Source organism: Methanobrevibacter sp. (genome assembly GCF_045646205.1).
Taxonomy (GTDB): domain Archaea; phylum Methanobacteriota; class Methanobacteria; order Methanobacteriales; family Methanobacteriaceae; genus Methanocatella.
The window spans coordinates 57,672-152,644 of the sequence record NZ_JAZRKF010000023.1 but is presented as its reverse complement, the minus strand read 5'-3'; the positions used below and the strand labels follow the sequence as shown (position 1 = coordinate 152,644).

General features: G+C 32.6%; 100 protein-coding genes and 2 tRNA genes (1 of these 102 only partly in view). 72 read left to right on the top strand and 30 right to left on the bottom strand.

From position 1 onward, the window contains the following. Nucleotides 1-836: 836 nt before the first annotated feature. From ACKI44_RS05315 to ACKI44_RS05300, 4 genes are all read left to right on the top strand, one after another. Nucleotides 837-1,142 carry a nucleotidyltransferase domain-containing protein gene (locus ACKI44_RS05315; protein ID WP_407422264.1) on the top strand — a complete coding sequence of 102 codons (306 nt, stop codon included), beginning with the start codon at nt 837-839 and terminating at the stop codon, nt 1,140-1,142. Nucleotides 1,143-1,202: 60 nt separating this feature from the next. Then, complete coding sequence (locus tag ACKI44_RS05310; RefSeq protein ID WP_407422268.1) at nt 1,203-1,502, top strand: HEPN domain-containing protein; 300 nt, start codon at nt 1,203-1,205, stop codon at nt 1,500-1,502. Between the two features lie 480 nt (nt 1,503-1,982). Then, nucleotides 1,983-3,671 carry an ATP-grasp domain-containing protein gene (locus ACKI44_RS05305; RefSeq protein WP_407422262.1) on the top strand — a complete coding sequence of 563 codons (1,689 nt, stop codon included), beginning with the start codon at nt 1,983-1,985 and terminating at the stop codon, nt 3,669-3,671. Between the two features lie 320 nt (nt 3,672-3,991). Then, nucleotides 3,992-4,459 carry a glycosyltransferase family 2 protein gene (locus tag ACKI44_RS05300; RefSeq protein WP_407422260.1) on the top strand — a complete coding sequence of 156 codons (468 nt, stop codon included), beginning with the start codon at nt 3,992-3,994 and terminating at the stop codon, nt 4,457-4,459. Between the two features lie 171 nt (nt 4,460-4,630). On the opposite strand, the gene ACKI44_RS05295 is transcribed toward ACKI44_RS05300, so the two are convergent. The 3 genes from ACKI44_RS05295 to ACKI44_RS05285 form a co-directional block, all read right to left on the bottom strand. Further along, nucleotides 4,631-4,810: a hypothetical protein gene (locus tag ACKI44_RS05295; RefSeq protein WP_407422258.1), complete on the bottom strand. Its 180-nt coding sequence runs from the start codon at nt 4,808-4,810 to the stop codon at nt 4,631-4,633. 69 nt (nt 4,811-4,879) lie between these two features. Further along, nucleotides 4,880-5,437, bottom strand: coding sequence for a TIGR00296 family protein (locus tag ACKI44_RS05290; protein WP_407422256.1), 558 nt, complete (start codon nt 5,435-5,437; stop codon nt 4,880-4,882). An 8-nt stretch (nt 5,438-5,445) separates the two neighbouring features. Then, entirely contained in the window at nt 5,446-6,816 is a 1,371-nt protein-coding gene (locus ACKI44_RS05285) for a TldD/PmbA family protein (protein ID WP_407422254.1), read from the bottom strand. Nucleotides 6,817-6,928: 112 nt separating this feature from the next. On the opposite strand from ACKI44_RS05285, the gene ACKI44_RS05280 reads away from it, so the two are divergent. After that, entirely contained in the window at nt 6,929-8,134 is a 1,206-nt protein-coding gene (locus tag ACKI44_RS05280; RefSeq protein ID WP_407422252.1) for a GMC family oxidoreductase N-terminal domain-containing protein, read from the top strand. Nucleotides 8,135-8,139: 5 nt separating this feature from the next. Here the strand turns inward: ACKI44_RS05280 and pyrI are convergent, their stop codons facing one another. The 5 genes from pyrI to hisA are packed head-to-tail and all read right to left on the bottom strand — an operon-like array spanning nt 8,140 to nt 11,347. Next, on the bottom strand, nt 8,140-8,607 hold the full coding sequence (pyrI, locus tag ACKI44_RS05275; RefSeq protein WP_407422250.1) for an aspartate carbamoyltransferase regulatory subunit: 468 nt from the start codon (nt 8,605-8,607) through the stop codon (nt 8,140-8,142). A 1-nt stretch (nt 8,608) separates the two neighbouring features. Next, the gene (locus ACKI44_RS05270) at nt 8,609-9,109 is read right to left on the bottom strand and encodes a flavodoxin family protein (RefSeq protein ID WP_407422248.1); all 501 of its coding nucleotides are present in this window, start codon (nt 9,107-9,109) and stop codon (nt 8,609-8,611) included. 10 nt (nt 9,110-9,119) lie between these two features. Then, entirely contained in the window at nt 9,120-10,133 is a 1,014-nt protein-coding gene (gene argC / locus ACKI44_RS05265) for an N-acetyl-gamma-glutamyl-phosphate reductase (RefSeq protein ID WP_407422246.1), read from the bottom strand. Nucleotides 10,134-10,143: 10 nt separating this feature from the next. Further along, entirely contained in the window at nt 10,144-10,605 is a 462-nt protein-coding gene (locus tag ACKI44_RS05260) for an adenylyltransferase/cytidyltransferase family protein (RefSeq protein ID WP_407422244.1), read from the bottom strand. A 4-nt stretch (nt 10,606-10,609) separates the two neighbouring features. Beyond that, complete coding sequence (gene hisA / locus ACKI44_RS05255) at nt 10,610-11,347, bottom strand: 1-(5-phosphoribosyl)-5-[(5-phosphoribosylamino)methylideneamino]imidazole-4-carboxamide isomerase (RefSeq protein WP_407422242.1); 738 nt, start codon at nt 11,345-11,347, stop codon at nt 10,610-10,612. An 87-nt stretch (nt 11,348-11,434) separates the two neighbouring features. On the opposite strand from hisA, the gene ACKI44_RS05250 reads away from it, so the two are divergent. The 8 genes from ACKI44_RS05250 (at nt 11,435) to ACKI44_RS05215 (ending at nt 22,006) form a co-directional block, all read left to right on the top strand. Further along, nucleotides 11,435-12,376, top strand: a complete 942-nt coding sequence (locus tag ACKI44_RS05250; RefSeq protein ID WP_407422240.1) for a helix-turn-helix domain-containing protein — start codon at nt 11,435-11,437, stop codon at nt 12,374-12,376. Between the two features lie 222 nt (nt 12,377-12,598). Continuing rightward, the gene (locus ACKI44_RS05245) at nt 12,599-14,389 is read left to right on the top strand and encodes an ABC transporter ATP-binding protein (RefSeq protein WP_407422238.1); all 1,791 of its coding nucleotides are present in this window, start codon (nt 12,599-12,601) and stop codon (nt 14,387-14,389) included. Next, nucleotides 14,389-16,134 carry an ABC transporter ATP-binding protein gene (locus ACKI44_RS05240; RefSeq protein WP_407422236.1) on the top strand — a complete coding sequence of 582 codons (1,746 nt, stop codon included), beginning with the start codon at nt 14,389-14,391 and terminating at the stop codon, nt 16,132-16,134. The genes ACKI44_RS05245 and ACKI44_RS05240 overlap by 1 nt, the downstream gene beginning before the upstream one ends. Before the next feature lie 64 nt (nt 16,135-16,198). Further along, a complete protein-coding gene (locus tag ACKI44_RS05235; protein WP_407422234.1) occupies nt 16,199-16,780 on the top strand; it encodes an MptD family putative ECF transporter S component in 582 nt (193 codons plus the stop codon). A gap of 9 nt (nt 16,781-16,789) precedes the next feature. After that, nucleotides 16,790-17,515: an energy-coupling factor transporter transmembrane component T gene (locus ACKI44_RS05230; protein WP_407422232.1), complete on the top strand. Its 726-nt coding sequence runs from the start codon at nt 16,790-16,792 to the stop codon at nt 17,513-17,515. Continuing rightward, nucleotides 17,508-18,941, top strand: coding sequence for an ABC transporter ATP-binding protein (locus ACKI44_RS05225; RefSeq protein ID WP_407422230.1), 1,434 nt, complete (start codon nt 17,508-17,510; stop codon nt 18,939-18,941). Before ACKI44_RS05230 ends, ACKI44_RS05225 begins: the two co-directional genes overlap by 8 nt. 85 nt (nt 18,942-19,026) lie before the next feature. Then, nucleotides 19,027-19,731: an ABC transporter ATP-binding protein gene (locus tag ACKI44_RS05220; RefSeq protein WP_407422228.1), complete on the top strand. Its 705-nt coding sequence runs from the start codon at nt 19,027-19,029 to the stop codon at nt 19,729-19,731. Nucleotides 19,732-19,735: 4 nt separating this feature from the next. Next, nucleotides 19,736-22,006, top strand: a complete 2,271-nt coding sequence (locus ACKI44_RS05215) for an ABC transporter permease (RefSeq protein ID WP_407422226.1) — start codon at nt 19,736-19,738, stop codon at nt 22,004-22,006. A gap of 184 nt (nt 22,007-22,190) precedes the next feature. Here ACKI44_RS05215 and ACKI44_RS05210 read toward each other — a convergent pair whose 3' ends face one another. Then, complete coding sequence (locus ACKI44_RS05210; RefSeq protein WP_407422224.1) at nt 22,191-23,681, bottom strand: sodium-dependent transporter; 1,491 nt, start codon at nt 23,679-23,681, stop codon at nt 22,191-22,193. A gap of 851 nt (nt 23,682-24,532) precedes the next feature. On the opposite strand from ACKI44_RS05210, the gene ACKI44_RS05205 reads away from it, so the two are divergent. After that, the gene (locus ACKI44_RS05205; protein ID WP_407422222.1) at nt 24,533-26,794 is read left to right on the top strand and encodes an ABC transporter permease; all 2,262 of its coding nucleotides are present in this window, start codon (nt 24,533-24,535) and stop codon (nt 26,792-26,794) included. A gap of 40 nt (nt 26,795-26,834) precedes the next feature. Here ACKI44_RS05205 and ACKI44_RS05200 read toward each other — a convergent pair whose 3' ends face one another. Next, nucleotides 26,835-27,113 carry a hypothetical protein gene (locus tag ACKI44_RS05200; protein ID WP_407422220.1) on the bottom strand — a complete coding sequence of 93 codons (279 nt, stop codon included), beginning with the start codon at nt 27,111-27,113 and terminating at the stop codon, nt 26,835-26,837. A 108-nt stretch (nt 27,114-27,221) separates the two neighbouring features. Here ACKI44_RS05200 and ACKI44_RS05195 point away from each other — a divergent pair, with 108 nt between their 5' ends. The 10 genes from ACKI44_RS05195 (at nt 27,222) to ACKI44_RS05150 (ending at nt 37,789) form a co-directional block, all read left to right on the top strand. Continuing rightward, nucleotides 27,222-27,569, top strand: a complete 348-nt coding sequence (locus ACKI44_RS05195) for a hypothetical protein (protein WP_407422218.1) — start codon at nt 27,222-27,224, stop codon at nt 27,567-27,569. A gap of 101 nt (nt 27,570-27,670) precedes the next feature. Continuing rightward, a complete protein-coding gene (locus ACKI44_RS05190) occupies nt 27,671-28,048 on the top strand; it encodes an ArsR/SmtB family transcription factor (protein ID WP_407422216.1) in 378 nt (125 codons plus the stop codon). Nucleotides 28,049-28,065: 17 nt separating this feature from the next. Beyond that, entirely contained in the window at nt 28,066-30,723 is a 2,658-nt protein-coding gene (locus ACKI44_RS05185; RefSeq protein ID WP_407422214.1) for a heavy metal translocating P-type ATPase, read from the top strand. Between the two features lie 91 nt (nt 30,724-30,814). Beyond that, a complete protein-coding gene (locus ACKI44_RS05180; protein WP_407422212.1) occupies nt 30,815-31,078 on the top strand; it encodes a hypothetical protein in 264 nt (87 codons plus the stop codon). 64 nt (nt 31,079-31,142) lie between these two features. Further along, nucleotides 31,143-32,495 (top strand): MATE family efflux transporter, encoded by a 1,353-nt coding sequence (locus ACKI44_RS05175; RefSeq protein WP_407422210.1) that lies wholly within the window; start codon nt 31,143-31,145, stop codon nt 32,493-32,495. A 215-nt stretch (nt 32,496-32,710) separates the two neighbouring features. Next, nucleotides 32,711-34,324 (top strand): ABC transporter substrate-binding protein, encoded by a 1,614-nt coding sequence (locus tag ACKI44_RS05170; protein ID WP_407422208.1) that lies wholly within the window; start codon nt 32,711-32,713, stop codon nt 34,322-34,324. 63 nt (nt 34,325-34,387) lie between these two features. Next, a complete protein-coding gene (locus ACKI44_RS05165; protein ID WP_407422206.1) occupies nt 34,388-35,383 on the top strand; it encodes an ABC transporter permease in 996 nt (331 codons plus the stop codon). Further along, nucleotides 35,373-36,227 carry an ABC transporter permease gene (locus ACKI44_RS05160; RefSeq protein ID WP_407422204.1) on the top strand — a complete coding sequence of 285 codons (855 nt, stop codon included), beginning with the start codon at nt 35,373-35,375 and terminating at the stop codon, nt 36,225-36,227. The genes ACKI44_RS05165 and ACKI44_RS05160 overlap by 11 nt, the downstream gene beginning before the upstream one ends. A 13-nt stretch (nt 36,228-36,240) precedes the next feature. Continuing rightward, nucleotides 36,241-37,188 (top strand): ATP-binding cassette domain-containing protein, encoded by a 948-nt coding sequence (locus ACKI44_RS05155; RefSeq protein WP_407422202.1) that lies wholly within the window; start codon nt 36,241-36,243, stop codon nt 37,186-37,188. Further along, nucleotides 37,178-37,789, top strand: coding sequence for an ABC transporter ATP-binding protein (locus ACKI44_RS05150; RefSeq protein WP_407422200.1), 612 nt, complete (start codon nt 37,178-37,180; stop codon nt 37,787-37,789). The genes ACKI44_RS05155 and ACKI44_RS05150 overlap by 11 nt, the downstream gene beginning before the upstream one ends. Nucleotides 37,790-37,881: 92 nt before the next feature. Here the strand turns inward: ACKI44_RS05150 and ACKI44_RS05145 are convergent, their stop codons facing one another. Both ACKI44_RS05145 and ACKI44_RS05140 read right to left on the bottom strand, forming a co-directional pair. Then, a complete protein-coding gene (locus ACKI44_RS05145) occupies nt 37,882-38,496 on the bottom strand; it encodes an ABC transporter ATP-binding protein (RefSeq protein WP_407422198.1) in 615 nt (204 codons plus the stop codon). Nucleotide 38,497: 1 nt separating this feature from the next. Then, a complete protein-coding gene (locus tag ACKI44_RS05140) occupies nt 38,498-39,445 on the bottom strand; it encodes an ABC transporter ATP-binding protein (RefSeq protein WP_407422196.1) in 948 nt (315 codons plus the stop codon). Nucleotides 39,446-39,589: 144 nt separating this feature from the next. On the opposite strand from ACKI44_RS05140, the gene ACKI44_RS05135 reads away from it, so the two are divergent. Continuing rightward, nucleotides 39,590-40,153, top strand: coding sequence for a GNAT family N-acetyltransferase (locus ACKI44_RS05135; protein WP_407422194.1), 564 nt, complete (start codon nt 39,590-39,592; stop codon nt 40,151-40,153). Here ACKI44_RS05135 and ACKI44_RS05130 read toward each other — a convergent pair. Further along, nucleotides 40,148-40,840, bottom strand: coding sequence for a 4Fe-4S double cluster binding domain-containing protein (locus tag ACKI44_RS05130; protein WP_407422192.1), 693 nt, complete (start codon nt 40,838-40,840; stop codon nt 40,148-40,150). The genes ACKI44_RS05135 and ACKI44_RS05130 overlap by 6 nt on opposite strands. 347 nt (nt 40,841-41,187) lie before the next feature. Between ACKI44_RS05130 and ACKI44_RS05125 the strand changes: the two genes are divergently transcribed. The 4 genes from ACKI44_RS05125 (at nt 41,188) to ACKI44_RS05110 (ending at nt 45,265) form a co-directional block, all read left to right on the top strand. Then, the gene (locus ACKI44_RS05125) at nt 41,188-42,801 is read left to right on the top strand and encodes an ABC transporter substrate-binding protein (RefSeq protein ID WP_407422190.1); all 1,614 of its coding nucleotides are present in this window, start codon (nt 41,188-41,190) and stop codon (nt 42,799-42,801) included. 111 nt (nt 42,802-42,912) lie between these two features. Then, nucleotides 42,913-43,842: an ABC transporter permease gene (locus tag ACKI44_RS05120; RefSeq protein WP_407422266.1), complete on the top strand. Its 930-nt coding sequence runs from the start codon at nt 42,913-42,915 to the stop codon at nt 43,840-43,842. After that, a complete protein-coding gene (locus tag ACKI44_RS05115) occupies nt 43,835-44,689 on the top strand; it encodes an ABC transporter permease (protein WP_407422188.1) in 855 nt (284 codons plus the stop codon). Before ACKI44_RS05120 ends, ACKI44_RS05115 begins: the two co-directional genes overlap by 8 nt. A gap of 63 nt (nt 44,690-44,752) precedes the next feature. Next, entirely contained in the window at nt 44,753-45,265 is a 513-nt protein-coding gene (locus ACKI44_RS05110; RefSeq protein WP_407422186.1) for a GNAT family N-acetyltransferase, read from the top strand. An 11-nt stretch (nt 45,266-45,276) separates the two neighbouring features. Here ACKI44_RS05110 and ACKI44_RS05105 read toward each other — a convergent pair whose 3' ends face one another. After that, nucleotides 45,277-45,669, bottom strand: a complete 393-nt coding sequence (locus ACKI44_RS05105) for a hypothetical protein (RefSeq protein WP_407422184.1) — start codon at nt 45,667-45,669, stop codon at nt 45,277-45,279. A 61-nt stretch (nt 45,670-45,730) separates the two neighbouring features. Between ACKI44_RS05105 and truA the strand changes: the two genes are divergently transcribed. Beyond that, complete coding sequence (truA, locus tag ACKI44_RS05100; RefSeq protein WP_407422182.1) at nt 45,731-46,591, top strand: tRNA pseudouridine(38-40) synthase TruA; 861 nt, start codon at nt 45,731-45,733, stop codon at nt 46,589-46,591. Nucleotides 46,592-46,614: 23 nt separating this feature from the next. Here truA and ACKI44_RS05095 read toward each other — a convergent pair whose 3' ends face one another. Then, complete coding sequence (locus ACKI44_RS05095) at nt 46,615-46,992, bottom strand: hypothetical protein (protein ID WP_407422180.1); 378 nt, start codon at nt 46,990-46,992, stop codon at nt 46,615-46,617. Between the two features lie 377 nt (nt 46,993-47,369). Between ACKI44_RS05095 and ACKI44_RS05090 the strand changes: the two genes are divergently transcribed. The 5 genes from ACKI44_RS05090 (at nt 47,370) to ACKI44_RS05070 (ending at nt 51,767) form a co-directional block, all read left to right on the top strand. Next, nucleotides 47,370-47,708, top strand: a complete 339-nt coding sequence (locus ACKI44_RS05090; RefSeq protein ID WP_407422178.1) for a hypothetical protein — start codon at nt 47,370-47,372, stop codon at nt 47,706-47,708. 100 nt (nt 47,709-47,808) lie between these two features. Continuing rightward, on the top strand, nt 47,809-49,131 hold the full coding sequence (wecB, locus tag ACKI44_RS05085) for a non-hydrolyzing UDP-N-acetylglucosamine 2-epimerase (RefSeq protein WP_407422176.1): 1,323 nt from the start codon (nt 47,809-47,811) through the stop codon (nt 49,129-49,131). Then, nucleotides 49,115-50,182, top strand: coding sequence for an ATP-grasp domain-containing protein (locus tag ACKI44_RS05080; RefSeq protein ID WP_407422174.1), 1,068 nt, complete (start codon nt 49,115-49,117; stop codon nt 50,180-50,182). Before wecB ends, ACKI44_RS05080 begins: the two co-directional genes overlap by 17 nt. 3 nt (nt 50,183-50,185) lie before the next feature. Continuing rightward, nucleotides 50,186-51,211 carry a hydantoinase/oxoprolinase family protein gene (locus tag ACKI44_RS05075; protein WP_407422172.1) on the top strand — a complete coding sequence of 342 codons (1,026 nt, stop codon included), beginning with the start codon at nt 50,186-50,188 and terminating at the stop codon, nt 51,209-51,211. Nucleotide 51,212: 1 nt separating this feature from the next. Continuing rightward, nucleotides 51,213-51,767, top strand: a complete 555-nt coding sequence (locus ACKI44_RS05070; RefSeq protein WP_407422170.1) for a ribonuclease H — start codon at nt 51,213-51,215, stop codon at nt 51,765-51,767. On the opposite strand, the gene ACKI44_RS05065 is transcribed toward ACKI44_RS05070, so the two are convergent. Further along, nucleotides 51,764-52,330 carry a CDP-2,3-bis-(O-geranylgeranyl)-sn-glycerol synthase gene (locus ACKI44_RS05065; RefSeq protein WP_407422168.1) on the bottom strand — a complete coding sequence of 189 codons (567 nt, stop codon included), beginning with the start codon at nt 52,328-52,330 and terminating at the stop codon, nt 51,764-51,766. The genes ACKI44_RS05070 and ACKI44_RS05065 overlap by 4 nt on opposite strands. A gap of 124 nt (nt 52,331-52,454) precedes the next feature. Here ACKI44_RS05065 and tes point away from each other — a divergent pair, with 124 nt between their 5' ends. From tes to ACKI44_RS05025, 8 genes are all read left to right on the top strand, one after another. Beyond that, nucleotides 52,455-53,984 carry a tetraether lipid synthase Tes gene (tes, locus tag ACKI44_RS05060; protein ID WP_407422166.1) on the top strand — a complete coding sequence of 510 codons (1,530 nt, stop codon included), beginning with the start codon at nt 52,455-52,457 and terminating at the stop codon, nt 53,982-53,984. 22 nt (nt 53,985-54,006) lie between these two features. Further along, nucleotides 54,007-54,996 carry a beta-ribofuranosylaminobenzene 5'-phosphate synthase gene (locus tag ACKI44_RS05055; RefSeq protein WP_407422164.1) on the top strand — a complete coding sequence of 330 codons (990 nt, stop codon included), beginning with the start codon at nt 54,007-54,009 and terminating at the stop codon, nt 54,994-54,996. 8 nt (nt 54,997-55,004) lie between these two features. Next, complete coding sequence (gene hacB, locus ACKI44_RS05050; protein WP_407422162.1) at nt 55,005-55,487, top strand: homoaconitase small subunit; 483 nt, start codon at nt 55,005-55,007, stop codon at nt 55,485-55,487. Between the two features lie 21 nt (nt 55,488-55,508). Beyond that, nucleotides 55,509-56,126, top strand: a complete 618-nt coding sequence (locus ACKI44_RS05045; protein WP_407422160.1) for an HVO_0476 family zinc finger protein — start codon at nt 55,509-55,511, stop codon at nt 56,124-56,126. 17 nt (nt 56,127-56,143) lie between these two features. Then, nucleotides 56,144-57,418 carry a tRNA (N(6)-L-threonylcarbamoyladenosine(37)-C(2))-methylthiotransferase gene (locus ACKI44_RS05040; RefSeq protein WP_407422158.1) on the top strand — a complete coding sequence of 425 codons (1,275 nt, stop codon included), beginning with the start codon at nt 56,144-56,146 and terminating at the stop codon, nt 57,416-57,418. Nucleotides 57,419-57,624: 206 nt separating this feature from the next. Beyond that, nucleotides 57,625-57,825 carry a histone family protein gene (locus ACKI44_RS05035; protein ID WP_292797481.1) on the top strand — a complete coding sequence of 67 codons (201 nt, stop codon included), beginning with the start codon at nt 57,625-57,627 and terminating at the stop codon, nt 57,823-57,825. A 123-nt stretch (nt 57,826-57,948) separates the two neighbouring features. Continuing rightward, nucleotides 57,949-58,020: transfer RNA gene (locus ACKI44_RS05030), tRNA-Val, on the top strand. A 3-nt stretch (nt 58,021-58,023) separates the two neighbouring features. Then, nucleotides 58,024-58,096: transfer RNA gene (locus tag ACKI44_RS05025), tRNA-Phe, on the top strand. Nucleotides 58,097-58,160: 64 nt separating this feature from the next. Here the strand turns inward: ACKI44_RS05025 and ACKI44_RS05020 are convergent. From ACKI44_RS05020 to ACKI44_RS04990, 7 genes are all read right to left on the bottom strand, one after another. Continuing rightward, a complete protein-coding gene (locus tag ACKI44_RS05020; protein WP_407422155.1) occupies nt 58,161-58,886 on the bottom strand; it encodes an ABC transporter permease in 726 nt (241 codons plus the stop codon). Between the two features lie 12 nt (nt 58,887-58,898). Continuing rightward, nucleotides 58,899-59,819 carry an ABC transporter ATP-binding protein gene (locus ACKI44_RS05015; RefSeq protein ID WP_407422153.1) on the bottom strand — a complete coding sequence of 307 codons (921 nt, stop codon included), beginning with the start codon at nt 59,817-59,819 and terminating at the stop codon, nt 58,899-58,901. A gap of 120 nt (nt 59,820-59,939) precedes the next feature. Continuing rightward, complete coding sequence (locus tag ACKI44_RS05010) at nt 59,940-60,761, bottom strand: DUF4013 domain-containing protein (protein WP_407422151.1); 822 nt, start codon at nt 60,759-60,761, stop codon at nt 59,940-59,942. Between the two features lie 9 nt (nt 60,762-60,770). Then, complete coding sequence (locus ACKI44_RS05005; protein ID WP_407422149.1) at nt 60,771-61,502, bottom strand: DUF4013 domain-containing protein; 732 nt, start codon at nt 61,500-61,502, stop codon at nt 60,771-60,773. A gap of 5 nt (nt 61,503-61,507) precedes the next feature. Beyond that, a complete protein-coding gene (locus ACKI44_RS05000) occupies nt 61,508-61,747 on the bottom strand; it encodes a helix-turn-helix transcriptional regulator (RefSeq protein WP_407422147.1) in 240 nt (79 codons plus the stop codon). 379 nt (nt 61,748-62,126) lie between these two features. Beyond that, the gene (deoC, locus tag ACKI44_RS04995; protein WP_407422145.1) at nt 62,127-62,852 is read right to left on the bottom strand and encodes a deoxyribose-phosphate aldolase; all 726 of its coding nucleotides are present in this window, start codon (nt 62,850-62,852) and stop codon (nt 62,127-62,129) included. 72 nt (nt 62,853-62,924) lie between these two features. Beyond that, complete coding sequence (locus ACKI44_RS04990) at nt 62,925-64,580, bottom strand: tRNA uridine(34) 5-carboxymethylaminomethyl modification radical SAM/GNAT enzyme Elp3 (RefSeq protein ID WP_407422143.1); 1,656 nt, start codon at nt 64,578-64,580, stop codon at nt 62,925-62,927. A gap of 87 nt (nt 64,581-64,667) precedes the next feature. Here ACKI44_RS04990 and ACKI44_RS04985 point away from each other — a divergent pair, with 87 nt between their 5' ends. Both ACKI44_RS04985 and ACKI44_RS04980 read left to right on the top strand, forming a co-directional pair. Next, nucleotides 64,668-64,934, top strand: a complete 267-nt coding sequence (locus ACKI44_RS04985) for a PRC-barrel domain-containing protein (RefSeq protein WP_407422141.1) — start codon at nt 64,668-64,670, stop codon at nt 64,932-64,934. 18 nt (nt 64,935-64,952) lie between these two features. After that, on the top strand, nt 64,953-65,249 hold the full coding sequence (locus ACKI44_RS04980) for a DUF2098 domain-containing protein (protein ID WP_407422139.1): 297 nt from the start codon (nt 64,953-64,955) through the stop codon (nt 65,247-65,249). Between the two features lie 9 nt (nt 65,250-65,258). On the opposite strand, the gene ACKI44_RS04975 is transcribed toward ACKI44_RS04980, so the two are convergent. Further along, nucleotides 65,259-67,340 (bottom strand): DEAD/DEAH box helicase, encoded by a 2,082-nt coding sequence (locus tag ACKI44_RS04975; RefSeq protein WP_407422137.1) that lies wholly within the window; start codon nt 67,338-67,340, stop codon nt 65,259-65,261. Nucleotides 67,341-67,459: 119 nt separating this feature from the next. Here ACKI44_RS04975 and ACKI44_RS04970 point away from each other — a divergent pair, with 119 nt between their 5' ends. The 4 genes from ACKI44_RS04970 to ACKI44_RS04955 are packed head-to-tail and all read left to right on the top strand — an operon-like array spanning nt 67,460 to nt 70,757. Next, nucleotides 67,460-67,720 carry a thioredoxin family protein gene (locus tag ACKI44_RS04970; RefSeq protein WP_296795613.1) on the top strand — a complete coding sequence of 87 codons (261 nt, stop codon included), beginning with the start codon at nt 67,460-67,462 and terminating at the stop codon, nt 67,718-67,720. A gap of 27 nt (nt 67,721-67,747) precedes the next feature. Beyond that, nucleotides 67,748-68,824, top strand: coding sequence for a cobalt-precorrin-5B (C(1))-methyltransferase CbiD (cbiD, locus tag ACKI44_RS04965; protein WP_407422134.1), 1,077 nt, complete (start codon nt 67,748-67,750; stop codon nt 68,822-68,824). Further along, nucleotides 68,821-69,891, top strand: coding sequence for a glycosyltransferase family 4 protein (locus tag ACKI44_RS04960; RefSeq protein ID WP_407422132.1), 1,071 nt, complete (start codon nt 68,821-68,823; stop codon nt 69,889-69,891). The genes cbiD and ACKI44_RS04960 overlap by 4 nt, the downstream gene beginning before the upstream one ends. Further along, complete coding sequence (locus tag ACKI44_RS04955; RefSeq protein ID WP_407422130.1) at nt 69,891-70,757, top strand: shikimate kinase; 867 nt, start codon at nt 69,891-69,893, stop codon at nt 70,755-70,757. The genes ACKI44_RS04960 and ACKI44_RS04955 overlap by 1 nt, the downstream gene beginning before the upstream one ends. Before the next feature lie 41 nt (nt 70,758-70,798). Here ACKI44_RS04955 and ACKI44_RS04950 read toward each other — a convergent pair whose 3' ends face one another. Then, entirely contained in the window at nt 70,799-71,080 is a 282-nt protein-coding gene (locus ACKI44_RS04950; RefSeq protein ID WP_407422128.1) for a hypothetical protein, read from the bottom strand. A 112-nt stretch (nt 71,081-71,192) separates the two neighbouring features. Continuing rightward, nucleotides 71,193-72,068, bottom strand: a complete 876-nt coding sequence (locus ACKI44_RS04945) for a hypothetical protein (protein WP_407422126.1) — start codon at nt 72,066-72,068, stop codon at nt 71,193-71,195. A gap of 296 nt (nt 72,069-72,364) precedes the next feature. Here ACKI44_RS04945 and ACKI44_RS04940 point away from each other — a divergent pair, with 296 nt between their 5' ends. The 11 genes from ACKI44_RS04940 to pyrE all read left to right on the top strand — a co-directional run bounded on the left by ACKI44_RS04940 (nt 72,365) and on the right by pyrE (nt 82,248). Continuing rightward, on the top strand, nt 72,365-72,700 hold the full coding sequence (locus ACKI44_RS04940; protein ID WP_407422124.1) for a chorismate mutase: 336 nt from the start codon (nt 72,365-72,367) through the stop codon (nt 72,698-72,700). Beyond that, nucleotides 72,693-72,890, top strand: a complete 198-nt coding sequence (locus tag ACKI44_RS04935; RefSeq protein WP_407378809.1) for a 30S ribosomal protein S17e — start codon at nt 72,693-72,695, stop codon at nt 72,888-72,890. The genes ACKI44_RS04940 and ACKI44_RS04935 overlap by 8 nt, the downstream gene beginning before the upstream one ends. 173 nt (nt 72,891-73,063) lie before the next feature. Continuing rightward, a complete protein-coding gene (locus ACKI44_RS04930) occupies nt 73,064-74,287 on the top strand; it encodes an aspartate kinase (RefSeq protein WP_407422122.1) in 1,224 nt (407 codons plus the stop codon). Next, the gene (dapA, locus tag ACKI44_RS04925; protein WP_407422120.1) at nt 74,284-75,174 is read left to right on the top strand and encodes a 4-hydroxy-tetrahydrodipicolinate synthase; all 891 of its coding nucleotides are present in this window, start codon (nt 74,284-74,286) and stop codon (nt 75,172-75,174) included. The genes ACKI44_RS04930 and dapA overlap by 4 nt, the downstream gene beginning before the upstream one ends. Nucleotides 75,175-75,183: 9 nt before the next feature. Then, nucleotides 75,184-76,005 (top strand): 4-hydroxy-tetrahydrodipicolinate reductase, encoded by an 822-nt coding sequence (gene dapB / locus ACKI44_RS04920; RefSeq protein ID WP_407422118.1) that lies wholly within the window; start codon nt 75,184-75,186, stop codon nt 76,003-76,005. A gap of 8 nt (nt 76,006-76,013) precedes the next feature. Next, a complete protein-coding gene (gene asd, locus ACKI44_RS04915; RefSeq protein WP_407422116.1) occupies nt 76,014-77,063 on the top strand; it encodes an aspartate-semialdehyde dehydrogenase in 1,050 nt (349 codons plus the stop codon). 231 nt (nt 77,064-77,294) lie between these two features. Continuing rightward, on the top strand, nt 77,295-78,545 hold the full coding sequence (locus ACKI44_RS04910) for a hypothetical protein (protein WP_407422114.1): 1,251 nt from the start codon (nt 77,295-77,297) through the stop codon (nt 78,543-78,545). Nucleotides 78,546-78,787: 242 nt separating this feature from the next. Then, on the top strand, nt 78,788-80,398 hold the full coding sequence (gene thsA, locus ACKI44_RS04905) for a thermosome subunit alpha (protein WP_407422112.1): 1,611 nt from the start codon (nt 78,788-78,790) through the stop codon (nt 80,396-80,398). A 33-nt stretch (nt 80,399-80,431) separates the two neighbouring features. Next, a complete protein-coding gene (locus ACKI44_RS04900; RefSeq protein WP_407422110.1) occupies nt 80,432-81,445 on the top strand; it encodes an adenosylcobinamide amidohydrolase in 1,014 nt (337 codons plus the stop codon). Nucleotides 81,446-81,499: 54 nt separating this feature from the next. After that, on the top strand, nt 81,500-81,727 hold the full coding sequence (locus tag ACKI44_RS04895; protein ID WP_407422108.1) for a PRC-barrel domain-containing protein: 228 nt from the start codon (nt 81,500-81,502) through the stop codon (nt 81,725-81,727). Further along, a complete protein-coding gene (gene pyrE, locus ACKI44_RS04890) occupies nt 81,727-82,248 on the top strand; it encodes an orotate phosphoribosyltransferase (RefSeq protein ID WP_407422106.1) in 522 nt (173 codons plus the stop codon). The genes ACKI44_RS04895 and pyrE overlap by 1 nt, the downstream gene beginning before the upstream one ends. 147 nt (nt 82,249-82,395) lie before the next feature. Here the strand turns inward: pyrE and ACKI44_RS04885 are convergent, their stop codons facing one another. Genes ACKI44_RS04885 through ACKI44_RS04870 form a run of 4 tightly spaced genes read right to left on the bottom strand, consistent with a single transcriptional unit; the run spans nt 82,396 to nt 84,868 of the window. Continuing rightward, nucleotides 82,396-82,899: a molybdenum cofactor biosynthesis protein B gene (locus ACKI44_RS04885; protein ID WP_407422104.1), complete on the bottom strand. Its 504-nt coding sequence runs from the start codon at nt 82,897-82,899 to the stop codon at nt 82,396-82,398. Nucleotides 82,900-82,947: 48 nt separating this feature from the next. Further along, nucleotides 82,948-83,241, bottom strand: a complete 294-nt coding sequence (locus ACKI44_RS04880; RefSeq protein WP_407422102.1) for an ArsR/SmtB family transcription factor — start codon at nt 83,239-83,241, stop codon at nt 82,948-82,950. After that, on the bottom strand, nt 83,238-84,041 hold the full coding sequence (locus ACKI44_RS04875; protein ID WP_407422100.1) for a helix-turn-helix transcriptional regulator: 804 nt from the start codon (nt 84,039-84,041) through the stop codon (nt 83,238-83,240). The genes ACKI44_RS04880 and ACKI44_RS04875 overlap by 4 nt, the downstream gene beginning before the upstream one ends. Continuing rightward, the gene (locus ACKI44_RS04870) at nt 84,041-84,868 is read right to left on the bottom strand and encodes a helix-turn-helix transcriptional regulator (protein ID WP_407422098.1); all 828 of its coding nucleotides are present in this window, start codon (nt 84,866-84,868) and stop codon (nt 84,041-84,043) included. The genes ACKI44_RS04875 and ACKI44_RS04870 overlap by 1 nt, the downstream gene beginning before the upstream one ends. 490 nt (nt 84,869-85,358) lie before the next feature. Here ACKI44_RS04870 and ACKI44_RS04865 point away from each other — a divergent pair, with 490 nt between their 5' ends. The 12 genes from ACKI44_RS04865 to ACKI44_RS04810 form a co-directional block, all read left to right on the top strand. Then, the gene (locus tag ACKI44_RS04865) at nt 85,359-85,865 is read left to right on the top strand and encodes a ribonuclease VapC (protein ID WP_407422096.1); all 507 of its coding nucleotides are present in this window, start codon (nt 85,359-85,361) and stop codon (nt 85,863-85,865) included. Beyond that, the gene (locus tag ACKI44_RS04860; protein WP_407422094.1) at nt 85,862-86,974 is read left to right on the top strand and encodes a DUF2117 domain-containing protein; all 1,113 of its coding nucleotides are present in this window, start codon (nt 85,862-85,864) and stop codon (nt 86,972-86,974) included. The genes ACKI44_RS04865 and ACKI44_RS04860 overlap by 4 nt, the downstream gene beginning before the upstream one ends. Nucleotides 86,975-86,978: 4 nt before the next feature. Continuing rightward, on the top strand, nt 86,979-87,962 hold the full coding sequence (locus ACKI44_RS04855; protein WP_407422092.1) for a methanogenesis marker 2 protein: 984 nt from the start codon (nt 86,979-86,981) through the stop codon (nt 87,960-87,962). A 442-nt stretch (nt 87,963-88,404) separates the two neighbouring features. After that, nucleotides 88,405-89,946 (top strand): methanogenesis marker 3 protein, encoded by a 1,542-nt coding sequence (locus ACKI44_RS04850; protein WP_407422090.1) that lies wholly within the window; start codon nt 88,405-88,407, stop codon nt 89,944-89,946. After that, nucleotides 89,924-90,391: a methanogenesis marker 6 protein gene (locus ACKI44_RS04845; RefSeq protein WP_407422088.1), complete on the top strand. Its 468-nt coding sequence runs from the start codon at nt 89,924-89,926 to the stop codon at nt 90,389-90,391. The genes ACKI44_RS04850 and ACKI44_RS04845 overlap by 23 nt, the downstream gene beginning before the upstream one ends. 16 nt (nt 90,392-90,407) lie before the next feature. Further along, nucleotides 90,408-90,860, top strand: a complete 453-nt coding sequence (locus tag ACKI44_RS04840; protein ID WP_407422086.1) for a methanogenesis marker 5 protein — start codon at nt 90,408-90,410, stop codon at nt 90,858-90,860. Nucleotides 90,861-90,863: 3 nt separating this feature from the next. After that, on the top strand, nt 90,864-92,105 hold the full coding sequence (locus ACKI44_RS04835; RefSeq protein WP_407422084.1) for a methanogenesis marker 15 protein: 1,242 nt from the start codon (nt 90,864-90,866) through the stop codon (nt 92,103-92,105). 11 nt (nt 92,106-92,116) lie between these two features. Further along, entirely contained in the window at nt 92,117-92,677 is a 561-nt protein-coding gene (locus tag ACKI44_RS04830; protein ID WP_407422082.1) for a methanogenesis marker 17 protein, read from the top strand. 60 nt (nt 92,678-92,737) lie between these two features. Further along, nucleotides 92,738-93,604 carry a radical SAM protein gene (locus ACKI44_RS04825; protein ID WP_407422080.1) on the top strand — a complete coding sequence of 289 codons (867 nt, stop codon included), beginning with the start codon at nt 92,738-92,740 and terminating at the stop codon, nt 93,602-93,604. A gap of 120 nt (nt 93,605-93,724) precedes the next feature. Continuing rightward, nucleotides 93,725-94,333: a TetR/AcrR family transcriptional regulator gene (locus ACKI44_RS04820; RefSeq protein WP_407422078.1), complete on the top strand. Its 609-nt coding sequence runs from the start codon at nt 93,725-93,727 to the stop codon at nt 94,331-94,333. 4 nt (nt 94,334-94,337) lie between these two features. Next, nucleotides 94,338-94,952, top strand: coding sequence for a GNAT family N-acetyltransferase (locus tag ACKI44_RS04815; RefSeq protein ID WP_407422076.1), 615 nt, complete (start codon nt 94,338-94,340; stop codon nt 94,950-94,952). Between the two features lie 2 nt (nt 94,953-94,954). Next, nucleotides 94,955-94,973: the start of a flavodoxin family protein gene (locus ACKI44_RS04810; protein WP_407422074.1), read on the top strand. The gene runs 710 nt beyond the window's last position; the window shows 19 of its 729 coding nt (coding positions 1-19); the start codon lies at nt 94,955-94,957; its stop codon lies off the right edge, out of view.

Below are 94,973 nucleotides of genomic sequence, written 5' to 3'. Positions count from 1 at the left end.
TCTCATAGAAATGAAACCCTTGAAGCATTAAAAGAAACAATTGAAAATGTTAAATTCAATGTAGAATTTAAAAAAGAAGAAATTTCAAAAGAAGGAAGAAAAACAATTTTGGCAGGGGGATAAATCATAACTTCCTGTTCAATGAAAAGTTTATGACTATTTGATAAAAAGAGAATTCCTCCTTAATGAGGTATTTATTTAATAAATTGAGTTATATATCAATAAAAAGTAGTGGATAATTTGCTACTTTTTTGAGCATTTTTTCTTTGTAATTTATTAAACAGGATTCAATTTGTTGTAGATAAATAAATTAATGTTTTTCTTTCTGTTTGATAAAGCAGAAATTAAAAGATCAAGAGCATTTTCTCATTTTAATTTCAATGTTCCTTTTGCATCTTCAACAACAAAATCATCTTTGTCATTTAACTTTTCAATTAATTCATCTATCTCAGGCATTTTCATCCCTCAAATATGACAATTATTAAATAAATATATATTTTTTATTCTTTTATTTTCACCTCTATTTCAAAAATTTTATTACTTATTTTATATAAAAAATATAATAAATAATATAATAAAAAAATATGAAATGATTATTATGGGAATTACTGATTACATTAAAACCAGATTATTGAATAATCGTGTGGAACAGTACAACACCAAGCGCAGCTATTAGTGGTGATGAAAGTCAAACTAAATGGTTTGATGTGAATAACTGGTTTTCCCTTATAAATAGATAGTGTTTTTTCATAGAATCGCAGTTGGCAAATATTTATTATTAATGAATTGGATATTATTTATTATAAAAACTCTTAATCAATAAAAGGTGATTATGTATGAATAATCGGTATGAAATTGCTTGTGAGTTTGCTGATGCTATATGTTCTGATGATATTGTTAAAATCATATTATTCGGTTCTGTAGCTCGTGGTGATGATACGGAAGAATCAGATATTGATATTTTAATTATCACAACAAATTCTGATGAGTTATCTGATGAGATTAATCGTGCGGCAGTTGATATTATTCTTGAAAAGGATGAATTCATATCTCCCCATGTCATGAGTGAAGAGCATTTCAACAAAACTATTGATTATCCATTTTTAACTAATGTGCTTAAAGAAGGGGTTGTAATTGAATAATGTCATGGATGCTTTTAATGTAGGTAAAAGTAATTTAATATCTGCTAAAGCGCTATTTGAATTGGCCAATACAGAGATTCTGTTACAATGTCTTATTATGCAATGTATTCAGCAGGATTGGCATTACTCCTTAAAAAAGACATTTCTCCAAGAACACCTAGTGGAACCATGAGGCAACTGGCAAAGGAATATGTTAAACCAGGATTTTTGTCTAAAGAAACTTTTGAGTTTCTTAATGGTGGAATGGCTGATCGTAATAAATCCAGCCATGATTATTCTGTAGTTTTCACTGAAGAAACTGCTGAAAAATACATTTGTAAAGCAGAAAGATTTATTGATGAAGCTGAAGCATTATTATAATATTATTGCATAGTACTTTTTTTGCATCTTCAAGTAGCTTAGAAGGTTTATACCTAGAATTCACGTATTTCTTCATTATTAGCAGGTTTTATATGTTTCGTGTGCATAGTTGTTTATTTTTGATTTAATAAACTGTTAAGCGAGAACAAATAATAAGTAACTGATATTTTCTATGGTGCCATCATTTATATCACTTTAAATATTAATTAATTATTTCTCTCTTAACATTTCTATGCTATAGTTTAGATGTGGTTGGTTAATTAAATTTGTGGATAATGTTATGTATATAAAAATCCTTAAATATATGTTGTTTTAAGTTCATATTAAATATTAATGCAACGCTTTTAAGTTGCTTTGATTGTGTAGATATGTTAAACCAGGATTTTGTCTAAAGAAACTTATGAGTTTCCTAATCCTGTTTGGTGAAATCGATGAAATCGCTGTATGAAATAATTATATGTTAATTTGGAGATGGATTTTATGGGAAACATTATAGTCGTTGATTGCATTTCCTCTGGAACAAATTATATTGAAGATATTGTAAATAGAGGTCATAAACCTGTCATATTGGAACTGCAGTCTGGTGAAATGGATGCAGTCGAATATAAACAAAAAATGCAGTCTAATTATGATAGAATTGGATATGATTATGATCTTGTTTTTGAAAAGGACACATATGATGAAACTGTTGAAATGATTCGTGAATTAGACCCTTTACTTATTGTAGCAGGCAGTGAAAGAGGTGTTATTCTAACAAGCAGATTATCAAATGATTTGGGATTATTGGGTACTCCTATAGAAAATTTGGATGCGATGACTCTAAAGGATAAGATGCATGAAAGGCTTGCTGAGGCAGGACTTAGACACATCAGAGGAAGGGTAGTTGCTTCAGTTGATGAAGCTGTTGAATTTTATGAAGCAAAATCCTTAAATGAAGTTGTAATCAAACCTATTTACAGTTTCTGTTCTGTTGGTGTTCGCATATGTTTGGATAAAGAAGAAATGATTGATTCTTTAAAGGAGATATTCAATAAGAATAATGCCTATGGTGATGCAAATACCGAGCTTTTGGTTCAGGAACGAATTAACGGTGAGGAATATATTGTAAACACTACATCGTGTGATGGAATCCCACGTTTAATCTCAATGTGGAAATACGAAAAAATAAAGACTGGTGAAGGGGCAATTGTATATGATACCATCAAATCTGTCAAGAAACTAAATCTTGGTGAAGCTGAAATGGTGGAATATGCATATGATGTAGCTCGAGCTATCGGAATTGAATATGGTCCGGTTCATGGTGAATTCATGATAGATGAAAAAGGTCCCGTGCTGATTGAAGTAAATTGCCGCCCTGCAGGTTTAAGCATGGCATCAGAATATCTGGATATGATTTTCGCTCAGCATGACACTGATTCCATATTGGATTCCTATTTAAATCCTGAACGATTCAACGAACAAAGAAAACAGCCATACAATCCTCCTGGAAGTGGGGGTGTAAAACTTTTCATTGCTCCTGAAGACATTCTTGCAAGGTCTGTGCCGATATTAAACATGACTTCAAACCTCAGCAGCTATTATGACACCACATTGCATAACATTAATGAAACTGAACTTTTTGTTAAAACTGAAGATTTAAACACTACCTGTGGTGTAGTTTTTTTAGTCAGTAATGACCCAAATGCCGTTAATGAAGATGTTGAATTTTTAAGAAGCGTTGAGAAAAATGCATTTGATTTGATTTTAAGCAAAGAATCAGTTGAAACTGACAGTATAAATGAAGAAGAAATAGTTGATGAACTTCGAAATATAATCAAATCGGCGGAAAAATATGGGCATGGTTTAATAATGACAGACCAGGAAATTGATGATGTTAATGTTTTGCAGATTACTCTGGAGAATGTTTATAGGTTTCACGGACATTTTGATTACATCATTGTTAATTTGAATAAGAGTCTCATTAACATGGACAATGAACATATAGTCAAATTAATCATTGATATATTTTCATACGTTAAAGTCGGTGGGCTTGTCTTTATTCCAAAAAGTACCTATGATTATCTTCCGGGTGGTCGAAAAGGAACTGAGGCAATAGTTAAAAATTCAGATTTTAACATTGAAGTTCCACCATTTGGAATTAAAAATGCAGTTATTGCATCAAAAAATTAAAGATAAGTTAAAAACTTATCTTTTTTAAAGCCTCATCATCATAATCACTATATTAAATATCAATTTTTTTTATCTTATATTAATTTGGTTGTGCGGTTTAATACAAATTTAATATTCCTTCATTCAAATTGTGACACAAAAACTGGCAAAATCTAAATCCCACGAATTTTAGAAAGAATAACTAAAAATGGTTGACATGTAAATAGTTAATTATAATTATTATTAAACAATATATATAATTTATTAATATTTTTTTTAAAACCTGATGGTGAAAGTTATGAGTGATTACAAGGTTAGTGTATTGATTTCATCTTATAATTATGCCCATATTAATAGGTGAAACTTTTGAATCAATAAGAAATCAAACTTTTAATTTCGACGATATTGAAGTTATATTTGTTGATGACAAATCATCCGATAACTCAGTTGAAGTTATACAGAAATTTGTAGATGAATATGATAATGTTAAATTATATATCACTCCTGAAGGAGAAGGAGGAGTTTCATTTTCCCGTAACTGGAGTATGGAATTAGCCAGTGCAGATTATATTACTTTTGTAGATTCCGATGATAAATTAACTCCTAAATTCATAGAATCTGTATATAAGGAAATGACGGAAAATGATATGGATATTGTAAAGACTTCATTTTTCCTGGGTTTTGAAGAACAGATTTCCTATTCTCAGAATTTGGGCCGTGTTGTCGTACCGACTGATGATATCACTACATTAATGACTTCCTACAATTACCTGGAAGCATGGGCGACTCTTTATTGGATAATCTATTAAATTTTTGTTAGTTATTGGTATCTCATATTTCGTGTATATTCATTGTATTATTATATTCATATGCGTAAGCTTCTTGCTCCAATATGTTATTGTTTACTTTGAACCATTTTTTGAATATGGCTTCTGGAGAGTTATGATTTTTAATAAATGCTGTTGATACAAAAAGGGTTATTAATATTTCATCAAAACATCTTGATTTACTTTTGTTATATAAAGACTATCATATCCATTTTTGTTAAATTGTTTAATCAATTCCTCGATAATGTTTTCTATAGGTATTGGAATTAAATCATTATTCACATATTTGTAAAGGGGGATGTGAAAAACATATTTTTTATCTAATTCGATCATATTTTTCTCCAAACTAACATTATACTTTAAATGAATAGCTTAAACTACAATTTGAAAAATATTGTTTTTTTATTTAAAAATTTGTCCTTGGAATTTGTATACGTCGCAGCTTTCATCCATCCAGCTGTCTGCGCTTATTCCCGCTTTCATGCAGGTGTGGTCTAAGAATTCTTCCACATCAAATCCGTTTTCCGGAGCCACTTGAGGTAAAAGCAGTCCTCTGGAATATCCTTTTTGAATTATTAATCCGTCACGTCCGATTTCTATTTCATCAAAGTATTGATTCGGATGAGCAACTTCAATTAATTCAGGTAGAGTTAATACGGTTACTTCAAAGTCCAATTCACTATATTCTTCTGTTTTTAACTCAGGAAATCTTGGATCATTGAATGCTGCTGCGATAGCTACTTCAATTGTAGATTCTATTAAACTTTTAACCGGTTCTGGATATCCAATACATCCTCTTAACCTATGATTTTTATTTAATGTAACAAATACCCCTAAATCTTCTTTCAATTCATCAGGACAATCCTGGGGAATTGGTATTCTTCTATTTGTTTCTAAATATACGGATATTGCTTCTTTAGCTACTTCTACTAAATATTGTCCATTTTCTTCACTGATCATATTATCACCTAATTGCTTCCTCCAACCATTGCATCATTAATTCTTGTGTGTGGTCCGCCATCTCCTACAGGCGCAGTCTGTCCGTCTTTTCCACAGAAACCAACACTTAATTTAAAGTCATTTCCTAAAGCTTCCACATTATTCAATGTTTCTAAAATATTTCCGGATAAGGATACATCACGAAGTGGTGTTGTCAGCTCACCATTTTCAATTTTAAATCCTTCACCAGCATTGAATTGAAATATTCCTTTACCTGTATCCACTTGTCCTCCTCTGGAACCTTTCAGGTAAATTCCGTCATGAATGTCTTCTATTAACTCTTCAAATGTCATGTCTCCCGGCTGTAAGTATGTATTACTCATTCTTACTATTGGTGCATCGCTGATGATTGATCTTGCATTTCCTGATGATTTCATATCAAATTTGGATGCGGTTTCTCTTGAGGATAATAATGATATTAACTCTCCGTCTTTGACTAGCTGATTAGGTTTTGTTTTTACACCTTCCACATCATATGGATAATATCCAAATCCGTCTTTAATCGTGGCGTCATCAAAGATATTGACTATGTCTGAAGCTATTTTTGTGTTTAATTTATTTTTGAGAATGGAGTCGTTTTGCAATATTAAATCCGCTTCAGTGGCATGACCTAAAGCTTCATGTATCATTACTCCAGTCAGTTCAGGGTCTGCTATGATTTTGAACTTGCCTGATGGAGCATTTTCAGCTTTCAGTAGTCTGTTTGCCTTATCACCAACTTTTCTTCCGAATTCTTCTATGTCGGCATTTTTAATCAATTCGAATCCTTTCACTCCACCAATGCTGCCGTGTCCGAACTGGATTATCTGGCCGTCTGTTGCTGTTGCATTTAGGGCCATTCTCACACGGCTTGTTTTTACCTGGATCTGGCTGCCTTCACTGTTTAGGAATAATTCATTGGATTCAATATCTCCATAACCTACAGTGGTACTGTTCACTTCATCAATATTTGCACTGTCGCTGGCTTCTTTCATTATATCCTGTTTTTCTTCAATGGATATGTCTTCAAATGGTATTTTAACATCTGTAGCTATTTTATCTTTAATGATTTCGCTTTCAGCCAGTTCAACATCTCCTTTAAGGGAGTTTGAAAGTTTGAGTGCAGTTTCAGTAATTTCATCAAATTTGGATAAGTCTGTTGTGTATGCAAATCCCCATGCACCATTATTCAGTACTCTGATTCTTGCAGAGATACTCATTCCTGTGTTTATCTCATCAATTTCTCCATCTTTCATTAATATTGATGTGCTGTTTCCCTTTCCTGCTCTAATGTCTATATAGTCAACTTTGGGAATTGTTTTTTCTATAACTTTTTCAAATAAGTTAATATACTCTTCCATTCTATCACTCAAAAATTTTAATCATTAATATTTTGAATTTTATAATACTTAATATTTTTATAGTAGTATGAAAAAACATAACAATTGATATAATTTAATTTGGTGATTTTTAATGGTTATTATTGTTGGTACTGGTGCCGGTGGAGCAATCATTGCTTATGAACTGGCAAAAGATAATATTCCTGTAACGATTATTGAGAAAGGTCCGTTTATAGATTCAAAAGACGCATTCAATTACTATGATGCATATAATGATGATGTTGACTTGCTAACAACCACATGTATCGGTGGAGCAACTATCGTTTCAATGTCCAATATGGTCAGGGCATTGGATGAGGAATTGCATGACTATGATATAGATATCTCTAAAGAATATGACTATGTTGAGGACCTGATTAACGTACATCAATTAGACGATTCACATATCGGCAAAGGAACCCAATTGTTTTTAGATGCTGGACGGGAACTTGGATTAAACACACTCAAAATGCCAAAGGCAATAAGGGAAGATGATTGTATTCAATGCGGTAAATGTGCCTTCGGATGTCCTGCCGATGCAAAATGGTCTGGAAAGGATTTCGTTGAAAAGGCAGTTGATGCCGGAGCAACATTAATAACTGATGCCGAAGTGTGTGAAGTAATTGTTGAAGATTCAAAAGCCAAAGGAGTTAAATATATAAAAGATGGTGTTGAAGAGTCTGTCTTTGCAGATACCGTTGTTTTATCTGCAGGAGCAATAGGTTCAACATTAATATTGAGAAAAGCAGGAATCGATGCCGGACGTGAAATATTCTTTGATCCTTTCGTAACTGTTGGAGGATATTTAAAAGATATAAATTTCAATACTGAAGTTCAAATGGCCGGTTTGGTCATAGGAAAAAGCTTTGTTTTATCTCCTCATTTTTCATCATTCACTATCGATAATATTGAAGATGAAAATGTCGAAAATAAGGATATTTTAAGCATTATGGTTAAAACAGCTGATGATGGAAAAGGATATATCGATGATGATGGGGATGTTGTCAAAATCAATACAATTCGAGATATACAGCTTTTAGCTGAAGGTGTTGCTACTGCAGGGTTTATTTTAGAAAAAGCAGGTGTAGACCCATCAACCATTGCATCAACAGTTTATAGGGGAGCACATCCTGGAGGAACTGCACCAATAGGAAAAATTGTTGATTCCAATCAGGAAACAGAAATTAGTGGTCTCTTTGTAAGTGATGCAAGTGTTTTACCAGTATCTCCTGGAAAACCGCCTATTTTAACAATACTTGCTTTATCAAAAAGGCTTTCAGATTATCTAAAAAATAAATAAGAAGATTATTCGAATTGTTTTTCGATATCTTCATTTTTTAATAATTTTTCACAGTAATGGCATCTGAGTACTGGCGGCTGTGATTCAATTACTTTGAATTTTGAAGTAATTGGTTCATTTTCATAATTTGTAATGCATTTATTGTTGGTACATTTGATAATAGAGGTTATTTCACTTGGAAGAATTATCTTATCTTTTTTAACAACTTCATAGTTCCTAATAATGTTTATAGTTGCTTTTGGAGCTATTAATGCGATTTGATTTAATTCTTCATGGTCAATTTCTCTATTTTCAATTTTTACAATATCTTTTTGCCCGGTTTCTCTAGAAAAAACATTCATTGCCACAGTCACATTTATAACATCTTCATCAGGAAGGCCTAAAATTTTAAGGATATGGAGAGCTTTATTTGCTGTAATGTGGTCAATTACTGTACCATTTTCAATTGCTTTAATTTTCAATTCGGTTTTCATGCTATGCTCCGCTGTACATTTTTAAAACTAAGGTTTGAATAATTCCTTCAGTATCACTAATTATATGTTCCATGCTTTTTCCTTTTGTATTCAATGAAAAGCTTTCCACAACTCTTGCTCCACGCATGCTGACTTTTTCGTCAAGTCTTTCAAGTGTTGTACCCTCAGATCCGTCTTTAGTCATAGTTGTAAATAATATCACGTCTTTTCCAGCCCAGTTACAGTTGTCAATTAATGTAATTATTGCTGGTGTAGGTTTGCCCGCCCATGTTGGAGTTCCAATATAAATCAAATCATAATCTGTCAAATCTAATTTTGCAGGAGAAATTTTAGTTTTTGATTCTCTAAATGCATCAACAGAAGATAAAAATCTATTTGCAAATCCTTTTCTGTTTTTCAAATCTTTTATTTCAATAATATCGGCTTTTAAATGCATTGATAATGTTCTGGCCATTATTTTTGTACTGCCTCCGTCTGAATAATATATTATTAATGTTTTCATTTTTTCCTCCTCATGGGTGAAGACCGAAGTGTTTTAAACCCGCACTTTCTTCAATTCCAAGTAAGATGTTCATGTTTTGAATTGCTTGACCGGATGCGCCTTTTACAAGGTTGTCGATTGTAGATAACATTACAATCCTTCCGGTTTCATCTATTTCAAATCCGCCTATATGTACAAAGTTTGATCCTCTAACTGAACTTAAATGTGGGATTTCTCCATCGTCCATTAATTTGATGAAGTATTCATCACCATATTCCTTTTCATAAAATTCTCTTAATTCTTCTTTTGTTATGTCTTCAATTAAGAAACTGTGACTTGTTGTTTGTATTCCACGAATAACTGGAACTAAATGTGGTGTAAAAGATACTTTTACGTCATCAAAGCCGTGCAATTCCTGTTGAATTTCTGACATGTGTCTGTGTGAAGTTATTTTATATGGATTAACATTGTCTGCAATGTTTGGATAATGGGTAGTTGCGGAAGGATTTACTCCGGCTCCACTAACTCCTGTTTTTGAATCAATGATTATTCTGTCAACCAAATTGTTTTTAACTAAAGGATAAGATGATAAAATAGCACCTGTTGGGAAACATCCTGGATTTGCAACCAATTTTGCTTTTTTAATTTCATCTCGGTATAACTCCGGAAGTCCGAATACTCCTTTGTTATCTTTATCAGTATGTTCCATACCGTACCATTTTTCATAAACTTCAGTGTCTCTGTATCTGTAATCTCCACTTAAATCAACGACTTTTGCTCCGGTTTCCAGGATTTCTGGAACAATTTTCATTGATGCACCGTGAGGTGTTGCAGTAAATACAACATCAGCATCCAATTCTGCTGGTTCTTTATTGCTGAATACAAGTCCTGAATCTCTGATGTGCGGATGAATCTTATGTGCGGGAACTCCATCATACTGTCTTGATGTAATGTCTGTTATTTCCACTTCAGGGTGGTTTAATAACATTCTTAAAAGTTCTCCGCCTGTATATCCGCTTGCTCCAATTATCGCTACTTTATACATTTTTTCCCCTCTATTCACAGTTATCTAAAATTTTTCCTTCGAAATCAGTATTTTTAATTTTTTTAATAATCTTACAGCTGCTGTCCAATTCGTCCTGATGATAAACGCTTACACGTTGAACACGGGCCTTAAGACCTCTTTTATCAATTTCAGCCTGTAATTTTTCAACATTGTGGGTTTGATCAGGTCCAATAGCTATTATGTCGGGGTCAATTTCTTCTACAATCTTAAAAATATCTCCCTCTTCGTTACCAAGATAAGCTTCATCAACGGGTTTGAGCATTTTAATTAATTCTAAACGTTGATTTTCACCAACAATCGGGACTCTTTTTCTTTTTTCTACCGTTGAGTCTCTTGCAACTACAACGTAAAGTTTGGATTTATATCCTCCAAGGTTTTTTGCTTCCTGCAGGTAAATTCCATGTCCCGGATGCAATAAATCAAATGTTCCACTAGCCATTACTTTTTTCATTATACTACCTCTTCTGGTATTTTAAAGCTTCTTTTAATTTAATTTTATCTTTATAAAGTGCAGAACCGATTACAATTCCTTCCACACCACTTTCATTTAATTTTTTAATATCTTCTATTGTTGTAATTCCTCCGGAATAAACAATAGGTAAATCTACGGATTTTTTAAGTTCAATTACTGGGTCTGTGTAAAATCCTCCAAGCAGGCCTTCAACGTCAACATTTGTAAATAAGATACTGCCTGCGCCGTGCTCTTTAAATTCGTTTGATAATTCCACAGGGCTTTTATCCACTTTTTCCTGCCATCCTTTAATGACAACCTTATTGTCTTTGCTGTCAAGAGAAATCATTATTCTGTCGCTGCCGTATTCATCTGACAATTGTGTAATCGTTTCGGGATTTTGAATTCCCATGGTTCCGATAATCAATCGTTCGATATCCAAATCAAGGAGTTCACGGGCATATTCAATGCTTCTGATTCCGCCGCCCAATTGGATTGGAACTGAAACCTCTTTCAATATCTTTTTAATCACCGGCAAACTTGTTTTTCCGTCAATCGTTCCGTCCAAGTCGATTACATGGATATTTTTGGCACCTTCATTTTCCCAATGAAGAGCAACATTTTCCGGATTTTCAATTTCAACCATTTCACTGCCAGGCTGGCCTTGAACAAGTTGCACGCATTTGCCGTTTTTAATATCTACTGCAGGCATTATTAACATTTCATCTTTATTGAATGACATTTGGATTTTTCCTGTAACTTTTTTATTATAATATAACTATATGTTTTGAAATCTTTTATAAGTATTGATTTTTATAATATATATTATATGAATGAAAATATTTATGTTTTATTTGGTGATGTTTTTATCCAGGATTTCAGTATTACTGGTGAGGATTTTAAAAAAACAATTGATTTGGGCCAATACGGTAAATTAGAAACGTATTCTTTATTTCCTGGTGTTATTTTAGCATTTATTGATATAAATCTTGAAAATTATGATGATGTTTTTATAGAAAGTGAACTTCCTTCAAGATTATTGGAAATTAATCATTGTGCCAGCGGCAGATATGCATATACAGTCGGTGATGATAAAATAATTTATTTTGGAAAAGGGGATTTGTGCATCAGCATTCATGAGTTAACAAAAACGTTGCCTAATTTTCCTTTGGGTTTTTATAATGGTATTGAACTTTTCATTGATGTGGATATTGCAAATGATTATATAAAAAATTATCTTCCGGATTTTGATTTAATAGACTTTTATGAGGAATTAGAAAAATCCCATGCATATATACTGGTCAGGTCAAATGAAAAAATAGACCACGTCATCGGGGAGATATACGATGTTGATGAGAGAATTAAAAGAGATTATTTCAAATTAAAATGTATTGAATTGTTATTGTTTTTTTCAATCACTGATTTAATACCTAATGATGGGATTTCACTATCAAGAAAGCAGGTTGATATAGTTGAAAATGTTAAAAAAGATTTAATCATCGATTTGGAAAGTAAGATAACTATTGATGATTTGGCCACTAAGTATGGCCTCAGTAAAACCTCTTTAAAAAATTGTTTTAAGGAAGTTTATGGAAAACCTATTTTCAAATGGAGAAAAGAGTACAAACTGGATTATGCCTGTAAATTAATTAAAGAAGAAAAGTATTCTATTTCTGAAATATCAAAAATGGTTGGTTATTCATCCCCTTCTAAGTTTTCACAGGCGTTTAAGGAATATGTGGGTTGCACACCTTCCCAATATAATCAATAATTAATTTTGTCTTTTTGGTATATTTATTGTCTTTTCAGTTCAAATAAATTTATATAGTTAGCAGAATTAAATTTATTATGAATACAGGTTTATTTAATTATTTTTTTTATTAAATAACAAAAATAACTCTTTTATTTTTATTTTGAATAATTTTAAATGAGTTGTCTTTTTTGGTTATTTTTAATTTTTAGGTAAGCCTAAATTTTATTTAAAGGCGATAAGATGTCAGAAAGTAAAAGTAAAAATAAATTTATCAGGTTGCTTAGTTATTCCGGAAAATATAAATATCTGTCAATTTTGGGCATGATCTTTTCCGCATTAAGTGCAATTTCATTATTGATTCCTTTTGTATACATCTGGAATGTAATAAATGCGCTTTTAACTGTGGCTCCGGAGTTTACTAAAGCACAAAATATTGATGTTTATGCATTCAATGCATTTTTTTATGCAATTTTAGGTATCATTCTAAATTTCGTAGGTTTAATGTGCACGCATTTATCTGCATTTAGAAATGAAAGAAATATGAAAGATGCTGCTTTAAATCATTTACTTAAACTTCCTTTAGGTTATTTTTCAAACCATACCAGTGGTGGTTTAAGAAAAGTAATTGATTTTAGTACCGCAAAGACTGAAGGATTTTTAGCTCACCAATTGTTTGACTTAACTGGGGCGGTTGTAGCTCCAATTGCATTTTTGGTGTTATTATTTAGTTTCGATTGGATTTTGGGACTTATTTGTTTAATTCCAATAATATTATGTTTCTTATTAATGATTCCAATGTTTGTGGGTGAGTCAAAAAATTTCATGATTGAATATCAGACTTATCTGGAAAAGATGAACGGTGAAGCTGTGGAGTATATTAGAGGAATTCCTGTAACAAAAGCATTCCAGCAAAGTGTTTATTCTTATAAGAACTTTTTATTGGCAATTAAAAATTATGCTAAGTTTTCAGCAGAATATGCATTTTCTACACAGCTTCCAATGACTTCATTTACTGTGTCAATCAACGGATTTTTCGCTTTATTAATTCCCGCAGGAATACTGCTTGCAGGATCAGTTGTTGATATAAAATTCTTGTCAAATTTCCTGTTTTATGTGATATTTACTCCAATTTGTGCTGTAATGATGAATAAAATCATGATGGTTTCACAGGACTGGATGCTTGCAAGCAATGCCCTTGATAACATTGAAGCCATTTTAAATGAAGAACCATTAGCGGAACCAACTAATCCTCAAAAGCCTAAAAATCATTCTATTGAATTTGAAGGAGTCTATTTTGATTATAATGAATCTGAAAATGATGAACATATTCTAAATGACGTTAATTTAAAGATTAATGAAAATGATTCCGTTGCATTGGTTGGACCCTCCGGCGGTGGAAAAACCACAATAGCTTCTTTAATTCCAAGATTCTGGGATGTTGGTGAAGGTTCTATTAAATTAGGTGATGTTGATGTTCGTGATATTTCAACTAATGAACTGATGGAAAACATTTCTTTTGTATTCCAGAACACTACCTTATTTAAAGATTCCATTTTCAATAATGTGGCCATTGGCCGTAAAGGAGCTTCAAGAGATGATGTTTTAAAAGCACTTGAGTTGGCCCAATGCAGGGATATAATTGATGAGCTGCCTGATGGAATTGATACTGTCATCGGATCTGAAGGTACTTATCTCTCCGGCGGTCAGCAACAAAGAATTGCTCTTGCAAGAGCAATCTTAAAAGATGCTCCAATAATCATTTTGGATGAGGCAACAGCACTGGCAGATCCGGAAAATGAATATTTGATTCAAAAAGCCATTTCTGAAATTACCAAAAATAAGACTGTTATTATGATTGCACATAGATTGTCTACAGTCAGAAATGTGGATAAAATTTATGTCGTTGATAATGGCCGTATTGTTGAGGAAGGAAATCATGATGTTTTGGTTGAAAAAGATGGACTTTATTCAAGAATGTGGGATGAATTTAACCAGTCTATTCAATGGAAAGTTAAAAGTGAGGGGATATAATGTTATCTGAGTATTTTACAAAAAGATTTGGACTTACAAAAGAAGGTTCAGATAATTTAGTTAAAGGAATTATCTATACTGCACTTCAAAATCTTTCGTTCATGTTTCCTATTGGACTTTATGCATTTTTACTTTATATCTGGTTATCTCCATTAATTGGTGGAGAAATTATTGATCCTAATTTGGGTTTGTTTATAGTGTTGATATTGATAGTTCTTGGAATAATATTTGCATTTTCATGGAAACAGTATCATTTCGTATATAATACCACTTATGGAGAAAGTGAAAAGAGAAGAATTAATCTGGGCGAAAATTTAAGAAAGCTTCCTTTGTCATTTTTTGAAAACAGGGATTTGGCCGATTTGACTTCAACAATCATGAATGACTGTACAGATTTGGAACATGTTTTTTCACATGCAGTTCCACAATTATTGGGTTCAATCATTTCATTAGTTATTGCAGCAATTGGATTATTTGTATTTGACTGGAGACTGGCCATTGCACTTTTATGGGTGGTTCCTGTTGCTTTTGTGATATTATATTTCACAAGAATATGGATTCATAAGGGTGGAGAACTTGTAATGGGTGATTTGCTTGAATGCGGAGATTCAATGCAGGAATGTATTGAATCAGTAAGGGATTTAAAATCATATAATTATGAAAAAGAGTATTTATCCAGATTAAACGGATTGACCAAAACAATTGAGAAATCAAGAATTAAGGCCGAGCTCATGACAGCTTCAGGGGTAATCACCGGAAACATGGTTTTAAAATTGGGAATTGTTTGTGTAATCTTATTGGGTTCTTATTTAATAATGAATTCTCAAATAAACATTTTCACATTCCTGATTTTTTTAATAGCTTCAGCAACAATTTATGCTCCGGTTGAAAATGGATTAATGTTTTTATCTGAAATTTTCATGATGGATATTAAAGTTGAAAGAACAAAAGAAATTGAAGGTCTGGTAATTGAAGGAGGTTCAACAGATTATGCATTAGGTGGATATGATGTTGAATTTGATGATGTTGACTTTAATTATGATGATTTGAAGGATGTTTTAACAGACATTAACTTTACAGCCAAACAGGGTGAAGTAACCGCACTTGTTGGACCATCTGGTGGAGGTAAATCTACAGTTTCAAAACTCGCTGCCCGATTTTGGGATCCGGTAAATGGAAAGGTTTCACTTGGTGGACAGGACTTGTCTGAGTTGGATTCTGAAAAACTTCTTGAAAACTTCTCAATAGTCTTTCAGGACGTAATTTTATTCAATAATACCATCATGGAAAATATTCGTGTTGGAAGAAAAGATGCAACCGATGAAGAAGTAATTAATGCAGCAAAACTTGCGGAATGTGATGAATTCGTCGAAAAGCTTCCTGACGGTTACAATACAGTTATCGGTGAAAATGGTGAACTGCTCTCAGGAGGTCAAAGACAGAGGATTTCAATTGCAAGAGCACTGCTAAAAGATGCAAATGTGATTCTTTTGGATGAAGCAACTTCCTTTTTGGATGTTGAAAACGAGTCTAAAATACAAAAAGCACTCTCTCAGTTAATTAAAAATAAAACTGTTATTATTATTGCTCACAGAATGCGTACAATAGCCAATGCGGATAAAATAGTTGTTTTGGATGATGGTAAGATTGCTGAGCAAGGTTCGCCGGATGAGCTGATTTCTAATGGCGGATTATTTAAGAAGATGGTTGACTTACAGAATTTGAGTGGAGAGTGGAAAATTTAGTTGGGAAATTATTTTCCCACATTATTCTCATTAATATGATAAAAAAATAAAGGAGGAAGATTTAATGAGTGAAAGATTTACTGTAAAAGATTTAATCACTGTAGGTATATTTTCAGTGATAATGATTGTTTTAATATTTGCTTTTGGGATGTTGGGATATATTCCAATATTGATGATAGGATTGCCTATAATATCAGCGTTGATTTGCGGAATTCCGTTTATGCTGTTTTTAACAAGAGTAAACAAATTTGGAATGGTAACATTAATGGGTTTGATTTTAGGAATTGTGATGTTTCTCTCAGGCCATACCTGGATACCAATTGTTGTTTTCACATTTTGCGCATTAATTGCAGATATAATATTAAAAATGGGCGATTATTCTTCTGTTAAAAATTCCATAATTGCAAATGGTGTTTTTATCTTGGGAGTATTTGGTAACATGCTGCCATTTTTCATATTGAGGGATTATTTCCTTGGTGCTATTGGTGAATCAATGGGAAATGACTATGTGAATGTTATTTCACCGTTTTTAACATATGAATGTTTGATTGTATTAATTATTTTAACTTTCATCGCTGGATGTATCAGTGCATATGTTGGAAAATTAGTTTTGAAAAAACATTTTGAAAAAGCAGGAATAGCCTAAAGTGGTAATATGGGATTAGGACTTGATAATCAGTTTAAAATTGATCCAAGAACAAAAATTATTCTTCTTGTAATAATAAGTTTCATGGTGTTTAATGAGGCACCGTTGTATGTTAGTGGAATTTTAGTCTTAATTCCATTTATTTGCTTATTTTTCTCTGATTATAAAAAAGCAGCTATAATTTATATTGTTTCATATGTTGTTGCAAGATATATTCAAATGTATCTGCTTCCTAATACAACAGGGATTGTATCAATACTTTTGGTGACTTTTAGCTACACAGCTTCAAGAATGCTGCCTATCTTTGTCATGGGATATTATACAATCACTTCAACAAAAGTAAGTGAATTCATCGCTTCTATGGAGAAAAGCAATGTTCCAAAAGAGATCATTATTCCGATTTCAGTTATTTTCAGATATATCCCTTCAGTTTATGAGGAAATCAAATCAATTACTAATGCAATGAAAATGAGGGGATTTGGATTGAATATTAAATCTTTCAAAAATCCTTTAAAATTAATTGAATTTTATATGGTTCCAATTCTAATAAGTGCCGTTAAAACGAGTGATGAATTATCTGCGGCTTCTTTAACTAGGGGGTTAAGTAATCCCAAAAAAAGAACCCATTTAATCGATGCTGAATTTAAAAAATGGGATTATATTTTATTGATTGTTTCAGTCATTGGTTTGGGCATATATTCATATTACTTAATTGGAGGTGTTATTCTTGCTTAATGTAGATAATGTTTCATTTTCTTATGCTGAAGATGAAAATTTGGCTGATGTTAATTTAAATATTAATAAAGGCGAAGTTATATTGCTATGTGGTGAATCCGGTTGCGGAAAAACGACACTGACACGTTTTTTAAATGGACTTATTCCAAATTTCTTTGATGGAAAAAGGCAAGGTGAAGTTATTTTGGATAATAAAGCCATTAGTGAAATGCCAATATATGAAATATCAAAATATGTGGGTTCAGTTTTTCAAAATCCGAAAACCCAATTTTTCAATGTTGATACAACAAGTGAAATAACATTCGGATGTGAAAACTTTGCAGTTGAGAAATCTGAGATTGAAACTAGGTTAAATAATGTTGTAAATCAATTTAAAATTGAACATTTACTTGATAAAAATATTTTCAAGATATCTGGTGGTGAAAAGCAAAAAATTGCTTGCGCATCAGTATCTGCTGTTTTTCCGGACATATTTGTTTTGGATGAACCATCTTCTAATTTGGATTCCAAATCAAGCTGGGAATTGGAAGATATTATAAGAAAATGGAAATCTCATGGAAAAACTGTTATTATTGCAGAACACAAATTATTCTTTTTAAAAGATGTTGCTGATAGGGTGATATTTATAAGAAATGGAAAAATCACTAATGAGTGGAATATTTCTGAATTTAAAAAATTAAATCATAGAAATTTAGGTTTAAGACAACTTGATTTGGATAATTTAACTGCCAAGAGGACAGATTATTATTCTAACAATAATGATTTTTTAGAACTCAAGAATTTCAATTTCAAATATAAAAAAGTACCTGTTCTGGATATTAATGACGTAAAAATTCCAAAAAATGAAATTATTGCAATAATCGGAAAGAATGGTGCAGGAAAATCAACTTTTGCAAATTGTTTATGCGGTCTTAAAAGATCTTTTAAAGGAGAAGTCATCATTGATAATCAAAGATTAAAAAGAAAAGACATGCTTAAAAAGACATATATGGTAATGCAGGATGTCAATCACCAATTATTCACTGAAAGTGTGCTGGATGAGGTACTGTTGAGTATGGATGAAGAAAATATTGATTTAGCTGAAAATATTTTAACTAATTTAAATTTGATTCATCTAAAGGATAAACATCCTATGGCACTGTCTGGTGGTGAAAAACAGAGAGTGGCTATAGCATCAGCAATAGCTTCTAAAAAAGAAATATTGATTTTTGATGAACCTACAAGTGGTTTGGATTTAAAGAATATGATGAAAGTTTCTGAAAACTTGATTTATCTTCAAAAGTTGGGAATCACTTCTTTTATAATCACTCATGACTTTGAATTGATTATGGAAGCCTGTTCTCATGTTTTGCATTTTGAAGATGGGAAAATCATTGATAATTATAAGATTGATGAAGAAAAACTGAAAAAGTTTTTCTTACACTAATTTTTAGGCTAACCTAAATTTTATATACTATATTTTATAAATATGATAATGAATAAAATAATATGTAATATGGGAGATATTTTTAATGAACACATTAATTGAATTTAAAGATGTGGTAAAGGAATACAAATCAGGAGACCATGTTCTTCGAGCAATGGATAATGTCAATTTTACAATTGATGAAGGAGAATTTGTCGTTATACTTGGACCATCAGGTGCGGGCAAATCAACTCTTTTAAACCTCTTGGGTGGATTGGATTCTGCAACAAGCGGTCAAATCATTGTAAATGGCGAGCATGTAGAAAACTTCAATGACAATGAATTAACCAAGTATCGTGCCAAAAACGTTGGTTTCATTTTTCAGTTCTATAATTTAATCCCGAATTTGACAGCGCTGGAAAATATTGAACTGATGAAGGATATCGTTGATGTTAATATCGATGGTGAAGAGGTACTTAATTCAGTTGGTCTGGAAGGCCATTCCAATCAATTTCCTGCACAATTGTCCGGTGGGGAACAGCAAAGGGTATCAATTGCGAGGGCTGTTGCAAAACAACCTGCAATGCTTTTGTGTGATGAACCTACAGGAGCTTTGGATTCAAAAACCGGTGTTCTCATTCTAAATCTACTTCAGGATATGAGTAACAATAAAAACACTACTGTAATTATCGTTACTCACAATGCAATACTGGCTGAAGCTGCTGATAAGGTCATAAGAATTAAAAACGGACAGATTGAAAGTATTGTAATTAATGAATATCCTAAAAAGGTTGAAGATTTAGAATGGTGAGTTTATGCTTTCAAAAAAGATGTTGAGAGACATCGCGAAGCATAAAACGCAGTTTTTATCTATTTTTTTAATGGCATTTTTAGGTGTGTTTGTCTTTGCCGGTGTCGGCGGTGAATCCGTAGGTTTAGAAGTTAGTGTTAATGAATATTATGATGCAACAAATCTGGCTGACGGCTGGATTTATTCAGCAAATCTGGATGATGATTTTGTAGATGAAGTAAATAATTTAAGTCCAACAAAGGACAGCGAAAGGCAGCTGGTTATAGATTCGGTTGGTGATTTTTCTAATGATCCTGAAATAACCCTTCATTTTCTTGAGAAAAACAATATTTCCACTTTTTATTTGATTGAAGGTGAGGATTTCAACATTAGTGATGAGGATGGAGTATGGCTTGACAAGGAATTTGCAGATGCAAAGGACTTAAAAGTTGGAGACAATATCTCATTTACTTTCAATGGTGTTACAATAGAAAAGCAAATCAAAGGATTGGGATATTCTCCGGAATATGTCTATCATGCTTCTGATGCATCAGTCATTCCTGATTTCAGCAAAATGGGTTTTGCTTATTTATCTCATGAAGCATTTCCTTTAAGTGATGTTCCATATAATGTATTATTGGTTGATTTTGATGGAAATGCAAGTGAATATGATAATCTGCTCTCAGATAAACTGGACGGTAAGTATAATTCATTCATTGAACAGTCAGAACATGTCAGTGTATCTCAGTTTTCAGAAGAGATGGACCAGCATAAAATGATGGGAGATATTTTCCCTGTTGTTTTCATATTAATAGCATTGCTGATTCTTTTAACAACAATGACCCGTATTATCAATCATCAGAGGACACAGATCGGTATTTTAAAGGCCGTTGGGTTTAAAAATAGCTCAATAATGTTTCACTACGTTTCATATGGATTATGGCTGGTTTTGGTTGGATCTATTTTGGGTTTGATTGTTGGTCCGTTAACGTTACCTCAATTATTCTATCCGTCAATGAGTTCCACATACATTCTGCCTGAATGGAAACCTGCCTGGAGCATGACATTTATCTATGTTGCAGTTGCAATGATATTGATGTCAATGGTCGTTTCATATTTCGCTGTCAGAAGCATATCAAAAGAAAATCCTGCAGATACAATAAGGCCAAAAGCTCCTAAAGTTTCATCTACGGGGTTTGTTGAGAAATTTGGCTTCTGGAAAAAATTCGGATTCAATATTCGCTGGAACTATCGTGACGCTAAAAGAAATAAATTCCGTGCATTAATGACAATAGTCGGTGTTATAGGATGCACTGCACTTCTGGTTTCAGCGTTCGGTATGTATGATGGAATGAACGATTTGAAGGAATGGGAATATAATCAGATTAATCATTATGATTCAAAACTTGTCATTGATGATGAAGCAAGTTTATCTGAAATCAATGAAGTTGCAGATGAAGTCCATGGGGATAAGTTAATGGAAAGTGCCATTGAAATAGAATCGGATAATTCTAAAAAGTCAGCTTCGCTTTTAGTGCTGAACGATACGGATTTGGTCACACCAACAGATTATGATTGGAATAAAATTGACATTGCTGATGATGAGGTTTCAATTTCACAAAAAATGGCTGATTTATTGGGTGTTGGTGTTGGCGATACTGTCAAATGGCACATTATGGGTTCTGATAAATGGATTAATACAACAATTGATAAGATTCATGCAGATCCAGTTTCACAAGGGTTCATAATGTCAAGCGATAAACTGGAAGACTTGGACTTGAACTACACTCCAACGAGTATTGTAACTGCAGAACATGTTGATAAAAATTATTCTGCCATTAAATCAACCAGTTCAATGAAGGACATGACTGCAAGCTGGGATGAGCTGACCGAGTCAATGTGGCTATTGATTTATATATTGATATTCTTTGCCAGTTTATTAGCTGTTGTAGTGCTTTATAATCTGGGATTATTGTCATTTACAGAAATTGAACGTGAAATTGCAACATTGAAGGTTTTGGGCTTTAAAACAGGTGCTTTAAGAAAGCTGTTGTTAACGCAAAACCTATGGTTTACAGCTATTGGATTCATATTGGGTATTCCTGTAGGTTATTATATCTTAAAGATAATGTGGGAATCTTCTGGCGATTCATTTTACATATTACCTTCAATATCAATTACCAATTTAGCTTTAACAGCAATAATAACATTTTCCCTATCCATACTTGTCAACCTGATGTTTTCAAGGAAAATCAAAAGTTTGGATATGGTTGAATCACTAAAAGGTAATGAATAATTATCTTTTAGTCTTTTCTTTTTTCAAAATAAGATTTTTTCATGGAAATATTATCCAAATTAAGAAGAAACTTAGGCAATTAGAGATGATTAGTATTATGGGATATCTTCAATTTAATTATCAGGATAACAAAATTTTACTTTTTAATGCATGAATTCTCCTGCTTTAAAAAAGTAGGGGATTTTCAATTAATTCTCTCTTCAGTTTCAAACCAATTTTTAAATTTAGGTGGTAAAACTGTAAATATTAACGCGAGAATCAACACGATTATGGATAATAAAATCAATAATGATAGTAATTCCCCAGAGCCAGTTATTGCAAGTTCATAAACACCACCCAACCAAATAACAGAAATAAGAACTGGAACAATATATCTAACAAGTATCAACCACCATTTACCAATTTTCAATGAGTTACTTCTGTTGTTTAAAAATCCAATCAATCTTTCGCTATTAAATATCCATGAAAAAAGCAAACATTCTACTACTACTGAAAACAGAATTGCTATATTATTAACAAACAAATCTGTTATCGCAACCATATATTCTCCAGCAGATGACGCATATAACATTGATAGAATTCCGCCAACAATGCACAAAATTGTTGTAGTCCTTTTTCTAGAAAAACCAAATTTATCTTGAATAGAACATGAGAAAACTTCAAAAGAGGACAGCATACTAGTGATACCCGCAATATACACAGTTAAAAATAATAATGGTCCCAATATAAATGCAATATTTCCTAAAACATTTAATACTTCAGGATATGCAACAAAAATTAAACTTGAACCCTGAGATACAAGATTAGAAACTGAAGTTCCTGAATGTAAAGACATATATCCTAAAATTGAAAAAACACCTAAAGCTGCGAAGTTTTCAAAAGCACAATTTGCAATGACAACATATAATCCGCTTGTAACTAAATCTATATCTTTTTTTGTATAGCTTGAAAATGTGAAACCTATACCCATCCCCAGACTTAATGAGAAAAATACTTGTCCGAAAGCAGCCATCCATATATCGAAATGACTTAAAAGTGATAGATTGGGATTAAATAATTCCGCAAGCCCGATTGATGCACCGGGCAATGTCAGAGAAACTCCAACAAGTAAAATCATCATGACAAATAATAATGGAACAAATATTTTAGAAATTTTGCCTAAACCATTTTCTAAATTCCTATGGGAGACTAACCAGATAATAAACCATACTACAATCATAGAAATTCCAATGGTGGGAATAAAATTTAAAACACCATAAACAGAATTAGTAGAGTGTAACACTGAATTTGTTAAAAATGCATTAGGATCAGAACCCCATCCTTTAAAAAAACTTAAAATCAGATAGATTCCATCCCAACCGATTATGGTTGAATAGTAAATTGTCATCACAAAAATAACAATAGGTAAAATCCATGCATAATACTCCAATTTAGGATTGATATTAATAATTGCTTTTGTAAAAGAGGACTTATAGTTATAACCAACACCGTATTCTAGGACTAAAACTGGAATTGCCAGAACTAAAATAGCAATTAGATAGGGAATATAAAAAGCACCTCCTCCATTAGAATAAAGTATATATGGATATCTCCAAATATTGCCTAATCCCACAGAAGAACCTATCATTGCAAGTATAAATGAAATGTTACTTCCCCATTCGTTTTCTTTAGTCATATTATCCTCTTTTAATTAAAACCAACATTCAATATTTTTTTCAGTTTCTCAATCATAGTATATTCGTTCCAGATGGGTCATATCCATCAAAGTTATTCGACAGATGGATAACTATAACAATAGCCCATAGAATTAACAAACATAAATTCAAGTTCAATTTTCTCATGAATGTTTAATTGATAAAATTTCATATAATAGTTAATATTCAGGTTATCTTAAAAAATGTCCTGAAATATGCCTATAATAAGATTAATAATATTTCAATACTTATAAAAAATTAAATAGCTATAAATAAAGGCATATAAATACGATTACAGGAATTACTTATTATATATCCACGCATAATTAAACACTCTTTTCAGGATTATTTTTTAAAATTTTATAACTATTGTTATAAAAAGTAGTCTGGTAGATATAGATTGAATAATTAAATATATAAACATTATGGTTTCGCCATTTCTAGAAAATTAAAATATTTCAGATGCACATCATATTGAAATAATTTAAATAATCTTTTGCTGCGTATCAATGAAACTTGTCTCTGAAACTTCCATTACAACATCACTCTCTTTAACATCCTCAATTAGGGGCGGAGAATCGGATTATGTAATTTCTGATTCCTTGACTAACTTTAATGAGTAATTTGCATAACACTACATGTCTTAATTATATGTTGTATTGTTACTTATTATTTATATACAAAATTACAAGGATAAATACTTAAAAGGACCATTATCATTATATGGATTGAATTTGTTTTTCATTTTCATAGGATTTTTAATACATTTCTTCTTTTAAAAACTCTAATTTTTTACTAAAATTTAAATCTTATTTTTTTCTTATAATATATTATGTCATTGTCTAAAAAGATGCTTAGGGATATTAAGATTAATAAGACACAATTCATTTCTATATTTTTAATGGCATTTATAGGCATTTTTGCATTCTGTGGAGTTTGCAGTGAGTATTATGGTCTAGAACAAACCAGCAATGAGTTTTATGCCGATACTAATCTTGCTGATGGCTGGATTTATAATACTACAATCACTGATGAGGCAGTAGATGAAATAAGTAATTTCACGACTAACCATGAAAAACAGATGGTTGTCCAGTCAGTAGGTAATTTTTCAAATGACCCCGATATCACTCTGCATTTTGTAGAAGACAATGAAATATCTAAATTTTATACAACGGAAGGTGAAGATTTCAATTCATCTGATGATTCAGGCGTTTGGCTTGACAAGAGATTTGCCGATGCCTGGAACTTGACTGTTGGAGACAATATCACATTCAAATTCAATGGATTAACATTGGAAAAGGAAATTAAGGGTATAGGTTATTCTCCGGAATATGTTTATGAGGCTTCGCCAACATCAATCATCCCTGATTTTAAGGATATGGGTTTTGCTTATTTATCTAATGAATCATTTCCTTTAAGTGATGTTCCATATAACGTGTTGCTGGTCAAGTTCAATCAAAGTCCTGATGATTTTAGGAATTCTTTGGATGATTCTGTCGAATATCTCTCATTTACTGAAAAGTCAGACCATGTAAGTGTATCACAGTTCAATGAGGAAATGGCTCAGCATAAGATGATTGGCGATGTATTTCCTCTTGTATTTATATTAGTTACTTTTTTAACATTATTGACGACAATGACACGTATTGTTGCTCATCAAAGAACCCAAATTGGTGTTTTAAAGGCAGTAGGCTATAAAAATATTACTATTATTCTGCATTTCATGTCTTATGGATTTTGGATGGTTCTGGCAGGTGCAGTTTTAGGCCTAATTTCGGGGCCGATGATCATTCCAAATTTGTTTTATCCGACAATGACTTCAAGATATTCACTTCCTGAGTGGAATCCTGGTTTCGATATCAGTTTTGTTGTTGTGGCAGCGGCCATGGTAATATCTTCACTTTTGGTCAGCTATATTGCAGCCAGAAATATTTCAAAGGAAAATCCTGCAAACACCATGAGGCCAAAAGCTCCAAACATATCTTCTTCAGGATTTTTGGAAAATTTAAAATTATGGACTAGGCTAAATTTCAATCTTCGCTGGAATTACCGTGATGCTAAAAGAAACAAATTCAGGGCATTAATGGCAATAGTCGGTGTTATGGGTTGTGTTGCCCTTCTGGTTTCTGCATTTGGTATGAATGATTCAATGGAGAATCTAAAAACTTGGGAATATGATGACATATCTCATTTTGAATCAAAACTTATTATAAAAAATGGCGCTTCATTATCAGATATTGATGATGTTCGTGAAGAGGTAAATGGCAGTACCATTATGGAGCAAGCTATTGAAATAAAGGCTCAAGGAAATGAAAAGACAGCATCACTTCTTACATTAAATGACACGAATTTGATATCTCAGACGGATAAAAATAAAAATCCAATAAATTTATCTGATACAGATATATCACTTTCTGCAAAAACAGCAGAAAGTCTAAATGTTGGTGTGGGCGATACTATAGAATGGCATATCATAGGCTCTGATGATTGGGTGGGATGTAAAATAACAAAGATTCATGGGGAACCTTTATCTCAGGGAATAATTCTATCGGCTGATAAACTGGAAGATTTAGGCTTGAATTTCACTCCAACGAGTATAATCACTACAGAACATGTTAATGGGGATTATGATTCAATAAAAAGTGTTTCCACATTGGATCAGATGGTAAGCAATTGGGATGAGATGATTGGCTCTGTCATGATGATGGTTTCAATTCTAATATTTTTCGCAGTACTTTTGGCTATTGTGGTGCTGTATAACTTAGGAATATTGTCATTTACAGAAATTGAACGTGAAGTGGCTACTTTAAAAGTATTGGGCTTTAAAACTGGCGATTTAAGAAAACTACTGTTAACGCAAAACCTGTTCTTTACGGCAATAGGATTTATTTTGGGAATTCCTCTAGGTTTTTATTTAACGACATTAATGTTGAATGCCGCAGGTGAATCAATTTACCATATTCCGGTATTAACATTAGGAAATGTGTTATTAAGTGGTTTTATAACTTTTGTAGTTTCAATTGTTGTTAATTTATTGTTCTCAAGTAAAATAAGGAAATTAAATATGGTTGAAGCCCTTAAAGATGTTGAATAATTAATTTAATCTACAAATTTTGATTAAATGGGATTATCTATTATGCTGGATTGCCGTTAATGCTAACTAATTTCCTTACATAACTTAATTCGGATAATTCAACAGTTATTGTATCATCAATTCTTACTTTGGAATAATCCTGTGGACTAACAATAATGTCTCCATTTTCCACCGTATCAATAATGTATAAATAATCTTTCTCAGATCCTGCAGACAGTATCTTTTTATCTGTAACGTGAAATGTTTCAGTTGTTACCTGTCCGTAAACTACAGACATTGCAAATAAAGCCATGATTAATATAATCAATATTTTTTTCATGTTATTTTCTATGTTTTTTGAAGTGTTAAATATTGTTATTTGAAAATTGGCAAAACTTTAAATACTATTTACACACAATATAATAATACTACTTTTGGAGAATTAATCATGAAAACTCAAACCATCTTAGACAAATTTGAAGCTGTATCTACGACTGTTCACGTTATAGAAAAAGAAAATGGAGGATATTTTACATTCAATGAGTTTGGTGTTGTTCCGGTCAGATGTGATATCGAATATTACTTTGAACCTGGAAGAGATGTTAAAGACTCATTCTATGTTGATACTGTCACTTTGGATACAACTGATGACTGCATTACCTTCGAATTAAAGGATAATGTTAAAGAAATGCTTAATCCTGATGATATCATTAATTTAGACATAGTTAAAATAACTCAAAAACAATATCTAAAAGCTATTCGTGATGATGAAAAGTTTTTAGACTTTTTTGATTAATTATTTTTTTTAGAATAACATATCATAATATTGTGATATGAAAATATTTATATATAAAAACATTATAAAATATGAAGTAGATATAATTTAATGTGATTAAAATGTCAGACAATAATAATCTTGAAAATAACGATGATGATATGTGTGAAGTATTCAACTCTCACGAGGATGTCATTGAACGTGTACAAACACGTATGATTGAAGAAGAGCAATATTCTGAATTAGCTGAGTTCTTTAAATTATTTGGAAATCCTACAAGATTAAAAATACTTTCATTACTTGCTATTGAAGATTTATGTGTTTGTGATATTTGCGAAGCATTAGATTTAAATCAAACTACTGTTTCAAATCAATTAAGAATATTAAGAGCAAATAATATTGTTAAATATCAAAAAGAAGGAAAAATGGCTAGATATTCCCTTACAGACCTTCACATTGAAATGATATATAAAATAGGTTTGGAACATATTTTAGAATAAATTTAATGGTGTTTTAGATGAAAGAAAATAAGTGTTATGAACCGGATTGTGATAAAGAAGAATGTCACGACCCTGAACATTTCAATTTCATTTGTTTTGATCCCGATTGTGAAGAGATTCACTGTGAAAATAGGCAGCATTTTGATAAGCAATTATTAAAAGATTATCAGGAAAAAACTGATTTAAGTGTTTATGATCACAGGGAAGAAATAGATTATGATGAAGATGTAGATATCAGTATCTGTGGCTGTCCTGATTGTGCGGATGATGACGACCATGACCACAATCATGATCACGAGCATCATCATGACCATGGGCACGAACATGGCCATTCTCATTCTCATGATGAGGACTGCGGTTGTCATGATGAGCATGAGCACGAACACAGTCATGAGCATCATCATGAAGAAGTGGATTCTTGTAGTGATGACGATTGTGGTTGTCATGATGAACATGACCACGATCATGAGCATGAACATTCTCATTCTCATGATGAGGTGGATTCTTGTAGTGATGACGATTGTGGTTGTCATGATGAGCATGAGCACGAACACAGTCATGAACATCACCATGGGCACGAACATTCTCACGTTCATGAAGCAGACACTTGCAGTGATGACGATTGTGGTTGTCATGACCACGATCATAAAGAAAAAGATACCTGTTCAGACCCAGATTGCGATTGTCATGACCATGACGATGATGATGTTGATATAAGTATTTGTGGCTGTCCTGATTGTGCGGATGATGATGACGATGACCATGAAGAAGAAGAGTTACTTGCTGAAGGTAAACCTTTAATATCAAACAGGCCTATCCAAATCATCGTAGCAAGCGGTATCTTATTTGCTGCAGGCCATATCTTAGAATATTTATCATTCAGTCCAACATTGGTAACACTTGTTTTCATGATTGGCGCATTGATTGCAGGTTATGAAATAGCTATTTTAGCATATAAATCTTTAGTTAAACGGCACACAATCGGTCCGGCAATGCTCATGTGTATTGCTTGTGTTGCTTCATTCATAATAGGACATCCTGAAGAAGGTGCTGCTGTAACATTCCTTTATTATATTGCAGAATTCCTAGAGGATTATGCTGAACACAGGGCTAAACGTTCAATCAAATCATTGGTTGAAATTGCTCCCGAAACCGCTAGAGTTAAAGTGGGAGATTCAGAAGAATTGAAAAATGTTGATGATGTTAATATTGGTGATATTGTAATTGTAAAACCTGGAGATAAGGTTCCTTTGGATGGTCATGTTATTTCCGGTTCTTCATCAATCAACCAGGCTTCCATTACTGGTGAAAGTGTACCTGTTCTTAAGGAAGTGGGTGATGAGGTATTTTCAGGTACTGTAAACGAAGATGGATATCTGGAAATTGTCGTTACCAAAAAGGCAAAAGATTCAGTCATTTCAAAAATCGTTACCTTGGTTAAAAGGTCACAGCTCAACAGATCCGAAACTGAGTCTTTGGTTGAAAAGGTAGCTAAATATTATACTCCGGTCATGATGGTGGCTGCAGCTTGTGTTGCATTCATACCTCCATTGTTATTTGGTCAAGCTCTTGTTGATTGGGTTTATAAGGCTCTTTCACTTCTGGTAATTTCATGTCCTTGTGCATTCTTAATTTCAACACCTGTCGGAATGGTATCTGCAATTACCTCCGCTACAAGAAATGGTGTAATCATTAAGGGAAGTACATATGTTGAAGAAATGAAAGACGTTAAAGCAGTTATATTTGATAAAACCGGTACATTAACAGAGGGTAAATTGGAATTAAGTGAAGTGGAATTATTGAATGGAAACTGTTCAAAAGAGGATATTGTAAAAATTGCAGCATCCCTTGAACATCAGTCTTCACACCCTATTGCACAGGCCATTGTCAACTATGCTACAATGAACGACATTGAATTTGAAGAAATTGAAGACTTTAAAAATGTTCCTGGTAAAGGAATTGTCGGATTTATTGCAGGTGAGCAATATTATGCCGCTAACGAATCATTAATTGAAGGCAGTTCATTTGATATATCTCGTGATGAGATTAATAACTATTCTGCTGAAGGAAAAACAGTAGTATTTGTAGGTAATTCAAAAGAAGTCTTGGCTATCATTACAGTATCTGATAAAATAAGGGATAACGCTTCTGAAGTAATCGCTGATTTAAATAAACAGGGCGTAAAAACAGTAATGCTGACTGGTGACAATAAAATTGCTGCCCATAAAGTCGCAGATGATATTGGAATAGAATATGTTTATTCAAATCTGCTTCCGGAAGACAAGTTAAACATTCTCGATACAATTAGAAATAAATTCGGTGATGTGGCCATGGTTGGTGACGGTATTAATGACGCACCGGCTTTAGCAAGAGCAAATATCGGTATTGCTATGGGAGCAGCAGGTTCTGACGTTGCTATAGAAACTGCGGATGTTGCATTGATGCAGGATGATATTTCCAAATTGCCTTATTTATTCTCATTAAGCCGTAAAACAATGACAATCATTAAACAGAATATTACGGTAGCTATTGCAGTTAAACTGTTATGTGTAGTGCTGGCTATTTTGGGAATCATTACATTGATGATGTCTGTCGGTTTTGGAGACTTGGGATTAACCCTTTTGGTTATATTGAATTCATTTAGAATTGGAATGGTGAAAGATCCACTATTCTAATTTTAATTTTTTTTAAAATTAAATTATAAATAACAAATACTTCAAATTATTATTAACGAATGTTTGATAATCTTTAAAATAGGTGATTTAAATGGATAAAGGAATTTTAGATTACGCTTTAAATCATAAATATACTTTGGCTTTTGCAGCAGGCTTTGCAACAGCAGTTATTGGAGTAATGTTATTGAAATCCGATGCAGTAAAAGAAATAACCGATAAGGGCTTGGATACGGTCATGACTGCAAAAAACGATATTGAAGAAACCTTTCAAGATGTGAATGATGATGCAGAAGACATTATTATTGACGTAAACGCAAAAACCAAAAGAATCATCGACATAACTGATGATGAATAATTAATTTTATTCATTTCTACTTTTTTTAAACATTTATATTCAATTTTCAACTAAAATATATGTAATGTTTAGTGAAAATAATGTTGAAGTATTGCTTGGCAACCCTAAAAAAGCATTGCTTAAAATGTCCGTTCCATTAATTATATCACTATTGATTTCAAGTCTATATAATTTAATTGATGCAATGTGGGTATCAGGCCTTGGAGCAGATGCACTTGCAGGAGTTGGATTTGTAACGCCGATATTTATGATTTTAATAGGTTTTGGAAACGGTTTAGGTGCAGGTTCGGCTTTTGCATTATCAAAATATATTGGTGAAAAAAATAAGAAAAAAGCAGACAATGCTTCTGTTCATGCAATATTCATCATGGTTATTGTATCAATCATTATTTCAATAATTTTGCTGTTATTATTGCCTACCATATTAATTTACATGGGTGCTGGTGAAACTATCAATTATGCGCTTGATTATGGTCAAATAATTTTGATGGGTGCTCTTTTAGTTATTCTGTCAAATTCATTATATGGGATTTTTAGGGGAGAAGGGGATTCATCAAGGCCAATGTATGCAATGATTGCATCTGCTGTCTTAAACATGATTTTGGACCCAATACTTATTTATACATTAAAACTAGGTGTGAAAGGCGCTGCTATTGCAACGTTAATATCCGCATTATTTGTTATATCTGTATTAATGTACTGGTTTTATGTTAAAAAGGACACTTATCTAAAGCCTAATTTATCTAATTTTAAATTCAAAAAGGAAATAAGCTTCGACATTATAAAAGTAGGTTTTCCTGCAAGTTTGCAGCTATTGAACAATGCTTTTTTTGCAGCGGTCTTTTCTGCACTTTTGGCATTCATTTCATCAACTGATTCTGTTGCAGTTTATTCAACAGGCTGGAGAATTGTAACGATTGGGACAACACCTCTTTTAGCTATTGGTACAGCATTAATATCAGTCATTGCCGCTAATTACGGTGCCAGAAATTATAGGAATATTCAGATAGCCCACAGATATTCAATGAAGATTTCAATGATTTTTGCAGTTGCAGTAATGCTTTTAACGATTGTTTTTGCTCCGCAAATTTCATCCATATTTGCCTCTTCATCAACAAGTATTAGAATATCTGGTGAGTTAACGGGCTTTTTAACATGGATTGTACTATATTATCCTACCATGGCTGTTGGTGTAGCATCGACTTATGTTTTCCAGGGTATTGGCCGTGGAATAACTGCAATGTTTCAAACGATTTTAAGAGAAACGGGTTTTACATTGGCTTTTGCTTTATTATTCACTTTAGTATTCAATTGGGGTGTTTGGGGAGCTTGGATGGGCATTGTTTTAGGTGAGGTTGTATCCAATAATATCACTTTGATTTGGGCTGATTTGACAATTAAACATCTATTAAAATAATTTTTTTTAATCTTTTTTTAGCATTTAAATTTTCATAGATTATCTGATTTGAGCAATATTTTATAGTAATTCTTAAATACTTTCAACTTTAAATTATTTATTATAATATCATTTATTAAAAAAGTATTACTAATTTAATATATTTTTATAATTTTGTAATACTAATGTGAATATTACTTTAATATATAATAATATAATTTAACGAGGAAAATAAAATGGATAAAAAGATTATTATTGGTGCAATTGTTGCTGTTATAGCAATAGTTGGTATAGCAGCATTCGCTTTGGGCGGGGGAAGCACAGAACATGCTCCTAATGAATTAGTAGCTTGTGTTGCTGCTCACGGTGAAGAGCCAGAATTTGGTTTTGACCCAATGCACGGTTGGGGATACCACGATTCTGGAATAGAACCGCTCATACAAAGTACAATCTTAAAAAGAGATAAAGACAATAATTTCGTAAATGACTTAGCAACAAATTATACCATTTCTGATGATTATAAAAATTATACCGTAGAAATACGTGATGATGTAAAATTCACAGATGGTTCTCAATTAACTGCTAAAGATGTAGCATTCTCATATAATAAAGCTAAAGAATTAGGGGAAGGTGCGGATTTAACTTCTATGCTTGAAGCTAAAGCTGATGGTAATAAAGTAGTATTCACTTTAAACAAATCAGATTCAACATTTATTAACAAATTGACTGATGTCGGTATCGTTCCGGAAGCTAATTATAATAATGAAACATACGGTCAAAACCCAATAGGTTCCGGACCTTATAAATTAGCTCAATGGGATAAAGGACAACAATTTATTTTAGAAAAGAACCCTGATTACTATGGTCCTGAACCATACTTTGAAAAAATAACTAACTTATTCTTAGACCCTGATGCAGCATTTGCAGCTGTTAAAAATGGTGATGTAGACATTGCTGAAGTACAGCTCGCATATGCAAATGAAACAGTTAAAGGTTACCACTTAGAGTACTTTGATTCAATAGATGTACGTGGTATATCTTTACCAACCCAAAATGATACTGGAAAAATGAGTGAAGATAATGTCACTATTGGTAATAATGTAACTGGTGATCCAGCAATAAGAGAAGCATTAAACATTGGTATTAACAGACAACAATTATTGGATGGTGCATTCAATGGATATGGTAACGTATCATTCAATGGTGTAGCAAATCAATTGCCTTGGGCATTCACTTCTACATTTAATGATAGTAATGTTGACCAAGCAAAAGCAGTTCTTGCTGAAGCAGGATGGAATGATACTGATGGCGATGGAATCGTAGAGAAAAACGGTACCAAAGCAGAATTTTCAGTATATTATAATTCAAAAGCAACAGAAAGACAAGCTATTGCAGTAGCTGTTGCAGAACAAGCTAAACAAATTGGTATCCAAATTACTCCTGTTGGTGGAAGTTGGGATGATATTGACCCTAACAAATACTCTCAAGGTGTAGTATGGGGATTCGGTTCAGCAGATCCATTTGAAATTGAACATCAATATGATTCAAGAGTAGCTTGTGTTGGTTATGACAATCCTGAAGCGCTCAACGACTCTTCAGTAGATTCATCTATTGACTCAGCTATGGCTCAAGATGTAAACAGCTCATATGCTACCTGGAGCCAAGCAGCTCAACAAGCTAACTCACATTACCCATTCTTATGGATTGGAACTGTTGATTACACATACTTTGTCAGTGATTCCTTAGACATTTCTAATGGTACACATCTCATTTATCCTCACGGTGGAGATATCTGGGGTAACATCTACGATTGGAAACGTATTAACACAACATCAACTGATAAAAAATAATTTGAATGATTTATTCTTATAAATCATTTATTTTTTTCTTTTTTTTAAGTAAATTTATACGAGATGGTTAAAATTAACAGTAAAAAATTAGTTAAATTTTTAGGATTTAAAGCCATTAGATTACTAATTTTATTAATTGTTATTGCAGCAATCAGTTTTATAATGATACAACTATCTCCAATTGATCCGGTTAAAGCTTATCTTGGACAAAGAATTATTAGTCAAGAACAATTGGCTATTATAGGCGAATATTGGGGAACGAACTTATCTCTGGGTGAAAGAGTAGTGGGATGGCTTCAAACTTTAGCATCCGGAAGTATGGGTTTTTCATTAATCTATAGGATACCGGTAACTGAAGTTATTGTCCAAAAATTCACAGCATCATTAACTCTTATGGTTGTTTCCTGGGTAATTTCTGCTGTTGTAGGTTTTGGTTTAGGTGTCATTGCCGGTGCAAAAGAAGGAACCTTAATAGATAAGGCAATTAAAACTTATTGTTACATATTGCAATCCACCCCTACATTTTGGGTAGGATTAGTACTTTTAATGGTTTTCTCAGTATATTTAGGATGGTTCCCTATAGGACTTTCAGTTCCAATTGGACAATTATCCGACACTGTCACATTTTGGCAGTGGTTATATAGGTTGATATTGCCTGCAATAACCTTAAGTATTGTGGGAATTGCTTCTTTAACAATGTATACGAGAGATAAACTTATCAATGTTAAAAAAAGTGATTATTTCTTGTTTGCACAAGCTAGAGGAGAAAGTTTCTGGGGAATAATAAAAAATCACGGAATAAGGAACATATTGCTTCCAGCAATCACAATTCAGTTTTTATCATTCAATGAGTTATTCGGTGGAACAATCCTTGTAGAACAGGTATTTGCATATCCCGGTATCGGTCAGGCAACAGTAGCTGCAGGTTTAAGGTCAGATGTTCCATTATTGTTGGGCATTGTTATTATCTCAGCCATATTTGTGTTTGCAGGAAATTTCATAGCAGATATAATTTATGAATATGTTGATCCGAGAATTAGGAGTGAGGATGATGAGTGATTTGCCATGGTATAATAGAGGATTGTTTAGTTCTCTTAATTTAAGACAAAAAACGCTTTTAACAATAGCACTCACAGGTTTACTTTTATTAATCATTTTCATTAGTGGAACGATGATTGATGCTAATTTACCTACGGATTTTGCTATAAAGATGAAACCTCCGTCCTTTGAACATATTTTCGGTACTGATTGGATGGGAAGGGACATGTTCATCAGAACATTGAAAGGTTTAAGCTTAAGTATCATGATTGGATTGGCCGCTTCAATAATTTCCAGTATTATTGCTACAATTTTGGCTTTTCTTGCAAGTTTTAACAAATTCTGTGATGAGTTTGTATCTTGGTTAATTGATTTATTTGCTTCAATACCTCACATTTTATTAATTATGATGATATCTATTGGATTAGGTAAAGGAGCATTTGGTGTAATGATGGCTGTAGCATTTTCACATTGGGTTAACTTAACAAGAGTTTTAAGAGCTGAAGTACTGCAAATTAATACATCAGAATATGTGAATTTATCTAGAAGATTTGGTAAAAGTAAATTTTGGATTGCAAAGGAACATATTTTGCCTTTGGTATTGTCCCAGATTTTTGTAGGAACATTACTTGTATTTCCGCATGCGATTATGCACGAATCAAGCGTAACCTTTTTAGGATTTGGTTTATCACCGCACGAACCGGCAATTGGTATAATCTTATCTGAATCTATGACTTATCTTGCTATGGGTGCATGGTGGTTAGCGTTCTTCCCAGGTTTAGCATTATTGATAGTTGTATTGTTGTTTGATATTATCGGAGAAAATCTAAAGCGATTATTTGACCCTTCGGAGGCTAATAACTAGATTTGGTGATATTATGGGAAATTTATTGGAAGTAAATAATTTATCAATATCTTTTACTCAGTACGTTCAAGGATTAAATAGGCACGATTCGAAGGTAATATCTGATTTGACAATTGATATTAATGAAAGTGAGATTGTTGCAGTATTGGGTTCCAGTGGTTCAGGAAAAAGCCTTTTGGCTCATTCAATTTTAGGTATTTTGCCTTACAATGCTAATGTAACAGGTGAACTTAAATATAAGGGTGCCGTTTTGGACCAAGGGTTAAAGGAAAGATTGAGGGGTAAAGAAATCTGTTTAATACCTCAGTCTGTAAACTACCTTGATCCTTTAATGAAAGTATCTGAACAGGCCATTGGTGAATGTAAGGATGAAACTGAACATAAAGAGAAAAAGTTAAGGCAAAGAGAAATCTTTTCCAAATATGGGCTTGATGAAAGTGTGGATGATTTGTATCCTTTTGAATTGTCTGGAGGAATGGCTAGAAAAGTATTGTTGTCCACTGCTTTAATCGGAGATCCTGATTTGTTAATTGCTGATGAACCGACACCGGGGCTTGATGCTAAAAGTGTTGAAGAAACAATACAAGACATTAGAAACTTAAAAGAACATGGAAAAGGTGTTTTATTAATTACTCATGAAATCGATGTTGCCCTAAAAACTGCAGATAGGATTGCAATTTTTTATTCAGGTTATGTTATTGAAATCAATGATGTAGAGAACTTTAAAGATGCGGATAACGTGTTGCATCCATATACTAAAGCTTTAATTAATGCATTGCCAAGAAACGGTTTCAAATTAACTGAAGGTGTCCAGCCATTAGGTGAGGTTACAGGATGTCCATATTACGAAAACTGTCCTATATGCTTAGACAAATGTGAAAATAACATTCCAGAACTAGAGGAACATGATGGTGTGATGATTAGGTGTTTCAATTTCAAGGGGGCTAATGATGGAGCTTAAAGCGGAAAATATTTCTTTTTCATATAATAAGAAAAGACAAATATTAAAGGATGTTTCATTGTCTGTCAACAGTAATCAAATCATCGGTTTAATCGGGGATAGTGGTAGTGGAAAATCCACATTATGTAAGATTATGGCAGGATACATTTCTCATTATTCCGGAAATGTTACTTTGGAGGGTAAGGAAATTCCAGATAAGGATTATTATCCTGTACAATTAATTTTTCAGCATCCAGAAAAGACAATGAATCCTAAATGGAAGATGGAAAAAGTATTGAATGAAGCATGGACTCCAACTCAGGAATTAAAGGACACTTTTGGTCTTAAAGACTCATGGTTAACACGTTGGCCGAGCGAACTTTCCGGAGGGGAATTGCAACGTTTCAGTATTTTAAGAGCCCTTAATCCAAAAACAAAATTCATCATTGCTGATGAGATAAGTACCATGCTTGATGCTGTAACACAGGTACAAATATGGGAAGCACTCATAAATCATGCTAAAGCCAACAATATTGGTATATTGGCCGTTAGTCATGACCCAGAATTGCTTGAAGTCATCTGCGATGATATTTTGTATTTCAATGAGATTAATAATCTTTAAAAATACTTTTTCTTTTTTTATTTTTTTATTAATTTAACATTAATGGTTAGGTTTTTGGTGGAATTAGATAAAATAAAAGAGTATATTAATGATTAAACACCATTAATATCTTTTAAATATATTTTTTCGTCACATATGGTTTCAACTAAAGGCATATCGTGACTTACAAGTAAAAATCCCATATTTCTTTTTTTAACTATTTTTAAAACTGAATCAAGGATTTGCACTTGAGTTATTGCATCAAGCATTGTTGTCATTTCGTCTGCAATTAGAAACTTGGTTTCAGGATTTAGTGACCGTACTACAGAAAATCTTTGTAGTTCTCCGCCGGATAATTCCTGTGGAAATCTTGTTAACCAGGATTTTTGAATACCAAATTCAGAAAGTATGTCATCAGGCACATCCCAGGATTCCTCTAAAACCTGTTTCATTTTCCATTTTTGATTCATTACTTTTTCAGGGTGTTGGTAAATTAGCTGAACAGGTTTAAATCCTTTTTTGGGAAGAGGATTACCATCGAATATCACATCTCCTTCGTATTTAGTAACATAACCGGATAAAATTTTACATAATGTTGATTTTCCACTACCGCTGTCACCAATCAATCCAATAATTTTTTTGTTGTCTAATTCAAGATTGACGTCTTTTAATAAGTAGTTTTTAGCAGACGGATATTTAAATGAAATGTTTTTAGCTTCAAGTTTCATATTATGCACCTTCTTCATATTTAAAGCATCTGACTTTTTTATCTCCAAGATCAAGTAATTCAGGTTTTTCGTTTTTGCATCTGTCGAATTTCATTTCGCATCTGTCATAGAAAGGACAGCCTTCCTGAATTTCCCCATGCAATGGTTGGTGTCCTTTGGTTAATTCAAATCCATTGGCAGGCAATGCTTTGTATAGTAATTTTGTGTATGGGTGAAGTAAGTTTTCCCCATCTCCGGAAAAGTCTTCTGTTTTAGCAATTTCGATTACATATCCTGAATAGAATATTCCTATTCTATCTGCAACTTCTAAAGCTGCATGGATATCGTGTGTGATAAGAAGCACTCCAATTCCATCTTCTTTCATGTGTTTAAAATGATTTAATGTTTCTTCTACAGTTTTTTCATCAAGTCCTGGTGTCGGTTCATCTGCTACAACGAGTTTGGGATCTGATAGCAATGCAGTTGAAACAAGCACTCTTCTTGCCATTCCTCCGGATAATTGGAATGGGTACATATCATCTACTTCAGGACCTAAATTATAATGTTCAAAGATTTCTCTTTGCTTCACTTTCTTTTCAGCTTTTTCATCATCACTTCCGGTATGTCCAATAGCTTGATCTGAAATTTTCATTAATGGATCTAAAAAGTTAACGGATTGAGGCACTAAAACTATGTCTTTACCTCTTATTTCTTCCTTGTCTTCTTGTGATAATTCTTTTCCTTTAAATTTAATTTTTCCATTTAAATCTGCATTATCGGGAAGTATTCCAAATATTGCGTGTGCAAGTAAACTTTTTCCAGAACCGCTTGACCCTAAAACGGCTAATATCTCTCCTTCGGATATGTCTAATGTTAAATCAGTAATTACTTTTAGATTTCTTTGATTTAATCCTTTAGTATATTGGATGAATGATATTGAAACATTTTCAACATCTAATAATTTTTCCATTTAATCACCTTTTGATAATAAATGATAACTTTTAAATACTATTTTATACTTTATCAATATTAAAGTTATTCAAAATTAATAAAAAAGTATTACTAATAACATAATTTTTAACTATAAAGTAATACTTTTTAATTGGGTGTTACAATGAATGTTGAAATTAAGAAATTATCCAATGATTCAAAACAAATTCAGGAGGTTCAGGAATTTTTATTTAAAATGATAAAAATTGAATTTGGTTATGATTATGTTCCTGAATGGCATCAAGATATTGTACATATGGATGAATTTTATATTAACCCAGAAAAAAATAATTTTTTTGTAGCATATGCTGAAGAAACTGGTGAAATAATAGCAACAATTGGAATAAGGGCTTATGATAAAGATTTTCCAGAGTTTAGACATTTATACTCTAAAGATACAACTTCAAGCATATGGAGATTATTTGTAGATAGAAGATGTAGGCGTTGCGGTTTGGCTTCTAAAATGTTTTGCATCGCCGAAAGATTTGCAAATGAGGTCGGTTTTAGAGATATTTATTTGCATACTCATAAAAATTTAGATGGGGCTATTGAATTCTGGTCCAAAATGGGTTTTGTCGTTGCTTTGGATTCTGATGATGAACTTCAAACGGTTCATATGGATAAACAGATTCATGAATTGGAAATCAATCCTCAAGCAACTGATTTTAAATATGCTGTAAAATTATAATTTTTTTATGTATTTTTGAGTGTGTGGACATGCAAAGATGCATTTTCCGCATACTGTATCTGCTTTTCCTAAATTTTCCTTAGAAACTATAAGAGCATATTTTTCACATTTTTTATCATCATAAAAGTCATTTCTTTTAAGTTTATAATTCCATTCTTTTCCGCTTATCGCTCCACCCAAGCAGGCATCCCTACATTCCATACATTTGCCGCATTTTGATTTAAGTATTGGTTTTCCAATGTTAAGTGGTGCGTTTGTTAATACGGAGGATAATCTTAAAGCAGATCCATATTGTGATGTGGTGAATAATGCAGATTTTCCAATCCAACCTAAACCTGCACGTGTTGCAATGGTCTTGTGGGGCAATTCAAATGAATTAAATTCACCGAAATCAGTTCCTAATCTTTTTTTTGTTTGGGCATAAGCATAATATCCTTCATTAATAAGAAACTCTTCACATTTCATTCCAAGTGCATCCAATCGTGTATTTAAACTTATTAATTCCTCAAGATATTCTGGTGTTGGTGCGTTTTGCATGTTTTTGATGATTTCTTTTGGATATGTGATATAAAAAACAACTCCAGTATTCAATCCTTTTTTTGGTGTAAAATTGGTGATGTCTGCAAAGCCTACTTCACTTGCACCATTATCAATTAGAAATTTTTTTAGTTTTAAAGATAAATCCATGGGCAAATATTTAAAAGTGTTATTATTTAAATTTAAGTTTTGTATTACTTTTCATTGTACATAATATGTTTAGTTTGTATATTTTTATGTTCTTAATATTAGTTATTTATAATAATTTATTAATTCTAAAATTTTTAAATTGTTTGTTTTGGATATTGATTATTAAAAAATGTTTATTCGTCAAATTTTCTTTAATAGTAATAAATATATTTTTATATTGTTTTATTACATACTAATAATCATATTAAAATAATAAAAAAAAGTATTACTAATTGAAGAATTTTCTAATAAAAAGTAATACTTTTAGTTTTAATATATTTTTTCAAATTTAATATGGAGAATATTTTATGGACAAAAAAATATTGATTGGTGGAGTTGTGGTTCTCGTGGTTATTATTGCAGCTGCATTTTTCTTTATGGGTGGTTCAACTGACTCTGATCCTACTCATTTAACTGTTGCAGCACACAGTAATATTAAAGAACCGAAATCCGGTTTTGACCCACTTACTGGTTGGGGATGTGGACACCAGAACTATAATCCATTAGTACAAAGCTGTTTATTTAAAACAGATTCAAATGGAACTATTGTTCCAGATTTAGCTACTGATTATTCAATCAGTCAAGATGGAAAAACATGGACTGTAAACTTAAGAAATGACGTTAAATTCTCAGACAATTCAACATTCGATGCAAAAGATGTTGCATTCACATTTAACAAAGCAAAAGAAACTGAATCAGACTTGGATTTAACCAATCTTGAAAAAGCAACTGCTAAAAACGATACTTGTGTTGAATTCCAATTAGTAGAACCAAGATCAACATTTCTTTATGATTTAAGATACCTTGGTATTGTACCTGAAGAATATGATAATTCTACCTATGGTCAAAATCCTATTGGTACTGGACCATATGTATTAGACCACTGGGATAAAGGTCAACAAGCAATATTCAAAATAAATGATAATTATTATGGTGATAAACCATACTTTACTCAAGTTACCTTATTATTCCCTGATGAAGCTACTTGGTTAGAACTCGCTAAATCCGGTCAAGTTGATGTTGTACCTGTTGCAACTTCCGCATTAAATCAAAGTGTAAATGGTTACCAATTCTATGAAGTGTCTGCAGGAAGAGCACAAGGAATATCTTTCCCATACCTTGAAGATACTGGTGCTGTCAGTCCGGCAGGTTCCAAAATAGGTAACAATGTAACTGCTGATAAATCTATTAGGGAAGCTTTAAACGTTGGTATTGACCGTCAAAAAATGTGTGATGAAATATTCTCAGGTCACGCTAAACCTGAATTCACAAGTGTAGATACAAGAGACTATGCAAACCCTGATGCTAAAGTCCAGGATGCTAATGTCACTCAGGCAAAACAAATCTTGAAAGAAGGCGGATGGGAAGATACTGATGGTGATGGAATTCTAGAGAAAAATGGTACAAAAGCATCATTTGATTTATACTACCCACCAGATTATCTTGACAGACAATCTCTCGCAACAGTATTTGCGGAACAAGCTAAAGAATTAGGTATTGAAGTAAAACTCGTAGGTGCTGACTGGGATACCATTTATGCAAATATGTACAGTTCTGCTGCAGTAATGCAACAAACCTCTCCAGACCCATACAAATCAATTTATCAACAATATCACAGTAAAGAAGCAGATGATTTCTATATGAATCCTAACTTATACAACAATTCCGCTTCTGATAAATTGATGGAAGATGCAATGCATTCAACTGATTTAAACAGTTCCAATACTTTATGGGCACAATCCGCTCTTGTTAACGGCGGAGGATGGGGTCCTGCTGGTGATGCTCCATTTGCATGGCTTGTAAACTATGACTACAACTATTTCATTAAAAATGGTATTGATATTGGACACCAGCCTACTGGTTTAGGAAATGATGTTTTGATTAATATCTGTGAATGGACTAGAACCAATTCCACAGCTTAATCATTTCCTTTTTTATTTTTTTTTTAAAATTTTTTAAGGGGGTTTATTTCATTGAATAAACAAAAAATAGCAAAATATTTTGGTTATAAATTAGTTCGTTTTATAATATTGATGATTGCTGTTGCAATTTTTAGTTTTGTATTATTGGATTTATCCCCTATTGATCCAGTTAATGCTTATTTAAAAGGTGCTACTGTATCAGAAGCCCAACGTCAAATTTTAGAACAGTATTTTGGTACTAACGTTCCATTACCGACAAAAATATATCATTGGCTTTTAGATTTAATTCAAGGTAATCTTGGGACTTCATTGATATATCGTGCCCCTGTCATGGATGTAATTATAGATAAGTTTTCTGCTTCTGTAGTTTTGATGGCTATATCTTGGGTATTAAGCGGAATTCTTGGTTTTGTATTTGGGGTAGTTGCTGGTAAAAATAAAGGGTCATGGATTGATAAGGCTATAAAAGTATATTGCTATGCAATTCAATCTGCTCCATCTTTTTGGGTTGGAATGCTTGTTTTAATGGTATTTTCAGTCTATTTGGGTTGGTTCCCAATAGGATTCGGAGTTCCGATAGGTGTAAAAAGTACGGATGCGACATTTATGGAGTGGGCATCAAGGCTGGTTCTTCCTACATTGACCTTGAGTTTAGTCGGTTTGGCACCAATTGCAATGTATACACGTAATGAATTAGTTCAAGTTTTATCTTCTGATTATGTATTATTTGCAAAATCTAGAGGAGAAAAAGGCTGGGATTTAGTTAAAAATCATGGAATAAGAAATATATTATTACCTGCAATCACATTACAATTCTTATCATTCAGTGAATTGTTTGGTGGTGCAGTTATGGTGGAACAGGTATTTTCATATCCGGGTATTGGTCAAACGGCAGTAGCTGCAGGTCTTCAAAATGATGTGCCATTGTTTTTAGGTATTGTTGTTATTAGTGCAATATTCGTATTTGTTGGAAACCTCCTTGCAGATATTTCATATTATTTCATAGATCCAAGAATTAAGGAGAACGAGTTCAATGATTAAGAAAAAAACTGATGATAAAAGGCAATGGTTTTTATATTCTGCAAATCTCAGGACAAAGACCTTTGTAATTATTGGTATTTCTGCATTGGTTATCATAAGCATTTTTGTTTCCGGTTATTTTATAAGGGATATCCCAACCAGTTTTGTAAATGCTAATCAGATGCCATCTTTAGAACATCTTTTCGGAACCGATTGGATGGGAAGAGACATGTTTCAGCGAACCATTGCGGGTCTTGGATTAAGTCTGATGGTAGGTTTTATTGCATCTGCTGTTAGTACATGCATTTCTATCATTTTGGGACTATTCTCAAGTTTCAATAAAGTTGCAGACGAATGTGTTGCCGGAATCATTGATTTGTTCGGTTCCATTCCCCATATTCTTTTAATCATTATTGTTTCAATAATGTTCGGTGGGGGCGTATATGGTGTTATTATGGGTGTAGGTCTAACGCACTGGACACCACTTGCAAGAGTTCTTAGGTCTGAAGTAAAAGAAATTAAAACTAAAGAATATATTTCTTTGGCTGAAAATCTGGGTAGAAGTAGAGTTTGGATTGCTCTTAAACACATTTTCCCATTAATCATATCTCAAATTATTGTTGGTATAATTTTGATGTTTCCGCATGCGATTATGCACGAAGCAGCAATTACTTTCTTAGGATTTGGTTTACCTCCTCATGAACCGGCAATTGGGGTAATTTTGGCTGAATCAATGAATTACTTATCATCAGGATATTGGTGGTTAGCATTCTATCCTGGTATGTCTCTGTTGATAGTAGTTTTATTGTTTGATTTAATTGGAGAAAATGTTGAAAAATTACTCAATCCTGAAACTGCACAGGAATAAAAATTAATCTAAGAGAAATTCTTATTTCTCTTTAAATCTTTTTTTTTAAAATTATGGGATACTATGAATATTGAAATTAGAGAAGTTAATAATAATGAAAATGAGATTCGTATTGTTCAGGACTTTTTGTATGACCAAATCATGAAAGAGTATGGTATTGGTCCAACTCCTAAGTTTCATTATGATATTGAATCAATGGACGAGTATTATATATTGCCTGAGCGAAATACATTTTTTGCAGCTTTTGATGGTGATAAAATTGTTGCAAGTGTTGGTCTGAGAGCTTATGATTTGGGCTATGATTTTTTTAAAGGTGTTTATACAAAAGATGATACTGCAAGCATTTGGAGGTTAATGGTCGATGAAAATTATAGAAGACATGGTCTTGCCCGAAATCTTGTAGCTAAAATTGAGGATTTTGCATATAGTAAATCTTATGATAAAATATACTTGCATACACATAGATACCTTGAAGCAGGTTTGCCATTTTGGAAATCTTTAGGTTATGAAATAACTATTGAAGAAGATGACTATGATGAAACAACCCATATGATAAAAAATTTAAAAAAGTATTAATTTTTTTAGAATTAACCGTAACCGTAGGTTATCACATATCCATTTTTATCGACAATTCTGAAGTAGCCATCATCATAATGAATTTTCTGTGACCCGTCAGGCATATTTTCGCGATATGTTTCGTGTTCTCGAGGATTCCAACCATCGCTTGTTATTTCACTTTCATGAAGCGGAGTATAACCTTTGTAATTTGGGTCATTTTTTGGTCTGTTTGCTTCAATTGGATCCACCTGCTGTGATTCGTTTGAAATTGATACAACTGTGGTGTTTTGTGATGTTGTAGTATTATTCACAACATTTATCTGTTGTGCATTATTATTTAAAACAAAAACTTCTACAACAACTCCAATAGCCAATATTATTGCGATAATTGATAATATTATTATGATGGTTTTGTTTTCCATATTAACATGTTATACACAATGATAGATATATTTTTTTATATTGAACTTTATAGTATTAATGATGAAACGAACAGCTTTAAAGATTGGATATATCGGAACTAATTTTCACGGTTTTCAAAGACAGCCCAATGTCCGGACTGTTGAGGAAGAATTAATCTATCATTTACGTAAATTGGACTATATTGATGATTTAAAGAAATCCCGATTCAGAATTGCAGGCAGAACTGATGCTGGAGTTCACAGTTTGGGCAATGTAATCAGCTTCCAGTCCGAAAAGGAAGTTAGAGTCAATGAAATTAATAACAGTTTGCCGGATGATATCCAAATACTTGCTAAAGCTCCTGTTCGTTACGCATTCAAACCAAGATATGCTCAAATGAGACAATATCGTTATTTCTTATTCCAGGATTTGGACATTGATAAGTTAAATGAAGTCGCAGAAATTTTTAAGGGAACCCATAATTTTACTAATTTTACAAAAAGGTTTCAAAAGACAACTACAAGAACAATTGATGACATTAAGATTACAAAAGTGGAATTGGACGATTATCACAAAAGGGATTTTCCTAATTTACATGACACCATCGCTCCTATTTTTGTAGATATTTATGGAGAATCATTCTTATGGAATATGGTAAGAAAAATGATGCGTGTCTTTGTAGATGTTGCACAGGATAGGATGTCTTTGGATGATGTTCGTGATTTATTGAATCCTCCAGAAAACTCTCCAAGAGCAAGCATTAAAGTGATGGAAGCAGAATATTTAATTTTAATGGATATTCAATATGATGGCATTAAATTCACATATGATGACTATGCATGTAAGCGCTTTAAAAGGGATCTGATCACTTCACTTGATAATTTGCAAAAAAAGTATGCTATACGTGAATCAATGATAAAAAGTTTGGATGATTTGCTTTAAAAAAATAATTCAAAGTGATGGTATCAAGGTTTAATTGGCGTAATATTGTTTTGCTGATTGAATTCCTTTATATATTTCAGTGAATCTGCTAAATAATCATCATCTATCAATGTACTTGCATACAGTACTGAAACTGTGTATTTTTTTCCGTCAATTTCAACCAATTCTATACCACCCATATCACTAATTTGGCGATTTGAAAAGAAGAATATGTTATCTTCACCACTAGGCCAAAATCCGTATAATGAGTTGTTTTCAAAGTTGTGCGCACTTTCGTTATATTCCTCTATTATAAACCTTGGATTATCATATGCTTTTGGCATAAAGTAATGTCCATCAGATTTTTTTCCTGAAAAATCATGAGGTATTTCTAAATCATTTATATTTGTGGCATAGGCCACACTTAAACAAAATAATAGTATCGTTAATGTTAATGCTATTTTTTTAATCATTTCAATCACTAAAAAAATTTTAAGGTTGTATGGATATAATTAGGTCGTTGACATTCGTCCTTCATCCAACATTGATGGGTTAATACCTAAAATATATGCCATAATTTTTGTTTTAAAATTTGTACCCTTTTCTTTATAATTGAAAAAGTTATCTAACATATATCCTCTCATCAAAACGTATTTGTTTTGATGTTGATATTTATGGGCTTTATAAGTATTAAAGATTATTTTTTTTTACATATATAAATTAATGATGATGGGTAATTTTTTCTAATTACGATAAATATTTTAAAATGATTAAATAAAATATAATATGAGGTTTTATAATGAGTAAGGTTTATCAAATTTTTGATAAATATTGTATTTTAGATATTATTTTTGGTTTTGCTTTAGGTTTTTACTTGGCAATATATCATAACGATGCAAATTTATGGTTTTTAGCAATTCAAGTAGTAATTATATTTGCTATAATCATGACATTGCTTCCCGTTTTAGTTTCAATTTATGATAAATATAAATATTCTGAAAAGATATCCGTAAGAGCTCTTATTGAAGCATTTATACTTAATCTAGCAATGACTGTTGTACCGTTAATATTTGGTTTTGTTATCGGTTCATTTGTTGTTGAAAATTATATTGCGGATAATGGTAAATTATTCAAATGAATTTTTTCTAGCTTAACTCCACAAATTTAATTAACCATCTAATTCATACTTTTAATCATATAAATTTTTTAATATTAATTAATAAAATTGGGGGATTTTCATGAAAATTGCTGTAGTGCTTGGAACACGTCCTGAAATTATTAAAATGGCTCCAATCATAGATGAAATTGTAAATCGTGATATTGAATTATGTCTTATTCATACTGGTCAGCATTATGATAAGGAAATGTCTGATAACTTCTTTAAAGACCTTGAAATTCCTGCTCCAGATTATAATATTCATGTTGGGTCAGGTTCTCATGGTAAACAAACCGGTTTGATGATGAAGGGTATTGAAGAAGTTTTAATGGATGAAAAGCCGGACATTGTTTTAGTTCAGGGAGATACCAATGCTGTTCTTGCAGGGGCTCTTGTCGCTTCTAAACTGCACATTGCTGTAGGCCATGTTGAAGCGGGCCTTAGGTCATTTGATATGACCATGCCTGAAGAGATTAACAGAAGAGTTTGTGATGTTACATCATCAATGTATTTTATACCGACTGAAGAATCAGCCATTAATCTTTTGGCAGAAGGATATTCAAGAAAAAATCTGATTATCACTGGAAATACTGTTGTTGATGCTTGTTTCAGGCACTTGGAAATAGCTAAAAAACGTGGATTTGAAGAAGAATCTTTAGCTGATCTTGACATTGATAACATGGATAACATTTTAACGTTAACAATGCACAGGGCAGAAAATGTTGATGATAAAACCAGAGTTACAAACATTATCTCTGCTTTAAAAGAGTTAAGTGATATGAATATCATTTTCCCGATACATCCTAGAACTAAAAAAACATTACAGGACTTTGGCCTCTTTGATGAGTTAAACAATTTAGACCATATCCATATCATTAAGCCAATAGGATACTTGGACTTTTTACAGTTAACATCTAAGTCTACTCTGATTTTAACTGATTCCGGTGGTCTGCAGGAAGAAGCAATCACTCTGGATGTGCCTGCATTAACATTAAGGTACAATACAGAAAGACCTGAAACAGTAACTGCCGGCGGAAATATTCTTGTAGGTTCGGATAAGGATGTGATTTTGGAAAATGCAAATAAAATCCTTAATGATGATGAATTTGCACAAAAAATGAAGGATGCAGTTAATCCGTATGGACAAGGTGATGCTGCCGAAAAAACTGTTGATGCAATACAGGAATTCTATGACAATGGATTGTTGAATATAGAAGCTCCCGAAGATATCATGACATCATTTGAGCGAAAAATGGCATTAATCAATGAAGATATCACCGTCAAAGACTTTGAAGAAAAGAATAATGCTTTAATCCATATGGTATTTGATGGAGAAAAAATGCGTTTTCCAAGTGATGAATTAAACTTAAAAGAGATGTGTGTTACTTATGATGAATTCCAGTGAATCTATATTGGTGTTTGAATATTTCACCGCTTCAGGCAAAAAGGATAAATGTATTATTTCAGAAGCTGAAGCATTATTATTCACATTAATTGATGACTTAAAAGAATATAATTTGGATGTTGTTGTCAATACGTCATATGAGGATATTGTTTCAGGATATGATAATGTTAATCCAATATTAATCGATACAGATATTATTTCCTGGCTTGAGGAAAATGCTTCAAATTTTAAAAAAGCCATTTTCATAGCTGCTGAAAATAATAATAATTTATACAATATCACAAAGATTCTGGAGGATAATGATGTTACAATATTCACTTCATCAAGTGAAGCATGTCTTGTTTCTTCAGATAAGTTTTTAACTTACGAATCCCTTCCAAATACTGTTCCTCAGCCAAGAAGTTTTCGATTTAAAATAGACCCTAAGGGGTATTGGAAAAGGGCAATCACAAATCTTCATGAAAAATGGCAAGCTGAAGATCCGTTAACTCCACTTAAACTAATAATCAAGCCGTTGGTTGGTGTCGATTGTGAAGATATTGTTATAATTGAAAATATTGAAGATTTATCTTATGATTTGGAGGAAATATTCCCTCCGGGTTCCAGAATAATTGTACAGGAATTTATTGATGGAACTGATGTCAGCGTCAGTTTAATATGCTGTGAAGGAAAAGCTTATCCAATAAGTCTTAATGAACAATTTGTAGAACTCAAAAATGATAAGGGAACTTATCTTGGAGGTAAGATACCTTTTGAAAGTGAATTCAGACAAGATGCTTTTGATGTGGCTGTAAACGTATGTGAAGCTATTGAAGGTTTAAACGGTTTTGTCGGTGTTGATTTGCTTATAAGCAATGATGGCATTTATCCTGTTTATCTGCTTGAGATAAATTCAAGATTTACAACCCCTTACGTTGGACTTAAAAAGATAGCTGATTTCAATATAACTAAGACAATAATTGAAGGAAACATCAAAGATGTTGATTTATCTTTTAACGGTGAAGTGGAATTCAAAAAAGAAGGCAATAACTTAAATATCAGGAGAATTTAAATAATGAAAATTGCAGGTTTTGACATTGGTGGAGCAAATACAGATTTAGCTATCATTGACTTTGAAAATGGTGAAATAAAAAATATTGAAGTGGATTTTGCTTATCTTCCAATGTGGAGTAATAATGATGGCTTATCAAGAGTTTTAGTGGAATTAATAGAAAAGATATGTCCTTTATCAGAAATTGATGCAGTGGGCATATCAATGACTGCCGAGCTTGTTGATGCTTATGATACAAAAAAAGACGGTGTTCTCGATGTTGTAAATAAGTGCGAAGAGACGTTTTCATGTCCAATCGCTTATGTAGGCATTGACGGGATGATGTCTAAAGAAGAAATTGAAAAGGATCCTCTTAAAGCAGCTGCCGCTAATTGGATTGCAACTGCCCAAATTGCAACATTAATATCTGACAATTGTATTTTCATTGATACTGGAAGTACAACTACTGACATTATTCCTATTAAGGACGGTAAGGAATGTGCTATAGGTAAATCTGATTTTGATAGGTCAGCTACCGGAGAACTGGTCTATACGGGTACTTTAAGAACAAATCTTGCCAGCTTTTTAGACAAGATTGAATTTGATGGAAAAGAATATCGTGTAGCCAGTGAATTATTTGCCCAAACCGCTGATGTTTATACAGTATTGGATCTGATAACTCCTGAAGATTATGTCTGCGACACATTTGACGGTGAATCAAAATCAAAAACTGACTGTGCTAAAAGAATTGCCCGCGTAGTCTGTGCGGATTTGGAAATGTTATCTGAAGAAAATATCATAGAAATTTCAAAGTTCATTCACCAAAAACAGGTTGAACAGATTGCTGATGGATTAAAACAGGTCCATGAAACTCAGGGCTTGGACTTAATTATCACGACAGGTTTGGGAAAAGATATTCTGGACAGACCTGCTGCTGAATTATTGGGTCTTGAAGTTAAATCTATGGGAGATATCTTAACTGATGAGGAGTGTGTTGTTGCACCTGCAGTTGGGACTTCCGTAATGATGAACAAATACCTGAATGATTAATATGGCTAAATATACTTATTATACTGATGGTGCAGCCACAATGAACTATAAAAACGGTAAATATGTGAGAGAAGCTGGTGGCTGGGCATTTGTACTGTTGATTGATAATTCTGAGGATTCATCTCGCTCTGGAGGATGTCCTTTAACTACCAACAATGAAATGGAGCTATATGCAATATATGCGTCCATGAAGGATTTCATATCCAAGTGTGAATCCGGAGATATTGTGGAAATCTGTTCTGATTCCGGTTATTGCATTGATATATTTACCAAATGGGCTAAAAACTGGCAGAAAAGAGGATGGAAAAAATCAGACAATAGGCCAATTAAAAATCTAAAAATAATTAAAAGCATTTGGGGATTGATGGATGAAATCAGTCAAAAACAGTGCACGTTAAAATTCATTAAAGTTAAAGGCCATTCATCAAATGAATATAACAATAAGGCTGATGAATTGGCGGTAAATGCTAAAATGGATGCATTTAAAACTGGAGAAACTACTTATTTTGATAAAAATGATGGTCTTTTGGGTGGCAAATCAAAATATTCCAATTAATACCAGACGTCTTTTATTCCAAGCAAGTATGCGCCGGTATTTGCTATTAAATGAATAATTAATGTTAATACAATAGCTATTAAAATAAATCCTAAATCAAACTTAATAACTAATGAGGCAAAGAGTAAAGCCACTATTAAAAAATCAAGCTGATCAAGTATTGGTGCAGGTTTTCCACGACCGATGCCTAATCTTCTTTTTATAAAACTGCCTAATGCATCACCTATTAATGCTCCAAATGCGAGTAAAAATCCGATTATTACTCCATTTATAACTCCGACAGGTATTGGAGTAATTATGTATTGTCCAAACATGGATAAAAGGTCTAATCCAAAATATCCCTGAATTGCACCGACTAATGTTCCTAAAAGTGTACCTCCGATTAAACCTCTCCAGGTTACGCCGTCCCCTATCCAACGGTTGCCTTTAGAATCGGTTTTTCCGCAATCTAGAGGTTTTCCACCGCCAAATATTAGTCCTCCGCTATTAGAGATGTATGCTGGAAGTAAGAAGTATAGTACGGTGATACAAACAATTCCTAACATTGTAAAGTCGATATTCATAAAATTTACTCCAATATAATTTATATTTATTATATGTTTATTATCATTAAAGTACTTATGTTTTAAATAACTATAAATAGTTAATTATCCATATTTTAATATATTATGTTTGTACTAATGAGTTATGTTTGTTAGTAAGGTGATTTTTTTGAAAATTAAAAATACTAAAAGTTTATGTCCAGAGTGTGGAAAACCTCTTGATGCTGAAGTTTTTGATGAAGGAGGAAAAGTTTATATTAAAAAAACTTGTGATGAGCATGGGGAGTTTGTAAACACTTATTGGAGTGATGCTGAGATATATGAAAGGGTAAATAATTATGAACCATCAATTACTTCAGTAGAAAATCCTTGTGTGGATAATGTAGGACCTTGTCCTTCCAATTGTGGGCTTTGTTCCAAACACGAAACTTCTACAGTATTAGGATTAATTGATGTAACTAATAGGTGTAATTTAAGATGTCCAGTTTGTTTTGCTAATGCAGCAGCATCAGGACGTTTATTTGAACCTACTCAAGAAGAAATTAGACAAATGCTTAAAAACTTAAGAAACCTTAAGCCTAATCCAACTCCGGCTATCCAATATGCTGGTGGAGAACCTACTGTCAGAAAAGACATTGTTGAATTAGTTAAAATGGCTAAGGATGAAGGTTTCACTCACGTTCAAATAGCTACCAACGGTTTAAAGTTAGCTATGAAAGAGAATTTGGCTCAAGAATTAAAAGATGCTGGTTTGAACACTGTATATTTGGCATTTGATGGTGTAACTCCTGAACCATATATCAATAATAGGGGAAGAGATTTGCTCCCATATAAATTGGATGCAATTGAAAACTGTAGAAAAGCACATTTAGGTGTTGTATTGGTTCCTACATTAATTAAAGGAGTTAATGACCACCAGGTTGGAGAAATAATCAAGTTTGCACTGGACCACAGCGAAAACATTTATGGTGTTAACTTCCAGCCTGTTTCATTTGCGGGAAGAACTCCTGCTGACCAGGTGGAAGAACAAAGAATTACCATTCCTGACTTTGTTAAAATCATAGAAGATCAAACTGACGGTGAAGTTAAAACATCCGATTTCTACCCACCTTCTTCAGTTGAATCTATAGCTAATTTCATGGGTGCTTTAGATGGAGAACAGCCTAGGGTTACTCTTAATTGTCATCAACATTGTGGTATAGCTACTTATGTATTCAGAGAAAAAACTGAAGGTCCGGGTAAAGACAAATTAATCCCGATTACCAAATTCATTGACGTTGACATGTTATTTGAAAAACTGGATGAATTAACTGAAAGATTAAAAGGAGACGGTTTTGCAAAAAGAAAAAGGGTTTTAGCCAGTGCAGCAAAAGCTATTCCAAAAGTAGTTCATAGTAAAGAATCACCTAATAATGTTGATATCAAAAAGATCTTGCTTAATGTATTCACAAAAAGGTCATATGATGCATTAGGTGATTTCTCTAAAGATGCAATGCTTATTTCATGTATGCACTTTATGGATCCATTTAACTTCGATGAAGACAGAGTTAAAAAATGTGTTATTCATTACGCAACTCCTGATGGTAGAATTATTCCGTTCTGTACTTATAATTCAATGTACCGTGAAGGTGTCGAAGAAGAATTTTCTACTGCTTTAAAAAAATCTAAAGAATAGTTAATTTTCGGAGCTTTTTACAATGTATATCAAATCACCTTCAAGACTTCATTTGGGACTCATTGACATGAATGGTTCTTACGGCAGACTTGATGGGGGAATTGGACTTACAATCCAAGATCCAAACCTTATTCTATATGGTGAAAGTGCAGAAAAGGGAATCACCGTTGATTTCGGTGATAAATTTAACTTGAATGATGAAATTCGAAATGAATACATTAAAAAAATTACTAAAGCTGCCACTGAAGTCACTGATTTTTATGATGTGGATGAAGGATTTTATTTCAGAGTTGACAGTGCATATCCTTCACATTCCGGTTTGGGGTCAGGTACCCAAATAGCATTAGCCACAGGAAAACTCATTACTGAACATATAGGCGAGGAAGCTACAGGCTATGAACTTGGTAAAATTACCGGTCGTGGAGGAACTTCAGGTATTGGAGTTTTTGCCTTTGATTATGGTGGTTTTATTGTTGATGGTGGTCATAGTGTAAAGGAAAAATCATCTTTTTTACCTTCTTCAGCTTCAAAAGCCAGTCCTCCACAATTATTCGGGCATTATGATTTTCCTGAGGAATGGGGAGTGCTTTTGGTTATATTAAAATCAGATGTTAGCGTTAACGGTCAAAAAGAAGTTAACATCTTCCAAGAATACTGTCCTATTGACCGTAATGAAGTGGAATTATATTCTCATTTGATATTTATGAATATGATACCATTTTTACTTGAAAAAGATTTACCTTGCTTTGGAAACATAATAAATAAAATACAAACAATAGGATTTAAAAAAATTGAAGTTGGACTTCAGTCAGATAATATTAAACAGTTAATGGCTAAATTAACTGAAATTGGTGCTTATGCCGTTGGAATGAGTTCTTTTGGGCCGACTGTTTATTCATTTTATGATAAAACTAACGAACATATAGTGCAAGAAATTAAAGATTATGTTGGCGATGATGGGATTGTTATAACAACTAAAGCTCAAAATCATGGCCATGTTATTACAAAATAGTGATTATTATGGATATTATTTCTGGAAAGGCTTGGATATTTGGAGAAAATATAGATACTGATGTTATCATTCCCGGAAGATATTTAAGAACTTTCAATCCTCAGGATTTGGCGGATCATGTTCTTGAAGGGGAAAGACCGGATTTCACCAAAAACGTTCAAAAAGGTGATGTTATTGTTGCCGGTGAAAACTTCGGCTGTGGATCCTCCCGTGAACAGGCTCCTGTAGCTATTAAAACTGCGGGGGTAGATGCAATTGTCGCCAAATCATTCGCAAGAATTTTTTATAGAAATGCAATCAATATTGGTTTGCCGGTCATTGTAAGTGATATTGAAGCAAAAGACGGAGACACAATTAAAATTGACTTATCTAAAGGAAGTCTGGTTAATGAAACTTCAGGTGAATCCGTAAGCTTTGAACCATTTAAAGATTTCATGTTAAATATTTTAGAAGATGGTGGTTTAGTAAATCATTATCTTAAAGAAGATTAATTTTTTTTAAGGAGGCAAATTATGGAATGTCCAATTTGCGGTTCTGATGATATTGAGATTTTAAATTCAAAAAAGAAAGAATCAAAAAAGAAATTCATGGAAGAATATCTTTTGAAATGTTTTGACTGCGGTCATGTTTTTAAAGATGTTTTTTCCGCTAAAAAACCTAGAGATTATAGACTTATCATATCTGAGCAAAATAAATCACATAAAACTACAATTGAATTATCTCCAAGTGATGAATTAAAAGTTGGAGATATTTTACTTTCAGATTTGGGTCAGGTAGAAGTGTCAAGTATTGAAGTAAATGATACTAGAGTTAAAAAAGCATTGCTTGATGATGTTGAAACGATATGGGCAACATCCATTGAAATTCCCGCCCGTATTGGCTTTTCTGTAGATTTGCATGGAAAAGTCGATTCATATAAATTGGATTTGGAAAGGGATTTTGAAATTGCTCCAGGTGATGTTGTAAAAATTGAAAATCGTATTGTTAAAGTTCATGTTATTAAAACTAATGATAGAAAACTCACTTCCGGATTTGCAAAGGCAGGAGTAATAAAAAGGGTTTATTCAAAACCGGTTAAATTCAATAATTATGATTATGATTTAACAGATAAAATTTTCAAAAAAACTTAAATTAGCGAGAATTGTCCATGAAAGTTTATATTGATTCTTATGGTTGTACATTTAACAAGGCTGATGGTCAAATCATGGCTGGTGTTTTAAATGATAATAACATTGACCTCGTCGACAATATTGAAGATGCTGACGTTATTATCGTAAATACCTGTTATGTTAAATTGCCGACCGAAAATAAGATTGTTTATAAAATCCAGCAGCTTCAAGAAAAGTTTCCTGAAAAGAAAATAATTGTCGGGGGATGTATGGTCGAAATTGATCCGGAAAAACTGGATGCCATCGGACCAAATTGCAGCTGGATTGGGCCTCATCAATTAAACAAAGCGGCTGATGTTGTTACTCAAACTTATTGTGGTGAGGTTGTACGTGAGTATGGCCTTTCTAAAGAAAGCAAGGTCGGTGTTTCAAAGGTCACCGACGATAGTTTAATTCATATTATCCAAATCTGTGAAGGCTGTTTGGGTGCATGTACTTTTTGCTGTACTCGTTTTGCTCGTGGACCGCTTAACAGTTATCCTATTGCAGATATTGTTGAAGAAGCAAGGCAGGCTATTGAAAACGGTGCCTGTGAAATTCAGCTCACTGCCCAGGATACCGCAGCTTTTGGAAAAGATACTGGTGAAAAACTATCTGATTTAATTAAAGAAGTGGCAAATTTAAAAGGAGATTTCAGAGTTCGTGTTGGAATGATGCATCCTAAAAACATTTTGGGCGATGTTGATGAAATTGTCGATGCAATTAAACAGCCTAAGGTATATAATTTCATTCATTTGCCTATACAAAGTGGCAGTGATAAGGTTCTAAAAGAAATGAGACGTGGCCACAGTGTTGATCAGTATGTTGATATAGTTAATAAGTTCAAAAGCCGGATTCCGGATTTGACTTTGGCTACAGATATTATTGTCGGGTATCCTACAGAAAGTGATGATGATTTTACAAAAACCGTTGAGCTGCTTAATGAAGTAAAACCTAGTTTGATTCATTTGTCAAAATACCAACATAGGAAAGGTGCAATCTCTTCATCACTTAAAGAAATTCCTCCCAAAACCATGAAGGAACGTTCTAAATTTTTATCCGAAATTAAGAGTGAAATAACAATGAAAGAGAACGAAGTATTGCTTGATTCATATCAAAACGTTCTTGTTCTTGAAAAAGGTTCTAAAGGAGGTTTCATTGCTAAAACTGATTCTTATATTCCAGTAATAGTTGATGATGTTGATTTGGGAGACTTTGTTCGTGTTAAAATTACTCATGCAACAGCCACTTACTTAAAGGGGATTGTTGAGTAGTTTATTTTTTTTAATTTTTTTAATGTTCTTATTTTTATAATTTGTAGTAATTTTTGCCTTAAATTTTTAATTTTTTCACTATATTTTTTGTATAATTAAAATCATTACATGATGGCTTTATAGTTTATTGATTAGGTCAAATTTAGCCTTTTTTTCCAAAACATTTATATACTATGTGTTACTATCTTTTATTTGGAGGTGAAATAATGAGTGAATTACCAATCGCACCAGTAGGTCGTATCTTAAAAAATGCTGGAGCTCAAAGAATTAGTGATGAAGCTAAAATTGCATTAGCTGAAGCATTAGAAGAAAAAGGTGACGAAATCGCTAAAAAAGCAGTTAATTTCGCACGCCACGCTGGTAGAAAAACTGTAAAAGCTGAAGATATCAAATTAGCTATCAAATAGGCTTTTTACTTGTTATTTAAATCTATTGGCCATTTTCTTGGTCAATATTTTTTATTTTTTAAACCGATTCTGTAATTGGAAAGTTTTATATATTACTTTTCACATAGTATAATATGTTGTGCAGGACCGGTGGTCTAGGGGTATGATTCCTCTTTGACGTGGAGGAGATCACGAGTTCGAATCTCGTTCGGTCCATGTGCCATGGTAGTTCAGATGGGAGAACGCTAGACTGAAGATCTAGATGTCGCTGGTTCAAGTCCGGCCCATGGCATTACAATTTTCTTTTTTTTAAATATTTTTCACTTAAAACTAGTTTTTTCAAAAAAAGTAAGATGTTAAAGAGTAACATCTTTTTTTGTAAAGTAAATATAAGAAATGCTTAATCCAATTATGAATGTGGCTAAAATTATGCCGTAAGACATACTGATGCTTGTACTGTATTCTGCAATTTTACCGGATGCTATTAAATATGGACATATCCACGGAATGTATGGTGCCCAAGACTGATTGTAAATCAATATATTAACCAATGCCAATGTTGCCCCACCAACCATTGCCGGAACCATGTTTGTTATGAATAATGAAAGGAACACGAATGGTGAAAATGTTAAAAACAACAATACATTGGCATAGAGAAGTTCACCAAAGCTTTTTATCAATAGATTTAATGTGAATCCTTCAAGACCTGCGATAAAACCGAAAATAGTCGTTGATGTACATGTAATTACTGTTAAAATTAAAATCCATGCTAAAAACATCACATATTTTGCAAGCAGGAATTTTCCTCGAGATATTGGAAGAGTAAGCATGGTTTTCAATGTATGTTCATTGTACTCCCTTCCAAAAAGATAGGATATTATTATTGCAAAAAGTAAAACCGCAAAAAGTGCAGACATATACATATTCACATTTGTAAATAACATTTCAAAACTGTCTCCTTCGCCGAATGCAATAACTGCTATAAACATTAAAAGCGGAGGAAGAATTGCTCCCATTATACTTAATAGAAATATATTTGATCTTTTTAGTTTTAAAAATTCCATCTGAATAAAAGTTAACATAAAACTCACCTTTTAATTATCAATCCTTCTTAAGAAATAATTCTCCAGATTTTCTTCACACAGATTTACCTTTTTCACATCTATTCCTGAATTAACGAATAATGCATTAAATTTGTCTCTCAGTTCCAAGTTGGAATATAATCGAATTGTTCCGTTGTCTTTTTTTAGTGCATAATCATAATTTTTCTTAAGTTCCAGTTTATCAAGAATTTCACATGCCAAATCTATATCTGATACTTCAAATTCAACAAATTTGTCCAATCTTTTATATAATTCCTCTTTAGAAACTTCTTCAATTAAAACGCCTCCATCCATAAAACCGATAACATCAGCAATATTTTCTATTTCACTTAATATATGGCTTGAAATCAGTATTGTTATTCCGAATTCGTGGGATAACCTTTTAAGCAATGTTCTGATTTCTTTAATTCCAAAAGGGTCAAGGCCGTTAATTGGTTCATCCAGAATTAACAGTTCGGGTTTGTGAATAATTGCAGCAGCTATCCCTAATCTCTGTTTCATACCTAATGAAAAATCTTTTACCTTTTTTGATTTTGCATTTTCGAGATTCAGCATTTCAAGGATCAAATCAATGTTTGAACTATTGTAATTTCTCCTTAATTTTGAAATGACCTTCAGGTTTTCATATGCCGTTAGATTCTCGTAAAATCCTGGGGTTTCAATAATGGAGCCTATTTTTGAATAGACTTCATCAGAGTATTTTCTTGGATTTTTTCCAAAAAGAAATATCTCGCCGTTAGTTGGAGATATCAGATTTAAAAGCATGCACATTGTGGTGGTTTTTCCAGCCCCGTTTTTTCCTAAAAGGCCGTAAATTTTTCCTTTTTCAACATGCATATCAATTGAATTAACAACTGTATCATTTGAATATTTTTTTGATAGATTTCTTGTTTCTATTACATATTCTCCCATATTTTCACCCATAATTTTAAACACAAATTAATAACATTACATATATTTTTTCAAAATATCCTCTTATTTATAAAAATAAACCTATAAAAAATTTAAAAATCAAATAAAAGAGTATTTCTCTTATTTGATTGCTTCATTATAGACTGATCCATAAACTCTATTGAAAAATATGCAAATATATGAGTTTATGAAGAGTCCTCCAATAACTGATAGAATGGCCATTATTATCATTACCTGGTTGGTGGTCATTACAATAAACATTGTAATAAACATTAATACAATACCTAAGGCAAGCATAATAATGCAATAAACGATAATTGCAAAAAGGATGATTCCAATATATTTAACCCAGCCTAAAGCAGATATTTTATCGCTTATTTCTTTTAAATCAAAGGCCTTTGTGAATTTATCATTATCAACCATATTTGCAAGCGCCATAATGAGGAGTAAATTGCATATTATGAAAAGTATCATTGAAATGATTGATATTATGTAGTCTCCGTTTTGAATACTTTGAAGTTCAAAACCGGCTATCATCACAATTATCGGTATAATATTGTAAATCAGACTTACCAGGAAATATTTTAAACCATTAACCAAAAGATTTGAAATTTTATTGAATTCTGGAAGCTCTGTTTTTCTACCAATAGCAAAGTTAATCACACGGTATTGATATCCGTTGATTATCAGCACTACAATGAAGCTAATTATGGCCAGTCCTGCAATTATGTAAATGTCGGTTGAAGGAAGCTGTGAAATTTTTAAAGCTATATTATTTCCATCTGTATGAGAGATTATTCTAACAATATTGATGGTTTTTTCCAGAATTGCAAATGCTATAACGTTGATTATAGTAAACAATATGCCTAAACTTAAAATCTTTTTTATATCCTTGAAGGGATATTTCAATCCTTCACTAACGCAATCCGTAATGCCAGCCATAATTATCACCTAAATTTGCATACCATATAATAATCCAATTGATCTTGAATTAAATATGCTTAAATATGGTCCAACAATAAACAGTGTAACTAATGAGTTTATCATTGCTCCTAAAATTAATATTCCTCCACCACCAATTCCTAAAATTGCGCCTGAAATGCCGAATACTGTAAAAATCATTCCTATAATTAAAGTTACAACGGAAGCTATAACTATAGTGATGATTATTAATCCTATATATGTTACAAGGCATTTAAACCAACCAATTTCTTCGATTACTTCTTTTATTTCACTTATAGCAAATGCTTTTGACAATGAACCGTCATTATAAATCATATGGCATATTCCCATCTGTTCCATTAAAAAGGCTATTATTCCAATGATGAATGTTACCAGACATCCGACTAATGTTGTTGCACCTGCTAAAATGCCATTTAAGTTACCTGCAATAGCTACAAATATAAAGAATATAATTATCGGCACGATAAGATATGCTATCTGAACCAGTACGACTTTAATTCCGTCAATGAACATGCCTATAAAATCATCGAATTTTGGTAATGGATCTTTACCGTTGATTATTCCATTAACAGCTATATTTATGACTCTGTAATTGTATCCCACAACCAGAAAAATGGGGATTAATAAAAAACTGAATAAGCAGAACACACCTAATATTATTAATGTCTCCCATTCCTTTGCTGAATATTCTAGTGAATCTTTATAAATATCTAAAATCATTTCTATCACCTGTAGTAATCGTCATCAAAGAGGAATATTTCTTCTATAAAGAAATATTTTTCTCTATCTCCTTTGAACATTTTTTTATTGAAAACCTGGGTTATATCATAAGCTAAGAATAAAGAGGGGTTATATCTACCATTTTCCAGCGCATTAATGGTTTGACGGGTAACCCCAACCTTGTCCCCAAGTTCCTGCTGGCTCATTTTGAGCTCTTGTCTTAAATATTTAATCATGGTTTTCATATTATCCCATAAATAATTCTCATTTTGCAAAAAGTATTTAAGTACTTCAAGTAATTATGTTAAACTTTAATTACTTATGTTAATGTTACATTACATAGTATATAAAGTTAACTGTTTAATAAATAAACAATTATATTGGGTAAAATTATTTAAAAAGGAATTATATTGATTTATTTTTGTTAAATATATTATAAAATTTTATTATAGTTATTTAAATTATAATTTTAATTCTGATGAGTATATTAATTAATATTAATTATTTATTGTAAAAAAATTGAAATCGATATATTTATATATAAAGAATATATCTTTAACATTTGTAATATATCTATAACATATTTTAGAATAAATAAAAAAATAAATGGTGATGTGGTTTAGTTTATTTGTTAAGGGTAATTGGTTTAGGTTTTACTTGAGTGTTTTCTCTTAATTCCTTGTATTTGGAAACAATAGTGTATCCATTGTTTGATGCAATTAAATCGGCACCTCCAGTTAATACTTGGTGAGCCATTTTCCAAATGTCAATTCCGTCATAAACCTCGATTTTGGTTTTTGGAGCATATTTCTGGAAGATATTAATGTCATTAACGATTTCATAGATGTGGTTTGGAGTTAAAAATCCACTGGAAGTCTTGATGTAATCAACGTTAGCTTTTTCTAGCCTCATAACGATATTTGCTTTCTGTTCATCTTCAAGAATTTTACTTTCTATGATCATTTTTAAAGTTGCATCGCCAATCGCTTCTTTTAGTTCTTTGGCTTCTTCTTCTATTAACTCATATTTCTCATTCACTACATGATTTAAGTTAATCACCGCATTAATTTCATCTGCACCTTTTTCTATTAATGTCAGTGCTTCGGCAATTTTTGATTCTTTATTTTCACAACCTAACGGAAATCCGACTACACTTCCGACTCTCACGTCACTATTGGCCAGTATTTCTTTAGCTAATGGGACATATGTTGGATTGATGGTAACTGAATTGAAACCTAATTCTTTTGCCTGATTTAGGAATTCAGTCATTTCAGCTTCACTAATCATATTATTTAGGTTTGTGTAGTTAATAACACTAGCTAAGTGTTTTGAATTTTTTACTCTGTACATATTACCACTCTAATTTTTTTAATTGTTAGTTAATATACGAATGAAACTATATATAACTTTTGTCTTGATTTTTTAGATTAATTTTTTTGCCATATATGGTCCTTTTCTTTCATAACCGAATTTACGATAATAATTTCTAGTTCCGATACCACTAATGATGGCTATTTCATCTTTATCATTATCAATAGCCAAATTTTCAGCTTCCATAAGTAATTTTTCACCAAATCCTGTATGCTGGCCGATTGATGGATTTTTATCACCAATTTGAATCATATTTCCATAAACATGAAGTTCACGGATAAGTGCTGTTTTATCGGTAATTTCCGGTCTAAATATATTTTCAGAAGGTATTCTGAACCTTAAAAATCCGGCAATGCTTTCTTCATTTTTATCCTCTATTGAAATAAAGGTTTCTTCACCGCCACATGCAGTGTAGGATTCTTTAAATAATTTAAAATCATCTAAAGTATAATTTTCATTGGTTTTTTTATGGCCGATTTCACGGCATCTGATGCATTGGCAGTTAATATGATTTTCATCCAGTTTATTATAGACAAGCTCTCCAAGATTTGATTTTTGAACACCTGCTTCAATTAAGGTGGATGGGATGTCTCTTTGGATTCTCATGGTTCTAACCCATTTCGGAAGTATTTTTTTTATCTTAACAATCAAATCAACGGCTTCCTCATCGGTATATGGGCTGTAAGCGCCTTCCTTCCACATGTCATACAGTTCACTGCCTTTCGTAACGAGGCATGGATAAATCTTAAGCATGTCGGGTTTAAAGTTATCATCACTGAATAATTGCTTGAACATTTTCAAATCTTCTTTCTCATCTACAAATAAACCTGGCATCATATGCATTGCCACTTTAATTGCAGAATCTCTTAAAAGCTGATTTGACTCAATAACATCAGCAATCCTATGTCCTCTTTTTACTTTAGCATACAACTCATCCGATAACGTTTGAACACCTAACTCAACTCGGGTAACGCCAAAATTTAGCATCCTGTTAATATGCTCTTTTTTACAGTAGTCTGGACGTGTTTCAAAGGTCATTCCAACACATCTTACCTTTGAATTTTCATTTGCCAGCTGAACATCATCTATTAATACGTAATCATTAGGAGGATATGTTTTCAGCACGTCTTTTTCAAATTCTCTAATTAATGCTTTATCTATTTCAAACTCAGCATCATTTTCCAATATTAATCCGAAATCAGTCATTGCCTTCAGGCATTGTGATACAAACCATTCCTGATAACATAAATCCCTTGATGGAAATGTTCCGCCCATTATGATCAGTTCAACTTTATCGATAGGGTGTCCTATTTTTTTAAGCTGAGCTAAACGATTGAAGCATTGAACGTATGGATGATAGTCAAACATTCTGCCCCTTAATGCAGCAGGCTCTTCACCAGTATAACTTGGAGGTGCAATATCGCTTTCAGGACAGTATAAGCATCTTCCATGAGGACATTTGTGTGGATGACACATTACCGCTACAATTGCCACTCCGGATTTTGTTCTGGTTGGCTTTTTTTTAAGTGTATCGGAAACAAGTTCTTTTTCTTCAGCCGTGGCACATTCAAGTATGTCTGCATTGCTCATGAATCTTTCTAACTTCAGCTCACGGCAAAGTTGCCTTTTTCGAACTTCCAGGTCACGTCGAGTGGATATTTTTCCTTCGATAATATCATCAATGATAATTCGACATGCATTTTTCATTAATTTCACCTTATATATTATATATAGTTAATTTTATATATTGGTATTTGTTAATAATATAATAAAATAATTTTATGAGGCGATATAATGCGTGCAAAAGAACTTTTTGGTATTACAGTATTAGATAAAAACGTAAGATCCGTTGGTAAAATTGAAGATGTAGACATCGACACCGAAACCGGTGCTATAACCAATCTCATCATTTCCTTAAATAAAGGTATTTTTTCCAATGATGCTATTGAAGTAGAATTTGATAAAATTCAAACCATTGGTGACTACGTTCTCTTAAGTGACGAAATTGAAGCTGAAGAAAAAGCTGAAGAAGTTACTATTGAAGTTGAAGACGAAGAATAAATTTTAAGAGGTAATATCATGGCATCTGATGCTCGTGATAAAGAAATTTCAATTGACGACTATGTTCGTTATGTTGATACGGGAACGATAGGTAAAGTTCTCGATATCAAAACTGAAGATGAAATTGATTGGGTTTTACTCGATAAAACTAATTTATGGTACAAATCAAAATTAGTTGAAGTTCTCGATGAGAAAGATGTCAAAGTTAAATTCACCCCGACTGGCCGTGAACTTGACGTCGAAGAACTCAAAGAGAAAGCTGCAAAAATGGAAAACATGGAAATGGATTCCAGTGTTGCTGAAGGTGGAGGATAATTCCTCCCTTCAATAACTATCTGCAAACTGTTTTATTTTTTTAGATAACGTTTCACCGATACCATCTATTTTTTGCAATTCCTTTTCACTGACTGATTTTAAATCCAGACCAAATATGTCCACAACATTTCTTGCTCTTTTTCTTCCAAGACGTTTCACGCCGACTACAAGTGGAATAATGTCTTCTTTTACACCATAATAAAGTCTTGCAGATAAATAATCATAATCCTTTAGGTTTGAATAATCCCCTAGGACTTCTGCAGTATTTTTGGCAAATCTTATGAGTCTTGATGCCTCATAAGCTGTTCTTCTGGTTGATGCTGAATAAACGCCGTATTTATTTTCTATTTCAAATTCGTTTCTTTCATTAATCCATTCAATCAGTGAAACGGCTGTTGCTTCGGGATTTCCAATGTCAACAGCAAAAAGGCCCATTTCAGACATTTTTTCACGAACCGGATCCTTATTTTTCTTGCCTTTAAATGTGATTAATGGCAAATCCGGTGTTTCGGCAAGTGCATAAATAAATTCGGGAATATTGAATGTATCCATTGTACTTATGTATTCTTTGATTTTAACGGCAGTCTCTACAGTGTAATTTGATTTAGCTATTAAATTACCGAATTCTGTTGTCTTAAGACCTTCGGGAGTCGCCCTTATTATTCCATTTTGAAGTAAGAACTGCAGTCCGTTTTCAAGTTCCCATTTTAGGCTGTCTGATGCAAAAAGAGACATTGACGGATTATTGCTCATCTGATATCCGTATAATGTCTTTTCAAAGAAATCAACCAATTCATCCAAATCTTTGGATAATGTTGATGCGATTTGAGCTATAATCTGTTTATAGACTGCATCTTTATTATCAATTAGTTTGGAATTCGTCAGTTCAATCTCTCCATTGATGTAGTAATCTTCCAGATTAATTGCTTCATCAGCCGTTTTGGCAATAAGGTAGGAGTAACCTACATCATCATATTGAGGTCTTCCGGCACGACCGGACATCTGTTCATAGTCAAAAACAGGAATTGGCTGAGGGCCATTGCTTGTCCAGCGTGTTGTATCTCTTATTGCAACGGATTTTGAAGGTAGATTAACACCATACATTAAACTTGGCGTTGCACTAATCATTAATATGTTTCCTTTCCTAAATTCATCTTCAATTATTTCTTTTTGTTCGTTGAAAAGTCCTGCATGGTGGAATGCCACTCCTTTTTCTGCAGCATCGGCCAATTTTACACAGGTTGTAGTTGGAAGGGATCCTTTATTTTTAGGAACTTCAAGCAATTTGTTTGCAACTTCCTTAAAGTTTTGTTTCTGGCTTTTGGAGAGTTTTTTATTAATCTTTTTGGCGACGTATGTAGCTAAACTTTCAGTAAATCGTCTCGTTGATACAAAAGACAGTGCTTGTGAATCGTCTTGTATTGCCTTTTCAACGATTTTAACGATTACGTCATTTTTATTTTTGGTGTTAAACATCTCACCATCCAAAACTTCTTTGTTTAGTGGTACTGGTCTGTAGTCGTGTTCAACGCATTTTCCTTCAAGCCAGCCTTCAATCTCTTCAATATTTCGAAGTGTGGCGGATAATGCAATTATTCTCATTGAAGGGTTGATTATTTTGGCTCGGGTAATGGCTGCTTCTAGTGTCGGTCCCCTAGTATATTCTCCAATCATGTGAAACTCATCGATGATTAATGTGTCAACATCACGAAGGGTATCCCATGAAAAACGAGTCAATGCATCAAATGATTCAAAAACCATCACTGATAAATCTGCACTTGACGGATGTTTGCCGACACTGATGCCATGTTCTTCAAAGGCTTTAAACTCCTGTACCTTTTCGTTTTGAATTGATAAAAGAGGTGCAGCATAAACTGCTTTTCCTTTGTTTAATATGGTTTTAAGTGCAGGCAAAACCCCTAAAACAGTTTTTCCACTTGCTGTTGGAATACAAATGATGTAATTGGACTTATCATCCAAATATCCGGATTCAATAACTGCCTTTTGTGCTGGATTAAACTCTTCAATATATGGGTAGGCACTGTTAATTATTTTTTTGATATCTTCAGGTAAATTTTCCATTTTAATCAATTAAATATTGTTTTTCTATATATTAATAGATTTTGAGAGAGCATTTGACAACAAATATTTTAAATACTATAATTAATAAAATAGTTACAACATAAAAAATTTATAGGTGTTTTGATAATATGGTAATTAAAGTTGAAGTATTCAAAACTGACTCATGTCCGCACTGTCCGGCTGCTGTTAGTGCTGCTGAAAGTGCCAAAGCCAAATTAGGCGATCAAATTGATGTTGAAATTGTAAATGCAAATGATCCTGCAAATATTGATAGGGCCAGAGAATACCAAATTATGGCTGTACCTACTGTTGTAATTGACGGCAATGTCGAATTTATTGGTGCACCTAGTGACAGTGACTTAATTGAAAAACTTGAATCTTTATTATAGATTCTCTCTTTTTTTATTTTTGTAAAAATGACTAGTGAAGGTTATTCTGGTGTTACAACTGGTACTGTAGCTACCGCTTGTTCTCTTGCAGCTATTGATGCTATTTTGGATTCATCAGATATTGTTTGTGTTAATGTTGAAACCCCAAAAAAGTCTTTAGACATTCTTATTGATGAATGCCACAGGTTATCTGATAATTCAGCCTGTGCAGTGGCTCATAAAAATCCTTATAATGATCCTGATGTTACAGTTAACCTGGCTATTGTTGCCCATGTCGAATTAATTGATTTTGATGGTGAAAAGGTTATTATTACTGGCGGTGAAGGTGTTGGCATAATAACAAAACCAGGTCTTCAGATTCCAGTCGGGGATTATGCAATCAATCCTGTTCCACGTAAAATGATTAAAAAGAATCTGGAAGATAAGGTGCCTGATGGCAAATCTGCCAAAGTCACTATTTCCATTCCACAGGGTCGTGAAATTGCTAAAAAGACAATGAATCCTAAATTGGGAATTATTGATGGAATCTCCGTTTTGGGAACAACTGGAATTGCAAGGTCAATGTCCAGTGAAGCTTATAAGAATTCCATAGTTACTCAAATTGATGTTGCAATAGCATCCAATTTGGACGATTTGGTTTTTGTTCCGGGTAATATCGGTGAAAAATTGGCACTGAAACGACTGGACGTTACTAAAGAACAAATCATTCAGACAGGTAACTATGTGGGGTTCATGTTTGAAGAAGCTAAAAAACGTGGAATTGACAAGTTCACTTTCTTTGGACACATCGGTAAATTAATAAAGGTGGCTGGAGGAATATTTAACACAAAACATGCTGTTGCTGACGGCAGACGTGAAATAATGATTACTCATGCAGGTATTTGCGGAGCTGAAAAAGAGACATTGCTGAAATTATATGATTCGGCAACGACTGATGACATGATGGATATATTAAACGAAATTAACCTTCAAAGAGAAGTAGTCAACAGTATTGCAACAGCTATTAAACAACGTTGTATGCAGCGTTTTGAATTGGATTTGGATGTTATTCTGGTAGATATGGAAGGAAATTATTTAAACGATAATATGGAAAGATTTTTATGAAAATAGCGATGGTTGGCCAATTTCCACCCCATGTTGGCGGTGTCGGTGTTCATATTCACACATTATCAAAAGAACTTATAAAGCAGGGACATGAAGTTTATGTAATAACTTACCCTCATTCAAACTTAAAGGATATTGACGGAATCCATGTTATAGGTACAAGCGGATTAAATATTCCTGGAATCAGAGGTTTAATGTTTAAAATAAATGCTAAAAAGGCTTTAAATAATCTGTTAAAGGAAGTTGATATCGATATTATTCATGGACATTACTTATTCCCTGCGGGGGCTGCGGCCTGTGAAGTCGGATCCAAGCATAAAATTAAAACATATGTGACCGCACACGGTTCTGACATGTTTGAAATGTATAAAAAACAATCATTTATGAGACCATTCATTAATAAAGTCTTGAAAAAGGCAGATGTTGTTTTTGCAGTAAGCAATGCATTAAAAAAAGAAATATTGGCCACAGGAGTTAATGGAATTGAATCCAAAACAAGACTATATTGGAATTCCGTTGACATAGATAAATTTTCTTCTGATAATAAAAATGTGCTTGAAAGTAATGGAAAACCTATAGTGCTCTTTGTAGGTAATATTATTAAACGTAAAAATGTTAATTTAATTTTAGAAGCTAAAAAGGAGTCTTCACAAGATTATGAAGTGGTTATTGTCGGTGACGGACCTCTTTTAAATGATTTAAAAAAGAAGGTTGAAAATGAAAACATTCCTGATGTGAGGTTTTTGGGCTCCCGAGATGATGTGGAAAACATAATTCCTGGATGTGACGTGCTGGTTTTACCTTCATTTTCTGAAAGCTTTGGACTTGTGTTAATAGAAGCCTTGGCATGTGAAAAACCGGTAATTGGAAGTAATGTCGGAGGCATATCTGAAATTATCACTGACGATGTTGGATTGTTGATTGACCCTAATGATTCATCAACTTTGACAAGTGCAATTGATAAAGTAATTGGGGATGATGAATTCAGACAAAATTTAGCCTCAAATGCCAGAAAAAGAGCTGTTGATTTTAGTAAAGTTGAAATTCCTTATGATGAGATGAAATAATGATTAAAAATGTTAGATGCCCAGGTTCAGCAACAATAATTAATGCAATAGCAACAGGTTTCGGTTCTGCTTTTGGAATTGGCCTTGATATTAAATGTCAGGCCAAATCAATAGATTCCGGAATAAAATGCTTCAATGATGTTGGAGCAAGCACTGATTTAATGGAGTTATGTGTTAGAAAGGTTTTTGATAAATATGAAATTAACTATGATGATTTCGGTTTGGAAATAAAAACTGAATCAACATTGCCTATGGCATCAGGCCTTTCAAGCAGCAGCGCTTCATCTAATGCAATTGTTGCAGTTTCATCTAAAATAATTAGCGAAGAATTTAATCTGACTCCATTAACTGATTTGGAAATCATTAATTTAGCTATTGATGCATCTATTGAAGCAGGTGTTACAATAACCGGATCATTTGACGATGCCACAGCATCTTATTTTGGTGGTGTTGTCGTAACTGACAATAAAAACCGTGAATTTATAATAAAAGAAAAGATGGACGATTATAAGATATTGGTTTATATGCCGAATTTCATTTCAAAGTCAGGAGACAGTGATGTTAACCGCATGCGCGTATTGGCACCTCTTGTAGAAACGGCATTTGATTTTGCAAAAAATAAAGATTATTTTAAAGCTCTTAATTTAAATGGTTTGATTTATGCATCTACCTTAGGATTTGATTCGGCTATTGCTGTGGATGCTTTACAATCCGGTGCAGTTGCATCAGGCCTTTCAGGTACTGGTTCATCATTTGTAGCAGTCTGTGCGGATAATGCAATAGGTGATGTTAAGGATGCCTGGAGTAGTTTGGAAGGAAGGGTCATTGAAACCAGTGTGGATAATGAAGGCTGCAGTTTTTTTTAGACTTAATTATCTTTTCTATTTTAGTTTGGTGGATTCTGCGGTTATTTATTCTTCCATTCAGGAAATTCTATTGAGAGTAGGGATTTAATAATGTTAATTTTTGTTTTGTCGTCAAAATTCTGATTAAGAATTAATTGTATCTGTTTCTTTATTCTCAATTCTTTTTCTTCCAATTCCTTTTCTTTTAGTTCAAGTTCTTTCAAGATTTTCTCTTTATATTCTATTTTTTTGGTTTTTTCTTCTATTATTCTATCTTTTTCCTCTAAGACATCTTTGTTTTCTTCTTCTACAAGTTTTCTTATTATTGTTCTGGTTTCGTCCATATTTATCTTCTCTTTCATTTTTTTCCTAGTTTTTAATGTTGTTATGGTTACGGTTTAATTTGTATATTGGTTTTTTTGGTGGTGTGGTGATGGTAAATAATTTGGTGGATATTTAGATTATTCCACTAATTATTAGTGCGGATAATACACTTAATTTAGATTTTTCATCAATATTTTCATTATTTATAATATTTCGGATATCTTCTAGTTTTTTCTCATTTTCTTCTAGTTTTTTGTCTTTTTCTTCTATTATTCTATCTTTTTCCTCTAAGACATCTTTGTTTTCTTCTTCTACAAGTTTTCTTATTATTGTTCGGGTTTCGTCCATTTTTATCTCCTCTCTTAATTCTTTTTGTTTATTTTCGTCTCTAATATTCCTATCAATCATAATGTCGATGAGGAAACAGATATCACTTCTCAGTTTATTATCGTGGAATTGATATTTTTCTATTAGATGGCAGACTTCCTCGGTGACTTTTTCGGCAATGTGGTCCTGTGCTAGTATTGGTATTAGGGCTAATGCTATTGCATCGCGATAGGTTAATTTTTTGTTGTTATCTATTTTGTCTTTAATCATATTTAACAGTTTTAGAATTTCTTCAGGACTCAAGTAAATATAATACGGCCTCAATATCAGACTTTTTGTTAGATTGATTTCCTTTAGACAGTATTTTGGATCTACTTTTGTTATTACAATTGTATTTACCAATGCATTATTATATATCAAGATAAATTTTGCATACTCTGCTATCACATTTAATTTTTCAAAATCAACAGGAGTACTTTGATTTTCAATATTGTTTATCAAATGTTCATTTGAAAAATAGGCAACATCCATTCTCAGATTTCTTTTTTCACAGGTTATAACTTCTGTTCCGGCATTATAATTATAATTCCCGGGCAGTTCAAAAAAATCATGAACATATTTTCCCAGGTTCAAAAAAGCATATTTCATACACAGGTCCATATGATTTCTTATTTCATACATATTATCACCACCATCATTTTGGTATTAATATATTGTTTAAAGCAATATAAATACTTATTATGTTCTATTTTAGCAATATTGCTTTCATATTGGAATTTTACTTGATAATATCAATATTTATGTGGAAAGGTAATTTTTTAACATGTTATTATTTTTAAAAAATAAACAATTTTTCTATATGAAAAAAGTATGAAAAATCTGAAATCGGAGGGATTGCATTGATTTATGGCATAGTTTATATACTATGATTATTATAAATTATATTATTATCATTATTATCAAATTTTGGTGATTTTTTGGGTAAAGAATATGAGATTAAATCTTTAAATAATAAAGAAGAAGCTGAAAATCTTTTAAAAGAATCTAGAAATCGCATTGATGAGATTGATAATGATTTATTTGATTTAATTTGTCAGAGAACTTCAATTGCAAAAGATATTGCACTTGCGAAAGATTATTTGGGCATGCCAATTTATGACAAAACCAGGGAAGATGCAATTTATGCAAAAGTTGAGAGGTTTTCTGAAGAAAACGGTATTGATGTTGAAATAATTGATCAAATCGTTAATATGCTAACTATATTAAGTAAAAATGAGCAGAATGAACTATTGAGGAGGAATGTTGATGGGTAATATTAGAACTTCATTTGTTAAACGTTTAGCAAGAGAACTTATAGACACTCACAAAGGTGTTTTCACTACTGATTTTGAAGAAAACAAAAAATTAGTTTCTGAGTACTCAACTGTAAGTACTAAACATTTAAGAAATAAAATAGCTGGATATGTTACAAGACTTGTCAGATTAGAACAAACTCAAGAATAAGTTTTATAACATTTTATTCTTTTTTTTACTATTTTTTATATAATTTTCAAATTTAAATATTTTTTTTAGGTTAAAAGTTTATTAATATCTTTTTATAAAAATATATATCATATTTTTGTTTTATCAAAAATTTATAAAACTATTAAAAATTTAAGAAATAGGTGTGAATTTTAATGGATTTAATAGTAGCAAAATTTGGAGGAACATCGGTTGGAGATGGCTCCAGAATTAGAAAAGCGGCGCAGTCCGTAGTAAATGAGTATATGAAAGGCAAACAAATAGTGGTTGTAGTTTCTGCAGTAAACAAAACCACTGATGAACTTATTGGATTATCCAATGATGCAATTGGTGGCGGTTTAACTGATAATCAAAAGGCAGAAATTATGGCTATGGGTGAATTAACTAGTGCTAGATTATTCTCCGCAACTGTTGAATCTTTAGGTGTAAAATCACAATTTATTGACCCGTATAATGAATTATGGCCTATCATGACAGATTCTAATGCATTAGAAGCAAAAATAGATTTTGCCACCACTCATGAAAAGATTAAAGGAATCGAAAATCTTTTAAATCAAGGTATTATCCCTGTTGTTTGCGGATTCTTAGGAAAAGGTCCAAGTGGAGAAATTACAACTCTCGGTCGTGGCGGAAGTGATGTTTCTGCATTTTTAATTGGACATTGTTTAGATGCAAGTGAAGTTGTTATTGTAACTGATGTTGAAGGTGTAATGTCAACTGATCCAAATAAAATTGAAGAGGCTGAGTTATTGGATGAAATAAGTGTTGAAGAAATGTGGGATTTGGCTACTCATGGAGCTCAGGTCTTGCATCCTCATGCATTGAAATATAAAGATCCATTAATCAGTGCAAAAATTATTAATTTCAATCATGGCGATTTATCCGTAAAAGGAACCCGTATTACCGGTCCTTTTGAAGGAGACATGATGAAATCTGTAACCATGTATAAAAATCCTATTTCTCTTATAGCATTAGTCGGAGATGGCATGCTTAAAAAAGTTGGTCTTTTGGCTAAAATCACTACATGTCTTGCAAGCAATAACATTAATGTATTCGGTATTTCAGCAGGACAAAATTCAATGACGGTATTTGTTGAAAAATCAGATTCCGAAAGTGCTTATCGCTTATTACATACTTTAGTAATTGAAGATGATGTATTCAGTTCATTGTCATTGGCTGGTGATACAGCAATGATTACAGTAGTCAGTCCAGATTTTACTGATGAGACTCCAGGAATAATTTCAAAAATTACAGAACCATTAAGAAAAAATCATATTAATATTGTTGAAATATCTTCCTCCCAGACTGCTATAGTTGTTTTCGTGGATTTAGAGGATGGTAAAAAAGCTTATGAATTACTTGAAGAGGTTTTAGAATGAATTTTGAAGGAACTTACGTTGCAATGGTAACTCCTTTTGATGAAGAAAGGAATATAGATGAAGAAGGTTTTAGATCAAATATAAACTATCTGATTGAAAAAGGTGTCAATGGATTGGTAGGGGCAGGAACTACTGGTGAATCAGCTACACTTAATCATGATGAGCACAGACAAATTATAGAAATTTTAGTCGATGAAGTTGATGGCAGGGTAGAAACTATAGCCGGTACCGGCAGTAATTCTACTTCAGAAGCGATTGATTTGACACGTTTTGCTCAGGATGCAGGTGCTGATGCTGCATTAGTTATCACTCCATATTATAATAAACCTCAACAACATGCGCTTGTAGAGCATTACAGAGCTCTTAGTGCTTGTGATATTCCAGTAATTGCTTATAATGTGCCTTCCCGTACCGGAATAAATATGGATGTTGAAACAATTGTCGAAATAGCAAAAATCGATAATATAGATGCAATTAAAGAAGCTAGCGGAAGCGTTGATAAAGTTTCTGACATTTACAATGCTCTTGCCCGTGAAGGTCTTGAAGATGATTTCAACATATTATCCGGTGAAGACTCATTAACCTTGCCGATTATGGCTGTTGGAGGAACCGGTGTAATCAGCGCATCTGCAAATATCGATTCAAAAAGAATGGTTTTAATGGTTGACAGCATTTTAAATGATGATTATGCTCGTGCTATGGAACTTCATTATGAAATGCTTGAATTAATCAGAGTATTATTCGTAGAAAGTAATCCTGTTCCTGTTAAAACTGCTATGAATATTATGGGGCTTCCTTCTGGACCATTTAGACAACCATTAGCCCAAATGAAAGAAGAAAATGTCGAATTACTCAAAAAAGCATTAAAAGATTCACAATTAATTTAAGGTGTTTATATGATTAAAGTTGCTGTAACTGGAGCTGCTGGAAGAATGGGCTCCGGTATTATTAGAAAAATCACAGAACAAGATGATATGGAAGTTGTTGCAGCTATTGAAATTCCAAACTCTTCATTAGCTGGAAAAGATGCAGGTCTTCAGGCAGGTATCGATGAGTTAGGTGTTGAAATAGTGGGTGCTGAAAAATTGGAAGAAACCTTAAAAGCAACAAATCCTGATGTATTGGTTGACTTTACTATTGCTCCTGCAGCTGTAGAAACAATTAAAACCGCCACTGCTTGCGGTGTTAATATAGTTGTTGGAACAACCGGATTCAGCGAAGAACAAATGGCTTCCAATATTAAGAATGTTGAAGAAAATAATGTTGGTGCTGTAATTTCATCAAATATGGCTATTGGTGTAAATGTATTCTTCAATACTTTAAAGAAATTAGCTCCATTATTATATGATTATGATATTGAAATTATAGAAGCTCACCACAATCAAAAAAAGGATGCTCCATCAGGAACTGCTGTAACTGCATTTGAAGTGATTGCTGAATCACTTGAACGTGATCCTGCAGAAGTTGGAGTTTATGGAAGAAATGGTATGGTCGGTAAAAGAACTCCTGAAGAAATTGGTATTCACGCCGTACGTGGCGGAGACATTGTTGGAGACCATACTGTAATGTTTGTCGGTGACGGCGAAAGGTTAGAAGTAAAACATCAGGCCCATACCAGAGAAGTTTTCATAGCTGGTGTAATTAGAGCTATTAGATATGCTCCTACTGCTGAAAAAGGTGTTGTTAGCAGTATGAATGATGTTTTAGGATTAGAATAGGTGTTATTATGGTAAAAGTTGGTGTACTTGGCGCTACAGGAATGGTTGGTCAAAGATTTATTCAATTGTTGGATAAACATCCTGATTTTGAACTTACTGCTCTTGCAGCTTCTTCACGTTCCGCAGGCAAAAGATATGAAGATGCAACTACCTGGTATCTTGATGATGCTATGCCTGAATCCGTAAAAGATATTGTTGTATGTGAAACCAATCCTGAAGATATGGATAATGATGTGGATATTGTATTTTCATCACTTCCAACAGAATTTGCCGCTAAAGTTGAGAAAGACTTTGCAAAGGATTATGTTGTTGCAAGTAATGCTAGTGCTCACAGGATGAAAAAGAATATTCCTTTAGTAATCCCTGAAGTTAATCCTGAGTTCTTAGACATGATCGATGCACAGCAAAAGGAAAATAATTGGGACGGATTTATTGTAACCAATCCTAACTGTTCCACTATTGCTTTAACTTTAACATTAAAACCTATTGTTGATAATTTTAATATTAACTCAATTAGGGTATCAACCATGCAGGCAGTATCTGGCGCAGGTTATAATGGTGTTCCATCAATGGCTATTGTTGATAATCTTGTTCCATACATTGGTAGTGAAGAAGAGAAGATGGAATCTGAGACTTTACACTTATTAGGTTCTTATGACGGCGAAAAAGTTGTTGATGCTGACTTCAAGTTAAGTGCTTCATGTCATAGGGTTCCTGTAATTGATGGTCATACCGAAGCGGTATTTGTTGAGTTGGATGATGACTTTGACATTGAAGATGTGAAAGATAAAATGGCAAATTTCAAAGCTTTGCCTCAAGAATTAAATTTATTCTCAGCACCGGAAAATCCTGTTATTATCAAAGAAGAAATGGACAGGCCTCAGCCAAGAATGGACAGAAATGCGGGCAATGGTATGTCTGTTAGTGTTGGTAGATTAAGAAAAGACCAAGCTTTCGATAATAGTTTTAAATATGTTCTTGTTGGACATAATACTATTCGTGGTGCTGCTGGAGCATCAGTGTTAAATGCAGAGTTAATTAATGATAAAATACTCTAATTTAACTCATTTATTTTTTTTATTTTTTCTATTTTTTTCTATATTTTTCAATTGGTTTCTATATCTTTTTAGTTTCTATTTTTGGTTAATTTGAGGGTTTAATTTAAATAGTATAACAACAATATTTAATATTAGATAAATATGGTGTATGGTATAACATAATTTTTAAATTTAAAAATTAATCATATGCAAATTTCAATATTGAGATAAATTTTAAGTTAAGGGATAGAAATGGTAAATGGAATAGACGCTGAAAAAGAGACTTTACAGTCTTTAGTCAGGTCTTGTTTATTAGAGCTTAATAAACTAAAATTCGATTTAACACAATTGGAAGTGGAAAAAGCCAATGATAATTCTGCTTCAAGGATTCGAGAGCTCGAACAAGATATTGTTGACAAAGAAAAAGAAGTTTCAGTTATTAAATTTAAAGCAGAAGAAGAAGTTAATCAACTCAAAGGTCAATTAGATGAAAAAGATTTGTTGATTAAAAATCAAGAAGATAGAATATACGAACTAGATTACGTTAATAACTCTTTAGATGAAATTAAAACTTATTTTGCAGAGCAACTAAAAGATTATAAGAAAAATGAATTGGCTGAAGTTAATGAAAGATTAAATGAATCTTATAGAAGTATTGCTGAAAAAGATGCTCAAATCAACAATCTTTCAAGAACTATTGATGATTATAAGATTCAGGTTATCAAGTTAGAAAATGATGCCGGTGCTCAGCAGGAAATAATGGAACTTGAAAAGCAGTTAGAGTTTAAAAACAGAGAACTTCAGCAGAAAGATAATGAAATCACTGCTATTGATAATGAAATGATCCTGTTAAAACAACAGACTATCCCTAAACAGGATTATGAAAACTTGCAGGCAAGATTTGAAAATGAAGTTTCTGCATTGGATAATCAAATGGCCTTGTTAAAACAGGAGACTATCCCTAAACAGGATTATGAAAACTTGCAGGCAAGATTTGAAAATGAAGTTGCTGCTCTGGATAATGAAATCAACACTTTAAAAGAAAAATCTATCCCTAAAGAAGATTATAACAATCTTAAAAAGTTATTGGAAAATGAAGTTGCAGCAATGGATATTGAAATCAATAACTTGAAGGAAAATTCAGTTCCTCGTGAAGAGTATACCAGTCTTCAAAATTATCTTGAAAGTGAAATTTCAGTCCGTGACAGTGAATTAAAATATCTGAAAGAACAAAGTGTTCCAAAATCTGATTACGTCAACTTGCAAAATCAGCTTCAAAATGAAATCACTGCAAGAGACAATGAATTGAGATATTTGAAAGAACAGACTGTTTCACGTGAAGAGTTCATCAATCTCCAAAATGAATTAATCCGTAAAAACGATAAAATCAAAAGATTGGAAGAAATCAATGCGTTCTTCAATGAACTCCAAGAGGAACAGGATTCTTATGAAACTATTGAAAGGACACCTCCTTTCAAATTAGAGAAAAAACAGCATAGATAAATATTCTTTATCTATTCTTTTCTATTTTTTTAACCATCTTATGTTGCCTTTTTCATGTTTAGACAGTACTGTGTTTGACATGCTATAAACTTTTTCTTACAAAAATTTACTAAATAGTAAAGTATTTATATAACCTTAAACTCATGTTATATGTAGAAAGGTTTATTCAACAATACAACTTATTTTTTCGTTGATTATTAAACTGATCTAATTATTTATAAAAATTAATTAAAGGTGATTAAATGGCACAAGGTGGACAACCAATTTTTATTTTACCTGAAGGAACTAACAGATCCATCGGTAGAGACGCACAAAGAAATAACATTTTAGCTGGTAAAGTATTAGCTGAAACTGTAAGAACTACTTTAGGTCCAAAAGGAATGGACAAAATGTTAGTAGACGGTCTTGGAGACATTGTAGTAACTAACGATGGTGTAACAATCTTAAAAGAAATGGATATTGAACATCCTGCAGCAAAAATGCTCGTAGAAGTAGCAAAAACCCAAGAAGACGAAGTTGGAGACGGAACTACTACTGCAGTTATTATTGCTGGTGAATTATTAAAAAAATCAGAAAGCTTATTAGATTCAGATATTCACCCAACCATCATTGCAATGGGATACAGAAAAGCAGCTGAAAAAGCTCAAGCTATCTTAGATGAAATTGCAATCGATAATGTTGATACTGAAATGTTAACCAAAGTAGCTATGACTGCTATGACTGGTAAAGGAACCGAAGCAGCACGTGAACCATTAGCAAAATTAATCGTAGAAGCAGTACAAAAAGTTGCTGATGATAAAGTTGTAGACACTGATAATATTAAAATTGAGAAAAAAGATGGTGCTGTTGTCGAAGAATCAAACTTAGTTGAAGGTGTAATTGTTGACAAAGAAAAAGTACATCCTGGTATGCCATCTGAACTCAAAGATGCAAAAATCGCTCTTGTCAACACTCCATTAGAAGTTAAAGAAACTGAAGTTGACGCTGAAATCAGAATAACTGACCCTGCTCAAATGCAAGCATTCATTGAACAAGAAGAAAACATGATTAAAGAAATGGTTCAAAAAGTTGCTGATTCTGGAGCTACAGTATTGTTCGCACAAAAAGGTATTGATGACTTAGCACAACACTACTTATCCAAAGCAGGAATCATGGCTGTAAGAAGAGTTAAAAAATCCGACATTGAAAAATTATCCAGAGCTACTGGCGCTACTGTAATTTCCAACTTAGATGATTTAACTCCTGAAGATTTAGGTCAAGCTGGAATCGTTGAAGAAAGAAAAATCTCCGGTGAAGACATGATCTTTGTAGAAGAATGCAGTGCAGCTAAATCCGTAACCTTATTCGTAAGAGGCAGTACCAAACACATCGTTGATGAAATCGTAAGAGCTATTGAAGACGCAATCGGTGTAGTTGCAGCTACTGTTGAAGATGACCAAGTTGTAGCTGGTGGAGGTGCACCTGAAATAGCTATGGCTAAAAAACTCAAAGATTACGCAGAATCTATTTCTGGAAGAGAACAATTAGCTGTAAACGCATTTGCAGAAGCTTTAGAAATTGTACCTAAAACCTTAGCTGAAAACGCAGGTTTAGACAGCATCGACTCATTAGTAGACTTAAGAGCTGCTCAAGAAGACTCATTCTACATGGGATTAGATGTATTTACTGGTGAAGTAGCAGATATGAAAGAAGCAGGTGTAATTGAACCTAAACGTGTCAAAAAACAAGCTATCCAATCTGCATCTGAAGCAGCTGAAATGATTTTAAGAATCGATGATGTAATTGCATCTACTGGCGGAGCAGACGACATGCCAATGGATCCTGGTATGGGCGGTATGCCTCCAATGATGTAAATTTAATTTACATCTTTTCTTTTTTTTTATTTTATGTATAATGAAAGACTTATTTTTAAAACTTCAACCAACGATGAAGTGTATTATTTAAAAGACTCTATTTTTATTAAGTTTAACCATAAACGAAATTGTATTTCCAATTCTGTTTTAAATGGTGGAATTCAGGACAATCTGGAATTTGTATTCAACCATCATTTGTCTCAGGAAAACATCAATTATTTGGAAAATCATGATTTAATGGATTATTTGGTAAAGTTATGTAAGGATTTTAAATTCAATCCCCAGAAATCTTCAGGTCTTGTAACTCTGGCTTTAATGAAGAATTTATCCATTGTTTCAAAAAGATATAAGCAGATTGAAGTAACGGCCATTACCACGGCAGGAGTTCGTGTAAATGCGGTTTGTGCAGGGGATGATGCCGGATTTTATGAGGAAAATGGCATGTTTAAACCTGGAACCATCAATACAATATTGTTAATCAACTCCAGGTTGGATGATAATGTAATGGCTGAAGCGTTTATGGTGGCCAGTGAAGCTAAAAGTGTTGCTTTAAACAATTTAAAGATTCCTTCACAGTTTTCCAATAATTTTGCAACAGGAACGGGTACTGATGGTTTGATAATTGCATCTGATCTTGAATCGCCCAATATAATAACTAATGCAGGCAAACATTCTAAGTTGGGTGAAGTAATTGCCAAAAGTATCATTGAGTCTATACATGTAGCAATTAAAAAGCAGGTTTGGATTACACCACATTCACAATCTAATGTTTTGGTATTATTAAATCGATACAAGTTGGATATCAATCAATTTTATGATAGCTTAAATCAAGATAAACATGACTTCATTCTTCAGCTAAAAATTGATTCTAAAATTCCCGAAAATATTGCAATAACATCATCAATTCTAAACTTGATAGACGATGTTGAAAAGGGAATCATAAAAAAAGAAGTTGCTTGTGATTTATCTAATGGGCTTTTAGCTTATTGTAAGGGTGATACTGTTAATAGCCTGTTGTCGTTCTGGATTAAAAAATTCTTAGATTGAAACTAAACTTATTTAAGTTAATAACTAAATACCTTATATTAATAGGTGATTTTAATGAGAAGTAAAGACATAATTAACAAAGAAGTATTGGACGGAAATGTAAGAATCATAGGTAGAGTTCATGAAATCGTTTTTGATGAGGATACCTTTGAAGTTACAGATTTGGTAATTAAAAAGACTGGAATTTCAGAACAATTCCGTGAAAGTGAAAATGTCGTGCCTGTAGATCTTGTAAAGGCTATCGGTGATAAAGTATTACTTAAAAGTGATGATGATATATAATGCCATCTAAAGAATATTTAATAACTCTATTAAAAGAAAATGAAGTATTCCTTAGGGGAGATTTCACATTATCTTCAGGTAAAAAAAGTGATTACTATATTAACATGAAAAAAGCTATTACCGAACCTGAAATATTGTCTACAATAGCAAAATTAATCACAGAACTTATCTCTGAAGATGGTGTGGATAAAGTGGCTGGTCCTGCTTTAGGTGCGGTTCCAATAGCTACTGCCGTATCTCTTGAAAGTAAAATTCCTTTACTTATGATAAGAAAAGAAAAGAAAGGATATGGAACTTCAAAACTAATTGAAGGTGAATTAAACTCCGGAGATAATGTTATTGTCGTTGAGGATGTAACGACTACTGGAGGCTCACTTTTAAAAGCAATTAAAGCAATCCAAGATAATGGCGGTAATGTAACAAGGGCTTTTGTTGTCGTTGACAGGCAAGAAGGTGCTATTGAAGCGTTTAATGAAGAAGGAATTACATTAGAACCATTAATCAAAGTTGATGAATTTTAATTAAATATTTCTTAAGGGGAATTTTTCCCATATAAGAAATATATCCTTATTTTTTTCGGATATTGCTCTATTTCCTAGGCTATTGCTCTTAATATTCAAGTTAATGTTTTAAAAAAAGAAATGATGGATAATTAAATCCATCAAAATTTATTTTTTTGCATGATGAACTATATGTGGAAGTTCATCAATTATTATGTTTAGTGCGGTTTTAACTGCATTAGGTGATCCTGGCATGGAAAATATACAACAATTTTTATAAACTCCGGCAGTGGCACGTGAAAGCAGTGCTCCGGAACCTATTTCCAAATAGGATTCATGTCTAAAGATTTCCCCGAAACCGTCAATTTTTTTTTCAAATAATTCTTCAACAGTTTCAACTGTTATGTCTCGGTTGCTTAGACCTGTTCCTCCATTTGTAAGGATTACATCAATGTCCTTATCAATCATATCATTTATAGATTTCAAAAGTTCATCTTTTTCATCTTTAATGATTGCTCTTGATTTTAAATCATATCTACTTTTAATTTCTTTTTCGATATAATCTCCAGATAAATCTTCTTTAATATTTCTGCTGTCGCTTAATGTAATAATTCCGCAACATATATCATTTGAAGATTCTTTTTGATGTTGTTTTGTTGTTTTACTTTCCATATAATCACCTAAAATTTACATATACAACATCTAATATTTAATTAATGTTTATATTAATTTTTTTATTTCTTCAAATTTATCTTTGGCCTTGATCAAATTTTCTTTTGCTGAATAGTATGTTCCATATTTGGTTTCTACTTTTTCAACTAAATCAAGCTTCACCATTATTTGAAAATGATAATATGCTGTATTGTAGCTTATATTTAGAGTTTTGGCTATTTGATTAGAATTATATGGTCTAACCAATAATAGTTCAATCATTCTTGCAGTAGTTTTTCCACCTTTTTTCTGTAAAATTATATGTTCTAAATGTCTATTAGTTTGTTCATTTTCTCCTGTCATAGTTTATCACCTAAATAGAATTTGAATAATTCCTCTCCCCATCTTATTGCGCCTTTATGTTTATCCACTATAATTTGCGAATCATCATAATGTTCATCTTTAAAAAATAGCGTCAAAGTCATAAAATCCTTTGAAAATGTTAAGAACAATTTGGGGTCCTCATAAATCTCTATCATCTCCACTCTCTTATCTTCAAGCAAAGATTTCTTTAAGTACCTGCTTCTTTTCATCATCTTTAAGATTTTTGTATTTAATATTATTGTCAGGGTTTCCAGTTGATTATTTTTCAATAATTTAATGAAATGTTTGAAGTGATTCTCTGAGTATATAGGTAATATAACTTTCAATTCCTTTGATGTTGAAATTAATTGTATATATCTATTAAATGCATTTGATAAATCACTAGTCGATGATGAAATGAATTCAGCATCCTTTAAGAGATATAATTTATTTAGGAAATTTTCTGGAATGCCCTGCAAATCGTGGTTATTCCAGAAGTATTTGTTTTTTTCTATTGTATACCAGTTGTCAATTAATTTAATGACATTCGTTGCAAGTAAATATCCGTTTGATGTTAACGTATAATACTTCTTATCTTTTTTTACTAAGTTATTCTCTTCTAACTCCTTTAACCCATGCAATATTGTTGCAGAAGGTTTTTTCAATTCGTCTCTAATTTCATTAAGATTTTTCCGGTCGTTGTATAGAACAACAAGTATTAATGTACGCATTGAAGAAGTCAAAAGATACTTAACATTCTTAAATTCAAGGTTTTCATGTTTTATTGCTCTTGCGACCATCAAATCACCTCCAGTTTTATATTTTCAAATAAATTATTAGCCCAAACCAACGAATCCTTTGTATTTGAATTCAGAATTCTATTTTGATCGTAGCTTCCATCATTTTTAAACAATCCCAAATTCATGGATTCATCACAAATCAAAAGATAAATGTCCAAATGGTTTTTCATGATATGGATTTTTAAAGATCCATTTTTAATGCATTTATTTTTCAATTCAGGGCTGATTTGGGAGATTAATCCTTGAAAAATATTTTTCTGCATTATTAATTCAACTTTGCCATTATTTTTCATTATATTTTCAATTAATTGAGGATAATCTGGATGAATATATGGAAGTATTCCCCGGATATTTTTAGAGATTTTTAACTGATTTTTAATATTGTCGTGGGTTTTGTAGATGTCAATAGGATTTGTTTCTATTAATTTGGATTCGTATAATTGTGTTATGTTTTCTATTAATTCGTCATTAATGTAGGCGATATTATGCTTATACCAGAAACTGTCGAAATTTTCAACAACATCAATGCTTTTTTTAAACTCCATTAACTGGTTGAAATAGATTTTAGTCATTGGAGTAACTGTATAGACCCTATTTTCCTTTATGACATGATTTTTGTACTCTAATTTGTTTAAATTGTTTGATACGGAACTGTATGCCATTTTGGTATTGTCTACAATCTGTCTGATTGTCTGGGGTTTGTCAATTAGCTCTGTTAAGATTTTTAATCTTATTTCTGATTTTACAATAAACATCATATCATTCTTCATGTAATTTTCTTCCAGTTTCATTTTCATCACTGCATTAGTTTTCATTGCCTTAAGCATTTTTTTGCATCACATTGGAATTGTTAGTTATTATTATTTTTAACTGCTAACTTTAAATAAATATATGAAAATTCCCTTAAAATTCCCTTAAATTTCCCTTAAACTTCCCCTAAAGTTCCCCTAAAGTTCCCCTAAACTTCCCTGAAAGTCTCTTTCGGTGAGAAGAAAAATAATAATAATTCTTCTTAAGGTAATATAATTCATTATATTTCTTAATTTAATTATATTGGGAAATATATTCTCTATTATCCTAAAATAAATCTTTTATTACTTTCATTGATTTATCGGGATTATTTGTGATATAATATAAAAGGGGTTTTTATCAGAATTTTTAATTATATTCACAATGCGGTGAAAAAAATTCAACTGATATCATCACACTTATGTATTATTTATGTATAGATTATATTTATTTTTAAAATTTATTAAACTTAATTGATGATATATGTGAGTATAAATGTTTATAAATTCCTAAATCATATCTATATTCATGGAAATTTACTATATTTTAGATGCATCAGCATTCATTAACGGCTTTAAACCCACATCAAAAAACAATTTCACGGTTCCAGAAATCACTGCCGAAATCAAGGATTTTGAATCCCGTCTTGTTTATGACAGTGCAGTAGATGACGGAATACTGACAGTTCAGGATGTTACACAGGAATATGTTGACAGGACTGATGAAATCATTTCAAAATCAGGGGATGTCTTAAGACTTTCCATTCCCGATAAAAAAATAATCTCCCTTGCACTGATGCTTAAGGATGAAGGAAAATCCGTAAAGGTAATCAGTGATGATTATACGATACAAAACGCTCTGAAAATAATGGGCATTGCCTATGACGGAATAATCATGGAAGGAATAAAGGAGATTTATAATTGGAAAAAGGTTTGCCAGGGTTGCAAAAAGGAATTCGGGGAGGATTATCCTTTTGATGATTGTGATGTATGTGGATCTAAAATATATAAAAAAAGAATTAAGGTGAATAAATGAATATCGGCATAGTTGTTCATGGTCCTAATATAATCGATTCAGGTTATGCATTAACGTTAATTAATTTGATAAAAGAATATGGTGACGTTTCTGTAAGGCTTGGTGGAACAATGGGTCGTACGGCAGTTATTGATAATTCTCTGGAAGATGTCATTGACATTTCCCGTAAACTAGTGCCAAGCGATTCACTTAAAATTTTCCATGATGATAATGTTGATGTCATTTTTCTTTTAAATTATGGGAAATCTGTAGTTACAGGTCAGGTTTTTGGATATAAGGTTTATAATCATTATAAAAATAAAATAGTTGACAATAACATACCGATAATTCAGATTGAAAGGCCCGGCGAAGCTGACGGCAGTGTCATTAACTGGGCTTTTAAAAGCAGTCTGGCAGAGGAATTTGCAAAAAAATTGAATTTGGGAATTGTAACTCCCGAAGAGGTATATGAAACACACATCAAAAATGACAATGACACAAGTACACAAAGGATAATTCATGGAGTCAGTCCTGGTGAAAACATAATGGTCAACAGTGTTGTCGTTGGTAAGTCAACTTCGGATAAGCTTGTTTTGGTGGCGGAAAATAATCATTTGGTTGATATTATTGGTGGTGAGATAAAGCCCCATGGTGTTGAAAAATTAGGTGAAATAGACTTAAACTCAGCTATTGTAAAGACAGGACTTTTAAGAAAAGCCAAAGTAACTCCAAGGGTATTAAACACCACAAAATCTGATGAATTTAAAGTGGCTTTTTTAGACCATGCCGGTGAGGATGTCTACAGGTTTAAAGACTCATCTGCCGTAATTACGGTAGGTGATGATACAACATTGATTTCATCAGATATATTATACAGGTTTAACATTCCAATAATCGGCATTACTGATGGAGATTTGGATAAGGTTGTTGAAAGCGGTTTTAAATCCAAAAATTCAGTAATATTTGAAGTTGAAAGCGGTAACGATGATATTATCGGTGCAATAATTCGTGAGGAAATCTTTAAAAATAAGGAATATTCCAATAATTTCGAATCAATAGATGAAGTTGAAAAAGAAATTATTGAAATAATAAATAATAGAAATATTAAATATACAATCAATAGAATTTAAGGATGTGGGGTTTATTTTAGACTTTGAAAAACTCATAAAGGAAGTACAAGAATTTGAAGGTGTTTCACGTAAAAGCTCTATTGACAATGTGGTAAATCTTTTAGGTGAAGCCTATAACGTCTCTGGTGATGTAATTATTGATATAGGTGACGATGCATCTGCCGTTGATATAGGAAATAATCAGGTTATGTTGGTTGCTGCTGACGGAATATGGGGTCAGATAATGAATGTAAACCCATACTGGGCAGGTTATTGTTCTGTACTTGTCAACGTTAATGATATAGCTGCAATGGGAGGAAAACCGTTGGCTATGGTTAATATCATGTCCATCAACAATGATGAAATCTATGAGGAACTATTAACCGGAATAAAGGATGGCTGTTTGAAGTTCGGCGTTCCTATGGTTGGAGGACACCTTCATCCTGATGCTGAATGCGACTCTGTGGGTGTGGCCATTGTCGGAATTGCACAAAAGGATAAATTAATCACAAGTTTTGATGCTAAAGTAGGTGATAAAGTTATCGTGGCTATTGATTTGGACGGTAAGCCTCATGAAATGTTCAGCTTGAACTGGGACACCACATATGATAAGGATGCCCAGTTGGTACAAGATCAGATTACTGCAGTTCAATACCTGGCAGAGCATGATTATATAAAGGCAGGTAAGGACATTTCAAATCCAGGAATTTTGGGAACCCTTGAAATGCTTTTGGAAACTTCTGAAAAAGGCGCCAATGTTAATTTGATGGATATTCCAAAAAATGAAAATATGGATTGGGCCGATTGGCTGAAGTCTTATCCGGGTTCAGGTTTTGTTTTTACTGCCAGTGAAGATAAATGTGATTTTATCATTGAGCATTTGGCCAAATATTCAATCGAAGCAAGCGTTGTTGGTGAAGTAACTGATGAAAAGGTTTTAAACGTTACCTATAACGGTCAGACAATCGAAGTATTCAATCAAAATAAAAATCCCGTTTTTAAATTATAACTGGATTTTTTCTCTTTTTTTAGAATTAGGTTATATTTAGTGTTGATATTATTAAAAAATAGCGTAAATTAATGCCTTATTGCAGTAAAAACTGCAATACTTCCTCTAGACATTAATCTTTAATCCCTTTTTGAAGGTTTCTCATTGAGTAACCTCAAGTACTCATATATCAACTATCTTATTTATATTTAATTTTTTTACATGGGTAAATGATAGTGTTCTTCTATTGTTTATTTAAGTTGTATTTAAAGCTTGTTGAGCGCACTGATAAATATTGTTCTCATTAAACCATATTATATAGCCTTTTCGGTTATCAATTCAATACTCAAAAAACAGTTAAATTCATAATTTGCTTAAATTTTAGAATTTTGAAATCAAATGAATAACTATTTTTATATTAAAAAACATAGTTATCATATTAAACAATATATTAGGAGATTGTATGTTAATTAAAGTTAATGGCAAAGAGATTGATGTAGCAGAAGGTTCTACAATTCAAGACGTAATTGATGAAACTAATGCTCCATATACTCCTGGTAGTATTATTTGTCTAATTAAAGGTAAAAAAGAACTGGAAAAGAATATTACTAAATATAAAATTAAAACTACCAAAGGTTCTATCATTATTGAACTTGTCGATAACGAAGAAGCAAATCCTATTATTGATGTGTGGAAAAATCAATATGAGGAATTTGCCGATTTGTCCATTAGATGGTCTACTTCAACAGAAGTTGCTATCGGACCTATTGTAACTGATTTGGAACCTACCCATGACGAATTCAAATATTATGAGGGAGATGTAGTTTTAAGTTTATCTAGTTTTAGTAACGAGTCTACTCACTTAATTCTTCTTAAGGAAAACACTACCAATGTATACAGTGTACCTCCTTTCAACAAGGGTATTTTTGCACGTATTATTGGTGGTAAAAAAACTTTAAACGAATTAACTGATGATGATACTGTAACTTCTATTGAACCGATTATTGAAAGAAGTACCACAACTGACAGTGCTTCCGTTTCTGATTTAAGCACGGTTTTGGAAGAAGGAAATGAATTATTCACATATATTTCCTTTGAAATTGATGAAAATTCACCTGTCTGTGTTGAACACTTGTTTTCAATCATTAAAGACAATAGAATCAAAGTGCATTTCGACTCAAATTCTTTTGTAGGTTTTTACGAATTGCAAGGCATCGATAAGCCTAAAGAGGATACTACTCAGAGAGTTAGAGGAACTATCACTATTAGAAATGAAGGCAGCGGTGTAGGCAGAATGTATGTTTATCGTGAAAACAGAGTTTTAACTCCAAATCATACCACTGTTGGGAAAATCACTGCCGGAATGGAAATAATTGATATTGCGAAAAAAGATGATTTTATTACAGTTAAATCTGAACAGCAAAGATTGCTTTTACTTGGAAAATCACAATCTGATGCAGGCAATATCCTTGCCGAAGCAGGCATTGAACATGTTCGTGAAGGCGTAACTGATGATGATGCGTTGATTGTTGAACAATCTCCTAGACATACTATTGATATTTTAAAAGAAGGAAAAGTTGTAACAAAAGCAATTGAAGCTGATAAGTTATGTGAAATTGAATTTGTTGATAATGCCCCAAGATCAGTTAAATACTTTAAGTTAATTTCTGGTCTTCTGGAAAACCCTGTTGGTAAAATCAAAATTCACTTTGCAGTCCCTGGAATGCACATTACTATCTTTGAAGGAGATAAAAAATTGGCTAAAGGTCTCATTCCTGAGAATAACCCTGTTGACATTGTTAATGAATGTGAAATAGGTATTACAAATATGGCTGCAAAAACTGCCGGTTTAATTGGTGTTAGATTTGAACCGAATAGGGATTTCGGACCAACTGCAGAATCATTCAATGCAACAAACATTATAGGTAAAATGGTTGCTAATACTGAAGGTTTAGAAGATTTAAAAGAAGGAGTTGTAGTTTATGTCAGAGAATCTATGTCCTAAAGTAAACATGAGTAGTGAAGATTGGGACCCAGAAGTAATTACTCGTATGATTATTCTTGGACCGGGAGCTCGTGTAAGTGAAAGTGAAATTGTAGGTGAATTCCACATGCTTGGTCTTCCTTTAACAATTAAAAACACTTGTTACGGATCAATGATTAGTGGAAAAAAGGATGATGTTTTAAAGGCAATCGAAGAAATCAGAAAACTTGATCCTGCTCACATATTTACAAAGGAAAGAGGTTTTGCTCCAGGTGATCCTAGAAGATGCAGAGGTCATAGATTTGGACCTAGAGAAGGATTCCACCAAATGGAAAAGGAATATACAATCCTTGGTTATGTTGCTGAAGCTTTAGAAAATCCTAAGCGTGTAACAGTTGAAGAGAAAAAACCAGTGAAAGTTGATGATTTTAAAGAAATTATGAATGAATGTTTAGAAAACAAATAAAATTATAGGTGAAAATATGGTGAAAGTAGCTATTTATCCTCCAAATTCATTAATCTTAGCAGATTTAATTGAAAAGAAAGGTCATACTCCTTTAGTTCTTCAAAAACAAATTAGACAAAAAATTAAAGACCCGGAGATTGATTCTCCTCCAATGAACATAACAGAAGACGACCCAATTAAAGGTCTTAAATATGCAGCTATTGAGGTTCCGTCCGGTGTTCGTGGTAGGATGGCCATTATCGGACCGTTAATAGATGAAGCTGAAGCAGCAATCATTGTTGATGGTGCTCCATTCGGTTTTGGTTGTATCGGATGTGCAAGAACTAACGAATTATCAATATTCTTACTCAGAAACAGGGACATTCCTGTTTTAGAAGTAACCTATCCAACAAATCAGGATGAAACTTATCTTATGGTAAATGAGATAAATGATTTTGTTGACTCACTAGAAGAATCAGGGGAGGAATAAAAAATGGTAAAAATTGCTTTAGTTTCATGTGGAACTGAATATAGTGGAATTCAAAAGGAAATTGAAAAAGCAGCTAATAAATTTGGTGCAGAAATTATTCTCCCGGAAATTGATTTGGATTACATTGATGAAGCTTATGAGAAATTTGGTTTTTCTGCTCAAAGTTCAAGTTTAAAATTAATGATTGCAAGAGCTATGGCTATTGTTGAAGGCAAATCAAAACCTGATGCAGTATTTATCGCTACTTGTTTCAGATGTGCAGAAGCGGCACTTGTAAGGAATGAAGTAAGACGTTTTATTCAAAACAATACTCGTATTCCTGTAGTTACATATTCATTTACAGAAAGGACAAAAGCTGATGAGTTGTTTATCCGTATGGAAGCATTGGCTACTACTGTAACTCGTAGAAGCATTCTTGCTCGTGAAAAACAGGAAGGTCTTACTCTTGGTCTAGACTCAGGTTCAACCACTACAAAAGCTGTACTTATGGAAAACAATCAGGTTATTGGAACCGGTTGGACATCAACCAAAGATATCATAGAATCTGCTAAAACAGCAGCTGCCGAAGCATTCGGTCAAACTGATTATGACTGGGATGATTTGGATGGTATCGGAACTACAGGTTACGGTAGATTTACCATGGGTCAGGAATTCGGTGCTGAACTTATTCAGGAAGAATTGTCAGTTAATGCAAAAGGTGCAGTATACTTGGCAGACCGTCAAAAAGGTGAAGCTACTGTATTGGATATTGGTGGTATGGATAACAAGGTTATTACCGTTAATAACGGTATTCCTGATAACTTTACTATGGGTGGTATCTGTGCAGGTGCATCCGGAAGATTTTTAGACATGACTTCCCGTAGATTGGATGTAGACATTACAGAGCTTGGTCCTTTAGCTGTTCAGGGTGACTGGAGAAAAGCAATGTTAAATTCATACTGTATTGTATTCGGTATTCAGGACCTTGTTACTACTCTTGCAGCAGGCGGATCTAAAGCGGATGTTGCAGCAGCTGCATGTCACTCCGTATCAGAACAAGTTTATGAACAACAACTTCAAGAAATTGATATCCGTGAACCATTGATACAAGTAGGAGGAACAAGTTTGATTTCAGGTCTTGTTGAAGCTGTAAGTGAGACTTTAGGTGGAATTGAAGTAATTGTTCCTGAATATTCCCAACACATTGGTGCTGTAGGTGCAGCTCTTCTTGTATCCGGAATGGGACACAGGCATGATGATAAATAAAGAGTGGTTTGATGTTAGTTGAATGCTATGATAAGAAAGGCGCTGAAGTTTATGAAATCATCATAAAGCAAATCTTTCAGGATTTGGTTTTAGGTGCTTCTGTTGATGATTTAAAAGCTTTTGTTAATCCTGATGATCCTGTATTTATAATAGCTATTAAAATGAAAAAAACTTCTACAGTTGTTGAATTTAAAGATGTAGCTAACTTCACTTATGACAAGGCTGATGATGTTACTCATATCTTTGTTGAAAATGAAAATTACCTGCCTAATATCTTAAAAAGATTGTGGAGAATGTATTCCAGAGATGAAATCTACCAGCCAACAAGATACAACATCGATTTGGATGGCAATCAGATGGATTTGGAAACTTTGGTTATTGATGACCCACATTCCAATCTTCAAAGAAGAATTTATGATGCAATATTCAGGATTTTACCTGAAGGCTTTAAAATTATTAAGGATATGTCTACTAAGGATATTATTGCAGTTGTAGCTACTGATGAGTTAATTATGGATGATTGGATTGAAAAAGCAGAGGATTATATTGCTGAGTTAGAAAATGGAATGTAGAAAAGTTTATATAACACTTGTTATAAATTTACTATAACTAAAAAGGGAGAAGTGGTTATTATGAATGAACATAAAGGTTCAAGATTCGCACATATAACTAAAGCACATCCTTGCTTTAATGAAAAAATGCATGATAAAGTTGGTAGGGCTCATGTGCCAGTTGCACCAAAGTGCAATATCTTCTGTAACTTCTGTACAAGAGATATTAATAACGAAGAAGACAGGCCTGGTGTAACCAGTTGTATAATGAACCCTGATGATGCAATAGCACATATTGATGATGTAACTGCTGATGGTCCAATTTCAGTCGTAGGTGTAGCAGGTCCTGGTGATTCACTTGCTAACGAAGAAACATTTGAATTCTTTGAAAAAATGGCTGAAAAACATCCGGATTTAATCAAATGTATGAGTACAAATGGACTTTTACTTCCAAAATATGCAGATAGGCTTGCAGAACTTGGAGTAAACTCCGTTACCGTTACTATCAATGCAATTGATCCGGACATTGCAGTAGATATCTATTCATTCATTAAATATGAGGGCAAAGTATACAAAGATTATGAGGCTGTTAAAATCTTAATTAAAAACCAATTGGATGGTGTTGAAAAAGCAGCAGCCAATGGTATGGTTGTTAAAGTTAATTCAGTATTGATTCCTGGATTAAACGACGAACACATTGTTGAAATTGCTAAGGAAGTTAAAAAACGAGGTGCTTCTTTAATGAACATTTTACCGTTAATACCATTAGGTAAAATGAAGCATTATTCACGTCCGGACTGTTCAATGATGGAAAGTGTTCGTGAACAAGTAGAAGAGATAATACCTGTATTCAGAGCATGTACTCAATGTAGGGCAGACGCTTATGGAATTCCCGGTAAAAAAAGCGAAGATCATCATTTAGGAATGACTCCACAAAGTCATTACTAAATCTATTTTTTTATTTTTTCATTAATTTTCAATTCCTTATTTTTCAGCTAAACTAACACTCGTTAGTTTTAAATATTTTAAAAATCAATGTCCTATTGTAACTAACAGGTGTTCGTTAAAATGACAAAGGACAAAATTTTAGAAGTATCAATTAATTTATTTTCCGAATTCGGATATGATAACGTTTCTATCCGTAGAATTGCTGGAGAAGTTGGAATAAAGGAAAGTTCGATATATAACCATTATAAAAGTAAGGAATCAATTTTAGAAACAATACTTGATTATTATATATCTGAAATGACCAAGGAGGAGATTCCATTATCTCAGGCAAGCCAGAATTTGGATGTTGGCTTTGAATATTTTTATAATGTGGGTCTTGAACTTTATAAAACCAAGCTGAGCGAACCCGACATGATGAAAATAACCCGTATTTTTTTAATTGAGTCATATCACAATGAAAAAATAAAGGAATTCATAAGAAAACCAATTATGGAATATGCAGTTAATGGATGGGTTGATTTATTCGACTTAATGAAGGAAAAGGGATTAATTAAGAAGGATGGTGATACAAAACAGCTTGCCGAATCATTTTACTACTATGGATTGTTCTTGTTAATTGAGCACTTCATCATTAACTATCCTGAAGATGATGAGAAGTTTCTTGAGGAATTTGGAAAAAAATCCCAGAATCATATGCAATTAATATTTGATTCAGTTAAAATAGTGTGATAACATGAATATTAGACTGGAAAATGAAGAGGATTATTTGAAAGTGGAAAATCTTGTAAGAGATTCTTTTTGGAATGTATATCGTCCGGGAGCTTATGAGCATTATATTGTACATAATCTGAGAAATCATCCGAGTTTCATTAAGGATTTGGCATATGTCATAGAAAAGAACGGTGAAATTATCGGCCACATCAATTATTCAAAAGGCCAAATTGACTTCGATGATGCTAATTCAAAAGAAGCTCTTGTATTGGGTCCGATTTCAATAGATAAAAGATATCAGAATCAAGGCTATGGAACCAAACTCATTGACTATACTTTAAAGTTAATTGGGGAGAGGGATGTTCCTTTCGTTTTTGTAATTGGTGATGAAAACTACTATTCCAGATTCGGATTTGAAAGTGCATCAAAATATAATGTTTGCTTGAACGGATGTGATATTGATGGAGAATGTCCGTTTTTCATGATAAAAATATTCAATGTGGATGAAATCACTTTAAAAAATGGAATTTTTTCAAATCCTGATGTTTTTGATGTTGATGAAAATGATGTGGATGAATTTGATAAAAGATTTGAATTCAGACAAAAGGAAGTAAATGAAAATCAGTTAGGGGTTTAAAAATGAAATACTTAATTATCA

Bases quoted from the DNA above. Each gene is read 5' to 3' on its own strand.
- ACKI44_RS05315 (WP_407422264.1), top strand. From the start codon at position 837: ATGAATAATCGGTATGAAATTGCTTGTGAGTTTGCTGATGCTATATGT.
- ACKI44_RS05305 (WP_407422262.1), top strand. From the start codon at position 1,983: ATGGGAAACATTATAGTCGTTGATTGCATTTCCTCTGGAACAAATTAT.
- ACKI44_RS05300 (WP_407422260.1), top strand. From the start codon at position 3,992: ATGCCCATATTAATAGGTGAAACTTTTGAATCAATAAGAAATCAAACT.
- ACKI44_RS05295 (WP_407422258.1), bottom strand. From the start codon at position 4,810: ATGATCGAATTAGATAAAAAATATGTTTTTCACATCCCCCTTTACAAA.
- ACKI44_RS05290 (WP_407422256.1), bottom strand. From the start codon at position 5,437: ATGATCAGTGAAGAAAATGGACAATATTTAGTAGAAGTAGCTAAAGAA.
- ACKI44_RS05285 (WP_407422254.1), bottom strand. From the start codon at position 6,816: ATGGAAGAGTATATTAACTTATTTGAAAAAGTTATAGAAAAAACAATT.
- ACKI44_RS05280 (WP_407422252.1), top strand. From the start codon at position 6,929: ATGGTTATTATTGTTGGTACTGGTGCCGGTGGAGCAATCATTGCTTAT.
- pyrI (WP_407422250.1), bottom strand. From the start codon at position 8,607: ATGAAAACCGAATTGAAAATTAAAGCAATTGAAAATGGTACAGTAATT.
- ACKI44_RS05270 (WP_407422248.1), bottom strand. From the start codon at position 9,109: ATGAAAACATTAATAATATATTATTCAGACGGAGGCAGTACAAAAATA.
- argC (WP_407422246.1), bottom strand. From the start codon at position 10,133: ATGTATAAAGTAGCGATAATTGGAGCAAGCGGATATACAGGCGGAGAA.
- ACKI44_RS05260 (WP_407422244.1), bottom strand. From the start codon at position 10,605: ATGAAAAAAGTAATGGCTAGTGGAACATTTGATTTATTGCATCCGGGA.
- hisA (WP_407422242.1), bottom strand. From the start codon at position 11,347: ATGTCATTCAATAAAGATGAAATGTTAATAATGCCTGCAGTAGATATT.
- ACKI44_RS05250 (WP_407422240.1), top strand. From the start codon at position 11,435: ATGAATGAAAATATTTATGTTTTATTTGGTGATGTTTTTATCCAGGAT.
- ACKI44_RS05245 (WP_407422238.1), top strand. From the start codon at position 12,599: ATGTCAGAAAGTAAAAGTAAAAATAAATTTATCAGGTTGCTTAGTTAT.
- ACKI44_RS05240 (WP_407422236.1), top strand. From the start codon at position 14,389: ATGTTATCTGAGTATTTTACAAAAAGATTTGGACTTACAAAAGAAGGT.
- ACKI44_RS05235 (WP_407422234.1), top strand. From the start codon at position 16,199: ATGAGTGAAAGATTTACTGTAAAAGATTTAATCACTGTAGGTATATTT.
- ACKI44_RS05230 (WP_407422232.1), top strand. From the start codon at position 16,790: ATGGGATTAGGACTTGATAATCAGTTTAAAATTGATCCAAGAACAAAA.
- ACKI44_RS05220 (WP_407422228.1), top strand. From the start codon at position 19,027: ATGAACACATTAATTGAATTTAAAGATGTGGTAAAGGAATACAAATCA.
- ACKI44_RS05215 (WP_407422226.1), top strand. From the start codon at position 19,736: ATGCTTTCAAAAAAGATGTTGAGAGACATCGCGAAGCATAAAACGCAG.
- ACKI44_RS05210 (WP_407422224.1), bottom strand. From the start codon at position 23,681: ATGACTAAAGAAAACGAATGGGGAAGTAACATTTCATTTATACTTGCA.
- ACKI44_RS05205 (WP_407422222.1), top strand. From the start codon at position 24,533: ATGTCATTGTCTAAAAAGATGCTTAGGGATATTAAGATTAATAAGACA.
- ACKI44_RS05200 (WP_407422220.1), bottom strand. From the start codon at position 27,113: ATGAAAAAAATATTGATTATATTAATCATGGCTTTATTTGCAATGTCT.
- ACKI44_RS05195 (WP_407422218.1), top strand. From the start codon at position 27,222: ATGAAAACTCAAACCATCTTAGACAAATTTGAAGCTGTATCTACGACT.
- ACKI44_RS05190 (WP_407422216.1), top strand. From the start codon at position 27,671: ATGTCAGACAATAATAATCTTGAAAATAACGATGATGATATGTGTGAA.
- ACKI44_RS05185 (WP_407422214.1), top strand. From the start codon at position 28,066: ATGAAAGAAAATAAGTGTTATGAACCGGATTGTGATAAAGAAGAATGT.
- ACKI44_RS05180 (WP_407422212.1), top strand. From the start codon at position 30,815: ATGGATAAAGGAATTTTAGATTACGCTTTAAATCATAAATATACTTTG.
- ACKI44_RS05175 (WP_407422210.1), top strand. From the start codon at position 31,143: ATGTTTAGTGAAAATAATGTTGAAGTATTGCTTGGCAACCCTAAAAAA.
- ACKI44_RS05170 (WP_407422208.1), top strand. From the start codon at position 32,711: ATGGATAAAAAGATTATTATTGGTGCAATTGTTGCTGTTATAGCAATA.
- ACKI44_RS05165 (WP_407422206.1), top strand. From the start codon at position 34,388: ATGGTTAAAATTAACAGTAAAAAATTAGTTAAATTTTTAGGATTTAAA.
- ACKI44_RS05160 (WP_407422204.1), top strand. From the start codon at position 35,373: ATGATGAGTGATTTGCCATGGTATAATAGAGGATTGTTTAGTTCTCTT.
- ACKI44_RS05155 (WP_407422202.1), top strand. From the start codon at position 36,241: ATGGGAAATTTATTGGAAGTAAATAATTTATCAATATCTTTTACTCAG.
- ACKI44_RS05150 (WP_407422200.1), top strand. From the start codon at position 37,178: ATGGAGCTTAAAGCGGAAAATATTTCTTTTTCATATAATAAGAAAAGA.
- ACKI44_RS05145 (WP_407422198.1), bottom strand. From the start codon at position 38,496: ATGAAACTTGAAGCTAAAAACATTTCATTTAAATATCCGTCTGCTAAA.
- ACKI44_RS05140 (WP_407422196.1), bottom strand. From the start codon at position 39,445: ATGGAAAAATTATTAGATGTTGAAAATGTTTCAATATCATTCATCCAA.
- ACKI44_RS05135 (WP_407422194.1), top strand. From the start codon at position 39,590: ATGAATGTTGAAATTAAGAAATTATCCAATGATTCAAAACAAATTCAG.
- ACKI44_RS05130 (WP_407422192.1), bottom strand. From the start codon at position 40,840: ATGGATTTATCTTTAAAACTAAAAAAATTTCTAATTGATAATGGTGCA.
- ACKI44_RS05125 (WP_407422190.1), top strand. From the start codon at position 41,188: ATGGACAAAAAAATATTGATTGGTGGAGTTGTGGTTCTCGTGGTTATT.
- ACKI44_RS05120 (WP_407422266.1), top strand. From the start codon at position 42,913: ATGATTGCTGTTGCAATTTTTAGTTTTGTATTATTGGATTTATCCCCT.
- ACKI44_RS05115 (WP_407422188.1), top strand. From the start codon at position 43,835: ATGATTAAGAAAAAAACTGATGATAAAAGGCAATGGTTTTTATATTCT.
- ACKI44_RS05110 (WP_407422186.1), top strand. From the start codon at position 44,753: ATGAATATTGAAATTAGAGAAGTTAATAATAATGAAAATGAGATTCGT.
- ACKI44_RS05105 (WP_407422184.1), bottom strand. From the start codon at position 45,669: ATGGAAAACAAAACCATCATAATAATATTATCAATTATCGCAATAATA.
- truA (WP_407422182.1), top strand. From the start codon at position 45,731: ATGAAACGAACAGCTTTAAAGATTGGATATATCGGAACTAATTTTCAC.
- ACKI44_RS05090 (WP_407422178.1), top strand. From the start codon at position 47,370: ATGAGTAAGGTTTATCAAATTTTTGATAAATATTGTATTTTAGATATT.
- wecB (WP_407422176.1), top strand. From the start codon at position 47,809: ATGAAAATTGCTGTAGTGCTTGGAACACGTCCTGAAATTATTAAAATG.
- ACKI44_RS05080 (WP_407422174.1), top strand. From the start codon at position 49,115: ATGATGAATTCCAGTGAATCTATATTGGTGTTTGAATATTTCACCGCT.
- ACKI44_RS05075 (WP_407422172.1), top strand. From the start codon at position 50,186: ATGAAAATTGCAGGTTTTGACATTGGTGGAGCAAATACAGATTTAGCT.
- ACKI44_RS05070 (WP_407422170.1), top strand. From the start codon at position 51,213: ATGGCTAAATATACTTATTATACTGATGGTGCAGCCACAATGAACTAT.
- ACKI44_RS05065 (WP_407422168.1), bottom strand. From the start codon at position 52,330: ATGAATATCGACTTTACAATGTTAGGAATTGTTTGTATCACCGTACTA.
- tes (WP_407422166.1), top strand. From the start codon at position 52,455: ATGTTTGTTAGTAAGGTGATTTTTTTGAAAATTAAAAATACTAAAAGT.
- ACKI44_RS05055 (WP_407422164.1), top strand. From the start codon at position 54,007: ATGTATATCAAATCACCTTCAAGACTTCATTTGGGACTCATTGACATG.
- hacB (WP_407422162.1), top strand. From the start codon at position 55,005: ATGGATATTATTTCTGGAAAGGCTTGGATATTTGGAGAAAATATAGAT.
- ACKI44_RS05045 (WP_407422160.1), top strand. From the start codon at position 55,509: ATGGAATGTCCAATTTGCGGTTCTGATGATATTGAGATTTTAAATTCA.
- ACKI44_RS05040 (WP_407422158.1), top strand. From the start codon at position 56,144: ATGAAAGTTTATATTGATTCTTATGGTTGTACATTTAACAAGGCTGAT.
- ACKI44_RS05035 (WP_292797481.1), top strand. From the start codon at position 57,625: ATGAGTGAATTACCAATCGCACCAGTAGGTCGTATCTTAAAAAATGCT.
- ACKI44_RS05020 (WP_407422155.1), bottom strand. From the start codon at position 58,886: ATGTTAACTTTTATTCAGATGGAATTTTTAAAACTAAAAAGATCAAAT.
- ACKI44_RS05015 (WP_407422153.1), bottom strand. From the start codon at position 59,819: ATGGGAGAATATGTAATAGAAACAAGAAATCTATCAAAAAAATATTCA.
- ACKI44_RS05010 (WP_407422151.1), bottom strand. From the start codon at position 60,761: ATGGCTGGCATTACGGATTGCGTTAGTGAAGGATTGAAATATCCCTTC.
- ACKI44_RS05005 (WP_407422149.1), bottom strand. From the start codon at position 61,502: ATGATTTTAGATATTTATAAAGATTCACTAGAATATTCAGCAAAGGAA.
- ACKI44_RS05000 (WP_407422147.1), bottom strand. From the start codon at position 61,747: ATGAAAACCATGATTAAATATTTAAGACAAGAGCTCAAAATGAGCCAG.
- deoC (WP_407422145.1), bottom strand. From the start codon at position 62,852: ATGTACAGAGTAAAAAATTCAAAACACTTAGCTAGTGTTATTAACTAC.
- ACKI44_RS04990 (WP_407422143.1), bottom strand. From the start codon at position 64,580: ATGAAAAATGCATGTCGAATTATCATTGATGATATTATCGAAGGAAAA.
- ACKI44_RS04985 (WP_407422141.1), top strand. From the start codon at position 64,668: ATGCGTGCAAAAGAACTTTTTGGTATTACAGTATTAGATAAAAACGTA.
- ACKI44_RS04980 (WP_407422139.1), top strand. From the start codon at position 64,953: ATGGCATCTGATGCTCGTGATAAAGAAATTTCAATTGACGACTATGTT.
- ACKI44_RS04970 (WP_296795613.1), top strand. From the start codon at position 67,460: ATGGTAATTAAAGTTGAAGTATTCAAAACTGACTCATGTCCGCACTGT.
- cbiD (WP_407422134.1), top strand. From the start codon at position 67,748: ATGACTAGTGAAGGTTATTCTGGTGTTACAACTGGTACTGTAGCTACC.
- ACKI44_RS04960 (WP_407422132.1), top strand. From the start codon at position 68,821: ATGAAAATAGCGATGGTTGGCCAATTTCCACCCCATGTTGGCGGTGTC.
- ACKI44_RS04955 (WP_407422130.1), top strand. From the start codon at position 69,891: ATGATTAAAAATGTTAGATGCCCAGGTTCAGCAACAATAATTAATGCA.
- ACKI44_RS04950 (WP_407422128.1), bottom strand. From the start codon at position 71,080: ATGGACGAAACCAGAACAATAATAAGAAAACTTGTAGAAGAAGAAAAC.
- ACKI44_RS04945 (WP_407422126.1), bottom strand. From the start codon at position 72,068: ATGTATGAAATAAGAAATCATATGGACCTGTGTATGAAATATGCTTTT.
- ACKI44_RS04935 (WP_407378809.1), top strand. From the start codon at position 72,693: ATGGGTAATATTAGAACTTCATTTGTTAAACGTTTAGCAAGAGAACTT.
- ACKI44_RS04930 (WP_407422122.1), top strand. From the start codon at position 73,064: ATGGATTTAATAGTAGCAAAATTTGGAGGAACATCGGTTGGAGATGGC.
- dapA (WP_407422120.1), top strand. From the start codon at position 74,284: ATGAATTTTGAAGGAACTTACGTTGCAATGGTAACTCCTTTTGATGAA.
- dapB (WP_407422118.1), top strand. From the start codon at position 75,184: ATGATTAAAGTTGCTGTAACTGGAGCTGCTGGAAGAATGGGCTCCGGT.
- asd (WP_407422116.1), top strand. From the start codon at position 76,014: ATGGTAAAAGTTGGTGTACTTGGCGCTACAGGAATGGTTGGTCAAAGA.
- ACKI44_RS04910 (WP_407422114.1), top strand. From the start codon at position 77,295: ATGGTAAATGGAATAGACGCTGAAAAAGAGACTTTACAGTCTTTAGTC.
- thsA (WP_407422112.1), top strand. From the start codon at position 78,788: ATGGCACAAGGTGGACAACCAATTTTTATTTTACCTGAAGGAACTAAC.
- ACKI44_RS04900 (WP_407422110.1), top strand. From the start codon at position 80,432: ATGTATAATGAAAGACTTATTTTTAAAACTTCAACCAACGATGAAGTG.
- ACKI44_RS04895 (WP_407422108.1), top strand. From the start codon at position 81,500: ATGAGAAGTAAAGACATAATTAACAAAGAAGTATTGGACGGAAATGTA.
- pyrE (WP_407422106.1), top strand. From the start codon at position 81,727: ATGCCATCTAAAGAATATTTAATAACTCTATTAAAAGAAAATGAAGTA.
- ACKI44_RS04885 (WP_407422104.1), bottom strand. From the start codon at position 82,899: ATGGAAAGTAAAACAACAAAACAACATCAAAAAGAATCTTCAAATGAT.
- ACKI44_RS04880 (WP_407422102.1), bottom strand. From the start codon at position 83,241: ATGACAGGAGAAAATGAACAAACTAATAGACATTTAGAACATATAATT.
- ACKI44_RS04875 (WP_407422100.1), bottom strand. From the start codon at position 84,041: ATGGTCGCAAGAGCAATAAAACATGAAAACCTTGAATTTAAGAATGTT.
- ACKI44_RS04870 (WP_407422098.1), bottom strand. From the start codon at position 84,868: ATGCTTAAGGCAATGAAAACTAATGCAGTGATGAAAATGAAACTGGAA.
- ACKI44_RS04865 (WP_407422096.1), top strand. From the start codon at position 85,359: ATGGAAATTTACTATATTTTAGATGCATCAGCATTCATTAACGGCTTT.
- ACKI44_RS04860 (WP_407422094.1), top strand. From the start codon at position 85,862: ATGAATATCGGCATAGTTGTTCATGGTCCTAATATAATCGATTCAGGT.
- ACKI44_RS04850 (WP_407422090.1), top strand. From the start codon at position 88,405: ATGTTAATTAAAGTTAATGGCAAAGAGATTGATGTAGCAGAAGGTTCT.
- ACKI44_RS04845 (WP_407422088.1), top strand. From the start codon at position 89,924: ATGTCAGAGAATCTATGTCCTAAAGTAAACATGAGTAGTGAAGATTGG.
- ACKI44_RS04840 (WP_407422086.1), top strand. From the start codon at position 90,408: ATGGTGAAAGTAGCTATTTATCCTCCAAATTCATTAATCTTAGCAGAT.
- ACKI44_RS04835 (WP_407422084.1), top strand. From the start codon at position 90,864: ATGGTAAAAATTGCTTTAGTTTCATGTGGAACTGAATATAGTGGAATT.
- ACKI44_RS04830 (WP_407422082.1), top strand. From the start codon at position 92,117: ATGTTAGTTGAATGCTATGATAAGAAAGGCGCTGAAGTTTATGAAATC.
- ACKI44_RS04825 (WP_407422080.1), top strand. From the start codon at position 92,738: ATGAATGAACATAAAGGTTCAAGATTCGCACATATAACTAAAGCACAT.
- ACKI44_RS04820 (WP_407422078.1), top strand. From the start codon at position 93,725: ATGACAAAGGACAAAATTTTAGAAGTATCAATTAATTTATTTTCCGAA.
- ACKI44_RS04815 (WP_407422076.1), top strand. From the start codon at position 94,338: ATGAATATTAGACTGGAAAATGAAGAGGATTATTTGAAAGTGGAAAAT.